The organism is Jannaschia sp. 2305UL9-9 (assembly GCF_041403465.1).
Classification (GTDB): Bacteria; Pseudomonadota; Alphaproteobacteria; order Rhodobacterales; family Rhodobacteraceae; genus Jannaschia.
Genome location: NZ_JBGEHM010000002.1, coordinates 873,489 through 983,188, shown reverse-complemented (window position 1 = coordinate 983,188; position 109,700 = coordinate 873,489). Strand labels below are relative to the sequence as shown.

121 protein-coding genes and 2 tRNA genes (1 of these 123 only partly in view) are annotated in these 109,700 nt (G+C 66.1%); 55 read left to right on the top strand and 68 right to left on the bottom strand.

Annotation, left to right across the window (positions count from 1 at the left end; translation table 11 throughout):
- Positions 1-224: 224 nt before the first annotated feature.
- Positions 225-734: a bifunctional 3-hydroxydecanoyl-ACP dehydratase/trans-2-decenoyl-ACP isomerase gene (fabA, locus tag V6N07_RS12885; protein WP_371156708.1), complete on the bottom strand. Its 510-nt coding sequence runs from the start codon at positions 732-734 to the stop codon at positions 225-227.
- Between the two features lie 162 nt (positions 735-896).
- Here fabA and irrA point away from each other — a divergent pair, with 162 nt between their 5' ends.
- The 3 genes from irrA to V6N07_RS12870 all read left to right on the top strand — a co-directional run bounded on the left by irrA (position 897) and on the right by V6N07_RS12870 (position 3,089).
- Complete coding sequence (gene irrA / locus V6N07_RS12880; protein ID WP_371156707.1) at positions 897-1,325, top strand: iron response transcriptional regulator IrrA; 429 nt, start codon at positions 897-899, stop codon at positions 1,323-1,325.
- A gap of 69 nt (positions 1,326-1,394) precedes the next feature.
- Positions 1,395-2,147, top strand: coding sequence for an SDR family NAD(P)-dependent oxidoreductase (locus V6N07_RS12875; RefSeq protein WP_371156706.1), 753 nt, complete (start codon positions 1,395-1,397; stop codon positions 2,145-2,147).
- Between the two features lie 54 nt (positions 2,148-2,201).
- Positions 2,202-3,089 (top strand): NAD(P)-dependent oxidoreductase, encoded by an 888-nt coding sequence (locus V6N07_RS12870; RefSeq protein ID WP_371156705.1) that lies wholly within the window; start codon positions 2,202-2,204, stop codon positions 3,087-3,089.
- A 45-nt stretch (positions 3,090-3,134) separates the two neighbouring features.
- Here the strand turns inward: V6N07_RS12870 and V6N07_RS12865 are convergent, their stop codons facing one another.
- The 4 genes from V6N07_RS12865 to V6N07_RS12850 form a co-directional block, all read right to left on the bottom strand.
- Positions 3,135-5,177, bottom strand: a complete 2,043-nt coding sequence (locus V6N07_RS12865; protein ID WP_371156704.1) for a molybdopterin-binding protein — start codon at positions 5,175-5,177, stop codon at positions 3,135-3,137.
- On the bottom strand, positions 5,165-5,641 hold the full coding sequence (mobB, locus tag V6N07_RS12860) for a molybdopterin-guanine dinucleotide biosynthesis protein B (RefSeq protein WP_371156703.1): 477 nt from the start codon (positions 5,639-5,641) through the stop codon (positions 5,165-5,167). The genes V6N07_RS12865 and mobB overlap by 13 nt, the downstream gene beginning before the upstream one ends.
- Positions 5,638-6,237, bottom strand: coding sequence for a molybdenum cofactor guanylyltransferase MobA (gene mobA, locus V6N07_RS12855; RefSeq protein WP_371156702.1), 600 nt, complete (start codon positions 6,235-6,237; stop codon positions 5,638-5,640). The genes mobB and mobA overlap by 4 nt, the downstream gene beginning before the upstream one ends.
- A gap of 109 nt (positions 6,238-6,346) precedes the next feature.
- Positions 6,347-7,165: a formate dehydrogenase accessory sulfurtransferase FdhD gene (locus V6N07_RS12850; RefSeq protein WP_371156701.1), complete on the bottom strand. Its 819-nt coding sequence runs from the start codon at positions 7,163-7,165 to the stop codon at positions 6,347-6,349.
- Between the two features lie 72 nt (positions 7,166-7,237).
- On the opposite strand from V6N07_RS12850, the gene V6N07_RS12845 reads away from it, so the two are divergent.
- Both V6N07_RS12845 and V6N07_RS12840 read left to right on the top strand, forming a co-directional pair.
- Positions 7,238-7,921, top strand: a complete 684-nt coding sequence (locus tag V6N07_RS12845) for an AzlC family ABC transporter permease (protein WP_371156700.1) — start codon at positions 7,238-7,240, stop codon at positions 7,919-7,921.
- The gene (locus V6N07_RS12840) at positions 7,918-8,238 is read left to right on the top strand and encodes an AzlD domain-containing protein (RefSeq protein WP_371156699.1); all 321 of its coding nucleotides are present in this window, start codon (positions 7,918-7,920) and stop codon (positions 8,236-8,238) included. The genes V6N07_RS12845 and V6N07_RS12840 overlap by 4 nt, the downstream gene beginning before the upstream one ends.
- Here V6N07_RS12840 and V6N07_RS12835 read toward each other — a convergent pair whose 3' ends face one another.
- On the bottom strand, positions 8,239-8,697 hold the full coding sequence (locus V6N07_RS12835; RefSeq protein WP_371156823.1) for an Lrp/AsnC family transcriptional regulator: 459 nt from the start codon (positions 8,695-8,697) through the stop codon (positions 8,239-8,241).
- Between the two features lie 140 nt (positions 8,698-8,837).
- Between V6N07_RS12835 and ald the strand changes: the two genes are divergently transcribed.
- Entirely contained in the window at positions 8,838-9,959 is a 1,122-nt protein-coding gene (gene ald, locus V6N07_RS12830) for an alanine dehydrogenase (RefSeq protein ID WP_371156698.1), read from the top strand.
- A 68-nt stretch (positions 9,960-10,027) separates the two neighbouring features.
- On the opposite strand, the gene mscL is transcribed toward ald, so the two are convergent.
- Positions 10,028-10,465 (bottom strand): large conductance mechanosensitive channel protein MscL, encoded by a 438-nt coding sequence (gene mscL, locus V6N07_RS12825; protein WP_371156697.1) that lies wholly within the window; start codon positions 10,463-10,465, stop codon positions 10,028-10,030.
- Positions 10,466-10,618: 153 nt separating this feature from the next.
- Between mscL and V6N07_RS12820 the strand changes: the two genes are divergently transcribed.
- The 3 genes from V6N07_RS12820 (at position 10,619) to V6N07_RS12810 (ending at position 13,508) form a co-directional block, all read left to right on the top strand.
- On the top strand, positions 10,619-11,320 hold the full coding sequence (locus V6N07_RS12820; RefSeq protein ID WP_371156696.1) for a glutathione S-transferase family protein: 702 nt from the start codon (positions 10,619-10,621) through the stop codon (positions 11,318-11,320).
- A 164-nt stretch (positions 11,321-11,484) separates the two neighbouring features.
- A complete protein-coding gene (locus V6N07_RS12815) occupies positions 11,485-11,784 on the top strand; it encodes a hypothetical protein (protein ID WP_371156695.1) in 300 nt (99 codons plus the stop codon).
- Complete coding sequence (locus tag V6N07_RS12810) at positions 11,781-13,508, top strand: methyl-accepting chemotaxis protein (protein WP_371156694.1); 1,728 nt, start codon at positions 11,781-11,783, stop codon at positions 13,506-13,508. The genes V6N07_RS12815 and V6N07_RS12810 overlap by 4 nt, the downstream gene beginning before the upstream one ends.
- Before the next feature lie 277 nt (positions 13,509-13,785).
- Here the strand turns inward: V6N07_RS12810 and pnp are convergent, their stop codons facing one another.
- A complete protein-coding gene (gene pnp / locus V6N07_RS12805; RefSeq protein WP_371156693.1) occupies positions 13,786-15,918 on the bottom strand; it encodes a polyribonucleotide nucleotidyltransferase in 2,133 nt (710 codons plus the stop codon).
- A gap of 265 nt (positions 15,919-16,183) precedes the next feature.
- Positions 16,184-16,453: a 30S ribosomal protein S15 gene (gene rpsO, locus V6N07_RS12800; protein ID WP_371156692.1), complete on the bottom strand. Its 270-nt coding sequence runs from the start codon at positions 16,451-16,453 to the stop codon at positions 16,184-16,186.
- 289 nt (positions 16,454-16,742) lie between these two features.
- Here rpsO and V6N07_RS12795 point away from each other — a divergent pair, with 289 nt between their 5' ends.
- Together V6N07_RS12795 and V6N07_RS12790 are read left to right on the top strand one after the other, a co-directional pair.
- Complete coding sequence (locus tag V6N07_RS12795) at positions 16,743-17,870, top strand: calcium-binding protein (protein ID WP_371156691.1); 1,128 nt, start codon at positions 16,743-16,745, stop codon at positions 17,868-17,870.
- A 253-nt stretch (positions 17,871-18,123) separates the two neighbouring features.
- The gene (locus tag V6N07_RS12790) at positions 18,124-19,287 is read left to right on the top strand and encodes a calcium-binding protein (RefSeq protein WP_371156690.1); all 1,164 of its coding nucleotides are present in this window, start codon (positions 18,124-18,126) and stop codon (positions 19,285-19,287) included.
- Here V6N07_RS12790 and V6N07_RS12785 read toward each other — a convergent pair.
- The 6 genes from V6N07_RS12785 to rbfA form a co-directional block, all read right to left on the bottom strand.
- Entirely contained in the window at positions 19,284-20,177 is an 894-nt protein-coding gene (locus V6N07_RS12785; protein WP_371156689.1) for an alpha/beta fold hydrolase, read from the bottom strand. The two genes, V6N07_RS12790 and V6N07_RS12785, sit on opposite strands and share 4 nt — an antisense overlap.
- A complete protein-coding gene (locus V6N07_RS12780; RefSeq protein ID WP_371156688.1) occupies positions 20,174-20,692 on the bottom strand; it encodes a DUF1643 domain-containing protein in 519 nt (172 codons plus the stop codon). Before V6N07_RS12780 ends, V6N07_RS12785 begins: the two co-directional genes overlap by 4 nt.
- A gap of 65 nt (positions 20,693-20,757) precedes the next feature.
- Positions 20,758-21,258: a hypothetical protein gene (locus V6N07_RS12775; protein ID WP_371156687.1), complete on the bottom strand. Its 501-nt coding sequence runs from the start codon at positions 21,256-21,258 to the stop codon at positions 20,758-20,760.
- A gap of 205 nt (positions 21,259-21,463) precedes the next feature.
- The gene (gene truB / locus V6N07_RS12770; protein WP_371156686.1) at positions 21,464-22,363 is read right to left on the bottom strand and encodes a tRNA pseudouridine(55) synthase TruB; all 900 of its coding nucleotides are present in this window, start codon (positions 22,361-22,363) and stop codon (positions 21,464-21,466) included.
- Positions 22,356-23,078: a phosphodiester glycosidase family protein gene (locus V6N07_RS12765; protein ID WP_371156685.1), complete on the bottom strand. Its 723-nt coding sequence runs from the start codon at positions 23,076-23,078 to the stop codon at positions 22,356-22,358. The genes truB and V6N07_RS12765 overlap by 8 nt, the downstream gene beginning before the upstream one ends.
- A complete protein-coding gene (gene rbfA, locus V6N07_RS12760; RefSeq protein ID WP_371156684.1) occupies positions 23,075-23,524 on the bottom strand; it encodes a 30S ribosome-binding factor RbfA in 450 nt (149 codons plus the stop codon). The genes V6N07_RS12765 and rbfA overlap by 4 nt, the downstream gene beginning before the upstream one ends.
- 145 nt (positions 23,525-23,669) lie before the next feature.
- Here rbfA and dapB point away from each other — a divergent pair, with 145 nt between their 5' ends.
- A complete protein-coding gene (gene dapB / locus V6N07_RS12755; protein ID WP_371156683.1) occupies positions 23,670-24,494 on the top strand; it encodes a 4-hydroxy-tetrahydrodipicolinate reductase in 825 nt (274 codons plus the stop codon).
- 31 nt (positions 24,495-24,525) lie between these two features.
- Entirely contained in the window at positions 24,526-24,870 is a 345-nt protein-coding gene (locus tag V6N07_RS12750; protein WP_371156682.1) for a dihydrodipicolinate reductase, read from the top strand.
- 33 nt (positions 24,871-24,903) lie between these two features.
- Here the strand turns inward: V6N07_RS12750 and V6N07_RS12745 are convergent, their stop codons facing one another.
- Positions 24,904-25,089, bottom strand: a complete 186-nt coding sequence (locus tag V6N07_RS12745) for a DUF1674 domain-containing protein (protein ID WP_371156822.1) — start codon at positions 25,087-25,089, stop codon at positions 24,904-24,906.
- 177 nt (positions 25,090-25,266) lie between these two features.
- On the opposite strand from V6N07_RS12745, the gene V6N07_RS12740 reads away from it, so the two are divergent.
- The 11 genes from V6N07_RS12740 to V6N07_RS12690 all read left to right on the top strand — a co-directional run bounded on the left by V6N07_RS12740 (position 25,267) and on the right by V6N07_RS12690 (position 40,252).
- Positions 25,267-26,517 carry an RsmB/NOP family class I SAM-dependent RNA methyltransferase gene (locus V6N07_RS12740; protein WP_371156681.1) on the top strand — a complete coding sequence of 417 codons (1,251 nt, stop codon included), beginning with the start codon at positions 25,267-25,269 and terminating at the stop codon, positions 26,515-26,517.
- A gap of 88 nt (positions 26,518-26,605) precedes the next feature.
- Positions 26,606-28,330, top strand: coding sequence for a heparinase II/III family protein (locus V6N07_RS12735; RefSeq protein WP_371156680.1), 1,725 nt, complete (start codon positions 26,606-26,608; stop codon positions 28,328-28,330).
- A 26-nt stretch (positions 28,331-28,356) separates the two neighbouring features.
- The gene (purH, locus tag V6N07_RS12730) at positions 28,357-29,931 is read left to right on the top strand and encodes a bifunctional phosphoribosylaminoimidazolecarboxamide formyltransferase/IMP cyclohydrolase (protein WP_371156679.1); all 1,575 of its coding nucleotides are present in this window, start codon (positions 28,357-28,359) and stop codon (positions 29,929-29,931) included.
- Positions 29,931-30,401 (top strand): signal peptidase II, encoded by a 471-nt coding sequence (gene lspA / locus V6N07_RS12725; RefSeq protein WP_371156678.1) that lies wholly within the window; start codon positions 29,931-29,933, stop codon positions 30,399-30,401. Before purH ends, lspA begins: the two co-directional genes overlap by 1 nt.
- A gap of 57 nt (positions 30,402-30,458) precedes the next feature.
- Complete coding sequence (locus V6N07_RS12720) at positions 30,459-30,962, top strand: DUF3035 domain-containing protein (protein ID WP_371156677.1); 504 nt, start codon at positions 30,459-30,461, stop codon at positions 30,960-30,962.
- A gap of 159 nt (positions 30,963-31,121) precedes the next feature.
- Positions 31,122-32,474: a M16 family metallopeptidase gene (locus V6N07_RS12715; protein ID WP_371156676.1), complete on the top strand. Its 1,353-nt coding sequence runs from the start codon at positions 31,122-31,124 to the stop codon at positions 32,472-32,474.
- Positions 32,471-33,790 carry a M16 family metallopeptidase gene (locus tag V6N07_RS12710; RefSeq protein WP_371156675.1) on the top strand — a complete coding sequence of 440 codons (1,320 nt, stop codon included), beginning with the start codon at positions 32,471-32,473 and terminating at the stop codon, positions 33,788-33,790. Before V6N07_RS12715 ends, V6N07_RS12710 begins: the two co-directional genes overlap by 4 nt.
- A 75-nt stretch (positions 33,791-33,865) precedes the next feature.
- Entirely contained in the window at positions 33,866-35,686 is a 1,821-nt protein-coding gene (gene mutL / locus V6N07_RS12705; protein WP_371156674.1) for a DNA mismatch repair endonuclease MutL, read from the top strand.
- Entirely contained in the window at positions 35,683-36,711 is a 1,029-nt protein-coding gene (locus tag V6N07_RS12700; protein WP_371156673.1) for a DNA recombination protein RmuC, read from the top strand. Before mutL ends, V6N07_RS12700 begins: the two co-directional genes overlap by 4 nt.
- An 83-nt stretch (positions 36,712-36,794) precedes the next feature.
- A complete protein-coding gene (gene rnr, locus V6N07_RS12695) occupies positions 36,795-39,026 on the top strand; it encodes a ribonuclease R (protein ID WP_371156672.1) in 2,232 nt (743 codons plus the stop codon).
- A gap of 11 nt (positions 39,027-39,037) precedes the next feature.
- Positions 39,038-40,252 (top strand): lytic murein transglycosylase, encoded by a 1,215-nt coding sequence (locus V6N07_RS12690; protein WP_371156671.1) that lies wholly within the window; start codon positions 39,038-39,040, stop codon positions 40,250-40,252.
- 36 nt (positions 40,253-40,288) lie between these two features.
- Here the strand turns inward: V6N07_RS12690 and pheS are convergent, their stop codons facing one another.
- Together pheS and V6N07_RS12680 are read right to left on the bottom strand one after the other, a co-directional pair.
- Entirely contained in the window at positions 40,289-41,353 is a 1,065-nt protein-coding gene (pheS, locus tag V6N07_RS12685; protein ID WP_371156670.1) for a phenylalanine--tRNA ligase subunit alpha, read from the bottom strand.
- Positions 41,354-41,415: 62 nt separating this feature from the next.
- Complete coding sequence (locus tag V6N07_RS12680) at positions 41,416-42,087, bottom strand: SGNH/GDSL hydrolase family protein (RefSeq protein WP_371156669.1); 672 nt, start codon at positions 42,085-42,087, stop codon at positions 41,416-41,418.
- Here V6N07_RS12680 and V6N07_RS12675 point away from each other — a divergent pair.
- A complete protein-coding gene (locus tag V6N07_RS12675) occupies positions 42,086-43,243 on the top strand; it encodes a nuclease-related domain-containing protein (RefSeq protein WP_371156668.1) in 1,158 nt (385 codons plus the stop codon). The two genes, V6N07_RS12680 and V6N07_RS12675, sit on opposite strands and share 2 nt — an antisense overlap.
- Before the next feature lie 75 nt (positions 43,244-43,318).
- Here the strand turns inward: V6N07_RS12675 and rplT are convergent, their stop codons facing one another.
- The 4 genes from rplT to pyk all read right to left on the bottom strand — a co-directional run bounded on the left by rplT (position 43,319) and on the right by pyk (position 45,821).
- Positions 43,319-43,678 (bottom strand): 50S ribosomal protein L20, encoded by a 360-nt coding sequence (gene rplT, locus V6N07_RS12670; RefSeq protein WP_371156667.1) that lies wholly within the window; start codon positions 43,676-43,678, stop codon positions 43,319-43,321.
- 12 nt (positions 43,679-43,690) lie between these two features.
- On the bottom strand, positions 43,691-43,891 hold the full coding sequence (gene rpmI, locus V6N07_RS12665; protein ID WP_371156666.1) for a 50S ribosomal protein L35: 201 nt from the start codon (positions 43,889-43,891) through the stop codon (positions 43,691-43,693).
- Between the two features lie 171 nt (positions 43,892-44,062).
- Positions 44,063-44,374 (bottom strand): hypothetical protein, encoded by a 312-nt coding sequence (locus tag V6N07_RS12660; protein ID WP_371156665.1) that lies wholly within the window; start codon positions 44,372-44,374, stop codon positions 44,063-44,065.
- Between the two features lies 1 nt (position 44,375).
- Complete coding sequence (gene pyk, locus V6N07_RS12655; protein WP_371156664.1) at positions 44,376-45,821, bottom strand: pyruvate kinase; 1,446 nt, start codon at positions 45,819-45,821, stop codon at positions 44,376-44,378.
- A 207-nt stretch (positions 45,822-46,028) separates the two neighbouring features.
- Here pyk and V6N07_RS12650 point away from each other — a divergent pair, with 207 nt between their 5' ends.
- The 4 genes from V6N07_RS12650 (at position 46,029) to V6N07_RS12635 (ending at position 47,761) form a co-directional block, all read left to right on the top strand.
- Positions 46,029-46,769 carry an N-formylglutamate amidohydrolase gene (locus V6N07_RS12650; protein ID WP_371156663.1) on the top strand — a complete coding sequence of 247 codons (741 nt, stop codon included), beginning with the start codon at positions 46,029-46,031 and terminating at the stop codon, positions 46,767-46,769.
- Positions 46,762-47,094: a DUF1244 domain-containing protein gene (locus V6N07_RS12645; RefSeq protein WP_371156662.1), complete on the top strand. Its 333-nt coding sequence runs from the start codon at positions 46,762-46,764 to the stop codon at positions 47,092-47,094. The genes V6N07_RS12650 and V6N07_RS12645 overlap by 8 nt, the downstream gene beginning before the upstream one ends.
- Positions 47,095-47,177: 83 nt before the next feature.
- The gene (locus V6N07_RS12640) at positions 47,178-47,498 is read left to right on the top strand and encodes a hypothetical protein (protein ID WP_371156661.1); all 321 of its coding nucleotides are present in this window, start codon (positions 47,178-47,180) and stop codon (positions 47,496-47,498) included.
- Entirely contained in the window at positions 47,495-47,761 is a 267-nt protein-coding gene (locus V6N07_RS12635; protein ID WP_371156660.1) for a hypothetical protein, read from the top strand. The genes V6N07_RS12640 and V6N07_RS12635 overlap by 4 nt, the downstream gene beginning before the upstream one ends.
- Positions 47,762-47,769: 8 nt before the next feature.
- Here the strand turns inward: V6N07_RS12635 and V6N07_RS12630 are convergent, their stop codons facing one another.
- Positions 47,770-48,624: a D-amino-acid transaminase gene (locus V6N07_RS12630; RefSeq protein WP_371156659.1), complete on the bottom strand. Its 855-nt coding sequence runs from the start codon at positions 48,622-48,624 to the stop codon at positions 47,770-47,772.
- Between the two features lie 67 nt (positions 48,625-48,691).
- Here V6N07_RS12630 and V6N07_RS12625 point away from each other — a divergent pair, with 67 nt between their 5' ends.
- Positions 48,692-49,531, top strand: a complete 840-nt coding sequence (locus V6N07_RS12625) for a M15 family metallopeptidase (RefSeq protein ID WP_371156658.1) — start codon at positions 48,692-48,694, stop codon at positions 49,529-49,531.
- 37 nt (positions 49,532-49,568) lie between these two features.
- On the opposite strand, the gene V6N07_RS12620 is transcribed toward V6N07_RS12625, so the two are convergent.
- From V6N07_RS12620 to V6N07_RS12570, 11 genes are all read right to left on the bottom strand, one after another.
- Complete coding sequence (locus V6N07_RS12620; protein ID WP_371156657.1) at positions 49,569-49,934, bottom strand: hypothetical protein; 366 nt, start codon at positions 49,932-49,934, stop codon at positions 49,569-49,571.
- 107 nt (positions 49,935-50,041) lie between these two features.
- Positions 50,042-50,809, bottom strand: a complete 768-nt coding sequence (cobM, locus tag V6N07_RS12615) for a precorrin-4 C(11)-methyltransferase (RefSeq protein ID WP_371156656.1) — start codon at positions 50,807-50,809, stop codon at positions 50,042-50,044.
- Positions 50,810-50,875: 66 nt separating this feature from the next.
- The gene (gene cobJ, locus V6N07_RS12610; protein ID WP_371156821.1) at positions 50,876-52,675 is read right to left on the bottom strand and encodes a precorrin-3B C(17)-methyltransferase; all 1,800 of its coding nucleotides are present in this window, start codon (positions 52,673-52,675) and stop codon (positions 50,876-50,878) included.
- Entirely contained in the window at positions 52,672-53,394 is a 723-nt protein-coding gene (gene cobI / locus V6N07_RS12605) for a precorrin-2 C(20)-methyltransferase (RefSeq protein ID WP_371156655.1), read from the bottom strand. The genes cobJ and cobI overlap by 4 nt, the downstream gene beginning before the upstream one ends.
- Positions 53,391-54,596 (bottom strand): precorrin-6y C5,15-methyltransferase (decarboxylating) subunit CbiE, encoded by a 1,206-nt coding sequence (gene cbiE / locus V6N07_RS12600; protein ID WP_371156654.1) that lies wholly within the window; start codon positions 54,594-54,596, stop codon positions 53,391-53,393. Before cbiE ends, cobI begins: the two co-directional genes overlap by 4 nt.
- A 39-nt stretch (positions 54,597-54,635) precedes the next feature.
- Positions 54,636-55,268, bottom strand: a complete 633-nt coding sequence (locus tag V6N07_RS12595) for a precorrin-8X methylmutase (RefSeq protein WP_371156653.1) — start codon at positions 55,266-55,268, stop codon at positions 54,636-54,638.
- Positions 55,268-56,473 carry a sirohydrochlorin chelatase gene (locus V6N07_RS12590; protein WP_371156652.1) on the bottom strand — a complete coding sequence of 402 codons (1,206 nt, stop codon included), beginning with the start codon at positions 56,471-56,473 and terminating at the stop codon, positions 55,268-55,270. The genes V6N07_RS12595 and V6N07_RS12590 overlap by 1 nt, the downstream gene beginning before the upstream one ends.
- The gene (locus V6N07_RS12585; RefSeq protein ID WP_371156651.1) at positions 56,470-56,703 is read right to left on the bottom strand and encodes a DUF6732 family protein; all 234 of its coding nucleotides are present in this window, start codon (positions 56,701-56,703) and stop codon (positions 56,470-56,472) included. The genes V6N07_RS12590 and V6N07_RS12585 overlap by 4 nt, the downstream gene beginning before the upstream one ends.
- A 219-nt stretch (positions 56,704-56,922) precedes the next feature.
- Positions 56,923-57,666 carry a DUF3750 domain-containing protein gene (locus V6N07_RS12580; RefSeq protein ID WP_371156650.1) on the bottom strand — a complete coding sequence of 248 codons (744 nt, stop codon included), beginning with the start codon at positions 57,664-57,666 and terminating at the stop codon, positions 56,923-56,925.
- Positions 57,667-57,725: 59 nt separating this feature from the next.
- A complete protein-coding gene (locus V6N07_RS12575; RefSeq protein ID WP_371156649.1) occupies positions 57,726-58,109 on the bottom strand; it encodes an HIT domain-containing protein in 384 nt (127 codons plus the stop codon).
- Between the two features lie 11 nt (positions 58,110-58,120).
- Entirely contained in the window at positions 58,121-59,698 is a 1,578-nt protein-coding gene (locus tag V6N07_RS12570) for a DUF5928 domain-containing protein (RefSeq protein ID WP_371156648.1), read from the bottom strand.
- A gap of 119 nt (positions 59,699-59,817) precedes the next feature.
- Between V6N07_RS12570 and V6N07_RS12565 the strand changes: the two genes are divergently transcribed.
- Both V6N07_RS12565 and V6N07_RS12560 read left to right on the top strand, forming a co-directional pair.
- The gene (locus tag V6N07_RS12565; RefSeq protein ID WP_371156647.1) at positions 59,818-60,636 is read left to right on the top strand and encodes a sulfotransferase family protein; all 819 of its coding nucleotides are present in this window, start codon (positions 59,818-59,820) and stop codon (positions 60,634-60,636) included.
- A 76-nt stretch (positions 60,637-60,712) separates the two neighbouring features.
- Complete coding sequence (locus V6N07_RS12560; RefSeq protein ID WP_371156646.1) at positions 60,713-61,201, top strand: pyridoxamine 5'-phosphate oxidase family protein; 489 nt, start codon at positions 60,713-60,715, stop codon at positions 61,199-61,201.
- 30 nt (positions 61,202-61,231) lie between these two features.
- On the opposite strand, the gene V6N07_RS12555 is transcribed toward V6N07_RS12560, so the two are convergent.
- The gene (locus V6N07_RS12555) at positions 61,232-61,648 is read right to left on the bottom strand and encodes a VOC family protein (RefSeq protein ID WP_371156645.1); all 417 of its coding nucleotides are present in this window, start codon (positions 61,646-61,648) and stop codon (positions 61,232-61,234) included.
- A 99-nt stretch (positions 61,649-61,747) separates the two neighbouring features.
- On the opposite strand from V6N07_RS12555, the gene V6N07_RS12550 reads away from it, so the two are divergent.
- Positions 61,748-63,766, top strand: coding sequence for a M3 family metallopeptidase (locus V6N07_RS12550; protein ID WP_371156644.1), 2,019 nt, complete (start codon positions 61,748-61,750; stop codon positions 63,764-63,766).
- 13 nt (positions 63,767-63,779) lie between these two features.
- Here V6N07_RS12550 and V6N07_RS12545 read toward each other — a convergent pair whose 3' ends face one another.
- Entirely contained in the window at positions 63,780-63,920 is a 141-nt protein-coding gene (locus tag V6N07_RS12545; protein WP_371156643.1) for a hypothetical protein, read from the bottom strand.
- 95 nt (positions 63,921-64,015) lie between these two features.
- Between V6N07_RS12545 and V6N07_RS12540 the strand changes: the two genes are divergently transcribed.
- Complete coding sequence (locus V6N07_RS12540; protein WP_371156642.1) at positions 64,016-64,849, top strand: inositol monophosphatase; 834 nt, start codon at positions 64,016-64,018, stop codon at positions 64,847-64,849.
- Positions 64,850-64,923: 74 nt separating this feature from the next.
- On the opposite strand, the gene V6N07_RS12535 is transcribed toward V6N07_RS12540, so the two are convergent.
- Positions 64,924-65,427 carry an SH3 domain-containing protein gene (locus V6N07_RS12535; RefSeq protein WP_371156641.1) on the bottom strand — a complete coding sequence of 168 codons (504 nt, stop codon included), beginning with the start codon at positions 65,425-65,427 and terminating at the stop codon, positions 64,924-64,926.
- Positions 65,428-65,536: 109 nt separating this feature from the next.
- On the opposite strand from V6N07_RS12535, the gene V6N07_RS12530 reads away from it, so the two are divergent.
- Entirely contained in the window at positions 65,537-66,523 is a 987-nt protein-coding gene (locus V6N07_RS12530; protein WP_371156640.1) for a 2-hydroxyacid dehydrogenase, read from the top strand.
- 303 nt (positions 66,524-66,826) lie between these two features.
- Here V6N07_RS12530 and V6N07_RS12525 read toward each other — a convergent pair.
- The 4 genes from V6N07_RS12525 to V6N07_RS12510 form a co-directional block, all read right to left on the bottom strand.
- Positions 66,827-66,902 (bottom strand) — tRNA-Thr (locus V6N07_RS12525).
- A 54-nt stretch (positions 66,903-66,956) separates the two neighbouring features.
- Entirely contained in the window at positions 66,957-68,573 is a 1,617-nt protein-coding gene (locus V6N07_RS12520) for a heme biosynthesis HemY N-terminal domain-containing protein (protein WP_371156639.1), read from the bottom strand.
- A 10-nt stretch (positions 68,574-68,583) separates the two neighbouring features.
- Entirely contained in the window at positions 68,584-70,098 is a 1,515-nt protein-coding gene (locus V6N07_RS12515) for a COG4223 family protein (protein WP_371156638.1), read from the bottom strand.
- Between the two features lie 56 nt (positions 70,099-70,154).
- The gene (locus V6N07_RS12510) at positions 70,155-70,841 is read right to left on the bottom strand and encodes a uroporphyrinogen-III synthase (protein WP_371156637.1); all 687 of its coding nucleotides are present in this window, start codon (positions 70,839-70,841) and stop codon (positions 70,155-70,157) included.
- Positions 70,842-70,923: 82 nt separating this feature from the next.
- Here V6N07_RS12510 and tsaD point away from each other — a divergent pair, with 82 nt between their 5' ends.
- The 6 genes from tsaD to pyrF all read left to right on the top strand — a co-directional run bounded on the left by tsaD (position 70,924) and on the right by pyrF (position 74,668).
- Positions 70,924-72,000, top strand: coding sequence for a tRNA (adenosine(37)-N6)-threonylcarbamoyltransferase complex transferase subunit TsaD (tsaD, locus tag V6N07_RS12505; RefSeq protein WP_371156636.1), 1,077 nt, complete (start codon positions 70,924-70,926; stop codon positions 71,998-72,000).
- On the top strand, positions 71,997-72,956 hold the full coding sequence (locus V6N07_RS12500) for an NAD(P)H-dependent glycerol-3-phosphate dehydrogenase (RefSeq protein WP_371156635.1): 960 nt from the start codon (positions 71,997-71,999) through the stop codon (positions 72,954-72,956). The genes tsaD and V6N07_RS12500 overlap by 4 nt, the downstream gene beginning before the upstream one ends.
- Entirely contained in the window at positions 72,953-73,228 is a 276-nt protein-coding gene (locus V6N07_RS12495) for a YciI family protein (protein WP_371156634.1), read from the top strand. The genes V6N07_RS12500 and V6N07_RS12495 overlap by 4 nt, the downstream gene beginning before the upstream one ends.
- Positions 73,225-73,644 (top strand): EVE domain-containing protein, encoded by a 420-nt coding sequence (locus V6N07_RS12490; RefSeq protein WP_371156633.1) that lies wholly within the window; start codon positions 73,225-73,227, stop codon positions 73,642-73,644. The genes V6N07_RS12495 and V6N07_RS12490 overlap by 4 nt, the downstream gene beginning before the upstream one ends.
- Positions 73,645-73,698: 54 nt before the next feature.
- On the top strand, positions 73,699-73,893 hold the full coding sequence (locus V6N07_RS12485) for a hypothetical protein (protein ID WP_371156632.1): 195 nt from the start codon (positions 73,699-73,701) through the stop codon (positions 73,891-73,893).
- Positions 73,894-73,984: 91 nt separating this feature from the next.
- On the top strand, positions 73,985-74,668 hold the full coding sequence (gene pyrF / locus V6N07_RS12480; RefSeq protein ID WP_371156631.1) for an orotidine-5'-phosphate decarboxylase: 684 nt from the start codon (positions 73,985-73,987) through the stop codon (positions 74,666-74,668).
- Between the two features lie 34 nt (positions 74,669-74,702).
- Here the strand turns inward: pyrF and V6N07_RS12475 are convergent, their stop codons facing one another.
- Genes V6N07_RS12475 through V6N07_RS12465 form a run of 3 tightly spaced genes read right to left on the bottom strand, consistent with a single transcriptional unit; the run spans position 74,703 to position 76,165 of the window.
- The gene (locus tag V6N07_RS12475) at positions 74,703-74,918 is read right to left on the bottom strand and encodes a hypothetical protein (protein WP_371156630.1); all 216 of its coding nucleotides are present in this window, start codon (positions 74,916-74,918) and stop codon (positions 74,703-74,705) included.
- Between the two features lie 60 nt (positions 74,919-74,978).
- Positions 74,979-75,263, bottom strand: a complete 285-nt coding sequence (locus V6N07_RS12470; protein WP_371156820.1) for an NfeD family protein — start codon at positions 75,261-75,263, stop codon at positions 74,979-74,981.
- A gap of 5 nt (positions 75,264-75,268) precedes the next feature.
- Positions 75,269-76,165, bottom strand: a complete 897-nt coding sequence (locus V6N07_RS12465) for an SPFH domain-containing protein (protein WP_371156629.1) — start codon at positions 76,163-76,165, stop codon at positions 75,269-75,271.
- 128 nt (positions 76,166-76,293) lie between these two features.
- Between V6N07_RS12465 and V6N07_RS12460 the strand changes: the two genes are divergently transcribed.
- The gene (locus tag V6N07_RS12460; protein WP_371156628.1) at positions 76,294-77,547 is read left to right on the top strand and encodes a DNA polymerase IV; all 1,254 of its coding nucleotides are present in this window, start codon (positions 76,294-76,296) and stop codon (positions 77,545-77,547) included.
- Between the two features lie 51 nt (positions 77,548-77,598).
- Here V6N07_RS12460 and V6N07_RS12455 read toward each other — a convergent pair whose 3' ends face one another.
- Together V6N07_RS12455 and V6N07_RS12450 are read right to left on the bottom strand one after the other, a co-directional pair.
- The gene (locus V6N07_RS12455; RefSeq protein ID WP_371156627.1) at positions 77,599-78,411 is read right to left on the bottom strand and encodes a class II aldolase/adducin family protein; all 813 of its coding nucleotides are present in this window, start codon (positions 78,409-78,411) and stop codon (positions 77,599-77,601) included.
- 61 nt (positions 78,412-78,472) lie between these two features.
- Positions 78,473-79,330, bottom strand: coding sequence for an N-formylglutamate amidohydrolase (locus V6N07_RS12450; RefSeq protein ID WP_371156626.1), 858 nt, complete (start codon positions 79,328-79,330; stop codon positions 78,473-78,475).
- 141 nt (positions 79,331-79,471) lie between these two features.
- On the opposite strand from V6N07_RS12450, the gene V6N07_RS12445 reads away from it, so the two are divergent.
- The 3 genes from V6N07_RS12445 to V6N07_RS12435 all read left to right on the top strand — a co-directional run bounded on the left by V6N07_RS12445 (position 79,472) and on the right by V6N07_RS12435 (position 81,096).
- A tRNA-Val gene (locus tag V6N07_RS12445) sits at positions 79,472-79,546 on the top strand.
- A gap of 95 nt (positions 79,547-79,641) precedes the next feature.
- Complete coding sequence (ykgO, locus tag V6N07_RS12440; protein ID WP_005850168.1) at positions 79,642-79,767, top strand: type B 50S ribosomal protein L36; 126 nt, start codon at positions 79,642-79,644, stop codon at positions 79,765-79,767.
- A gap of 564 nt (positions 79,768-80,331) precedes the next feature.
- Positions 80,332-81,096 carry a hypothetical protein gene (locus tag V6N07_RS12435; protein ID WP_371156625.1) on the top strand — a complete coding sequence of 255 codons (765 nt, stop codon included), beginning with the start codon at positions 80,332-80,334 and terminating at the stop codon, positions 81,094-81,096.
- A gap of 303 nt (positions 81,097-81,399) precedes the next feature.
- Here the strand turns inward: V6N07_RS12435 and lepA are convergent, their stop codons facing one another.
- Positions 81,400-83,214, bottom strand: a complete 1,815-nt coding sequence (gene lepA / locus V6N07_RS12430; RefSeq protein ID WP_371156624.1) for a translation elongation factor 4 — start codon at positions 83,212-83,214, stop codon at positions 81,400-81,402.
- Positions 83,215-83,801: 587 nt separating this feature from the next.
- Between lepA and V6N07_RS12425 the strand changes: the two genes are divergently transcribed.
- From V6N07_RS12425 to V6N07_RS12415, 3 genes are all read left to right on the top strand, one after another.
- Entirely contained in the window at positions 83,802-85,103 is a 1,302-nt protein-coding gene (locus V6N07_RS12425; RefSeq protein WP_371156623.1) for a DEAD/DEAH box helicase, read from the top strand.
- A gap of 227 nt (positions 85,104-85,330) precedes the next feature.
- Positions 85,331-85,678 carry a hypothetical protein gene (locus tag V6N07_RS12420; protein ID WP_371156622.1) on the top strand — a complete coding sequence of 116 codons (348 nt, stop codon included), beginning with the start codon at positions 85,331-85,333 and terminating at the stop codon, positions 85,676-85,678.
- A 162-nt stretch (positions 85,679-85,840) separates the two neighbouring features.
- The gene (locus V6N07_RS12415) at positions 85,841-86,017 is read left to right on the top strand and encodes a hypothetical protein (RefSeq protein ID WP_371156621.1); all 177 of its coding nucleotides are present in this window, start codon (positions 85,841-85,843) and stop codon (positions 86,015-86,017) included.
- A gap of 100 nt (positions 86,018-86,117) precedes the next feature.
- Here the strand turns inward: V6N07_RS12415 and rpmB are convergent, their stop codons facing one another.
- Together rpmB and meaB are read right to left on the bottom strand one after the other, a co-directional pair.
- Positions 86,118-86,420, bottom strand: a complete 303-nt coding sequence (gene rpmB / locus V6N07_RS12410; protein WP_371156620.1) for a 50S ribosomal protein L28 — start codon at positions 86,418-86,420, stop codon at positions 86,118-86,120.
- A 94-nt stretch (positions 86,421-86,514) separates the two neighbouring features.
- Positions 86,515-87,516 (bottom strand): methylmalonyl Co-A mutase-associated GTPase MeaB, encoded by a 1,002-nt coding sequence (gene meaB, locus V6N07_RS12405; protein WP_371156619.1) that lies wholly within the window; start codon positions 87,514-87,516, stop codon positions 86,515-86,517.
- A 158-nt stretch (positions 87,517-87,674) separates the two neighbouring features.
- Between meaB and V6N07_RS12400 the strand changes: the two genes are divergently transcribed.
- Both V6N07_RS12400 and hrpB read left to right on the top strand, forming a co-directional pair.
- The gene (locus V6N07_RS12400) at positions 87,675-88,394 is read left to right on the top strand and encodes a DUF3108 domain-containing protein (protein WP_371156618.1); all 720 of its coding nucleotides are present in this window, start codon (positions 87,675-87,677) and stop codon (positions 88,392-88,394) included.
- A complete protein-coding gene (gene hrpB, locus V6N07_RS12395) occupies positions 88,391-90,742 on the top strand; it encodes an ATP-dependent helicase HrpB (RefSeq protein ID WP_371156617.1) in 2,352 nt (783 codons plus the stop codon). Before V6N07_RS12400 ends, hrpB begins: the two co-directional genes overlap by 4 nt.
- A 15-nt stretch (positions 90,743-90,757) precedes the next feature.
- On the opposite strand, the gene V6N07_RS12390 is transcribed toward hrpB, so the two are convergent.
- From V6N07_RS12390 to V6N07_RS12365, 6 genes are all read right to left on the bottom strand, one after another.
- Positions 90,758-91,561, bottom strand: coding sequence for an alpha/beta hydrolase (locus V6N07_RS12390; RefSeq protein WP_371156616.1), 804 nt, complete (start codon positions 91,559-91,561; stop codon positions 90,758-90,760).
- 137 nt (positions 91,562-91,698) lie between these two features.
- Positions 91,699-92,256 carry a F0F1 ATP synthase subunit B gene (locus tag V6N07_RS12385; protein ID WP_371156615.1) on the bottom strand — a complete coding sequence of 186 codons (558 nt, stop codon included), beginning with the start codon at positions 92,254-92,256 and terminating at the stop codon, positions 91,699-91,701.
- 3 nt (positions 92,257-92,259) lie between these two features.
- Complete coding sequence (locus V6N07_RS12380) at positions 92,260-92,814, bottom strand: F0F1 ATP synthase subunit B' (RefSeq protein WP_371156614.1); 555 nt, start codon at positions 92,812-92,814, stop codon at positions 92,260-92,262.
- A gap of 82 nt (positions 92,815-92,896) precedes the next feature.
- The gene (locus V6N07_RS12375; protein WP_371156613.1) at positions 92,897-93,133 is read right to left on the bottom strand and encodes a F0F1 ATP synthase subunit C; all 237 of its coding nucleotides are present in this window, start codon (positions 93,131-93,133) and stop codon (positions 92,897-92,899) included.
- 61 nt (positions 93,134-93,194) lie between these two features.
- Positions 93,195-93,953 (bottom strand): F0F1 ATP synthase subunit A, encoded by a 759-nt coding sequence (locus V6N07_RS12370; RefSeq protein ID WP_371156612.1) that lies wholly within the window; start codon positions 93,951-93,953, stop codon positions 93,195-93,197.
- Positions 93,946-94,302, bottom strand: coding sequence for an AtpZ/AtpI family protein (locus tag V6N07_RS12365; RefSeq protein ID WP_371156611.1), 357 nt, complete (start codon positions 94,300-94,302; stop codon positions 93,946-93,948). Before V6N07_RS12365 ends, V6N07_RS12370 begins: the two co-directional genes overlap by 8 nt.
- Before the next feature lie 203 nt (positions 94,303-94,505).
- Here V6N07_RS12365 and V6N07_RS12360 point away from each other — a divergent pair, with 203 nt between their 5' ends.
- Positions 94,506-94,844, top strand: a complete 339-nt coding sequence (locus V6N07_RS12360; protein ID WP_371156610.1) for an ArsR/SmtB family transcription factor — start codon at positions 94,506-94,508, stop codon at positions 94,842-94,844.
- A 180-nt stretch (positions 94,845-95,024) separates the two neighbouring features.
- On the opposite strand, the gene V6N07_RS12355 is transcribed toward V6N07_RS12360, so the two are convergent.
- Complete coding sequence (locus tag V6N07_RS12355; protein WP_371156609.1) at positions 95,025-95,780, bottom strand: EcsC family protein; 756 nt, start codon at positions 95,778-95,780, stop codon at positions 95,025-95,027.
- Positions 95,777-96,283, bottom strand: a complete 507-nt coding sequence (locus tag V6N07_RS12350) for a GNAT family N-acetyltransferase (RefSeq protein WP_371156608.1) — start codon at positions 96,281-96,283, stop codon at positions 95,777-95,779. The genes V6N07_RS12355 and V6N07_RS12350 overlap by 4 nt, the downstream gene beginning before the upstream one ends.
- Positions 96,284-96,436: 153 nt before the next feature.
- Between V6N07_RS12350 and V6N07_RS12345 the strand changes: the two genes are divergently transcribed.
- The gene (locus tag V6N07_RS12345; RefSeq protein ID WP_371156607.1) at positions 96,437-97,039 is read left to right on the top strand and encodes a flavin reductase family protein; all 603 of its coding nucleotides are present in this window, start codon (positions 96,437-96,439) and stop codon (positions 97,037-97,039) included.
- Positions 97,040-97,079: 40 nt separating this feature from the next.
- Here the strand turns inward: V6N07_RS12345 and V6N07_RS12340 are convergent, their stop codons facing one another.
- Complete coding sequence (locus V6N07_RS12340; protein ID WP_371156606.1) at positions 97,080-97,358, bottom strand: peptidase; 279 nt, start codon at positions 97,356-97,358, stop codon at positions 97,080-97,082.
- 176 nt (positions 97,359-97,534) lie between these two features.
- On the bottom strand, positions 97,535-99,133 hold the full coding sequence (locus V6N07_RS12335) for a SulP family inorganic anion transporter (protein WP_371156605.1): 1,599 nt from the start codon (positions 99,131-99,133) through the stop codon (positions 97,535-97,537).
- Between the two features lie 259 nt (positions 99,134-99,392).
- On the opposite strand from V6N07_RS12335, the gene V6N07_RS12330 reads away from it, so the two are divergent.
- Genes V6N07_RS12330 through V6N07_RS12320 form a run of 3 tightly spaced genes read left to right on the top strand, consistent with a single transcriptional unit; the run spans position 99,393 to position 101,459 of the window.
- Positions 99,393-100,250 (top strand): S-methyl-5'-thioadenosine phosphorylase, encoded by an 858-nt coding sequence (locus V6N07_RS12330; protein ID WP_371156604.1) that lies wholly within the window; start codon positions 99,393-99,395, stop codon positions 100,248-100,250.
- Positions 100,247-100,921, top strand: a complete 675-nt coding sequence (locus V6N07_RS12325) for a DUF2927 domain-containing protein (protein WP_371156603.1) — start codon at positions 100,247-100,249, stop codon at positions 100,919-100,921. Before V6N07_RS12330 ends, V6N07_RS12325 begins: the two co-directional genes overlap by 4 nt.
- 1 nt (position 100,922) lies before the next feature.
- On the top strand, positions 100,923-101,459 hold the full coding sequence (locus tag V6N07_RS12320; RefSeq protein ID WP_371156602.1) for an adenine phosphoribosyltransferase: 537 nt from the start codon (positions 100,923-100,925) through the stop codon (positions 101,457-101,459).
- A 153-nt stretch (positions 101,460-101,612) separates the two neighbouring features.
- Here V6N07_RS12320 and V6N07_RS12315 read toward each other — a convergent pair whose 3' ends face one another.
- The 9 genes from V6N07_RS12315 to V6N07_RS12275 form a co-directional block, all read right to left on the bottom strand.
- Entirely contained in the window at positions 101,613-103,028 is a 1,416-nt protein-coding gene (locus tag V6N07_RS12315; protein WP_371156601.1) for an FAD-binding oxidoreductase, read from the bottom strand.
- 93 nt (positions 103,029-103,121) lie between these two features.
- Positions 103,122-103,991 carry an MBL fold metallo-hydrolase gene (locus V6N07_RS12310; protein ID WP_371156600.1) on the bottom strand — a complete coding sequence of 290 codons (870 nt, stop codon included), beginning with the start codon at positions 103,989-103,991 and terminating at the stop codon, positions 103,122-103,124.
- 84 nt (positions 103,992-104,075) lie between these two features.
- Positions 104,076-104,456: an STAS/SEC14 domain-containing protein gene (locus V6N07_RS12305; RefSeq protein ID WP_371156599.1), complete on the bottom strand. Its 381-nt coding sequence runs from the start codon at positions 104,454-104,456 to the stop codon at positions 104,076-104,078.
- A gap of 44 nt (positions 104,457-104,500) precedes the next feature.
- Complete coding sequence (locus V6N07_RS12300; RefSeq protein ID WP_371156598.1) at positions 104,501-105,085, bottom strand: GNAT family N-acetyltransferase; 585 nt, start codon at positions 105,083-105,085, stop codon at positions 104,501-104,503.
- Entirely contained in the window at positions 105,085-106,344 is a 1,260-nt protein-coding gene (locus V6N07_RS12295) for a M16 family metallopeptidase (RefSeq protein ID WP_371156597.1), read from the bottom strand. The genes V6N07_RS12300 and V6N07_RS12295 overlap by 1 nt, the downstream gene beginning before the upstream one ends.
- Positions 106,341-107,726, bottom strand: coding sequence for a threonine synthase (thrC, locus tag V6N07_RS12290; RefSeq protein WP_371156596.1), 1,386 nt, complete (start codon positions 107,724-107,726; stop codon positions 106,341-106,343). The genes V6N07_RS12295 and thrC overlap by 4 nt, the downstream gene beginning before the upstream one ends.
- 15 nt (positions 107,727-107,741) lie before the next feature.
- Positions 107,742-108,413: an SURF1 family protein gene (locus V6N07_RS12285; RefSeq protein WP_371156595.1), complete on the bottom strand. Its 672-nt coding sequence runs from the start codon at positions 108,411-108,413 to the stop codon at positions 107,742-107,744.
- 123 nt (positions 108,414-108,536) lie between these two features.
- Positions 108,537-109,337, bottom strand: coding sequence for a cytochrome c oxidase subunit 3 (locus tag V6N07_RS12280; protein WP_371156594.1), 801 nt, complete (start codon positions 109,335-109,337; stop codon positions 108,537-108,539).
- Positions 109,338-109,349: 12 nt separating this feature from the next.
- Positions 109,350-109,700, bottom strand: partial view of a cytochrome c oxidase assembly protein gene (locus V6N07_RS12275; RefSeq protein WP_371156593.1) — the 3' portion only. 240 nt of this gene lie beyond the right edge of the window; 351 of the gene's 591 nt are visible here — the last part of the coding sequence; its start codon lies beyond the right edge, outside the window — the gene reads right to left on this strand; it ends in the stop codon at positions 109,350-109,352.

Sequence of the window (109,700 nt, the reverse complement as noted above, 5' to 3'; positions counted from 1 at the left end):
AGGGGTTGGGGCGCGGCGGGGCAAGACGCAGGCGCCCGAAAGGCCGCGTCGGAACCGGCGAAGTCGGCATCGTGTTCGCCCGACCGCATGTGCGGCGCGCGGACGTTGCCGCCGGTTGGATGCCACCACCATGCCGCGAGGATGGAGGACCACCTGAATGCCGCCCCCACGAGGTTAGAAAGATCCCGCCGCTTCCCGACAAGAATTGACGGGTTGCGCCGCGATCAGCTTTCGCTGAGCGCGACCTTCATATCCTTGACCTGATAGATCACTTCGCCGTCCGCCTCGACGATGCCGTCCGCGACGCCCATCGTCAGGCGACGGGTCTGCAGCGCCTTGGTGAAATCGATCTTGTAGGTCAGCATCTTGCGGTCGGGGCGCACCATGCCCGTCAGCTTCACCTCGCCCACGCCCAGGGCATAGCCGCGCCCCTGCCAGCCGCGCCAACCGAGGTTGAAGCCCGTCAGCTGCCACAGCCCGTCGAGACCGAGGCACCCCGGCATGATCGGGTTGCCCGGAAAATGGCAGTCGAAAAACCACAGGTCCGGCGTGATGTCGAACTCGGCAAGAACATGTCCCTTGCCATGTGCGCCACCATCCGCCGAAATCTCGGTGATGCGGTCCATCATCAGCATGGGCGGTTCGGGCAGTTGCGCGTTGCCGGGGCCGAACAATTCCCCCCGCGCGCATTTCAGCAGGTCGTCTCGGTCGAAGCTGGTCGGAAATTGGCCCATGGATCCCTCGGTCGATTGGTTTCGCCCGGTCTACTGTTCGCGCAGGGCGGCATGCAACCCTGCACTGGCGCCGGCCGCTTGCGGCGCAGGACGGGGGGGCCGGTCATCGGCCATGGCGAAATCGATTGAAAACCCGTGCTTGACCGCCCTATATCTCTGTCCATGGATAAGATTCCCGATACGGCCCGTACGCGCGGGGAAGCCTGGCTTGCACGGGCATCCGTGCGCCCGACCCGCCAGCGCGTCGCCCTTGCCGCCCTTCTGGTCGGGGACGGAAACGATCGACACGTCACGGCCGAATGGTTGCACGATGCCGTGCGGCAGACCGGGGACAAGGTCTCGCTCGCCACGGTGTACAACACCTTGCGTGCCTTCACCGAAGCCGGCCTCGTGCAGGAAATCACGGTCGATGGCACCGGTTCCTATTTCGACACCCGGCTGGACGATCACCCCCATTTCTATTGGGAAAACGAAGCGCGGCTGACCGACGCCGGCTCTCACGCGCTTGAAATCATCGACCTGCCCGACGCCCCCGAGGGGATGGAGATTGCCAAGGTCGACGTCGTGATCCGGTTGCGTCACAAGTCCTGATCCTTGCCTTGCCTTGCATTGCGGGCGGGTCATGTCCCGTCCTGCGCGCACTGCCCTGTCGGAGACATCATGCCCCAGTTTGCCAGCTACCCGAGCCTGAAGGACAAGACCGTCTTCATGACGGGCGGCGCGTCCGGGATCGGCGCCGAGATCGTCGCCGCCTTCGCGGATCAGGGGGCACGCGTCGGTTTCCTAGATATCGACGCGGCGGGGGGTGCGGCCATGCAGGACCGCTTCGCAGGCGTCGCCCATGTCGCCTGCGACCTGCGCGATATCGACGCGCTCAGGGACGGGATCGCAACGCTGAGGGACCGTGTCGGCCCTGCCGATATCCTCGTGAACAACGCGGCGCGCGATGACCGCCACGATTGGCGCAAGGTCTCGGCCGGATATTGGGACGAACGGCAGGCGGTGAACCTGCGGCACATGTTCTTTGCGATTCAGACCGTGGCCCCCGACATGATCGCGAAGGGCGGTGGATCGATCATCAACATGGGATCGAACAGCTGGTGGGAAGCGGGCGGCGGCTTCCCCGCCTATGCGACGGCCAAGGCCGCCGTGCACGGGTTGACCCGCACCATGGCCCGCGATCTTGGTCGCGACCGGATCCGGGTCAACACGGTGGTGCCGGGCTGGATCATGACCGACCGGCAGAAGGATCTCTGGGCCACACCCGAAGACCTCGAAAAGCACCGGGCCCGGCAATGCCTGCCCGATCTGATCGATCCGGTGCACGTGGCCCGCATGGTCCTGTTCCTCGCGTCCGATGACGCGATGATGTGCACCGCGAACAACTACATGGTCGAAGCCGGCTCCATCTGAGCGACGTCGCACCTGACCGCGGCTCGGTGCCGCGGACATCCTGGGGAGGAACGCATGGAAAAGATCGGTTTTGTCGGGGTCGGCCTGATGGGTCACGGGATGGCTGCCAACCTGCTGGCGGCGGGTCATCCCCTCACCGTCGTCGCCCACCGGAATCGCGGGCCTGTCGACGACCTCGTCTCCAGAGGTGCGGTCGAGGCCGCAGACCTCGCCGCCCTGGCACGCGCCTCGGACATCGTGCATATCTGCGCCCCCGGCTCGCCGCAGGTCGAAGCCATCGTCGAGGTTCTGGCCGCTGAAATGCTCAAGGGCGGCATCGTGGTCGACTGCTCCACCTCCAACCCCGTGTCGACCGAGGCACTGGCCGCCAGACTGGCCGAGCGGGGCATCGATTGGGTCGACGCGCCCCTTGGCGGCACCCCCGTGCAGGCCGAGGCAGGCGAACTGGCCGCGATGGTCGGCGCCACGCCCGAGGTCTTTGCCCGCATCGAACCCGTGCTGCGCACATGGGCCGGCACGATTGCCCATGTCGGCGGCCCCGCGGCGGGCCACAAGATGAAGCTTTTGAACAACTTCCTCGCGATGGGGTATGGCGCCCTCTATTCCGAGGCGCTGGCCTTGGCCGAAAAGGCCGGGCTGGGCACCGACACCTTCGACAGCGTCATCCGGGGCAGCCGCATGGATTGCGGTTTCTACCAGACGTTCATGGGCTATGCGGTCGAGGGCAACCGGGAGGCGCACAAGTTCACGTTGACGAATGCCCTCAAGGACATGACCTATCTGTCCGCGATGGCGGGCGGCACCGGCGTCGCCAATCCGATCGGCGCCGCTATCCGCAACTCCTACGCGCTTGCCGTGAACACCGGCGGTGACGGCGCCGAGGATTACGTCCCGCACCTTGTAGACTACATCGCCCGCGCCAACGGGGTCGACCGGGGCTGACCACGCGCGGTTCGCTGAACTCGACGGTTGGTCTGTGCGCGTCGGTCAGGCCAACCCGAGATCTGCGAAAGCGATGTAGGGCACCGGATCGCCGGGCGCGATGTCCATGGCCTCCGGCGCGAGCATCACAAACCCTTCGGCCCACGACAGGCCCGAAACCCGACCGGACCCTTCGGAGGCGAAAACCTCGGCCTGTCCGCCGCGCAACCGGGCGCGCAGCACTTCGGTGCGGCCCGCCTTCTTGCGCTTGGCAAAGGCCGCCGGAACCATGCGGGGTTCCGGATCACTCCAATCCGCCCCGGCCATTTGCAGCAAGGCGGGCCGCGCGAACAACGCCCCGCAGGTAAAGGCTGCCACCGGATTTCCGGGCAGGCCGAACAACGCCCTGCCGTGCCAATCACCCAGCGCGAGGGGCCGCCCCGGCTTGATCGCGATGCGCCAATGGTGGACCTGTCCCTCGCGGCTCAGCAGGCGGGACAGATGATCCTCGTCGCCCGCGCTTGCCCCGCCCGACGTCAGGATCGCATCGACAGGCGCATTGGACAGCGCATCGCGCAGCAGGTCCTCGTCATCCGGCACATGCCCCAGATCGACGGGCGACATTCCCCAGGCCGCCAGCATCGACAGCAACATCGGCCGATTGACGTCGTAGATGCCCGGTCCGACCGCGCCCGGGGCCACGATCTCGTCCCCCGTGGACAGAACGCCGACGCGCAACCTGTCGTGAACCCGCACGGTGCCGTGGCCCGCCGCAATTGCCAGCGCCAGATCGGACGGGCGCAGGCGCCTACCGGCCGGCAGGATGACATCGCCGGCGCGGACATCTTCCCCGGCGGGGCGCGTGTTGGCCCCCGCGTTCGGCACGGCCCGCAGGGTCACGCCCTGCTGCGTCCGGGTCGCGTCCTCCTGCAGGGCGACGGTATCGACGCCGGAGGGCAGGGCCGCACCGGTCAGGATGCGGATAGCATGACCGGGCGGCACGGGCGCCGCCGCATGGGTGCCCGCGGCGGCACGCTCCGCCACGACCGGGACGCACCCATGGGGGATCGTGGCATGCGCGAACCCCCAGCCATCCACGGCCGAATTCGCCGTTGGCGGGTTTGCCCGTATGGCGCTGAGCGGGCCGCAAAGGATACGGCCCGCGGCCTCCCCGACCGGGACGGTCGACGCCCCGACGCGCGGGCCACTTACCCGACGCAGGGTGGCCAAGGCCGCGTCCACGGGCGTCCACGACACCCCGCGCGGCAGGGCATAGCAATCGCCGGCAGGCCGAACGCCGAGGATCCATCCCTCCTCGGCGGCGATGCGTGCGGCATCGGGCTGTTCGCGGGGGGCGGTGAACCAATCGGGCGTCACCTTGCGCAGGGCCTTGGCCGTGGCAATGACCTGCGCCCGGTCCTTGATCGCGTCGCCCTCGGACGACAGGGGCCACATGCTGGGATAGATCTCGGCCAGTGTGATGCGGGCCGTCGGTTCCCGCCATCCCGTCTGCTGGGGCCAGACCTGCATTTCCGCGCCAAAGCGCCGCCGCATGCCCGCAAGGGCCGCCAGACCAACAAGGGATTGCGATCCGACCGCACCGGCATAGGCCAGTTGCCACGGCGACTTGGCGCCGGGCACCGCCTGTTCGACGGTCCGGTGGTCCGACAGGCCATGATCCCGGCGCACGCGGGCGGTCGGCGGAAGGTCGGGCAGGTCAAGCTGTGCCGGGCGCCCCCAGAAGGGGCCGATCCCCGGGAACATGCGGTTGATGACCTGTGCCACGTCGAACCGGTTGTTGGCGTTGTCCGGTCCGTCCGTGATGTGGCGTGCCAACCATTCCCACACGGCCAGCCCGTCCGTCTGCCCCGTCAGGGCCTGTGCGAACCCCTGCGGATACCCAAAGGCGATATCGACCCCCAGAAGGGTGCGATACCCGCGCGCCAGCCACCCATTGATCCAGTCCAGTGCCGCCATCCGTGTCGGAAAATAGGCAACCGTCTGATCCCCCCCGAGGTCCGCGCAGACCCAGATTGCATCCTTGCGCGGGGCCTGCCCCGTCGGCGAACCGGCGGCGGACCAATCGGCCACGAGGATCAGGTCGAACATGCGAACTCCGCAATGTCGGCAATTGCATCGAGGTCGAAACGCGGCTGGCCCACCGCCTGCGGCACGTCGCTTGCCAAGGCCGCGATGGTCGGGTCGGACAGGCACAGCGGCGGTGCGCCGCAGGCCTGTCGCCACGCCTCGATCCGCAGGTGACTGCCGCTTTTCCAACCCTCGGCGATGACGATATCGCATGGCGCCAGCCGGGCCAGCACCCCCTCCAGGGGTTCCGGCGCCTGCAATTCCTGCATCAGGGTCAGGCGTGCGTCCGATGCAAGCATCACCTGATGCGCGCCCGCCTGACGGTGGCGATGGGTATCGGTGCCCGGAACCTCCAGATCGACATCATGATGCGTGCGCTTGAGAGTCGACACGATCAGGCCCTGCCCCGTCAGGTGGCGCACCAGTCGTTCGGCCAAGGTGGTCTTGCCTGCATTCTTGTGGCCGATGATCCCGATCACCTTCATGCCATGGCCTCGGCCGTGGCCATGTCCTCGGGTGTGTTGACGTTGAAGAACGCGTTCCAGCGATCCGTCGCGAATACCGCCTGCCCCGCATCGTGGCGATCGGTCCAGTCGAGGATCTTGCGTGTTCCGCCCTGCAACGCCGCGCGCAGGTCGTCGCGCAGGGCCACCGGCCAAAGGCCGAAGGTCGGTTGCGGCCAGATGCGCCCCCCCTCGCGCGTGGCGGCGAGCGACAGGCCCGAAGGACCGGCGGCCAGCAAGAGGCGCGGCACGAGGTCGGGCGGCAGGAACGGCGTATCGGCGGCGGCGGTCACGATATGCGGACAGCCCTGTTCAGCGGCCCAATCGAGGCCCGCCAGCACACCCGCCAGCGGCCCCGGATGCCCCGGCAGCGTATCGGGCAGCACCGGCAGGCCCAGATCCGCCCAACGCGCCGCATCCCCGTTCGCATTCAGGGCCAGCAGGTCGACCTGCGGATGCAAGGCGTCGATCACCCGCGCGATCAGCGGTCGCCCTTTCAGGATCAGGCGCCCCTTGTCCCCCCCGCCCATGCGGCGGGCCTGCCCCCCTGCAAGGATGACCCCATGCGGCTGAATCATCGTGCCCCTCCGGATGTGACGGGCAGTGCCGCGCAAGCACCGCGCGCGCTGGTGCGTCCAGCACCGGCAGAGGGCGGGCGCGCCATGATCGCGCGTGATCGCAACCGGATCATTCCGCGTCCCATATCACCCGCTCCTCCCCGCTCAGGCAGACGAAGCGCGTGCCCTTCATGCGGCCGATGACGGTCAACCCGACCTGCCGCGCGATGTCGACGCCCCATGCCGTGAAGCCGGAGCGGGAGACGAGGGACGGAATGCCCATCGTCGCACATTTTATCACCATCTCGGAGGTCAGCCGCCCGGTGGTGTACAGGGTCTTGTCCGCCCCGCCGACCCCCTTGGCACGCATCCACCCGGCCAGCTTGTCGACGGCGTTGTGGCGGCCCACGTCCTCGAAATAGGCGATGGGGTCGGGCCCCGCGCACAGGCAGGTGCCATGGATTGCCCCGACCGCAAGATACAGGCTGGGCGTGCGGTTGATCGCCGCCGACAAGGCACGCAGGTCTGACACGCGCAGGGGCGTGGCAGGCAGGCGCAGGCCGTCCAACCCCTCCATCATGTCGCCGAACACCGTCCCTACCGCGCAGCCCGACGTCCGGGTGGCGCGGGCCAGCTTGGCCTCATGATCGGTGATTTCGGCGGTGCGCACGACGACTGCCGCGACCTCCTCGTCATAGTCGATGCCGGTCACGGTATCATCTGCCCGCACCATGCCCTGATTGACGAGGAACCCGAGGGCCAGCCATTCCGGGTAATCGCCGATCGTCATGGCGGTCACGATCTCCCGCGCATTCAGGTAGATCGTCAGGGGCCGCTCCTCCACTACGCGCAGATCGACGGGCTGACCCGTCTGATCCCGCCCGGTGACCGCCCGGGTCAGGCGTGCCGCGGCGGGGTCGGGTGCCACGCGCAGGGATGGTGGGATCATGGTGGACACTTGCGGACCTGTCAGCAGCAGCGGTAGGGGCAGCTTGTCTGGTGCGGCAGCGGAGTGCAAGCGATGGCCAAATCCCCGTTCGGCAAGGGCGTTGCACACGGCCTTCCGTTCATCGTGATCATGGTGCCTTTCGGCGTCCTGTTCGGCGTGCTGGCCACCGAGGCGGGCCTGTCCCTTGCGCAGGTCATGGCCTTCTCGTCCCTCGTGATCGCGGGCGCATCGCAGTTCACGGCCGTGCAACTGTTGACGGATGGCGTGCCGACCGCGATCGTGATCCTGTCGGCGCTGGCGGTGAACCTGCGGATGGCGATGTATTCCGCCGCCCTGACACCGCATCTTGGGCCCGCACCCCTGTGGCAGCGGTGCCTGATTGCCTACATCCTCGTGGATCAGGTCTATGCCCTGGCCCAATCCGCCTATGATGAACGCCCCACGTGGACGGTGGCCGACAAGGCGGCCTATCTCGGCGGCGTGGCGGTACCGGTCTTTCCCGCATGGGTCGGGGCCACCCTGGCGGGTGCGGTGCTTGGCGCCCGGATCCCCGAAAGCTGGTCGCTGGACTTCGTGCTGCCACTGGCGTTTCTTGCGCTCGTCGGGCCCATGCTGAAGTCGCGTGCCCATGTCACGGCCGCCCTCGTTTCGGTGACGGGGGCGCTTGTGCTGTCATGGATGCCTTGGAACCTTGGCCTGATCGTGGCCGCCATCCTTGCCATGGCCGCCGGTGCAGAAGTGGAGCGTCGCGCATGACCGATACGACCGTCTGGATCGTGATCGCAGCCCTCGGGATCGGCACCTATCTTTCCCGGTTCGCGTTTCTCGGGCTGATCGGCGACCGCGAGATGCCTGCATGGGTTCTGCGCCACCTGCGCTATACCGGGGTTGCCGTCCTGCCGGGGCTTGTCGCCCCCCTCGTGGTCTGGCCCGACGCGACGGGCGGCGAGGTCGACCCCTTGCGCCTTGCATCGGCCGCCGTGACCTTGGCCGTCGGGGCTTGGCGTCGCGACACGATACAGGCCGTGATCGCCGGTGGCCTGTTCTTCGGCATCGGAAACTGGCTTTTGTAGTTATACAGGCAGGGCCGTGGTCTTGCACACGGTCTTGAGCGCGAAACTGGACTGAAGCTTGGCCACCCCGGGCAGGCGCGCAAGGTGGCGCCGGTGGATGGTGGCGAAATCCTCGCTGTCGCGCGCCACGACCTTCAGCAGGTAATCATACGCCCCCGTCATCAGGTGACATTCGAGGACATCCGGGATGCGCGCCACCGCTGCCTCGAAGGCATCCAGAACCTCGTCCGCCTGTGTCGACAAGCTGATTTCGACGAACACCGTCGTCGGGCGCCCGACCCGGCGTGGGTCGAGCAGGGCCACCTGTCCCGTGATGATCCCCTGCGCCATCAGACGCTGCAACCGCCGGTGACACGCCGAGGGGGAGAGATTCACCTGCTCCGACAGATCGGCGGCGGACTGCGTCGCGTCGCGCTGCACGAGTCGCAGCAGGCGGGCATCGATTTCATCATACTGCATCATGGCGCTGATTTCTTGCAAGTAGGCCATCTGTTTCGCACAAATTTTGCATGGCGCCAAATGCAGACGGGAAAGATTGCGAAACCTCGGCACCGTGATGGCCTTATAAGGCGGGCAAATACCAAGACAGGGAAAACAACATGATCATCGGCTGCCCCAAGGAAATCAAACCGCAGGAATTTCGCGTCGGCGTCACGCCGTCTGCTGCGATGGAAGCGATCGCGCATGGTCATGACGTTCTGATCGAACGGGGCGCGGGCATCGGTTCCGGCTTCGAGGATGCGGAATACGAAACCGTCGGCGCCCGCCTTGCGGACACCGCCGCAGAGGTCTTCGCTCAAGCCGACATGATCGTGAAGGTGAAGGAACCGCAGGCCGTCGAGCGCGCCATGCTGCGCGAAGGTCAGATCCTGTTCACCTATCTGCACCTTGCCCCGGACCCCGATCAGACGCGCGACCTGATTGCGTCGGGCGCGACCTGCATCGCCTACGAGACAGTGACGGATCGCATGGGCGGCCTGCCCCTGCTCGCCCCCATGTCCGAGGTTGCGGGCCGCCTTGCGCCACAGGTCGGCGCATGGACCCTGCAAAAGGCGAACGGCGGGCGCGGTGTGCTGCTGGGCGGCGTTCCGGGCGTCGGCCCGGCCGAGGTCGTGGTGATCGGTGGCGGTGTCGTCGGCACCCACGCCGCGCGGATCGCCGCCGGGATGGGCGCAAGCGTGACGGTGCTGGACCGGTCCCTGACGCGGCTGCGCTATCTCGATGATGTCTTCGGATCCGTCTTCCAGACCCGCTATGCCAGCGCCGGCAACACCGCCGAGATGGTGGAGCGGGCCGACATGGTGATCGGTGCCGTCCTGATCCCCGGGGCCGCCGCACCCAAGCTGGTCAGCCGGGCACAGCTGTCGCAGATGAAGACCGGTGCCGCGATCGTGGACGTGGCGATCGATCAGGGAGGCTGCTTCGAGACTTCGAGGGCGACCACCCATCAGGACCCGATCTACGAGGTCGATGGCATCATGCACTACTGCGTGGCCAACATGCCGGGGGCCGTTGCGCGCACCTCGACCATCGCGCTGGGCAATGCCACCCTGCCGTTCATGCTGTCGATTGCCGACAAGGGATGGAAAGCCGCCTGCCTTGCTGACCCGCACCTGCGTGCCGGCCTGAACGTTCATGGCGGACAGCTGACCTATGCCGCCGTGGGCGAGGCGCTTGGCCTCGAGGCGATCGACCCGATGACGGTTCTGACCGCCGCCTGATCGGCCGAATGGACGAAAAGGGGCCCGCACGGCAATGTGCGGGCTCTTTCCCTGTTGTCGTATTGCGTTCAGCGCCCGGCTTTGAGGCTGTCGCGAATTTCAAGCAGGACATCCAGTTCGGACGGGCCGGTCGGCACCTCGGGCGCGATATCGTCGGGCTTTTCCGCGGCCGCCTTGATGCGGTTCACCATCTTGACCAGCATGAAGACGACCCATGCCACGATCAGGAAATTGATGACGGCCATGGCGAACCGGCCAATGGCGAACACCGGAACACCCGCCTCGGTTGCGGCATCGAGAGACGCATAATTCGTCTCGGAATCGAAATCGAGTTCGTAGAACCAGCCGGAGAAATCGATGCCGCCGGTGAACAAGGCGATGATCGGATTGATCAGATCGCCGACCAGCGACGTGACGATCGCGGTGAAGGCGGCGCCGACAATGATGCCGACAGCCATGTCCATGACATTGCCCTTGGCGATGAAATCCTTGAATTCGTTAAGCATTGGCCCCTCGTCGTGTTCCATTTGTGTTTCGCGCCACGGTTGTGCGGGCGCGCGCACAGCTTTCCCTCAGAAAACGCACTGTGACTACCCGTTTTCGGGACAATCCCCGCGACATACATGGAACTGTCAATCTCAGGGATACGGAGTTCATCAATGGCCGATTTAAGCAGCTTTCCGATTACGCGGCGCTGGGTTCCGCAGGACCCGACCATCCTGCAGCTGTTTAGCTTTCCAACGCCGAACGGCGTCAAGATCTCCGTCGCGTTGGAGGAGATGGGCCTGCCCTACGAGGCTCACCGCGTCACCCTGTCGGATGCGGACGTGAAGTCCGATGCTTTCCTGTCGCTGAACCCGAACAACAAGATCCCGGCCATCATCGATCCGAACGGCCCCGACGGCACGCCAGTCGGCCTGTTCGAAAGTGGCGCGATCCTTCTGTATCTGGCCGAAAAGACAGGCAAGCTCGGGGGGCAAACCGCCTCCGACAAGGCGCGTGTCACCCAGTGGCTGATGTGGCAGATGGGCGGGCTGGGGCCGATGCTCGGGCAGTTGGGGTTCTTCGTGAAATTCGCAGGCTCCGAGTGGGAGGATACGCGCCCCAGGGATCGCTACGCGGCGGAGGGTCGCAGACTGCTGGCCGTGCTGTCTTCAGAATTGAAAGACCGGGACTGGATCGCGGGGGACTATTCGATTGCCGACATCGCGATTGCCCCATGGCTGAACGCCCTTGCCTACTACGGCGCGCAGGATGCCGTCGGCTGGCACGACAACCCCACCCTCATCGCCTATCTGGACCGTTTCATGGCGCGGGGCGCGGTATCCCGCGGCATGAATATTCCACCCAGAGAAGGTTGAGGCCACGCCGATGCTCACGGTCAGCAGCAGGAAGCCGAGGCTGATCAGGAGGGCGTGGATATGCAAACGCTCTGTCATGCCGCCAACGTAGATGGCCGCAACTTGCGTTTTCGTTAACGCGGCGGCTTAACGAAATTGCAAGTCTTGTGTCGGAATGATGCGGCATGAAAACCGTTGTTCTGATCCCGGTCGTTGCAGGCATGTTCGTCCTGCATTCCGCGGTAGCGATCCTTGCCGCCCCCCCCGAAGAAGGCGCGCCGCTGTTCGTGGTAGCGCGTCCCGGTGCCGACATAGACTGGATCCTCGCCACCGCGGATGGCTATCGCATAGGGCCGGCTGACCCGGTCATCGGGGCGGTCGTTCACAGCGACCGGCCTGCCTTCGCTGCACGTCTGCGGGATGCCGGGGCCATTCTGGTGGTTGCCCATTCCAGCATCGCGGGTATCGGATGTCAGGCCACATGACCCTGATCGTGTCGCCCATCCTCGAACGCCGGCGAACGCAGGCCGCGCGCGTTCTGCTTGTCGCCTCCGCGATCTGTGCGGTTCCACTGGCCATGATCGCCCTTGCCGTCGGAAACGACGCGATTGCCGTGTTTGTCGGGTCCGTTGCGATCACGGCATGCGGGGCGGCACTGTCGCTTGCCGGGCCCGCATTCGGGCGTATCGGGGTGGCCCTCGCCGTCACCGGACAAAGCCTTGTTCTGACGAATGCCTTCAGCGGCCATCCCTCGCAGATGGACAGCCATCTTCTGATCGTCGCGTCGCTGATCCTGTGTTCGATGCTGGTCGACCGACAGGCGATCATCGCCGCGGTTGTCGTCGTTGTGCTGAACCACGCATCCGCATTGCTTTTTGCACCGGCGCTCGTCTTCGACAGCATGGATATCCGGACGAACCTGGAAAGAATGGGCTTTCACGTCGCGGCGGTCGGTCTTTCAGCGATCGCTATCGTCGCCCTGGTCACGGAGCGGGCGAAGCTGAGCATTGCCGCAGTAGAAGACCGGGAGAGCGTGGAACAAGCCGCAAGAGAGGCACTGGAAGCGGAGACAAAGGCGAATCAGGCGCGCGAGCAGGCCGAAAAGGAACGAGAGGCAGCGAACGAGGCCCGCCGGGAGGCGGAGGCCGCCGTCACCGAAGGCCAGGCGCAAGCCGCCGCGCGACAGGCGCTCGAAGCCGAAACCGCATCAAGGCAGGCCGCCGCATACGACGAGGCGCTGGCCGAACAGGCGCGACAGCAGTCGGCGATATCGGCCCTGAGGACCGTGATGGCCGCGCTTTCGAAAGGTGATCTGAATACGCGCCTGAGCCAGAATCTGGACACGGCTTACGAAGATCTGCGACATGATTTCAATCAGGCGATCGACGCCTTGCAGGGCGCTGTCATCGAAATCCACACGCATACGGCCGTCATTCGCGGCGAGTCCGATGATATCGCGACATCATCGGCGGACCTGTCCCTCAGAACGGAAGCTCAGGCACAAACCCTCGAAGCGCTCGCAAAATCGATGGATCGTCTTTCGCGACTCATCAATTCGGCAGCGACGGATGCCAAGGAAGCAGAGGCTGTCGTGCTGGCAACGCGGGGCAAGGCAGAGACGGGCGCCGATGTCATGCACAAGGCGATCACGGCCATGGGTGAGATCGAAAGTTCCTCCGCCGAGGTGCGCAAGATCACGACGGTGATCGATGACATCGCCTTTCAGACGAACCTTCTTGCCCTGAATGCGGGCGTGGAGGCCGCGCGCGCGGGATCGGCGGGGCGTGGGTTTGCCGTCGTCGCCTCCGAGGTGCGCGCCCTTGCCCGGCGATCCTCCGAAGCGGCGAGCCGGATCAATACGCTGATCGGACAATCGGGCAATCAGATCAGGGATGGCGTGACACTCGTCAGGGATACCGGTCTGGCGCTGGAGGAGATTATCGGCTCCGTCTCGCAAGCCTCCGAAAGAATGGTCCAGATCGCCACGACCTCGGCCAATCAGGCGGATGGCGTTGCCGAAATCAGCCTTGCACTACGCGATCTGGACGTGGTCGCACAAAAGAACACGGCGATGTTCGAAGAAACGGCCGCGGCTTGCCAGTCGCTCAGAGGCAGTTCCGAAGGGCTTTCGCAGGCGTTGAACCAGTTCCTTTATGATCGTTCCGCGTCACGGAACGACGTGACCGAACATCAGGGCCGCGCTGCATAAGTATCATGGGCTCGACAGGGTCTGGCCGAACGGCCGGGTGCGAAAACCCGAGGTTTCGGTGACAGCAGGATCGTTCCCGGCGCACCGGAGTCCGCTGTGCCGGATGCCTCCGCACGCGAACATATGATGTCCCATCGCGGTGATACCTGACCCTGACCTGCGCACGGGGAGGTTTTGCAAGCATTGCGATGCCCGCACACCTGCTTGGCAGACCAATGCAACGCACGAAAAAGGCCCCGGAGGATTACTCCGGGGCCTTGTATCCAGATGCGGACGCTTATTCGCCGGCTGCTTCTGCGGCTTTCTCTTCGCCCGTTTCCTGATCGACCATCTTCATGGCCAGGCGGACTTTGCCGCGGTCGTCGAAGCCGAGCAGCTTGACCCAAACCTCCTGACCTTCCTTCAGAACGTCCGAAGGATGGTTCAGGCGCTTGTTCTCGATCTGGCTGACATGGACAAGGCCGTCGCGCTTGCCGAAGAAGTTCACGAAGGCACCGAAGTCGACGATTTTGACGACCTTGCCCTTGTAGATCTTGCCCTCTTCCGGCTCCGCCACGATCGAATGGATCATGTCATAGGCCTTCTGGATCGCTTCCTGCACGTTAGACGCGATCTTGATGATGCCTTCGTCGTTGATGTCGACCTTGGCACCGGACACTTCCACGATCTCGCGGATGACCTTGCCGCCCGATCCGATGACTTCCCGGATCTTGTCGGTCGGGATCTGCATCGTCTCGATCTTGGGCGCGTGGACCGAGAATTCGTTGGCCGAGGTCAGGGCCTTGGCCATCTCGCCCAGGATGTGGACGCGGCCGGCCTTGGCCTGCTCCAGCGCTTTTTCCATAATGGCCGGCGTGATGCCTGCGATCTTGATGTCCATCTGCAGGGACGTGATGCCCGCCTCGGTGCCCGCGACCTTGAAGTCCATGTCGCCGAGGTGATCCTCGTCGCCAAGAATGTCGGTCAGGACGGCGAATTCACCGTCGTCTTCCAGCACGAGGCCCATGGCGACACCGGCGACGGGCGCCTTCAGGGGCACGCCCGCATCCATCATCGACAGCGACCCGCCACAGACGGACGCCATGGAGGAGGAGCCGTTGGATTCCGTGATCTCGGACACCAGACGGATGGTGTAGGGGAAATCCGTCGCCGACGGCAGAACCGCCTGCAACGCCCGCCACGCCAGCTTGCCGTGGCCGATTTCACGACGTCCCGGAGGGCCGAAACGACCGACTTCGCCGACCGAATAGGGCGGGAAGTTGTAGTGCAGCAGGAAGTTCGATTTGAAGTTGCCGTGCAGCGCGTCGATGAACTGCTCATCGTCGCCGGTGCCCAGCGTGGTCACGACAAGGCCTTGGGTCTCACCACGGGTGAACAGCGCCGAACCATGGGTCCGGGGCAGCAGGCCCACTTCGGAGACGATCGGCCGCACGGTGTCGAGGGCACGGCCGTCGATCCGCCTGCCGTTCTTGACGACATCGCCGCGCAGAACGGCGGATTCGAGCTTCTTGAGCGCGGTGCCGAGGTTCGAATCCTCAAGCTGCTCTTCGGTCAGGCTGGCCTTGATGGCCTCCTTCGCGGCGGCAACGGCAGAGGTCCGCTCCTGCTTGTCGGTGATCGCGTAGGCGGCGCGCATCTGGTCTTCGCCAGCTGCCTTGACCGCTGCGAACAGGTCCGAATAATCGGGCGCCTGGAAATCGAACGGCTCCTTCGCGGCGTCTTCGGCCAAGGACACGATCAGGTCGATGACCGGCTGCATCTGGTCATGGCCGAACTTGACCGCGCCCAGCATCTCGGCTTCCGACAGCTCATAGGCCTCGGATTCCACCATCATGACGGCGTCCTTGGTGCCCGCGACGACGAGATCGAGGCGCTGCTCGGGGTCGTTGCGCAGGTTCTGCATGTCGTCGACGCTGGGGTTCAGGATGTAGTCGCCATCGACGAAACCGACGCGCGCACCGGCGATCGGGCCCATGAACGGCGCGCCCGAGATGGTCAGCGCGGCCGAAGCGGCGATCATCGCGACGACATCAGGGTCGTTTTCCAGGTCATGCGACAGCACGGTGCAGATCACGAGGACTTCGTTCTTGAAGCCGTCGACGAACAGCGGGCGCAGCGGACGGTCGATGAGGCGCGAGGTCAGCGTCTCTTTTTCCGTCGGGCGCGCTTCGCGCTTGAAGAAACCACCGGGGATCTTGCCGGCGGCGTAATACTTTTCGTTGTAATGAACCGTCAGTGGGAAGAAATCCTGGCCCGGCTTCTGGGCCTTGGCATAGGTGACGGCGGCCATGACGCTGGTCTCGCCGTAGGTGGCGATGACGCAGCCGTCGGCCTGGCGCGCAACCTTGCCGGTTTCCAGAGTGAGGGTGTCGTGGCCCCACTCCATCTCTTTTTTCACGATGTTGAACATATCGAATCCTACTGGGGAGCGGTCCCGGCCCTCCGGGTCTCCCATGCATATGGCGGCCCCATTGCCGCCGACCCCTGTTCCTTAGCGGGCGCCGGGGTCCCTGCGCCACGTCTCAGATGGCGCCGTGTAACCGAAACCCGTTCCAATGGGAAGGACTGCGACACTGGCGCGCGTCGATCGGCGCGGGCGCGGAATCGTCCCGGTCGCCAGACGAAAAAGGCCGCCCCCGAAGGTGCGGCCCTGTCATCCGGCAATCGGGTCCGTCTTAGCGACGGATGCCCAGACGCTTGATCAGATCCTGATAGCGGGCTTCGTCCTTGCCACGGGTATAGTCCAGCAGCTTGCGGCGCTGCGCGACCATCATCAGAAGGCCACGGCGGGAGTGGTTGTCCTTCTTGTGGGTCTTGAAGTGCTCGGTCAGCGTGGCGATGCGCGACGTCAGGATGGCGATCTGCACCTCGGGCGAACCGGTGTCGCCTTCCTTGGTCGCGAATTCCTTGATCAGGCGGTTCTTTTCTTCGATCGTGATCGACATCGTGGGCTCCTATTCTGGTGAAGGGATGGCACGAGCCGGGATGTCGTCCAGCAAGGCCTTGCGAAGTGGCGCCGCATACACCGCGACCGGACGTTTGAAAAGGCCAAAGCGCCGCAAATGCAGGTCGCATGCACGCCATCCATGCCGCGTTAACCATTTTGATCGGATGTTCTGTCTCCGTTCGGCCGAATCTGGTAAGCAGCATGTCACTGGCGGTGTTGCGACTTGTTTTGATCGCGATCCAGCCGTCGGTCCGGAAACTCCGGTTTTGTCGTAAAGGATCGAAGCGATGCTTTTGATTGCAGGGTTGTTCGGCATCGTGGCCTCTGGCCTGCTGTTGATCGAGACACCGCAAACGGATGCCGATCCGGAAGATGCACCCGACACGCCCGAGGATCCATTGGCCGAGAACGAGGAGGGCACGACCTCCTCGCCCTTGTCCGAAGCGGTCGCAGAGGTGGCCGATCGCGTGCCGGAACAGGAAAGCCTTGACCAGACGCAGGCATCCCCCTCACCTGCGGCGCTGTCCGATGGGCCGACCGCACAGGACGCCGATGACCGCGACTTCTGGACGGAAGAGACGGCCCTGGTCCTCAAGGATCAGGTCGCGGGGGCACATTTGTCCGACAGTTTCGGCGGATCCGTCGGTCCGGCCATTCTGCATACCGAAGACGCCACCTTTGGTCATGGCGGCGACGACAGCCTGCGGGGTGGCGCGGGCGACGACCTGTTGATCGGCAACGACGGAAACGATCAGCTGCGCGGTGGCACCGGACGTGACGGCCTCTATGGAGGAACCGGGGATGACGCCCTTTGGGGGGGTGACGGCGACGACATTCTGCACGGTGAAGACGGGGACGACCTGCTGGGTGGCGACGGGGGTGACGACCTGCTGCTTGGCGGTGATGGGGACGATACCCTGTCCGGCGGACAGGGGAATGACCGGCTGTTCGGCGGTTTCGGCAAGGATGTGATCCATGGCGGGTCGGGCGACGATCTGCTCGACGGGACCGAGATGGAGGAGGGTGATACCCTCGATGCCGACGCCGGTGATGAATTGCTTGGCGGCGAGGGGAATGACACGCTTGCCGGGGGGCAGCAGGATACCCTGACCGGTGGCGAGGGACGGGACATGTTCCTGTTCCGCGCCCCCAGCGCCGGGGCCTTCGGGTCGGATCTTGCCCCGCTGTCTTCTGCATTTGTCCCCCTCTGGATCGCCGATTTCGACGCCGAGGAGGATGCCCTGGAAATCCTCTACGATCCTGCGGAGCAACCCGATCCGGACAATCCGCCCCGTATCAGCGTCATCGAAGCTGCTGGCGCGATTGACCTCGTTCTGAACGGTGCCGTGGTGGCGAAACTAAGCGCCGGGACCATCATCGACGCCGACAGTATCCGTTTGGTGGCGGACAGCTGACACAACCTGACGCACGGCAGGCATGAGTCCAAAATTCAGATATCATGCCCGCAATCGGACAGGCGACCGCCGCGCCAAATGGAAACGATCTGCCTTCTCGCCAGGTATTGTTTCACGATTGGTCGGCCGCTGCCATGATCCAGCCCTAAACCTGCCGACATCCGCCTCATTTGGCTGGAAACGCGCGTAGAACGACGCAAGACTGACCTCGGGGCCGGGGGGCCTTTGAGCATTTATTGTTGGAGTGTCTGCCATGTCTGTTCTGTTAGCATTAGCCGGAGTTGTCCTGATCGGGGGGCTGTTGTTCGGATTGGATGATGACGAGTCCACCGAAGATCAGGCGGGACCGGACGAAGCCACGAATGGCGACGACGTGATCGAAGGCACCGTATCCGCCGATGCGATCCGCGCCCTGCTTGGGGACGATACGGTGTCGGGCAATGACGGCGATGACACGATCGGCGGCGGGCAAGGCAATGACGTGCTGAACGGAGATGGTGGCAACGACCTGATCGAATCGGGCCGGGGTGACGATGTTGCCAATGGCGGCACGGGCGATGACACCGTGTTCGGCCGCACCGGCATCGATCTGATCAATGGTGGCGACGGCGCAGATACGGTCGACGGCGGGTTCGGCGATGATCAGCTGTACGGCGATCAGGGCGATGACCTTCTGGTCGGCGGACCGGGTATCGATTTCCTCTACGGCGGCGATGACAGCGATACCCTCGAGGGCGGGGATGCGGCCGATACGCTGGAAGGCATGGCCGGTACCGACCGGGCCGGCGGCGGCGATGGCAACGACTTCGTCGGCGGGGGCGACGGAAATGATACCCTGTTCGGCGATGCTGGCGAAGACACCCTGTTCGGGGACAATGGTGCCGATGCGATCGACGGTGGCTTCGACGACGATTCGATCAACGGCGGCAATGGCGGCGACATCCTGATCGGGGGAACCGGGTCCGATACCCTGACCGGCGAGTTCGGGGCGGATATCCTCGTGGGTGGCAACCTTGGCGAAAGTGGTTCGCAGGACGATCCGCTGTTCATCGACGATGCAGAGGCCGATGATCTGCGCGGCGGCGCCGGGGACGACCTGCTTGTCCTTGGCAGCGGCGACACCGGACAGGGCAGTGTCGGCGCCGACACGTTCCGGGCGAGCACCGCATCCGTTACCGACGATGTGGCCGTCATCCTTGACTACAACCCGGATGAAGACGCGCTGGAAATTTCCTACGACCTGGGCGCCACGCCCCCCGTCGTTACCGTAGCCCCGATCACCGGGGCGACGCCCGGCACGTCGATCCTTGCGGACGGGGTAGAGGTGATGCGCGTCAATGGATCCACGCCCATCGCGGCGTCCGACATCGCTCTGATTGCCGGATTGCCCGACGTACCGGTGACGCCGACGCTCTAGGCTACGGGCGCATTTCCGAAAAACGACGCAAGCGCCGCAGACACCTCCTGCGGCGCTTCCTCCATGGCGAAATGACCGCTGGTCACCGCAGCATCCGTCACGTTCACCGCCCAATCGCGCCAGATCGCCGCCGGATCACCGGTCGACGCCGGAAACCCGTGGCGCGCCCATAGAAACAGCATCGGTGCCTGTATCATGCGGCCCTCGGCACGGTCCTTGGCATCGACGGCCCGGTCCGTATGGTATCCGGCGCGGTAGTCCGCGCACATCGCGGCCAGATGGGCTGGGTCCGCGGCTTGGGTGCGATAACTGTCGAGGGCCTCCGGCACGAAACAGGACAGCGACTTCGACAGGGTCCAGCTTGCCAATGTCCAATCGATGTAGCCGCCCGCATCCGCCGCGATCATACGCTCCGGCAACGGGGCGGGCTGCGCAAGGAAGTTCCAGTGATAGGCTTTGTGCGCAAGGTCGGCATCCCAAGCCTGCCAGAAGGCGAGCGTCGGCACGACCTCCAGTATGACAAGGCGCGACAGACGGTCAGGATGGTCCAGTGCAAACCGGTAGGCGACCCGCGCGCCCCGGTCGTGTCCGATCACGTCGGCCTGCGCATACCCCAGGTCGTCGAGGGTGGCGACAAGATCGGCGGCCATGCGCCGCTTGGAATAGACAGTATGCTCAGCGTCGTCCTGCGGCGCGTCACTGTCGCCATAGCCGCGCAGGTCCGGCAGGATGCAGGTAAACCGCGCCGCGAGGTCCGGCAGCACCGGCAGCCAGCAGCGATGGTTCTGCGGAAACCCATGCAGCAGCACGAGGGGCGGCCCGTCGCCCGTGACCCGCACGGCAAGGCGCGTGCCATCGTCGGCGGTGATATCGTGACGGTTCATTTTCATGTCGCAGCCACCCATGGTTGGGGCTGCACGGCATAGCCGATATAAAGGGGGTGTTTCGGGTGGCCCGCCTTCGACAACCCGAGGTGAAACAGGGGTTGCCCGGTTTCACGCAGCAACCGCTCCACTGCGGGGCCACGATTAAGATGCGCGCCATGTGTGCCCCATGCACAGACGGTCGCATCCGCCCAGAGCGCGGCATCGCGGATCGCCGCGTCATTGGCGGCCCCGCCCACCGGATCGGCCTGCGCCCGCATGTCCTTTGGATCGGTCGCGCGCCAGGCGAAGATGTTCGTCACCCGAAACGCCCCGAACCCCAGCGCCCGGGCCCGCCGTTCGCAGCGTTCGACCGTCGGGTCGTTCGACAGCTCCGTCGCGGTGGACGGGTTGAGCATGACGAAGGCGACACGCCTGCCCTGCTCGTCCCAGACACGTGTCAGGTCGTAGCGATAGGCTTCGTCATCGCTGTAGGTCGCGGTGGAGGGGGCGTCGCCCTTGAGATGGCTGCGTACAAGCATGGGCCAGACATGCCCAAGCCCGGCCGCCAGTGCAACGGGGCCGGGCCTTTCGTATGTGCTTTGGTTCACGCGGGATGGGGCGCGGGCGCCTGACGCGGAAGCCGACGCTCGATCACCGCTGCGGCAACGACAGCGAACAGGATGTGGCCCCACAGCGCGACCCATGTGATGCCGGTGAAGCCAAGAAACGGGGCGTTGCCCGCCACCAGATGCGCCACGAAATACAGCGCGAAAACCCACAGGCCGATGCCATAGGCGATCGATACCAGCGACCAATGCAGCCATGGCGCCACCTTGGCGGCGATCGGACGTGCGATCAGGAAATAGCCCAGCGGATAGGCCAGCAGGCCGGTCAGGATGTGCATCGTATCGGCGGCCCCGCGCGGCGCGGCACCGAACACCTTGGACAGGGTCGCCTGTGCCAGGCCGACGGGCGCAAGCTTGGCAAATCCGGCCAGCGGGGACAGCCCCTGACCGAACAGGTCGAAGGCGATGGTGGCCAGCGCCCCCGCAATCAGCAGGGTCCAGGCGGTTTCGGCGGGGGAATGTGCGGTGGTGTTGGTCATGTCTCGGGTCCAGTCGGTAAGGGTTGCGGCAGCAGGCTTGCCCCTTCGATACCCGACCCGCCCCGTATCGTGGCAGCCCCCCTCACGCAGGGGTCAGCGACCGCGCCGTTCCGCCCCGTGATCCGTGAGGTGTTGAAACAATTCGACCCGGATGTGGCAGGAGGTCGCGGACGATTGTTTCAAACCGCCCGGACCGGACCGCAGATCAGGTCTGGAACACCTTGGACGGCTGCAACTGACCGGCGCGATAGGTGCCTACGGCGACGGCCCGCCCTTCCCGACTGGCCCAGCAGGTTTCGCCGAACTCGGCCCCCGACAGGACCTCGGCCGGGTTGCCGTGCCGCATCCGCGTTGCCGCCGCCTCCGTCACCGGAAGGGCGGGCAGGTCGGCCAGACCCATCTCCAGCGGATGCAGGTGGGACATCAGGTCGTCGGTGCGCGCCAGACGCTCCAACTCCTCCAGCGAAATGCCATCGGCGGCGTCGAACGGCCCCGACCATTCGCGGCGCAGCCATGCGACATGGCCCAGACAGCCAAGCGCACGCCCAAGGTCGCGGGCAATCGCGCGGACGTAACCACCCTTGCCACAGACCATGCGCAATTCGGCACCGTCGGCGTCATTGGCCAGAACCGTCAACTCCTCCACCCACAGGGGGCGGGCGACGAGGTCCATCTCGACCCCTTCGCGGGCCAGGTCATAGGCGCGCTCCCCCTCGACCTTGACGGCGCTGACCTGCGGCGGAACCTGTTCGATCTGACCGCGAAACGCGGGCAAGGCGGTTTCGAGCGCGACCGCATCGGGCCGCACCTCGGACGTCTGCGTCACCGTGCCGGAGGCATCGTCCGTCGACGTCTCCGCGCCCCAGTTGATGCGAAAGCGATAGCATTTCAGCGCGTCGGTCACGAAAGGCACCGTCTTGGTCGCCTCGCCCAGCGCCACGGCCAGCACACCCGTCGCATCCGGGTCGAGCGTGCCCGCATGGCCCGCCTTCTGCGCATCGAACGCCCAGCGGACCTTGCCGACCACCTGCGTCGATCCGATGCCGGCAGGCTTGTCCACGATTACCCAGCCATGGACCGCGCGGCCCTTCTTGCGTCTAGCCATCCGTCCGCTCCGTCACGACCAAAATCGGGCCCATCTGCCGCCCCGGATCGGCCCGTCCAAGCGACGGGGCGAACAGGCGCGAGACACGGCCATCGAGATACAGCGCATTGTCCACGTCCAGCACGTCGCGAAACAGGGTCGCCATCTCATGAAAGGTGACCGGCTGGTCCGAGATCACGAAGTGCACCCGCTGCCCGTCCGCCGTGGCACCGACACCGTTGCGCAGGTTCAGATAGGTGCTGTCCGGGATGAAACGCGGATGCAGGGCCCCGTCGATCACCAGCATCGGGCCCGATTGCGTGGCGAAAGCGCATTGCGGGGGGGCGGCATCGAACGCCCGGCTTTCGATCACGTCCGCCCGGTCGCCCTGCACGCAGAAAACCCCGTTCGGAAGCATCCCGAAATTGCCCGGCCCCTCGCGGGTCACGATCGACCGTGCCTGAACGCCGTCCTCGATATACAGGCCCACGGGCGCGCGGTCGGCATGATACATGCCGCCGTTCATCGCAAAAGCTATCGGCGCATCGGTTGCCCGGTCGAGCGCGACGAAGCTGCCCAGCGGCGCGCCATCCTCGCCCTGCAGGCGCAGGGTGACATCCTGCTTGGCCAGATCGGCGGTGCAGACGGTAAATGCGCGTTCCCTGTGCATGACCGCGTCGCAGGCCGCAGCGCCCGCCGCCGTCACCAGCCACAAGAGGACGGCAAGCCGGATCACGCGTCGCCCCCGCCGTCCCCGTCCGGTCCGTCGCCCTCACCGTCCTCGTCCCGCGCTTCGATGTCGCGGCGCACGGTCTCGTCCTCGAACAGGGCGCGCGTCGCGTCCATCCGGTCAAAGGTTTCGTCGATGCGGAATCGCAGGTCGGGCGCCATCTTCAACGCCATGTCCTTGACGACCGCATGGCGCAGCGCGCCCTTGTTGCGCTTGAGCGCCTCCATCATCGCGGTCTTGTCCTTGCCGCCCAGCGGCAGGACCCAGGCCGTCGCGATCTTGAGGTCGCGGGTCACGGTCACCTCGCCCACGGTGATGGACATGGATTGCAGGTCGGGGTCGTGGATCTCGCCCCGGATCAGGACGTCGGACAGGGTGCGGCGGATCAATTCACCGACCCGCAGCTGACGCTGCGAGGGGCCGCGGCCGTCGCGGGGTTGGGATCGTGCCATCTGCGCCTCCGGAAAATGTCAGGGGCCGCAGATAGGCGCCGAGGGCGCGGGACGCAAGCCGCAGCCACCCGCGCCGGGGTCATTGCATGGCGCGCGCGGATTGCCCAAGAGGGGGATACGGCATCGATTGGCAACGGGGATCACCATGAACGCGACAGGACAGGACAGCACGGGCATCGTGGTGATGGGCGGATCGGGCCGGATGGGCCGGATGCTCTGCGGGCTGATCGACGCGGCGCCGAACGCGCATCTTGTCGGCGTGACCGAGGCGCCCGGGCACCCCTGGGCCGGTCATGATCTGGGCGAGGCCATGGGCGGCGCGCCGAGCGGCGTGCCCGTGACCGACGACCCGATCGAGGTGGTCGCCCGTGCGCAGGCGGTCATCGATTTCACGACCCCCGCCGCGACCGTCGCGATGTCGGAACTGACGGCACAGGCCCGCGCCGTCCACGTCATCGGCACGACGGGCCTGACCCCCGAGGATCTGACCGTTCTGGACCGCGCTGCCCATCACGCAACCATCGTGCGCGCGGGCAACATGTCGCTGGGCGTCAACCTTCTGACACAGATCGTGCAACAGGTCGCCGCCGCGCTGGACGACGACTACGACATCGAAATCGTCGAGGCGCATCATCGCCACAAGGTCGACGCCCCGTCGGGCACCGCCCTGATGCTGGGCGAAGCGGCGGCGGCGGGTCGCGGTGTGACGCTGGACGCCGTGGCCGACCGTGGGCGCGACGGCATCACCGGCGCGCGCGACCGGGGCGCCATCGGGTTCCACGCGATCCGGGGCGGGGATGTCATCGGCGACCACGATGTGATCTTCGCCGCCGACGGCGAGCGTATCACCCTGCGCCATCAGGCGACGGATCGCTCCGTCTTTGCGCGCGGGGCGCTGAAGGCCGCGATCTGGGGTCAGGGCCGCGGCCCGGGGGCCTTCGACATGCTCGACGTGCTGGGCCTGCGCTGATCCGATCCGTGCGCCCCTGCGTATCCCGTTCATGAAATACGCAATCATCGCCTTGGCGGTCTTCGCCGCCCACCCCGCCACCGCCTTCGAAGCGGTCACGACGCGCGACGCGTTCGTCGCCCTCGTCGAAGGGCGCACGTTGCGGGGGGATGGTGTTTCCTTGCGCGTGGGGCCGGACGGCAGCATCGCGGGCCGCGGGTTCGGCCTGCGTGTCACCGGCGCGTGGGACTGGCAGGACGGCCTGTTCTGCCGGACGCTGGATACCGCGATCCGCGACTTTCCGCGCAACTGTCAGACGGTCGCCGTGCAGAACGGAACCCTCCGCTTCACGGCGGACCGGGGCACGGGGGACGTGGCGGACCTGTCCCTGCGCTGAACCCGCCGTGGGGCGAGGGCATGCAACGCGGGATCAGAAATCGATCGCGATGCCCTTCAGCTCCCAATCACCGTAGCGGACGGGCTCCGGCCCATCGCGCCCACCCAGTTCGACCGGCATGTTCATCTCGGCCTTCTTGCGGGCCTCGGCCTCCTCCAACGCGCGGCGGGCCACGTCGGGCAGGGCTGCGCGGCGGGCGGCCTCCTCCTCGGGGGACAGGGCCGCCGGGACGGGGCCGATCGCGCGGTTGGACGTCGGACAGGCGGGTGCGTCCGGATTCGCCACTGGCAGGGCCTCGGGATCGACGGTCATGCGGTTTGCCATTGTCAGCGCCTCCTTGCCGGGTGTTCTCTTTGCATATACCCCCCGGCTTTCGTCCGACAAGGAGGCCGCGACATGAAGGACCTGCCCGAAAGCCTGGCCACGCGCAGGGGCGCGCTGCGCCTGCTGGCCCATGTGCTGCGCGATGGCCGGATGCTGGGGGACGGGGCCTCCGGCCTGTCGGGGGCCCCCGCCGCGCGGGCCCTGCGCCTTGCCGGCCTTGTCCTTCGTCACATGGGTCGCGCCGATGCCATTCTGAAATCGCAGATGCAACGGCAGCCGGCGACCCGCACACGCGACATCCTGCGACTGGCCGTTGTCGAGATGTTCGTGGATGGCGCGGCGGCGCATGGTGTCGTCAACGACGCGGTCGCCATGGCGCGGTCGACACCGCGCACGGTCAAACAGGCGGGCCTCGTGAACGCCGTGCTGCGCGGGCTTGCCGATGAACAGGCCACTTGGGATGCACTGCCGCCCCCTGCCCTGCCCGCGTGGTTGCGCAAACCCCTCGCCAAATCCTGGGGCCGCGACCGTCTTGAGGCGATCGAGGCCGCGCATCTTGTTCCCGCACCGCTGGACCTGACCCCCAAGCCGGGCGTCACGATGTCCGATGCGGAGGTTCTGCCAACCGGATCACTGCGCCTGTCCGGTGGTCAGGTCAGCGCATTGCCGGGATACGACGCAGGCGACTGGTGGGTGCAGGACGCCGCCGCCGCGATGCCCGTGCGCCTTCTGGGCGATGTGACCGGCCTGCGCGTGCTGGACCTTTGCGCCGCGCCGGGCGGCAAGACGATGCAGCTGGCGGCAAGCGGGGCCGATGTCACCGCGCTCGACATCTCCGAAGCGCGCCTGCGGCGGGTGACCGAGAACCTTGCGCGCACCGGCCTGACCGCCGATGTCGTCGCGGCAGATGCCCTGACGTGGACAGCCGAGGCGCTTTTCGATGCGATCCTGCTCGATGCGCCCTGCACGGCAACCGGAACCATCCGGCGTCATCCCGACCTTCCCCACCTGCGCGAGGCGCGCGACATCGAGGCGTTGACGCAGCTTCAGTACCGCCTGATCGACCGCGCGCTGACCCTGTTGAAGCCGGGCGGCCGCCTCGTCTTCTGCACCTGCTCGCTTCTGGCGGTCGAGGGCGAGCATCAGGTGACGGCGGCGCTGAAGCGGCATCCGGGGCTGTCGGCCGATGCGATCGACCCGACAGACCACGGCCTGCCGCCCGAGGCCGCGTCGCCCCATGGCCTGCGCCTTTTGCCGGACCTCTGGGCCGAACGCGGACATCTGGATGGCTTCTACATGAGTGTTCTGCGCACCCGCGCATGACCGAGGGGCAACGGGGGCCGTGACAGGGCGCGCGGGACGGCCTATCGTGCCGCGTCAAAGGGCCGGGACAGGCCCGGAGGGCAGGCGCATGGCAAGCGATCGCGGGTTCCGCGACACATGGACGACACGCTGGCGCGTGATGCGGGCCGCCCCGCCGCGCGGCGCCCGTGCCCTCGTCTGGCACCCTCAACCACGGGGCAGCGGATCGGCACGGCGCGGCGCGCAGATTGCCGATGGCCTGTGGCATTTCGCCGGACAACTGGTCGAGGCACCCGATGCCTCGCCCTGGTCGCTGGCCCCGCCGTCCGTCCCCTTCGAGATGCAGTTGCACGGCTTCGGGTGGCTCGACGATCTGATGGCCACCGGCAGCCGGGCTGAAGCGGACAAGGCACGCGCATGGACGCTGGAATGGGCACGCCGCTACGGGCGGGGCACCGGGCCCGGCTGGGCGCCTGCCCTGACCGGGCGGCGATTGCTGCGCTGGATCAGCCATGCGCCGGAGATCCTGCGCGGCACGTCCGCGCGGGAACAGGCCGTGTTCTTCGACGTGACCTATCGGCAGGCGGGTTTTCTGCGAAACCACTGGCAGGAGGCCGCGACCGGCCTGCCCCGGATGGAGGCGCTGACCGGCCTCGTCTACGCCGGTCTGACGCTGGAAGGGATGACCACGCTGGCCAGCGACGCCAGCGCCGCCCTGACCCGTGCCATGAAACGCGACATCGCCGAGGATGGCGGCATCGCTTCCCGCAACCCCGAGGCCCTGCTGGAGGTCGCGACCCTGCTGGGCTGGTCGATCGAGGCCCTGTCGGGCAGCGACCGGGAGGTGCCGGCCGGTCTCATCGAGGCACGTGCCCGAATCGTGCCGACCCTGCGCGCCTTGCGTCATTCGGATGGGGGGCTTGCGCGTTTCCATGGCGGCGGGCGCGGCAAGGCAGGGCGGCTGGACCAGGTTCTTGTCGCCTCCGGCATCCGCGCGCGCAACGACAGTGGCCTCGCCATGGGGTTCGTCCCGGTCCAGCATGGCCGCACCACCGTCATCATAGATGCCGAGGCCCCGCCGACGGGGCGCATCTCGGGCTCGGCCCATGCGTCGACCTGCGCATTCGAGATGACGTCCGGCCATTGTCCGGTGATCGTCAACTGCGGCCCCGGCGGCGCCTTCGGACCGGATTGGCACCGGGCGGGCCGGGCCTCCGCATCGCATTCCACCCTGTCGATCGAGGGCGCGTCGTCGTCGCGCATCGGCCCCCTGCTGGCGGATGGCGGACGGCGGATCGCCCCGATGATCCAGGTCCCGAAAAAGGTGCAATGGCAGCGCAGCGCATCGCGCCGGTCGACAACCGTGATCCTTGCGCACGATGGCTATGGTCCGGGTTTCGGCCTGACGCACCTGCGCCGCCTGAACCTGTCGACCGATGGCCGCGTGCTGGAGGGGGAGGATGCCCTGCGTGCCGTGACCACCCGCGACAAGGAGGTGTTCGAGGACGCGATGACCGATGCCCAGTTGCAGGGCATCCCGTTCCAGATCCGGTTTCACCTGCATCCCGATGCGCGGGCGGAAATCGACATGGGCGGTCGCGCCGTCTCGATCACCCTGCCCTCGGGCGAGGTCTGGGTGTTCCAACCCGGCCAGGAACGGGCGGTGACCATCGACAAGTCCGTCTACCTCGAACCGGGTCGATTGAATCCCCGTCCGGCGCAACAGGTGGTTTTATCCGACCGCGTTGTGAAATATGCCGCGACCATCGACTGGACCCTGACACGCGCGCAGGAGGCGACGGATCTGCCGCCCGCTTCTGCCGACGGGGTCTGACCTGATCGCCTGAAGGAAGCCCGCCCATGACCCTCGTTCCGCTGAAACGCGCCCTGATCTCCGTCTCCGACAAGGGGGGTCTGGTCGAATTGGGTCAGGCACTTGCCGCCCGCGGGGTGGAGCTTCTGTCCACCGGCGGCTCCGCCGCGACGCTGCGCGACGCGGGCCTGACGGTGATCGACGTGGCCGAGGTGACTGGATCGCCCGAGATGATGGACGGGCGCGTCAAGACCCTGCACCCCAAGATCCACGGCGGCCTGCTCGCGCTGCGCGACAATCCCGACCACGCGGCGGCGATGGTCGAACACGGCATCGGCGGCATCGACCTTCTGGTGGTCAACCTCTACCCGTTCGAGGCGACCGTCGCCTCCGGCGCGGACGCGGCCACCTGCATCGAGAACATCGACATCGGCGGCCCTGCCATGATCCGCGCCGGCGCCAAGAACCAGGGCTTCACCTGCGTCGTCACCGATCCGCAGGATTACGACGCCCTGCTGGCCGAACTGGAGGCGAACGACGGCGCCACCACCCTGCCCTTCCGGCAGATGCAGTCCGCCCGCGCCTATGGCCGCACCGCCGCCTACGATGCCGCCGTTGCCACGTGGATGGCCCGGTTCGAGGACACGCCCCGCCGCGTCGCTGCCGCCGCCACGCTGGCCCAACCGCTGCGCTACGGCGAGAACCCGCACCAGTCGGCGGCCTTCTATACCGACGGCTCGGGCCGCCCCGGCGTGGCCACCGCGACGCAACATCAGGGCAAGGCCCTGTCCTATAACAACATCAATGACACCGACGCCGCCGTCGAACTGGTGGCTGAATTCACCGATGCGCCCACCGTCGCCATCATCAAGCACGCCAATCCCTGCGGCGTGGCCAGCGGCGCGACATTGGCCGAGGCCTATCAGCGCGCCTTCGACTGCGACCGCACCTCGGCCTTCGGGGGGATCGTCGCCCTGAACGGCACGCTGGACGAGGAAACCGCGAACCTGATGGCGGGCATCTTCACCGAAGTCGTCATCGCCCCCGACGCGACCGACGCGGCCAAGGCCGTCTTTGCCGCCAAGAAGAACCTGCGCCTGCTGACCACCGGTATCCTGCCCGACCCCCGTGCACCCCGCCGCATGATGATGCAGGTCGCGGGCGGCTGGTTGGCGCAGGACCATGACACCGGCCATGTCGCCGACGCCGACCTGCGCGTGGTCACCAAGCTGGCCCCGACGGATGCCCAGATGGCCGACCTGCGCCTTGCCTGGACGGTCGCCAAGCACGTCAAGTCCAACGCCATCATCTATGTCCGTGACGGCGCCACCGTCGGCATAGGCGCGGGCCAGATGAGTCGTGTGGACAGCAGCCGGATCGCCGCCCGCAAGGCACAGGACATGGCCGAGGCGCTGGGCCTGCCCGAAAGCACCGCCAAGGGCTCCGTCGTGGCCTCCGATGCCTTCTTCCCCTTCGCCGACGGCCTTCTGGCGGCGGCCGAGGCGGGCGCGACCGCGATCATTCAGCCCGGCGGATCCATGCGCGACGATGAGGTCATCGCCGCCGCCGACGAGGCGGGCCTCGCGATGGTGTTCACCGGCATGCGCCACTTCCGCCACTGATGCGCGCGCTCGCCCTCTCCGCCGTGCTGGCCTTCGTGGTGGACCAGCTGTCCAAGGTGATCGTGGTTCACCTGATGGACTTGAAGACCGTGCTGTTCGTCCCGGTTGCCCCGCCGTTCCTGACCTTTCGCATGGGATGGAACGAGGGGATCAATTTCGGCCTGATGTCCGGCGCAGGGGCGCGTTGGGCGTTGATCGCGCTGGCCGTCATCATTTCGGCGGTGATGCTGCGCTGGGCGCGGAGCTTTACCCGCCCGGTTCAGCACGTCGCCGCCGGCCTGTTGATCGGCGGCGCGTTGGCGAATGCCTTCGACCGGGTGATCTATGGCGCGGTGGCCGATTTCCTGAACATGTCCTGTTGTGGCATCGACAACCCGTTCGCGTTCAACCTGGCGGATGTGTTCATCTTCGCCGGGGCGGCCGGCCTCGTCATCTGGGGCGAGGACAAGGCCGCGAAGAACACCCCGTGACCCCGGCGCGCGCCTGCGCTAGACGAGGGACCACGAGGACGAGAGGGGACGGGTGACATGATCGGACGCATTGGCCTTGCGGCCCTGACCGCGCTGACACTGGCAGGGTGCGAGCGGGACAATCCGCAATTGTTCAACCTGCGCTCGGCCGACCGGACGCCGGACGAATTCGCCATCCTGCCGACCAAACCCCTCGAAACACCCGCCGATCTGTCCACCCTTCCGCCCCCCAACCCCGGCGGTGTCAGCCGCACCGACCCGGCGCCGCAGGCCGATGCCATCCTGGCCCTTGGCGGCAATCCGACGGGGGGCACGCGGGCGGACGGCGCGCTCGTCTCGGCGGTGTCGCGATATGGCGTGCAGGCGGGAATCCGCGATCAGCTGGCGACCGAGGATCTGGAGTTCCGGCGCAAGAACGATGGCCTGTTCCTCGAACGGGTGTTCAACGTGAACGTCTATTTCAAGGCCTATCGCACGCAATCGCTGGATCAGCATGCGGAGTTGGAACGCCTGCGCGCCCTTGGCGTTCGCACCGTTGCCGCCCCGCCCGAGGCCGACTGACCGCAGGCCTGTCCGCCTGCGGACGGTCTTGGAAGGCGCGGAAAGCCGCCGACGACCCATGACAAGCCCGTGATCTGCGGTAACGCGGCGGTTTGATTTCCGCCGCGAAGGCATATCTGTTGGCCAAGTCCATCAGATCCACAATCCCGGAGCGACCCTTTGCGCCTTGCCCCCCTTGCCGCCGTCCTGTCCCTCCTGACGGCACCCGTGCTGGCACAGACCGGCGATGACACGGTCACCACCTTCACCCTGCCGAACGGCATGGATGCCGTCGTCATAGAAGACCATCGCGCCCCCGTCGTCGTGCACATGGTCTGGTACAACGTGGGATCGGCGGATGAACCCGCGGGCAAGTCCGGCATCGCGCATTTCCTCGAACACCTGATGTTCAAGGGCACCGACGAATTGGAGCCGGGCGAGTTCAGCGAGATCGTGGCCGCCCAGGGTGGCACCGACAACGCCTTCACCTCGCGCGATTATACCGGCTATTTTCAGCGCGTCGCCGCCGACCGCCTTGGCCTGATGATGAAGCTGGAGGCCGACCGGATGCGCGACCTCGTCCTCGACAGCGAGGACATGCTGACCGAACGCGATGTCGTTCTGGAAGAACGCGCCCAGCGCACCGACAGCAACCCCGGCGCGATCTTCGGAGAGCAGCGCAACGCCCTGCAATACCTCAACCATCCCTACGGCGTGCCGATCATCGGCTGGAAGCACGAGGTGGAGAAGCTGACCCTTCAGGACGCGCTCGACTTCTATGGTCGCTTCTATGCGCCCAACAATGCCACCCTTGTCGTTGCGGGCGACGTCGACCCCGCCGAGGTCGAGGCAATGGCGCTGGAACACTACGGCGCGCTTGAACCGACGCCCGGCCTCGAGGCGCGCGAGCGCCCGTCGGAGCCGCCGCAGGTCGTGCCCCGACGCGCGACCTACACCGATGAGCGGGTGTCGAACCCCTACGTCATCCGCACCTACCTGGCCCCCGAGCGGGATGCCGGCGATCAGGAGACGGCCGCCGCCCTAACGATGCTGGCACAGCTGCTGGGCGGGTCGTCGCAGACATCCCTCATGGGGCGCACGCTGGAGCAGGAGGAAGGCACCGCGCTCTATACCTCCGCGTTCTATTCCGGCACCGCCTATGACGACACGACCTTTGGCGTCATCGTGATGCCGACGCCCGATCGCACCCTTGAACAGGCCGAAGCCGACATGGACCGCATGATCGAGACGCTGCTGACCGAAGGGATCGATACGGCGCAATTGGAGCGGATCAAGGGACAGGTCCGGGCCGCCGAGATCTATGGCCGTGACAGCCTTCAGGGGCGCGCCCGGACGTATGGCGTTGCCGTCACGTCCGGCCTGACGGTCGAGGACGTTCAGGAATGGCCTGCCATCCTCGAGGCCGTGACCGAAGAAGACATCCTGACCGCCGCACGCGAGGTCTTTGACATGAACCGATCCGTGACCGGCTATCTTGCCCGTCCCGCCGCATCCGAGGAGGTGACCCAATGAGCCTGATGCGCAATCTGTTCGTCGCCGCCCTGACGATCCTGCCCCTGCCCGCCGTGGCCGCCGTCGAAATCCAGGAGGTCACCTCGCCCGGCGGCATTACCGCCTGGCTGGTCGAGGAGCCGTCGATTCCCTTCGTGGCCTTCGATATCCGCTTCAAGGGGGGCGCGAACCTCGACGACCCCGGCAAGCGCGGCGCCACGAACCTGATGATGGGCCTGCTCGAGGAAGGCGCCGCCGACCGCGACGCGCGCGCTTTTGCCGAAGCAACCGAAGATCTGGCTGCGCGCTTCGGGTTCGACACCTACAACGACAGCGTCGGCGTTCAGGTAGAGGTTCTGACCGAAAACCGGGACGAAGCGCTGAGGCTGCTGCGCGATGCCCTGATCGAGCCGCGTTTCGACCAGTCGGCCATCGACCGGGTGCGCGATCAGGTCCTTGCCGGGATCGAGGCCGATGCCCGCGATCCGCAGGAAATCGCCTCGACCACGATGTCGGCACTGGCTTTCCCCGATCACCCATACGGCACGGCGCTGGAGGGAACGCGCGAGACCGTATCGTCCCTCACACGGGATGATCTGATGGCGGCCCATGCCGCGGCGCTGACGAAGGATCGGATGTATATCGGTGTCACCGGCGACATTTCGGCCGCGGATCTCGGCCCGTTGCTCGATACCCTTCTGGGCGATCTGCCCGAAGTCGGCGCGCCCGAGGTACCAACCGCGACCTATGCCCTCGACGGCGGGGTGACCGTGACGGATTTCCCCTCGCCGCAATCGGTCGTCCTGTTCGGACATGAGGGGATCATGCGCGACGATCCCGATTTCTTTCCGGCATTCGTGATGAACCATATTCTCGGCGGCTCCGGCTTCGCCTCCAAGTTGATGAGCGAAGTGCGCGAGGACCGGGGCCTGACCTATGGAATCGGCAGCTACCTCGTCCCCCGGGAATACGGCGCGCAATACCTGGGGCAATTCTCGTCCTCGAACGACAAGACCGCCGAAGCGGTCCAGATCGTCCGCGACATCTGGGCGGACGTCGCCACCAACGGTGTCGACAGCGAGAAGCTGGATGATGCCAAGACCTATCTGACCGGCGCGTATCCGCTGCGATTCGATGGCAACGGCCAGATCGCCGGGATCCTTGCCGGAATGCAGGTTCAGGGTCTTGGAATCGACTACATCGCGACGCGCAACGACAAGGTCATGGCCGTCACGGCCGAGGATATCCAACGCGTGGCCGCCCGCGTCCTGCAGCCCGAGAACCTGCATTTCGTCGTCGTGGGACAACCCGAGGGCCTTGCAACCGGCGGGTTGTGACGCCCTGACGATCGGGACCGGCGCGCGGTGCGCCGGATCTTTCCCAAGCCCTGCGCCCATGCTAGCCCTAGCGGCATGGGTGCCCCCGACCGCAACATATCCCCCCCGCGCATTCGTCAGCTGGACGAAGGTGCCGTCAACCGCATCGCCGCCGGCGAGGTGGTCGAACGGCCCGCTTCTGCCGTCAAGGAACTGGTCGAGAATGCGCTGGATGCCCGGGCCAGCCGCATCACCATCGACATCGCGGATGGGGGGCGCACCCTGATCCGGGTCACCGACGACGGCCACGGGATCGCGGGCGATGACCTGCCCATGGCATTGTCGCGGCATGCCACCTCCAAGATCGACGGCAGCGACCTTCTGAACATCCATTCCTTCGGGTTCCGGGGTGAAGCGCTTCCATCGCTGGGGGCGGTCGGGCGGTTGACCATAACGTCCCGCGCGGCGGGATCGGATGGTGCGATGGCGATCCACGTCAACGGCGGGCGCATCGACGCGCCCCGCCCCGCCGCCCTGCGCAGCGGCACCTGTGTCGAACTGCGCGACCTGTTCCATGCCACCCCCGCGCGCCTGAAGTTCCTCAAGACGGAACGGGCCGAGACGATGGCCGTCACCGATGCGATCCGCCGTCTGGCCATGGCCGAACCCGGCGTGGCGTTTCACCTGCGCGACACCTCGGACGGTGGCGACAGGACGCTGTTCCGCGCCGATGCGGCGAACGATCTTGCCGAACGTCTGGCCACGATCCTCGGCACCGAATTCACGACCAACGCGATGAACCTCGATGCGACGCGGGATGGCATTCGTCTGACCGGCCTTGCGGCTCTGCCGACCTATTCCCGCGGCAACGCCGTCCATCAGTACCTGTTCGTCAATGGCCGCCCCGTGCGGGACCGGATGCTGACCGGCGCGCTGCGCGGGGCCTACATGGACGTGCTGGCCAAGGATCGCCACGCCGTCGCGGCCCTGTTCCTGACCTGCGATCCGGTGCTGGTCGACTGCAACGTCCACCCCGCCAAGACCGAGGTGCGGTTCCGGGATGCGGGCGGGGTTCGTGGATTGATCGTGTCCGGCCTGCGCCATGCGCTGGCCTCGGCCGGGCACCGTGCGGCGACGACCGTCGCCACCGGCACATTGGGTGCGATGACCGCCGAACGCCCCAAGGCCCCCGTCTATCAGATGGATCGGCCCAGCGTTGGCGCACGCAGCACCGCCTACACCGCACAGGCACCGGCCCCCGCCGCGCCGATCCCCGGCCTGTCCGAGGCATCGGCGCGAATGGACCGGGTGGAGGAACCGGCACAGGACGCCCCCGAGGCCGGATACCTCGGGACGGCCCGCGCGCAGTTGCACGAGAACTACATCGTCGCACAGACGCCGACAGGCATGATCCTCGTGGATCAGCACGCCGCCCATGAACGCCTCGTGTATGAACGTCTGAAAACGCAGATGCGCGCCCATGGCATCACGGCGCAGGCCCTTCTGATCCCCGAGGTGATCGAGGTGGGTCAGATGGCGGACCGCCTGCTGTCGCTCGACCTCGGTCGCCTCGGCCTTGTCATCGAAGGGTTCGGGCCGGGCACGATCGCCGTGCGCGAAACGCCCGCCATCCTCGGACAGGTCAGCGCCAGGGCCCTGATCCAGGATATCGTCGAGGAGTTGGAGGAGGACGAGGACGCCGATCCCCTGTCGCTGCAATCGAAGGTGGATGCGATCCTCAGCCGGATGTCCTGTCACGGGTCCATCCGATCGGGCCGCCGCATGTCCGCGCCGGAAATGAACGCCCTCCTGCGCGAGATGGAGGCAACGCCGATGTCGGGGCAATGCAACCACGGGCGCCCGACCTATGTCGAACTGCCGCTTGCGGACATCGAACGGCTGTTCGGGCGGACATGACCATCGACCTGTCGGATCCGATGGTGATTCTGGGGGGGATCGGCGCGGCCGTCATCCTGATCCTGCTGATCCTGCTCATCACCATGTCGGCACGGATGCGGGATCTGACCCATGCGCAGACACATCTGTCGGGTGGTCTTGCCGCCCTGAATGATGCGCAACGGCGCGGCGAGGCGCAGATGGGGGCCGCGTTGAACGACACGGCAACCCGCACCGCGCAGACCCTTGGCGCGCTGCATCAGCGGCTGGCCGTGATAGATGCAGCACAAGCCAAGATCGAAACCCTGTCGGGCAACGTCCTTGGCCTGCAGGACATCCTGTCCAACAAGCAGACGCGCGGTGCCTTTGGCGAAATCCAGTTGCGCGATCTGGTGTCCAAGGCCCTGCCACCGGACGGGTTCACATGGCAGGCGACCCTGTCGAACGGACGCCGGGCCGATTGCCTGATCCACATGCCCGACCCCCCGGGCCCGTTGGTCATCGACGCGAAATTCCCGCTCGAAGCCTATGAGGCGATGCTGGCGGATCCGTCGCAGGCCACCCGCACGGCGTTTCGGGCAACGATCCGCACGCATGTCCGCGCCATTGCCGACAAGTACATCCTGCCCGGTGAGACGGCGGACGGGGCCTGCCTTTTCCTGCCGTCCGAGGCGATCTATGCAGAACTGCACGCCCACCACGCCGAACTGGTGCGCGAGGGGTTCGCCGCCCGTGTCTGGATCGTCTCGCCGACGACGATGATGGCCACGCTGAACACCCTGCGCGCGATCCTCAAGGATCACCGGATGCGCGAACAGGCCGGAGAGATCCGCAGCGCCCTCGCCGCCCTGCACCGGGATGTGGAACTGATCGTCCAGCGGGCCGCCAAGCTGGAAACGCATTTCGATCAGGCCCGGCGTGACGTCGAGGGGATCGCAACCGCCGCCGAACGCGCGGGAAAACGTGCCGACCGCCTCGATGCCTTCGATTTCGCCGAGGCCCCGCCAGACAAGCCGCGCATTGCCCCCGTCATCCGGCGCGGCTGACCTTTTGCGGCAAACCGTGAAAAGCGCGTGTCGGAACGACGTTGAATTGTGAAAACCCGGTCTGCCGTGCTACCTCACATCCCATGAGCAGTCTCCCCTCCAAGTCCGACATCCTGCAATGGATCTCTGACAATCCCGCCCTCACCTCCAAGCGCGACATTGCAAAGGCGTTTGGCATCAAGGGTGCTGCGCGCATCGATCTCAAGCGGACGCTGAGGGAGCTGGAGGACGAAGGCCATCTGGCCAAGCGCAAACGCTCCTACGAGGATCCGGATCGCCTGCCGCCCGTGTCCGTCCTCAAGGTGGCCGGGACCGATCGTGACGGCGACATGTTCCTTGCCCCCCACGACTGGAAAGGCACCGCGCCCGAACCGAAGATCCTGTATGTTCCCAAGGATGGCGATCCGGCGCTCGGCCCCTCGGACCGCCTGCTGGTGCGCCTGACCGAGGTCGAGGGGCAGGACCACAGCCACGAAGGGCGCCTGATCCGCCGCATCGGCACCGGCCCGCGCCGCACCGTCGGCGTCTTTCGCGCAGGTTCCGAAGGGGGGCGCCTGTTGCCCGTCGACAAGGGCGCGGACCGCGAATGGTTGATCGGTCCCTTCGACACGGGCGATGCTCGCGACGGCGAACTGGTCGAGGCCGAGGCGCTTGGCGGACGCAACCGCGTGGGTCTGCCGAAGGCAAGGATCGTCAATCGTCTGGGCGACCCCGGCGCGGCCAAGGCCGTCTCCCTGATCGCGATCCATCAGCACGATCTGCGCGACGATTTTCCCGCCGAAGCCATCGCCGAGGCAGAGAGTGCAGAGCCCCCCACCCTCGACGGGCGCACCGACCTGCGGGACATGCCGCTGATCACCATCGATCCGTCCGACGCGCGCGACCATGACGACGCCTGCTACGCGCACCCCGACGATGCGCCCGAAAACGAGGGGGGCTTTGTCATCTGGGTCGCGATCGCGGATGTCGCCGCCTATGTGACGCCGAATTCCGCCCTCGACCGCGAAGCACGCGAACGGGGGAATTCCACCTATTTCCCCGACCGCGTGGTGCCGATGTTGCCCGATGCGCTGTCCGGCGATCTGTGCTCGCTGCACGAAGGGGTGGAGCGTGCCTGCATCGCCGTGCGGATGACCATCAACGCCCAGGGCGAGAAGATCGCGCAACGTTTCGTGCGCGGTTTGATGCGATCGCCCGCGTCCCTGCATTACGAGGAGGTGCAGGCCGCCATCGACGGCGCCCCGACAGACCGGACGGAGCCGTTCCTCGCCACGGTGCTGCGCCCGCTCTACGATGCTTACGACGCCTTGAAGATCGCGCGGGGGCGGCGCCAGCCGCTCGATCTCGATCTGCCGGAACGCAAGATCATCCTGTCCGACGAGGGCGAGGTGACCAGCGTCGCCTTCCGCGACCGTCTGGATGCGCATCGCCTGATCGAGGAGTTCATGATCCTCGCGAATGTCGCCGCCGCCGAGGAGTTGGAGCGTCTGCGCACGCCCCTTTTGTACCGCGTCCACGAGGAACCGCCCGAGGACAAGCTCGACGCCCTGCGCGAGACGGCCAAGGCCAGCGGGTTCAGCCTGCCCAAGGGACAGGTAATGCGGCCCGCCCTGCTCAACAAGTTGCTGCACGATGCCGCCGACACGGACCTGTCCGAGCTGATCTCCATGTCGACCCTGCGATCGATGATGCAGGCCTATTACGGTCCGGTGAACATGGGGCACTTCGGGCTGGCCTTGCGCAGCTATGCGCATTTCACCTCGCCCATCCGCCGCTATTCCGACCTGATCGTCCACCGGGCCCTGATCACCGCACACGGCTGGGGCGACGACGGTCTGTCCGACTGGGACATCGAACATCTGGAGGCGACGGCCAAGCTGATCTCGGAGGCGGAGCGACGGTCCATGATCGCCGAGAGGGACACGAATGACCGCTACCTCGCGGCCTTCCTCGCAGACAAGATCGGGGCGGAATTCACCGGCCGCATCTCTGGCGTGCAATCCTTTGGCGCCTTCGTGCGCCTGGATGAGACGGGGGCAGACGGCATGATCCCCGTGCGGTCCATGGGGGCCGAATACTTCCGCTATGACCGGGATGCGCAGACCCTGACCGGAACGGACACCGGGCTGGAAATCGCCCTGGGGCAACGTGTGACCGTCCGACTGGCCGAAGCGGCGCCCGTGACGGGTGGTCTGATCGTCGAGTTGATCGGGATCGAGGGGGATGCCGTCCGCCGCGCCCCCCGCGGCAGTGGCAAGGGCAAGGGCGCCCCGCGCAAACGCAAGCTGCGCAAGGCTCCGCGCAAGCGGCGGTAGGGATGGCCGGGATGCGCGCGCTTCTGATTGTCCTGACGATCGCCCTCGCCGTCCCTGCCTTGGCGCAGGACAGGTCGATCCGCCCCGTTCAGCGCAGCGATCAGGGCGCCGCTCTTGCAGAGTGGGTCACGGCATTCCGGCCACGCGCCCTCGCGGCCGGCGTGGATGCGGCGACCTATGATGCCGCGCTGGCCGGCGTGCGCTACCAGCCTGACATCGTGCGCCGCGACCGCACCCAGTCGGAGTTCACGAAGACCCTGTGGGACTACCTCGACACGGCCGTCAGCCCGCTGCGCATTGCCAACGGTCAGCGCGCCATGGCCCGCCACGCGACGGCCCTGACCGCGATCGAGGCGCGCCACGGCGTCCCGAAGGAGATCGTGGTCGCTGTCTGGGGGCTGGAAAGCAGCTACGGTGCCTTTCGCGGCAATACCCCCACGCTGGAGGCGATCACCACCCTTGCCTTCGACGGGCGCCGTGCGGACCTGTGGGAGGGGGAGCTGATCGCCGCTTTGCGCATCATCGCGGATGGCGAGATCACGGTGGACCGCATGCGCGGCAGCTGGGCCGGCGCGATGGGGCATACGCAGTTCCTGCCGTCATCCTATCTGGACCACGCACAGGATTGGGACGGCGACGGGCGGCGCAACATCTGGGGCGATGATCCGACCGATGCCCTCGCCTCGGCGGCGGCCTATCTTGCGGCCTATGGTTGGACCACCGGTCAGCCATGGGGGGTGGAGGTGCATCTGCCTGCCGATTTCAATTATCGCGACACAGGGGAGTTGGTGACCAGGACTGCCGATGCATGGACGGCCCTCGGGGTCCGGCCCGTGTCGGGGGGCAACCTGCCGCCCGGCGACGACATCTCGATCCGGGTGCCCGCCGGCCACCGGGGGGCGGCCTTTGCCACCTATCCCAATTTCCGCGTCATCGAACGCTACAACACTGCCGACGCCTACGTGATCGGCGTGGGCCATCTGGCCGACCGCCTTGCCGGTGGCCCGGCGCTCGTCGGTGACTGGCCCCGCGGGGATCGTGCGCTGCGCTTCGACGAACGCGTCGAGATGCAGCGACTGCTGGCCCAGAAGGGCCATGACCCGCAGAAATTCGACGGTCTCGTTGGCCCGCTGACGTTGGAGGCGATCCAACAATATCAGCAGGCAGAGGGTCTGATCCCGGATGGCTATGCCAATCCGCAACTGCTCGCACGGTTGCGCCGCTGACGTCAGCGGCGCGCCGTCGCGATCATCGGGGCAGTCTCAGCCCGCGTGACGTGTCGGTGCGGCGAGGGACGAAAAGCCGTAGTGACGCAGCCAGCGCAGGTCGCTGTCGAAGAACGCGCGCAGGTCCGGGATGCCGTATTTCAGCATGGCGATCCGGTCGATGCCGACACCGAAGGCGAAACCCTGCCACTGGTCGGGGTCGATGCCACCAGCCGCCAGAACCTTGGGGTGGATCATGCCCGAGCCGAGAATCTCCAGCCAGTCGTCACCCTCGCCCAGCTTGAGCGTGCCGCCTTCCCACGAGCATCGGATATCGACCTCGGCCGAGGGCTCCGTGAAGGGGAAGTGCGAGGCGCGGAAGCGCAGCTCGATCTCATCGACCTCGAAGAACGCGCGGCAGAATTCCTCCAGACACCATTTGAGGTTGGCCATGGAGATGTCGCGGTCGATGGCGATGCCCTCGACCTGATTGAACATCGGCGTATGCGTCTGGTCGTAATCGGCGCGGTAGACGCGGCCGGGACAGATCGCCCGCAACGGCGCGCCCTGCGCTTCCATCGCCTTGATCTGAACCGGGGATGTATGCGTCCGCAGGACGTGGGGCGGACGGTTGTCGCCTTCGGCCCGCGCCATGTAGAACGTGTCCATCTCGGCGCGTGCGGGGTGGTGACCGGGAATGTTCAGCGCGTCGAAGTTATACCAGTCGGTTTCGACCTGAGGTCCCTCGGCGACCGAAAATCCCATGTCGGCAAAGATCGCGGTGACCTCTTCCGAGACCTGCGAAATGGGGTGGATGCTGCCCTGACGGCGCGCGCGTGTGGGCAGGGTCACGTCCAGCCATTCGGTGCGCAGACGCTCGTCCAGTGCCGCATCCTCCAACCCGGCCTTGCGGGCGGCGATGGCGGAATTGATCTCATCCTTGAGGGCATTCAACGCGGGGCCCGCGACCTGCCGCTCCTCCGGCGTCATCTTGCCGAGCTCGCGCATCTTCAGCGCGACCTCGCCCTTCTTGCCAACAGCGGCGAGGCGCACGGCCTCTAGTGTCGCCTCATCGGCGGCGGACTTGATCTGGTCCAGATATTTGTCGCGAAGATCGGTCATCGGTGCCCCCGGTGCGTAGCCCGCGCTGACTAGCCTGACGCGGCGGTCCGTGCAACCGGCCCCTAGCGCCCCGCCTCGAAAGCCAGCATCCGCCGCGCCAGTTCCACACCGATCACCGCCGAACCGCGCGGTGACGGATGCACGAGGTCGCCCGCATAGAGCCCGGTATCGCCGGGGTCTATGACCTCACCCGCATCGAAGAACAGCACGCCCGCATCGCGGGCCGCCAGCGCCCCGAGGCGGCGGTTCATGATGTCGAATTCCGGCTGACAGGGCGTGAAACCGGTCGGCGCGGCCTCTGCGCCGTCATAATAACCCACGAAGGCGACCTTGGCGCCCGTGGCCCGGATACCTGCGATCAGCGACGGAATATCCCCGGTCAGGTCCGGCCCGATCAAGCCGTCCCGAGTGGCCCCGGCCTGCGGCGTGGCACAGTCCGATCGGATGTCGTTGCCGCCGCCCGTCAGGATGACCCAGTCCCAACCACTCCCCGCGAACTGTCGCGTGATATCGAAGCCGAGCGCGCCTGCGGCCCCGTTCGGGTTGGTCACCTGCGCCAGGGATTGCGACGCGTCGGTCACCGGCCGGTCCAGCGTCTGGCCCACCGCCTCGGGAATACCCTGCCCCCCGTTCCACGCCATGATGCTGTCCCCGATGGCAAGGATCGCGCGATCCGAAGACGGGCTGGACACGCATGCCGACAGGACAAGGGTCAGGATGAGAGGCAGGCGCATGATGGCTCCAATGTGGCTGCGGGGTATGTATGGAAACGGAACAGGCGGGCCAAAGGTTTCAACACGATGCAACGCAAGTCTATTTTTCAGACTTTGCAAAGCGTTACGGATCACCGCGCCATCCCGTGTCCACAATCGCGCCCAATTTCTCGCCCACAATGAACGCATAATCATTTTTCGGGTCGAGACCATGCTATTGAAACCATCGGACAGCCGTGACCACGATATCGCGGCACTCGAAACACTTGCCGTGCGTCCGGAAGTGACGCCCGCCATTCGCAAGAAGATCGACGCGGAGCGGCGCAAGGTTCTGTCCGGTATCAAGGGCGAGAAAGACGCGGCCTATCACCTCGACTTCCACTTCGGATCCAGGAAGAATTCCATCCTGATCCACGACTTGCGGCTGGAACACGATGGCCGGGTGGCGCAGATCGACCATCTGTTGATCAACCGGTTCCTCGATATCTGGGTGTTCGAAAGCAAGCGGTTCAGTGATGGGATCGGGATCAATGAGCATGGCGAATGCTCGGCCTTCTATCGTGGGCGCCCCTACGGCATTCCGTCACCCTTCGAGCAGAACCAGCGTCACATCGATGTGCTCAAGAGTGTCTTCGACGACGACGTGGTCCGCCTGCCGAAACGGCTCGGCTTGACCATACGTCCGAAATATTTACCGCGCGTACTGATCTCCGTGGATGCGCGCATTTCGCGTCCAGCGAAGAAGCGGCCCGAGGTGGATACCATCGTGAAGGCGGATCAGGTCGGTAGCCGGGTGGACCGGGATATCGAGATGAACTCCAGCATTCTGCAAGCCCATACAATCGCCAAGGTCATATCGGCCCAGACGCTTCAGGATCTGGGCGCCAGTCTCATCGCAGCCCACCGACCGGCGACGTTCGATTGGGCCGCACGGTTTGGCCTGACCACGGTCGAACCACCTGCGTCGGCCCCGATCATCGAGGCGACAGGATCCACACCCGCAGAGGAGCCGTCTGCAGCAGGTCAAACCTGCGCTGCCTGTGCGGTATCGGTCAGCACCAAAGTGGCAGACTACTGCGCCGCATACCCGAAGCGGTTTCAGGGAAATGTGTTTTGCTATGGCTGCCAGCGCAACAAGGCAAAGCGTCAGGCCGCAATGGCCATCGCAGCAGAGTGACGCATCACTGGCCAACGTGACAACGAAAAAGGGCCGCCCCGAAGGACGGCCCTTTGAAGTCTGTGCTGGCAACGCTTACGCGGCGGCCTTGGCCTGATCCACGATGGCGGCAAAGGCTTCGGGCTCGTGCACGGCGAGATCGGCGAGGACCTTGCGGTCGACTTCGATGCCCGACTTCGACAGGGCGTTGATGAACGTGGAATACGTCATCGTGTCGTCGTGGGCGCGCACGGCGGCGTTGATCCGCTGGATCCACAGGGCGCGGAAGTTGCGCTTGCGGTTCTTGCGGTCGCGCGTGGCGTACTGGTTCGCCTTGTCGACGGCCTGACGGGCGACCTTGAAGGTGGTGGAGCGGCGGCCATAATAGCCTTTCGCTGCCTTGAGGACCTTCTTGTGACGGGCGTGGGTGGTGACCCCGGAGGTTACGCGGCTCATGGTGTGTCCTCCTTAGCGGTCGTAGGGCATGTAGCTCTTGACGATCTTCGCGTCAGGAGCGGACAGGGTGGTGGTTCCGCGGGCGGTGCGGATGAACTTGGTGGTGCGCTTGATCATGCCGTGGCGCTTGCCGGCCTGACCGGCGAGGACCTTGCCCGTCGCCGTCACCTTGAAGCGCTTCTTCGCGCTCGACTTGGTCTTCATCTTGGGCATTTCATGTCTCCTTCTTCAACGCGCGACTCGGCATCCCAATCGCCGGACGTGCGGGTATTAGAGCGCTGCGCGTATCAACACCCGCAGGGATCCGCAAGCGTGTTCGGACGTCCGGTGGCCAAGGATCGACGATCCGGCGCGTCCCCCCACATCGATGGCGCCCCATCCCGATCAGCGCAGGACGCGCGCCAGCATTTCGATGAAGGCCTCGGGGATGGAGATCCAGCCGAAATCATCCCTCTGTCCTTCCCAGGCCCAGAACATCAGGGCGGCAGCCAGCAGGAGGGCGAAGACCCCGGACCAGCTGACCCGTTTGTCCACCATGGCCGAAACGATGCCCATGGTCCCCACCGCGAACAACACGGTGGAGATCACGATCAACACATCCGGATCGCCGGGCGCAGGAATGCCGACATCCGGGAAAGCGGGCAGACCGGCCCACCAGTCCCGGACCGCTTGCACGGCTGCGGCCAGCGTCTCCACGTCAGTCGCCTTCGGTGCCGAAGATCAGACGCTCGTCGCAGGGGGCGACACGCAGGATGTTCGTCGATCCTGCGACGTTGAACGGAATGCCCGCCGTCACGACGACCTGATCCGTGGTTTCCGCGAACCCTGCGGCTTTGGCGGCACGCACGGCCGACACGACGGCGAACTTGAACCGCTCCACCGATTGCGTCTGGACCGAATGGATCCCCCAGGACAGGACCATGCGACGCGCCGTCTCTGCCACGGGGGTCAGCACGATGATCGGAACGCGCGGGCGTTCGCGCGAGACCTTCAGACCGGTGGAACCGGAATGGGAGAAGCAGCAGATCGCCTTGACGTTGGTCGTTTCAGCGATTTCCCGTGCCGCGGCAACGATCCCGTCGGCGGTGGTCGTCAGGTGCGACGCCCGGCTTGCCTCGATGATTTCGCGATAGGTCTGGTCGCTTTCGACGGAGATCGCGACGTCATTCATGGTGCCCACCGCCTCGAGCGGGAAGGACCCGGCGGCCGATTCCGCCGACAGCATGATCGCATCGACGCCTTCGTAGATGGCGGTGGCCACGTCCGACACCTCGGCGCGGGTCGGCATCGGGCTGTCGATCATCGATTCGAGCATCTGCGTCGCGACGATCACCGGTTTGGCCGCGGCACGGCACTTGCGGGTCAGACGCTTCTGGATGGGCGGCACGGATTGAACCGGGCATTCGACACCAAGGTCACCGCGCGCCACCATGATGCCGTCCGATGCGGCAAGGATCTCGTCGAAGGCCTCGACGGCGGCGGGCTTTTCGATCTTGGACAGGACGGCCGCCCGGCCGCGCGCCAGTTCGCGCGCCTCGTCGACGTCGGCACGACGCTGCACGAACGACAGGGCAAGCCAGTCGACGCCCAGCTCGCAGACGAATTCCAGGTCCTTGCGGTCCTTTTCGGACAGCGCGGCCAGCGGCAGCACCACGTCCGGCACGTTCACGCCCTTGCGGTTCGAGATCGTGCCCCCGGTGATCACGGTGCAATCCGCGAAATCGGCGCCGCATTTCTCGACCTTCAGCCGCAGCTTGCCATCGTTGACCAGCAGGTGGCCGCCGGGCTTGAGCGCGTCGAAGATTTCCTTGTGCGGCAGTTGCACCCGCGTCGCATCGCCCGGCGTGTCATCGAGGTCGAATCGGAACGGCGCACCGACTTCGATCTCGGCCTCGTCGTTCTCGAACACGCCACAGCGCAGCTTGGGGCCCTGCAGGTCGGCAAGGATGCAGATCGGACGACCGGTATCCCGCTCGATGTCGCGAATGATGTTGTGGCGCGCGCGGATATCGTCGTGGTCGCCATGCGACATGTTCAGGCGAAAGACATCGGCACCGGCCTCGAACAGGGCGCGAATGGTGTCGTAGTCATCCGAAGCGGGGCCCAGCGTGGCGACGATCTTGACGTTGCGGTGGCGTCTCATAAGGGGTCGTCCTTCTGCGGAGATGCGAAATGTTAGCGCTCGCGCTTCTGCCCTGTCCGGGCGGTTTCGGCAACCGCCCCTTGGATCCAATTGCCAGAACCGCGACCCGCGGGCCATACGTAACGTCACCCATGCCCCTGCACCGGGCGGAAAACGCGTGATCGCGTCATCTGGGCATCGCCTTTCGGTCACGCTAGACCGTCGGCCATGACAGATCATGCTTTCGAGACAGTCAACGCCGGTGGCGCATCCCGCTGGGTGATCCTTTGCGATCATGCCAGCAACCGCATTCCTGCCGAGGTCGGTGGCTGCCTTGGCCTGCCCGAGGCGGACATGGGCCGGCATATCGCCTTCGATCCCGGTGCCGCCGGCGTCTGTGCGGCGCTTGCCGACCTCATGGATGCCCCTGCGGTCCTGTCCACGTTCTCGCGGTTGGTGATCGACCCCAACCGGGGCGAGGACGACCCGACCCTTCTGATGAAGCTGTACGACGGCACGATCATCCCCGGAAACCGCCGCGCCGATGCGGCCGAACGGGTGCGCAGGCTAGATCTGTTCCACCGCCCCTACCATGGTGCGGTGGCACGGGCCGTCGCCGCGCGGGATGCGCCGGTTCTCTGTTCGGTCCACAGCTTCACGCCACAATTGCGCGGTCGTGCCCCCCGGCCCTGGCAGGTTGGCGTGCTGTTCAACGACGACCGCAGGTTGACCGATCCGGTGATCGCACGGCTGAAGCGTCACGAAGACCTGTGCGTCGGTGTCAACGAACCTTATGTCGGCTACTACCCGGGCGATACGATGGATCGCCACGCGCGCGGCGCGGGACACCTGCATGTCTTGATCGAACTGCGCAACGACCTCATTTCCGACGCAGAGGGACAGCGGCACTGGGCCGAACGTCTGGCGCCCGTCCTGCACGCAGCCCTGAAGGATGCCGAAGATGCCTGATATTCCCCCCGTCGACGACGCCACCCGGATCCGGATCGAGGCCGCCGCCTTCCGCCGGCTGCGCCAGCACCTGCTGGTCGATCGCCCCGATGCGCAGAACATCGACCTGATGAACCTTGCCGGGTTCTGCCGGAACTGCCTGTCGCGCTGGTATGGCGAAGCAGCAGCCGAGCAGGGCGTCGACCTGTCCAAGGAAGATGCGCGCGAGGTGTTCTACGGCATGCCTTTTGCCGAGTGGAAAGCCCTGCATCAGACGGAGGCCACGCCCGAGCAGGAAGCCGACTTCACCCGCAGTTTCGCCGAGAACGTCGGCAAGCCGGACTGATCCGCTCACGATACTGTGCGGGGGACGCCTGTCGCTATCGCCGGGGTATCGCCCTATCTCGAAGGTCGAAGGAGCCATTTGCCATGATACGACAGACCCTGACCGCCGCCGCATGGTCCGCCCTCGCCGCTATCGGGATTGCCGCCCCCGCCCAATCGCAGAACGTCCTCGTTCAGCCGCAGATTACCGGCGATGCGCGCGCCCCGCTCAGCGGGCAGCGCGTCAACCTTGCCCGTGATCTTGCGTTCTACGGTTACCGCGATGTCGATGTGCGCAGCCTCAGCAACGCGCAGGTCGCCCAGATCGACCACCTCGTGCATTCCGGCAGGTCCAACAACCAGGTCCGCAGCCTGATCGGCAGCACCCTGCGGCGCGGGATCATTTCCCGGCGTTTCGACAGATGAGGCGCCATCTTGCGGTCGCGATGGCGGTGACATTGGCGACGGCCCCCGCCATCGCGGCACCCAACGCCCAACTGGTCGCGTCGGTGCAGAACCGGTTGGACCGCCTCGGCTTCGATGCGGTCGATGCCGACAGCCTGACCACCCGGCAGATCGCGGCGCTTCACATGCAGTTGCAGGGGCGCGCGCTGTCCTTCGGGCCGGGCTGGATCAAGACGCGACAGCGCGTGCAGGTCATCCTCGGCTGGGATGACCCGGACGCCTGACGCGATCGTCAGATGGCCACCTTGCGGCTTTCATCGAGATAGATTTCGCGCAGTCGCGCGGCAACCGGACCGGGGGCGCCCGTACCGATGGCGGCCCCGTCGATTTCCACCACCGGCATCACGAAGGTGCTGGCGGATGTGACGAAGGCTTCGTCCGCCGCCATCGCCTCTTCTATGGTGAACGACCGCTCCTCCACCTGCATCTGGGCCTCGGACGCCATGCGCAGAACGGCGGCACGGGTGATTCCGTGCAGGATCTCCTCGCCCAGGTGCCGGGTGATGATGGTGTTGCCTTTGACGATATAGGCGTTGTTCGACGTGCCCTCGGTCACCGCGCCATCCTCGACCATCCAGGCGTCCTGCGCTCCTGCGGCCTTGGCCATCATCTTGCCCATCGACGGATACAGCAGCTGCACCGTCTTGATGTCGCGCCGCCCCCAGCGGCGATCGGGGATGGAGATCACCTTGATGCCCGTCTTGGCGGCGGGGGCATCGGCAAGGCCCGGCTTGGCCTGCGTGAACAGCACGAGGCTGGGCGGCGTATCGGCATCGGGAAACATGAAATCCCGGTCGGCGGCCCCGCGCGTGACCTGAAGATAGACAAGCCCCTCGGTGATGTCGTTGCGCGCCACCAGTTCGCGGTGGATTTCGAGCAATTCCTCCTCCGTGACCGGCGCAGGCATCTCCAGCTCCCGCAGGGACCGGGCAAGGCGCGCGGCATGGCCGGGAAAGTCGATCAGCTTGCCGTCCAGAACGCTCGTCACTTCATAGACGCCATCCGCGAACAGGAACCCGCGATCGAAGATCGAGATCTTGGCGTCTTCTTCGGCCACGTAGTCACCGTTGACGTAAACTGTGCGCATGGCGAGTCCTTCCGCTGCTTGGTTGCCCCCTCTTGCGGGGCGCGCGCAGGACGGTCAAGCCTGTGCCATGACCGATCTTGTCCTGCCCCTGACCCAAGGACCGCTGGCGCCGCTACGCGACCGTCCGCTGGCCGCGCCTGTCGCCTCCGCCGCCGCCCTGCGCGCCGGATACCGCGACCATCCCGTCGACCTGACCGATCCGCGGGGGGCGGACCGGATGGTCGACCTGCGCCACCACGGCATTGCCGGGCGCAACGCCTATTTCTCGGGCCAGACGGCACCTTATCACGGCAAGGTTGCGGGTGCCGTTCCCGACCTGCTGCTGCGCGCGCCCCTCGTGGACCGCCTGAAGGCGGTCGACCGGCGACTTGCACTTTACGGTCTGGAACTCTGGGTTTTCGACGCGTGGCGGCCCATCGCGGTCCAGAACCACTTCCATGACCACTGGATGCCGAACCACCTGAGGGGACTGCACCCTGAATGGGACGCCGCCCGCATCGCGTCCGAGACGGAACGTTACTGGGCACGGGGCAGTGACGGGGCGATCGACCCGATGTCCCCGCCGCCCCATGCGACCGGCGCCGCGGTCGACCTGACGATCCGCTACCGGCAGGGGGCGGAGCTGTTCATGGGGACGATCTTCGATGACGTCTCGGACGCCTCCAACACGGATGCTTTCGAGGCGGAGCCGCAGGGCCTTGCGTTCTCGGCCCGTGAGGCGCGCGCCAACCGCCGCCTTCTGTATTGGGTGATGGCCGCCGAAGGGTTCGTCAACAACCCGACGGAATGGTGGCACTTCTCGCTTGGCGATCAGATGTGGGCACGCCTGACGGGGGCCCCGGCGGCCTATTATTCCACGGCACCGAATCCCCCAGCCGCCCCCGAAGATTCGCCGCCTGAACGGTGACAGGGCACCTCGCCGCCCTGCCCCATGTTGGCGCAGATCACGCCTGTGGCAGATACCCGGCGGGTTCCGTGCTGTCGCGGACATAGTCCAGCGCAGGCGTCTGCCGTGCGGCGGTCGCGCGCTTGAATTCGTAGTGCATCATGTCGCCCGTCGGTTCGGCCGCGACGATCAGGACGGTGCGCAACAGGCGCGCGCCTTCGTGAATCTCGACCAGCCCGCGCAACTTGGGCGCCACATCCAGCGCAACGCGAAAGCCCGTCTCGTCGCAGGACCGGATCGGATACCAGACATCCCCGACCTGCACCCGAAGTTTGCCACCCGAAACGCGACGGTCGCGGGCACGGGCCGCTTCCAGCCCTTCGCGCACGTCCTTGGACAGGAATTGACGCTCTGTCTCAGCCATTCCACCTACTCCTCCGCTCCCTCGGCATCCCTTCGGACACCGCCTGCGCAAAGGGTGGCGCTTGCTGATTGAGAGTCAATGAAGTCGCGCGTCGAAACGCCCCCAGATCACACCGTGGCGCGCGGGCGCAACACGTGCGGGATCGCAGGATCGTAGAGAGCGGAGTCGCGGAAATCCTCCACTTCGCCCAAGGCAGGCCCGGCAAGGATAAGGGCGGTGCGCGTGATCTTTGCCTCCCGCACCTTTTCGCGGATGTCGCGCAGCGTGCCGCGCAGGAACATCTCATCCGGCCAGCCGACACGGTAGGCCACGACGACCGGACAATCTTCGCCGTAATGCGGGGCGAGCACGCGCTCGATCTCGCGCAGGTTGCGCACACCCAGATGGATCGCCAGCGTGGCGCCCGTCCGCGCAAAGTTTTCCAGCGTCTCGCGCGGCGGCATGGAGGTCGACTTCATGCTGACCCTTGTCAAGACGATGCTCTGCGCGACCTCGGGGATCGTCAGCTCCTGACCGAGGGCGGCGGCAGCGGCGGCATAGGCCGGCACCCCCGGCGTCACCTGATACGGAATGCCATCCCGCTTTAGCAGGCGAATCTGTTCGGCAATGGCCCCATAAAGCGACGGATCACCCGAATGCACCCGCGCGACATCCTGACCGTTGCGGTGCGCGGCGACGATTTCAGCGTGGGTTTCATCCAGGGTCATCGGCGCGGTATCGAGGACGCGCGCGCCCTCGGGCGCTTCGGCGACAACCGCCTCGGGGACCAGCGATCCGGCATAGAGACAGACCGGACAGGCCCGGATCAGCCGCTGCGCCTTCAGGGTCAGAAGTTCGGGGTCGCCCGGCCCTGCTCCGATAAAATGCACCGTCATGTCAGTCCCTCCGGCCCCAAGGGACCCTGTCTTGTCAAAACCATCGTCGTCCGCCCCAACCCTCCGTCAGGACAGGTCGCCACCCGCCATCTTGCGCGCGTACCCGCGCGGCGTGAACATCCGCAGGCCATCGCCCGTCCGCGTCAGCCTGCTGTTCGACGACCCGATCAGAACGACGGTCAACATGTCGACCTCGTCCACCTCCAGCGCATCCAGACGTCGGAAGCGGACCTCTTCCTCGGGTCGCCCAAGGGACGAGGCAAGCAGGACCGGCGTTTCCGCCGGACGATGCGCCAGAAGGATATCGCGCGCTTCGGCCAGAAGGGTGCGGCGGCGGCGGGATACGGGGTTGTAGAAGGCGATCACGAAATCCCCCTCGGCCGCGGCATGCAGGCGGCGCACGATGTCCTCGCGGGGCGTCAGAAGGTCGGACAGGGAAATCGCGCAGAAATCATGGCCCAGCGGTGCCCCGGCCCGCGCGGCGGCGGCCTGCAGGGCGCTGATACCGGGCGTGGCGATCACCTCGACCCGGCGCGCCGCATCCGACAGGGCACTCGGGTCCGACGGATCGCGGTCCAGCAATTCATAGACCAGGGCGCCCATGGCGTAGATCCCCGCATCGCCCGAACAGATCAGCGCGACATTCCGCCCCTCGCCAGCGCGTTCGAGCGCGTGGCGGCACCGGGCCTCCTCTCCGCCCAGCGGGAAGTCGGCACGCGGTTTGCCCGCCGCCAGCGGGCCCAGCAGGTCGATATAGAGCGAATAGCCGACCAGTTCCTCGGCCTCCTGCACCATGCGGCTGGCCTCGGGGGATCGCCAAGCCGATTGGCCGGGCCCCAGCGACACGATCGACACCCGCCCCCGCGCCCGTCCGGGCAGAGCGGTGATGGGCGACGCCGCACGCGCCAGGGCGACCGTCGTCGCCGCGGTCTTGCGTTTGGGGTGCACGATGTCCCCGGTGCTGGCCGCAAGGGCCGCGGCCTCTGCCACGGAGGGGGTTCCGACCTCGGCACGAACCACGTCCGATGGTGTCGGCACTTCGATCCCCGCCAATTGTTGCGCCGTGAAGGCGCGCAGGGGCCGATCGAGCCGGGCGGCAAGGGCATTCATCGCAGGCTCGTCCAGCTTGAGGTCCAGCGTATTCACACCTGCGATGGCGCCGGGGGCGACGTCGGCCGCAGCCAGCACGGCCTCGACGTTCTGCCACAACTCCTCCGGGTCGGCGTCGCGGGCACACCCGACACCCAGCGCATAGCGCATCGGGTGATAGACCAGCCGCGACGACCCGCCGGTGTCGGGGCGTTCCGTGACGGTGATGTCGACCGCGTCGCCGGACGGCAGGTCGAACAATGCCTCACCCGTGGACCGAACCCCGCCGCCGGACAAAAGCGCCGCCATGACGGGTTTCGCGTCTTCGGGATTGGCAAGCGCATAGCCGACCGGGGGTTCGTCCAGCGCAACGCCGAGGGCAACATCGCCCGCCGTGGTGACGGCGGCGACCGACCCCAGCGCATCGGCCACCTGCCGCGCCAGCCGGTTGGCCCCGCGATGCCCGCCAAGCAGGGGCACCACGACGGCCCCGTCGTCCGACACCGACAGAACGGGCGGCTCCGCCGTCTTGTCCGCCAACAGGGGGGCGACCGCGCGGATCAGGATGCCGCTGGCGCAGACACCGATCACCGCATGCCCGGCCGCAAACAGGTCGCGGGCATGGACCAGCGCATCGGGAAAGGTCACATCGGCCCCGGTGCGGCCGGCGCGGCCATGCAGCGGACAGGACAAGGCCTCGGCGATGCGGCGGGCGGTCGCCTCACCGGCGGCGTTCAACGCAAGAACGACGGGCGACAGCGCCCCGGTTTGGGTCAGAGCCACGGGTCGGCCCCTTTCGCGATCAGGATCATGGAAAAATACGGGGCCGCATCGGGCGCCTCGGCCAGCGGCAGGATGACCTCCGCCCCCAGCGTGGCGCGTTCGACATAGGTCGCGGTGTGCAACAGGCCCTCGGCCGCCAACAGGCGACGCAGGCGTGGCAGATGCCTGCCGACCTTCATCAGCACAAGGGTATCCGCCCTGGCCACATGGTCGCGCAGCACGTCATCGGGCAAGGGGCCGGGCAGTACGGTCATCACCTCGTTGCGCGCAGTCAGCGGCAGGGCGGCCCGCGCCGCACAGGCCGTCAGGGACGTCACACCGGGCACGATCTCGACCCGGTGCCGCGCCTTGAGACGGGCGAACAGGTACATGAAGCTGCCGTAGAAGAACGGATCCCCCTCGCACAGGCAGACGACGTCTTCACCGCGGGCCAGAACCTCGGCGATCTGACCGGCACCGGCATCATAGGCCGCCTGCGCAGGGGCGCGGTCCGTCGTCATGGGGATATCGATGCGCACCTCCCGCGCACCGGGCGGGATCAGATCGGCGGCAATCGCGCGTGCAAAGCTCTCTCCCCCGGCGAGCGAGGGGTAGCAGAGGGTCGTCGCCCCTTCGATCAGACGCGCGGCGCGCAGCGTGATCAGGTCGGGATCCCCCGGCCCGAGCCCCACACCAAAGAGCGTGCCGCCCCCTGTCCCGGCCAGACCCGTCATCGCTTGACCAGCGACCACTGCACGACCGCCATCGCGGGGCGCCATCCGCGATACTTGCCGATCGGCTCGGCCCGTTCGACCGACAACCGGACAAGGTCACCGCCGTGCTTGGCATGCAGGTCGGACAAAATCATCTCGGATTCCAGCGTCACGGCATTGGCCACCAACCGCCCCAGCGGACGCAAGGCCGCCCAGACGGCATCGAACGTCGCCTCCGACAGGCCACCGCCGATGAATGCCGCATCCGGCGCAGGCAGGTTTTCAAGGGCCTGCGGCACGATCCCCTCCCTCAGGTCCAGACGGGGCGTACCGAGGGCCAGCGCGTTCTCTGCCGCCATGGCGCGGCGATCTGCCCGCGGCTCGATCCCGATCGCGCGTGCCGACCGGGCCGCGCGCATCCATTCGATGCCGACGGACCCCGATCCGGACCCGATGTCCCACAGCAATGCGCCACGCATCGGCATCAGCTTGGCCAGCGTCGCCGCGCGCACCTCGCGCTTGGTCATCGTGCCGTCTGACCGGAACAGGTCGTCCGCCAGACCCGGCACCCGTGGCACGAGGGCCGCGTCCGGGGCGGCGATGCAGTCGACGGCAAGGGTGTTGAACGCCGGAACGACATGATCCCATTCCTGCGCCGTCCCGTCGTATCGCGCCTCCTGCGCGCCGCCCATGTTGGCCAGCACGGTCATACGCGACTGACCGAAGCCGCGCGACGTCAGGAATTGCGCGATCTGGCCGGGCGTCTGTGCCCCGGTCGTCAGGATCAGAAGGCGGGCGTCCGGCTGAATGAACGCGATCATCTGTTCGACCGGACGTCCGTGAACCGTCAGCGTCTCGAGGTCCGCCATGGACCATCCCATCCGCGCGGCGGCCAATTGGAACGCCGACAATTGCGGGTGGTATGCGATCTGACCCGGCGGGATGGCCCGGCCGATGCGGGCGCCCACGCTGAACCACAGCGGATCGCCCGTCGCCAGAACGACCACACGTTTTCCGCGCAGGGCCGTCAGCGTATCGATCAGGGCATCGAAGGGGCTGGGCCATGCCAACCGCTCGGCCGTGACCCGGTCGGACAGGCCGTGATGGCGGTCCCCCCCGACGATGACTTCGGCGGTTTCGACGACGGTGCGCGCAGCAGGTGTGAGCCCATCGAGACCGTCTTCGCCGATCCCGACAATATGGAGCCATGGGACATCAGGCATGAACGGCTCCGGGATGGGGGCGGCGGACCACGCGGCGCATCACTGCTCGCCACCCGCGGCAAGGATGGCCAGTGCATTGACCGCCGCGCTGGCCATCGCGCTGCCACCGCGACGGCCGCGCAATGTGATGAACGGGGCGCCTCGGGGCCGGATGGCCAGTTCGGCCTTGGATTCGGCGGCCCCGACGAACCCGACCGGAAAGGCAAGGATCGCCGCCGGGCATGGCGCGCCACCTTCCAGACGCTCCAACAGGCGAAACAGGGCGGTCGGCGCATTGCCGATGGCGATGACCGCGCCCTCCGTCTGCCACAGGTCGACCGCGGCGGCGGACCGGGTCGTGCCCAGATCGCGCGCCATGTCGGGCGTGCGCGGATCGTTCAGGGTGCAGCGCACGTCGATCCCGTCCGGCAGCAACCTGCGGGTGATGCCCGACGCCACCATTTCGCAGTCGGCATAGATCGGCGCGCCTGACCGCAAGGCCGCGATCCCGCTGGCCGCGACGTCGTCCGAATAATCCAGCCGGTCCGCCACTTCGACCATGCCGCAGGCGTGGATGATGCGCACGGCCACTTCGGCCACATCCGCCGGAAAGCGCGTCAGCGATGCCTCGCGCCGTACGGTCGCGAAAGAGGCGGCGTAGATCGCCGCCGGATCGGTTTCGTAGGGGCGCATCAGACGCGGGCCTTGCGCGCCGACTCCGGGCCGTGGGGGTGTTTGGCGTGGGGGTATTCGGCGTGATGATGGTGGTCGTGGCCATGATCGTGGGGATGGTCATGGCCGTGATGATGATGGTGATGATGGTCCTGCATCTCCAACCGGCACATGCCGGTGCAGAAACTGTCGCAAAGGGTGCAATCGGCCACGTTGGAGCCGGGGGCGGAGGCGCCCTGCCCCTCGACGTGGTGGTGATGGGATTCCTGCACGGCGCCGACCTCGCCCTCGAACCCGACGACGGCGGTGCGGTACTTGCACAACACGCAGGTGGGCGGCGGCGTGTCGGAGAACGCGGGGTGGCCCGCACGATCCTCGGGCGGGATGTGGATGTGGCCGCCGTCTTCGGTCGCCAACACCTGCGTGCGATAGGCGCAGGTGCCGCAGTTCGGGGGCGGGTTCTTGCCCGTCTGTTCGATGATCCGTTCGGCGAAGGTGGCCAGAACCTGCGGGTGATCCCCAAGGTAGCCCGCCTTGACGAAGGTGATGCCCGGATGCTCGGCGGCGACCTGGTCGGTGAAGCCATAGATGCGGTCGATCAGGATGCCGGAGAACAGGAAATAGGGGAACACGACGATCCGTTTGTAGCCCAGCCGCGCGGCGTGGGTCAGGCAGGGTTCCACCAGCGGGAAGGTGACGCCGGAAAAGCCCACCTCGCACCAGCCGAAGCCGAGGCCCTCGTGCAGCATCCGCGCGATCTTGGCGACGTTGCCGTTGGCGTCGGGGTCCGACGCACCCCGTCCGATCACCACAAGGCACGTGTCATGCAGCGCGACCTCACCGTGGTCGGCGTTGGCCCGGGCCACGGCCTCGGTGATGCGGCCGGCGGCGGCGGCGATCATCTTGGGGTCGACGCCCAGTTCGCGCCCATAGCTGACCTGAAGGCCGTGTTTGGCGGCATAGGTGTTCAGGACCGTGGGAATGTCGTTCTTGGCGTGCATCGCGGCGAACAGCATCCCCGGCACGGCAAGGATGCGGTCGCAGCCCGCGTCGCGCAGCCGGTCGAGGCCGTCGCGGATCACGGGGTTGGCGAATTCGAGGTAGCCGTAGTCGACCATCCAGTCGGAGGGCAGAAGGTCGGGCAGCTTTTCGGCCAGCACGGCGAATTCATCGACGGCCGATTGCGACCGGCTGCCGTGACCGCAGATCATGACGCCGGTCTTCATGCGGTCTGCTCCTGCTCGTCGGCGGTATCTTCGTCCGAGGACGCCTCCTCCTCGGACCTGGCCTTGCGTCCCTTCAGCCAAGCGGCGGCGGCGGCGGCCCCGATTGCGGCCAGCCCCGCGCCCATGACCCAATGATCATGCCCGGCCAATTCCCCGAAATGGCCGGTGTGCGACCGGGCCGGGGTCGTTGCGAACGCGGCGGGCACGGCAAGGGTCAGCAGGCGGATCATCGGGCGGTCCTTTCCAAAAGGGGCACCCCCCGGTCGGGCCGGATCCAGAGACGATGCCGGTCCCCGCCCCCGTGTTGGGTCGGCGGGCCCACGGCCACCTGTCCGGCCCCGTTCGGGGGCGTCGTCCGCAACAGGGGTATCTGCGAGGGCCGCGTGGCGCAATGCGATTCCCGACGTCACGGGGGCCGCACGCGTCACCATGGCGCGGGAGTGTGGCCCCTAGCTGCTGCCCAGACGCCCGATACCCGGCAGCTTCAGCGCCGGTCGCAGGATGTCCACGCCCAGCGCCTGACCCAGCAGGTGCACTTCGAACCCGGTCCGCGGCCCCGCCGACAGCCCCGCAAGGCCCGAGACGGAAACATGCAGGTCGCCACCGGAATCCACGCTGGCCGTCAGGCCCGACCCGGCCCAATCACGGCCCACCGCATGCGGCGGCAGGGTCACGCCAAGGTCGGGCACCTGCCGCAGGACATGTCCGACGAAGGTGTTGGAGTTCGGGCCCGGCCAGATGACATAGTCGCCCCGCCCGCCCCACGGATAATCGGCGATGCTGGCCCGCACTTCGGGGATCAGCCGGGTCGCCGCGTCGCCGGAAACGGAACCGACGATCCAGGGCTCGTTCGAATACCAGCGTGCATCAGGGGCATAGGCATCGATCCGCACCGGCGTGCCCCAGCCGACCACTTCGGCCCGGGTCCAGCGGTCGGCGCCCGCCTCCTTGATTGCCAACCACGAATGCACCGACACCGCGCCCTTCGGCCCGCCCGTGCGGGCGGCCATCACGTGAATCGTCGCCTCCGGCACGGTTGCGGCGGCGGGCAGGACGCCGGATGGCCCCCAGTCTGCGGACCGCCAGCTGTCCGGACGGTCCTGCGCCGACCACCACAGCCCCGCAATCGCAACAGGCAGAAGAAAGGTCGCAGCGAACAGGCCAAGCGGCCAGAGGATCAGGGCTTTCAGCATGTCGGAAAAATGGCACCCATGGTCCGGTTTACGAGACCCGTCGCGCGATCGTGATGCCTTCAGTCATCCGCACGGGCCAGCATCCGCCCGAGGGGTCGCCCACCCAGAAGGTGCATGTGATAATGCGGCACCTCCTGAATGGGGTGTTCGCCCGCGTTGGAGATGGCGCGGTAGCCGGGAGTGGTATCGGCGGCGATCCCTTCCTGCTTGCAGATGGCGGCGCAAGTGCGGGCGAAATCGACGATCTCCGCATCGCTCGCCTGATCGCAGAAGTGATCATAGGTCACATAGGGCCCTTTCGGAATCACCAGCACATGCACCGGGGCCTGCGGGGTGATGTCGCGAAAGGCCAGCGTATGTTCCGTTTCCATCACCGTATCATTGGGGATTTCGCCGCGCAGGATGCGGGCAAAGATGTTCTGGTCGTCATAGGCATAGGGCATGGGGTGATCCTTCAATCGTCGAACAGATGCGGGGTGTCCGCCACGGCCAGCGCCGTTTCGGGACCGGTGGCAAAGACCTGTGCCAGGACGTTGGCCTTGGCCTCGGCCGTATCCTGCTGCCGCAGGCGGTAGATATAGGGCAGATCGGCCTCGCGGATGGCCAGGGTCTCATAGGCGAAATCCTGGGCCACCGTCGGCATGAGCAGGTCGATGGTCGCGCGCGGCGTCTGATCCCCGATCAGGCCGATGCGCTTGGCATGACCTTCAAGATAGGCCTCGTCGAAATCGCATTCGATCAGCAGGGTCCGGATGGTCGTGCGGTCGCCGTAGAGGTCATGCAGCAGGTCGAGGTTGACCGGATCGAGGCAGATCGCCATCCGGTCGCCACCCGTTTGGCGAAACAGCATCCTGAGCAATGCGCGCCGGTGCCGCTGTCGCTTGGCGAGGGTGGTCTCGATCCCACCGAGGTTCGGCAGATCCGTATCGTCTTCGTCGAAAAGGTAATCCACCGCAGGCAGAACGTCATGGTCGCGCAGCGACTGGGCCAGACGCTTGGCCACGTGATATTTCTTGCACACCAGCACGATCAGTTCGCGTTCGCGGCCAAGGGTGCCCTCCCGTTCCCAGAAACGGGGGGCAAAACGGCGCCCGGTCCGGCCCCGTTGGGTCAGGAACGAGAACAGCTTGCGTCCGTCCCCGGCCGACGGAAAATCGCGCGCGCCCGAGGTCCAGAGCGCCTCCAGCCGGTCCTTGAGGCTGGCCGCCTCGGGCGAGATCTTGCGGGCGAACAGGAACTCCTGCGAAATCAGCAGGTCATAGTGGTCGTTGTAGAAGGTCGCCGGCATTCCGTAGTCGGTGAACATCAGGAATGTCAGGGTGCGCGGGTCGATCTGATCGCGGGGCACGAGGTGCCGCACGAGGGTCTGGAAGAATGTCTCGTCCGGGATCCACGTGGTCGAGAAGAAGCGCAGCACATCCGGACGCGCGCGGCAGAATGTCAGGATGCGGTCGATGGTTTCGCGTCGCAGGCACCACCACTGCGACCCGATCATCACGTCGATATCGGCGGGAACCTCACGTTGCAGGCCCAGTTTGCGCTGCACCTCCAGCGACCAGTAGAACAGCCGCTTGTGGTCGCGTTCGTTGAACACATGCCGGAAGATCAGGCGATCCTCCTTCATGCCGGTCTTGATCCAGTCCGACGTGAAGAAATCGAAACTCTCGATGTAGTCGACATCGCGCCGATCGAGGAAGGCATGGGCCTGATCCGCGGATTTGATCGGGCGGCAATCGCCCGAGATCATGTAGAAATGGGTTGCACGGGGAAAGGCGTCGACCGCCGCACGAACGGCAGCAAGGGTCGCGCGCACCAATGACCACTGCCCCCAGCCGCATTTCACCCGTTTCCCGGCCAGGACGACGTTCGGGTTGCCGGCCACCCCGCGGCGGACCGCTTGCCACGCCTCGTTCGGGGCGCGGGCGTCAAAATGGATCGCGACATAATCCCCCGCGGCCGTCAGGCCGTTGGCCTGACGAACGATGGCCTCCGGGTCCTTGTGACACAGAAGAATGAAGGCGATCTTGGCCATGGAAACCCCGGAATCCCCGTTTTTCGGTCACATGAGACCCGCAATACCGCGCTAGCCCCGTTGAAGAAACCGGGCAATCACGGTTTGATGCGCCCCGGGGCAGAGTTGGAAGGAAGAACATGGGGTTTCCCGGCACCTGGATGACCGAAAGCGAAAGCGTCGTCTATCGCGTCGTTCCGAAATGTGCCTGCTCGTCCATCGGGCAGATCATGTATTATTCGGACCATGGCCGGTTCTTCGACGGGGACATCCACGACAGCACCACGGGCCTGCACAAATGGGCGCAGGAGGAAAGCCAGCCCCTGATCACCGCCAATGCCGAGGCACATCGGTCCTATGCGTTCACCTGTGTCCGCAACCCCTATACCCGCATCCTGTCATCGTTCTTCGACAAGATCGCGGGAATTCAGCGGAACGGGAAACGGTATCGCGGCAACATGGTCCCGATGCTGATGCAGAAATACGGTGTCGACGTCGGATCCCCCGAGGACGGGTTCCAGTTCGACCAGATTGCGTCGTTCCGCCGGTTCCTTCTGTTCGCGCGCGACACCATCCGGTTCCGCCGCCCGATGGACCCGGACATCCACTGGTCCGCCGTCACCAGCCACGTGGCCACCTTCGTCGCCAATGGCGGGCGCTATGATCACGTCGTGTTCACCGAGGATTTCAACGCCGGAATGCAGGTCGTTCTCGACCACATCGAAACGCCGGTGCCGGTCGACCTGTCCGCCGTGCCGCGGTTCAACGAGTCCGAGGGCCACGGCCCGAAGCGCGCGCACCCGGTCGCCGATTACTTCGACGACCTGTCGATGCACCTCGTGTGGGAAATCTATCACCGCGATTTCAAGCTGTTCAATTACGACTTCGACAACCCGGCCAACAAGATGCCGACCGGTGAAGTCGACCTCGACGCGCTGCACGCTCATCTGGCGGCCTGACCCCTCCGATACATTCGGTTGAACAAAGTCGCGCCTCGCACGTTGCCCTTCTGACTAGACTGACAGGAGACGCAAGATGACCGCCGACGCGAAGATCGAAGCAAAATTCTGGAAAGCCCTGCGCAGCGACATGACCGTGTTTCTGGGCTGTGACGGGGCGGCCCCCCGCCCGATGACCGCACAGCTGGCCGGGGACGAGGATCACGGCCCCCTGTGGTTCTTCACCTCGACCGACACCGACCTCGGACGGGTCCTGTCGACCGCGACCAAGCAGGGAACGATGACGTTCTCCAGCAAGGGCAACGATGTCTGGGCCTCCGCCAACGGGCGGCTGTCGCTGTCGACCGATCCGGACATGATCGAAAAGCTGTGGAACCCCTTCGTCGCCGCCTGGTACGAAGATGGCAAGACCGACCCCAAGCTGCGGCTGGTGCGGTTCGACGCCGGTGAGGCGGAGCTTTGGGAAGACGGCTCCTCCCTCGTGGCGGGGTTCAAGGCCCTGATCGGAAGCGACCCGAAGCAGGATTTCCAGGACAAGACGGCGCATGTGCGCCTCGACACCTGAGCCTGACGACGTTCCCCCGACGGGCGGCAATCAGAGCCGCCCGTTGATCTCGATCAGATTGCCCTCCGGGTCCTCGACGTAGACGTGGCGCAATCCGGGGATCGCGAATTCGCCCGTGACCGAATGCGGAATGCCCGCCTTTCGCAGACGCGCGATCACCCCGTCCAGATCATCGACCTGAAACGCGACATGCCCGCCCTTGGACGGGTTGTGGATCAGGTTATTGCGCTCCGCGAAATCCTCGTCGGGCGCGATGAGGTGCAGGCCCGAGTGGCTGTCCCGACCATCCCCCATCAGGGCCAGCTTGTCCGGGTCCCCCGGCAGATAGCCGCGCGATTGCGGAAAAGCCCAGGGCGCCTCGGCCATCCCCAGAACCATCTTGTAGAACGACGCCGTCCGCCGGACGTCCTTCGCCTGCAGATTGACGTGATGTATCGACCAGCTCATGACGCCCCCTCCCCCGGGTATGGGATATCCTAGCCCGCTGTCTCCCCCCTCTGGCAAGCCCCGTGCGCAGCGCCTAGGTTGGCGTCAAAGGAGACATCCATGACAAACCCCCTGCTGACCGACTGGTCCGGCCCCTTCGGCCTGCCGCCCTTCGACAAGATCGACGACGCCGATTTCGGTCCCGCGATGGACGCCGCCATGTCCGAGGGTCGCGCCGCGATCGAAGCGATTGCCGACAACGACGCCGAGCCGACCTTTGCCAATACCATCGAGGCGCTGGAGCAGGCGGATCACCTTCTCGACCGGGTTGCGGGGGTCTTCTACAATCTTGCCGGCGCAGACAGCACCCCGGCCCGCGAAGCGTTGCAGCGCGATCTTGCGCCGAAGCTTTCGGCCTATGGCTCGGCGATCACCAACAACGCAAAACTGTTCGCCCGGATCGACGATCTCTGGCAGCGGCGGGAGGATCTGGACCTGACGGACGAACAGGCGCGCGTCCTGATGCTGACGCGGCGCGGATTCGTGCGGTCCGGTGCGGCGCTGAAGGGCGCGGAGGCGGACCGCCTGACCGAGGTCAAGGCGCGGCTGGCCACATTGGGCACCGGGTTCGGTCAGAACCTGCTGGCGGACGAACGCGACTGGTTCATGGACCTGTCCGAAGACGACTTGGAGGGGTTGCCGGATTTCGTCGTGTCGACCGCGCGGGCCGCCGGCAAGGATCGCGGCCGTCCCGGCCCCGTGGTTACGCTGAACCGGTCCCTGATCGTGCCGTTCCTGCAATTCTCGCCGCGCCGGTCCCTGCGCGAAAAGGCGTACGAAGCTTGGACCGCGCGCGGCGCCAACGGGGGCGACACGGACAATCGCGCCATCGCCGCCGAGATCCTGAAGCTGCGCGAGGAGCGGGCGCATCTTCTGGGTTATGAGAATTTCGCGACCTACAAGCTGGAAACGGAAATGGCGGGCACGCCCGACGCCGTGCGCGACCTGCTGATGCAGGTCTGGCACCCCGCCCGCACCGCCGCCCTGTCGGACGCCGAACACCTTGCCCGCATGGCGCGCGAGGACGGGATCGTCGGGCCGTTGGAGCCCTGGGACTGGCGCTATTATGCGGAAAAGCGTCGCCTTGCCCTGCATGACCTCGACGAGGCGGAACTGAAGCCATACTTCCAGCTCGATCGCATGATCGAGGCACAGTTTGCCTGCGCGACGCGCCTGTTCGGGTTGAATTTCACGCCGCTCGACGGCCCTTTCTACCACCCCGACGTGCGCGGTTGGGAAGTGACGCGCAATGGCGAACATGTCGCTGTCTTTCTCGGTGACTACTTCGCACGCGCGTCCAAACGTTCCGGCGCATGGTGCAGCGCGATGCGGTCGCAGTCGAAGCTGGGCGGGGATGTCCGGCCGATCGTGGTCAACGTCTGCAACTTCGCGGCAGGCGATCCGGCCCTGCTGTCCTATGACGACGCGCGGACGCTGTTTCACGAATTCGGCCACGCTTTGCACCAGATGCTGTCGAACGTGACCTATCAGTCGATCAGCGGGACCTCCGTGGCGCGCGATTTCGTCGAATTGCCGTCGCAGCTCTACGAACACTGGCTGGAGGTGCCCGAGGTTCTGGCCGAATTCGCCACCCATGCCGTCACTGGCGACGCCATGCCCGATGCGCTGCGTGACCGGCTGTTGGCGGCGGCCACCTATGACATGGGGTTCTCGACCGTCGAATACGTGGCCAGCGCCTTGGTCGACCTCGCATTCCACGATGGCCCCGCCCCCGCCGACCCCATGCAGAAACAGGCCGAAGTCCTGGAGACGATCGGTATGCCCCGTGCGATCCGGATGCGGCACGCGACCCCGCATTTCGCGCACGTCTTCTCGGGCGACGGATATTCCTCGGGGTACTACAGCTACATGTGGTCCGAGGTGATGGACGCCGATGCCTTCGCTGCGTTCGAGGAAGCGGGCGACGCCTTCGATGCCGCCCTTGCCGCCAAGCTTGAGGCGAACATCCTGTCGACCGGCGGCTCTCGCGATGCGGCCGACCTCTATACGGCGTTCCGCGGGCGTCTGCCGGGGGTCGAGGCCCTGCTCAAGGGCCGCGGCCTCGACACCGCGGCGTGATCCGCAGCCCGGCTCAGGCGGGTTTCCCTGTCTGAGCCGTCTGGGGCGGGCGGCGACGCTCGGCCGCCTCGGCCTTGTCGCCCTCCAGTTGCAGGGCAAGGATGTCGACCAACTGGCGCACGTCGATGTACTGGACCTTGGGAATATGGGTCATGATAATTCTCCGGTATCGAATGACCCAAGGGTAGCCTCTGGCCTGCCTGCGCCGTAAGTCAGGTTTACCCCACCTTTCGCTTCGCCGGAGACACCATGCCCCTGTCCGAGACCCAAGCCCGCGCCATCACCGATGCCGTCCGTGATGTTGCCGCGGACGAGATCACGCCCCGGTTCCGCAACCTCGGCGACGGGGACATCGACACGAAATCGACATGGGACGATCTGGTGACGGTGGCCGACAAGGCCGCCGAGGACGCCCTGACCGCGCGCATTCACGACATCCTGCCCGGCGATACCGTCGTCGGAGAGGAAGCCGTCAGCGCGGATCGCAGCCTTCTCGACCGTGTCGGAACCGGCCGCGTGACCATCATCGACCCGATCGACGGCACGTGGAACTTTGCCCATGGTGTCGCCAACTATGGCGTCATCGTCGCCGTGGTCGAGGACGGCGTGACCGAATGGGGTCTGCTCTATGATCCCAGCTTCGATGACTGGATCGAGGCCCATCGCGGTCAGGGTGCCTTCTATCACCGCAATGGGGCCGCCCGACGGTTGCACGTCAGCCAGCAGGACGCCCCCCTGTCCGACCTGCGCGGCAACGTCGGGCACTACATGTTCCCGCCCGAATGTCATCAGGGTCTTGCCGGGACGGATCATCTGTTCCGCCGCGCCAATTCCATGGGGGCGTCCCTGCATGAATACCGGATGCAGGCGACCGGGGGCACGGATTTCTGCCTCAACGGCAAGCTCAACGTCTGGGATCACGCCGCCGGCGTTCTGATCCTGCAGGAGGCCGGCGGCGTCGCACGTCTGCTGGACGGGCAGGAGTATCGGCCGACGATGACCGAAGGCTACCTGTTGTCAGCGCGCAGCGAAGCCATGTGGCAGACGCTGGCCCAGACGTTCAACGGCGCGTTGCAGGGCTGACGCGGCAGGCGTGAACCACAAAATCCTTAGGCCTGTCGCGTGCGGCGCGGCGGGCCGAGACCCTGACGGGTGCGTCAATCGCGCGTCTCGTCCGGGGCAACCCCCCAGAGGGCCGGGATCGGCGCCCAGCCGTCCGCGCCCTCGACCTCCAACCGGCACCACCCCTCGGCGCATTCGTTCAGCCATGCGACGACGCCCGCCTGCAATCGGGCGCTCATCGCGGCATCGGGGGACGGCCGCCGATACAGCACGACCTCGGGCTGCGTCACGACGACGGTCCGGTTGCCGGACAACAAGGAATAATGCATCCAGCCGCCCGCCCCTTCGCGGTCCTGCACGCGCCGCCAATGGCCGTATTCCGCAACGATCTGCAACGGCATGTGGCGGCGCTTGAACACCCAGTCGATTCGATGCGTACTTGACGGACCCCGGCGGGCATACCCTTCGGAGGCTTTCATCGACACGAAGCGCGGCAATGGCAGGTTCGTCACGGGCCCGCGTTCGGCCGCGAAAACCGGGCCCGGCGCCAGAAGCATCAGACACGCGGTCAGAACCGCAACGATGACATATGATCTCATGGACTGTCCTGCCTTCGACTGTCTGCCCGGCGCGGGGTCTGTCGCCCCTTGCGCCTGCCCCGCACCATGCCATCATGGCCCCGAGGGACAAAGGGGGAGGGTGCGGCCCGTGCCAACAAGCCGACTGAGTGTTGTCGTCACGCGACGTTTGCCTGAACCGGTCGAGACGCGGATGCGCGAGCTGTTCGACGTTCAGCTGTCCGACAGCGAAACGCCGATGCCCCGCGCCGACCTTGCCGCCGCGATGGCCGAAGCCGACATCATCGTGCCGACCATCACCGACGTGATCGACGCCCCCCTGCTGGCAGGCGCGGGCGACCGGCTGAAACTGATCGCGAACTACGGCGCCGGGGTCGATCACATCGACGTCGCCACGGCGCGACAGCGCGGCATCCTCGTGTCGAACACGCCCGGCGTGCTGACCGAGGATACCGCCGACATGGCGATGGCGCTGATCCTCGCCTCGGCCCGCCGTATGGGCGAGGGCATGGCACAGGTGCAGCGTGGCGCGTGGGAAGGCTGGGCGCCCGAGGCCCTGCTGGGCATGCGGTTGCGCGGCAAGCGACTGGGCATTCTGGGCATGGGGCGGATCGGACAGGCCCTGGCGCGGCGCGCGCATGCCTTCGGCATGTCGGTGCATTACCACAACCGGCGACGCCTGCACGAAGGATTGGAACAGCCGCTGGAGGCAACCTACTGGGAGAGCCTCGACCAGATGCTGGCGCGTGTCGACATCCTTTCGGTGAACGCACCGCATACGCCTGCGACCTTTCACCTGCTGAATGCGCGGCGGTTGAAACTTCTGAAACCTTCGGCGGTCGTGGTGAATACGTCGCGGGGCGAGGTGATCGACGAAAACGCCATGACGCGGATGCTGCGCGCCGGGGATCTCGCGGGTGCGGGCCTCGACGTCTATGAACGCGGGCATGGGGTGAACCCCCGCCTGCGCGAACTGCCCAATGTCATCCTGTTGCCTCACATGGGATCCGCCACGCGCGAAGCACGGTTGGAGATGGGCGAACGCGTCCTGATGAACATGCAGACCTTCGCCGATGGCCACCGCCCCCCGGATCAGGTCGTGCCATCCATGCTGTGACGCCCCGCCAGTCGGGTTTCGCATGCGCCCGGGCCAGCATGCCGTCGTCACGCCCCTGACCGGAGTCGCTTCCCCGCGGCGCCAAACGATCGGGATCTGCAGGTCGAATCGGCCAGCGGGTGAAGGAATGCGAGGCCCTCATCAGGGACATATATGCCCGACCTCAGGGGGCGTTGCCGCCCGAACCTGCGCGCCCCGGCTGCTGCAAAAGGAATGTCATCACAAGGCGGAAGGCGGCGTCGCGCGTGGTGTAAGACTTCTGGAACTGGATCCTGTCGGAAAGGCCTTTGGCCTTTCTCGAACTGGTGCCGCTGAAGGGACTCGAACCCCCGACCCCATCATTACGAATGACGTGCTCTACCAGCTGAGCTACAGCGGCACCGTGGCGCGTCCCTAGCAGGGGTCCGGGGCCGTTTCCAGCCCCGAAATGCACCTATTTGCGCGAAGCTGTGTCAGAGTCTTCGGCGCCGTCAGGCGCAGCCGGGGTTGCATCCGCGGCCGCGGGCTGAACCGGAACGACGACCGGCTCCGACACGTCACGGGTCGTGCCGACGACATCCGGATCGACGACCGTTTCGCCAATTGGCTCGGGCTCGACGACGGGTTCGACCCCGGGTGCGGGTGTGGAGGGTGCGGGCAGATCCGTCGTTGCCTCCGGCGCCGGCGCAGGACCACCGACCAGCAGGGGCAGCATGTCCGACGGCAAGGTGCTGGTCTGGGACGTGGCACCTGTTGCAGGCGCGACCCAGGCCATGCTGTCGAAAGCCTCGCAGGACACGCAGACCGGAACCCAGGCCGCATGAACGGTGCCGCAATTGTCGCAAACCCACTGCGGCCCGCGCGACGCGCCCAAGGCCTTTGCCAGCCATCCGCGCACCACGGCCTCGGACGCGCCTTCGCCGCGCTCGATGGCAGCCATCAGGGACAGGGCGCGCGCCGACGGGTCGGTTTCATAAAGGGTTCCCAGGGCACGACGTGCGGCGGGGAAATCCTCGGCAGCGAGATGCAGCTCCGTTTCGAGCATCCGTGTCTCGGAGGCGTTCGGAACGATCTTGAGCAGCGCCTGAAACCGGCGAACGCGCGCGTCCGGTGTCTCGTTCGGTTCGATGTCGGCAAAGACGGCCGCCAGATCCGGATGCTGCGTCTTCTGCCACGCCGCCTTGATGGTCTTTGCCGCGCGACGCTTTTCGTTGCTGTCGATCAGCATCCGGGCAGCCAGAACGGCAGCCGGGACCAGTTCGGGGGACAACCGGTTGGCCTCCAGCGCTTCGGCGCGGGCCTTGTCCGTGCTGCCCGCCGCCAACTGCGCGCGCGCTTCGGCAAGCGACAGAACTGCCTCGCGCCGCTTGTAGACATCCTTGGGCAGGGCACCGGACTTTAGCTTGGCGGACAGAACGCGGCGCGCGCCGTCCCAATTTTCATCGCGTGCCTGCAGGCGCAGCAGGGTGTCCTGCGTCGCGACATGCCGCGGCTTCAGGGCGAACGCCTTTTCGGCCAGCTTCATCGCCGTCTCGGTATCGCCCTCGTCCAGCTTTTGCTGCATCAGGCCGCGCACGCCGACGAACCGGGTCTTGTCGTGCTGAACCAATGTCTTCCACGCTTCGAGGGCACGGGCCTTGTCGCCCGCCGCCTCGGCCGCCTGTGCCACCAGCAAGGTCGTCACCTCGGGGCGTTGCAGATACTTCTCGGCCTTCTGCGCCTTGACGCTCGCCTCGCGGGCTTCGCCGGACGCGAGGGCGATCAGCGAGTCGCTCAACGCATCATACCCGCGTCGTTCGCGGTTGCGGTCGAAGTAGCGTCCGATAGCCGTGTCATCGCCGTTGATGAATTTCAAAGTGGCGATCAGCAGGCCGGCCAGCTTGAACGCCACGTAGAGCGCCAGCATGAGGACGAGCAATCCGATCAGCACCAGAAGTGGCGACAGGACGTATTCCTCGCCGGCGAACCGGATCACGACCTCACCGGACATGCCAAGCAGGGCCTGGATCCCGAAGGCCAGTGCCACGACGATGGCAACGAACAGGAGGATCTTGAAAAGCGACCAAAGCATTAAGGGATCCTCACTCAGTCTCTAGGTAGTCTTGCAGCGCGGATTGCGCGGCGACGCGGGCCTGTGCCCGTTCTGTCCAGGGGGCCAGCACCTCGGCCGCTTCGGGGGGCAACGCGTCCAGTTCGGCCAGCGCCGTCTCGACATCGCCATTGCGCAGGGCCGCCTCGGCGCGGCTTAGCACCGCATCCGCGTCGCTGCCTTCGCGCGGTTCCAGCGACCGGGCGCCCGTCTGACGCCGCAGGAACGCGGTGACGGGGTTGCCTTCGGCCGGTTCGACCCGCCGCGCCTCGGCCAGCGCGCCCCGGGCCAGATCGGGAAAGTCCGAAGCGAGCGTCTGTGTCGTTGCGACGCCCGTGTCAGCGGCATCTGCCAAGGCAGGCGGGACATCCCCGCCCAGCACCGACAGAGGATCGGCAAAAGGCTGTCCGGTATCCACCGCAAGGCGCAGTTGCGTCGCAGCGGCCTCGCGCGCGAGGTCCTCGGCGGTGGCCTCGACACTCTCGGTTTCGGCGGCGAGGGCATCCAGCGCCTCTTCGACCGCGCTCACACGCTCGGCAAGGCCCTCGACAGGTGTCGGCAGCGCATCGATCCGGTCCCCAAGGGCCGCGATATCGGCACGCATATCGCCCAGCGCGTCGATTTCCGCCCGCACGTCCGCCAGCGCGGTATCGACGTTTTCCGAGATCCGTGCAGACAGATCGGGGCCGGCGTCAGCAGCAGGCGCACCGCCCGCGCCCTCGCCCGGAGCATCCGTTTCAAGGGCCGCTATGCGGGTTTCGAGGGCGTCGATCCGATCGGACGCCGTGGTCTGCGCGGCTTCGATTCCGGACAGGTCCGGCCCCTCACCGACGGGCGCCGAAGACATGTCGGCGATCCGTGCCTCCAACGCGTCGATTCGGGACATATCGGCCTCGGGCGGGGCGGCGGGCGGCATGACGAAGGTGGGGATCGCATAGCCGATTGCCCCTGCTACCAGCCCGCCAAGAACCAGCGGCACGAAACCCGAACCGCGCTTTTCGGTCGTGGCAGGGGCGGTTGCGATCAGCGGGGTCGCCTCACGTTCGGGCGGGGGCGCGGCGGCATCCTCCGCGCCGGTGGTGCCGTTCTTCGTCGTGTCGGGGCCGGCGGCATCATCCGCACCGATCACCTCACCATCCAGTGGCGCAGGCTGATCCGTCGTGGCCGCCGCATCTGGTTCGATGGTGTCCGAGCCGCCTGCACCGGTCGCGACCGTGTCGTCTTCGACGGATGGGTCGACGTCCTTCTTGTCCGCCGCATCCCCATCCTTGTCCGCCGTGTCCCCATCGACAATGACCGCGTCGTGGATCTTCGAGGGGCTCAGGGCATCCGCTTCGGTCTTCGTACCCTTTTTCGGGGGCGCGCCGTCCGAAGCGACAGGATCGGGGGTCTGACCTTCGCCAATATCGCTGTCCGTGGCGGCGACACTGCTGTCAGGCGTGGCGTCTGGTTTCGGTCCCTTGGGGTCCGGTTTCGTCGTCTCGGTTTTGTTTGTCTTGCGCGCCAACGCGTTCCCTCCGACTCAGCAGTGCCGGGCATCGATCCCGGGCGGGCCATTTACACCTAGTGCGATCCCGCCTGCCCCTCAACCGCCGATACGCCCAGCGCGTTCCCGATTTCCCGCAACATGGCCTGCCCATCGGGCTGTTCTGCGACGCATGCCCGTATCGGCAGCATATCAGCGACCGCCCGGCTGAGGGCAATGGGTCTGACGCGGCTCCAGTCGTCTGGCGGACATTGCGCGGCAAACAGGGCCGCCGTCCGGGGCGAATAGAGCGGCACCAGAACCGGTCCCCGCCGCAGGAGGGACAGCGCCGCCTGCGAGAGCGGCAGCGCGTCCTGATGGTAGATCACCGCATCCGTCGCCCGCAGCCCCCGTGTGCGCAGGCCGGCGGCAAGGTCTATCCGCTGAACCGCACCGCGCAGGTGCACAAGGGCCGGCGCATCGGAGGGGATCGCCTGCACCAGGGCGGCGGCATCGGGTGCAGTCCCCCGAAGGCGCAGGCCCGCCGCCGTCGCCGCAGCAGAGGTGCGGGGGCCAACGCACCAAACCGGCAAACCGGCCGGACCGGCCAATCCACGATAGGCCGCAACCCCGTTGGGCGAGGTGAAGATCAGGCCATCGGCCAGATCCGGAAGGCTGTCCGCGTGCCGTATCCGCAGCAAAGGCGAGGTGACGACCTCGATGCCCTGCCTCGTCAGGCAATCCGCCAGTTCGGCAGAGGCGGCGGCGGGCCTCGTCAGGAGCACGGAGCAGGGCGGCGCGGATGGCGGCATTGTCAGCCCCTTTCCCGGCAACTAGATGGGGCGTAACTCTGGACCCCGGCACGCCATGGCACAAGACCTGACCCTTCTCGGGCTCGAAAGCTCCTGCGATGATACCGCCGCTGCCGTCGTCCGGCGCGACGCGACGGGGCGCGGCACAATCCTGTCATCGGTCGTCCTGGGGCAAGACGACCTGCATGCCGCCTTCGGCGGTGTGGTCCCCGAAATCGCGGCCCGCGCCCATGCCGAAAAGATCGACATCGCCGTCGAACGCGCCCTCGCCCAGGCGGACCTGTCCCTTGCGGCCTGCGATGCGATCGCGGTGACGGCGGGGCCCGGCCTGATCGGCGGGGTGCTGGCGGCGGTGATGTGCGCCAAGGGGCTGTCGGCCGCGACCGGCCTTCCCCTGATCGGGGTCAACCACCTTGCCGGCCATGCCCTGACGCCCCGTCTGACGGACGGCGTTGCCTATCCCTACCTGATGCTTCTGGTGTCGGGCGGCCATTGTCAGTTCCTGCATGTGGCGGGGCCCGACAGCTATACACGTCTTGGCGGCACGATCGACGACGCCCCCGGCGAAGCCTTCGACAAGGTGGCCCGGTTGCTGGGTCTGCCCCAACCGGGTGGTCCGGCGGTCGAGGCCTGCGCCGCGGAAGCGACCGGAACCATCCGTCTTCCGCGCCCGTTGCTGGACCGGCCGGGGTGCGACATGTCCTTTTCCGGACTGAAGACGGCCGTTCTGCGCAAACGGGATGCCATCGTTGCCGAACATGGCGGATTGCCCCGCGCCCTGCGTGCGGACCTGTGCCATGGCTTTCAGACCGCCGTCGCGGATGTTCTGGCGGAAAAGACCCGGCGCGCCATAGCCGCCACGCCGGGGATCACCGCGTTGGCCGTGGCCGGGGGCGTGGCGGCGAACCGCACGTTGCGCACGGCGTTGGAGGGGGTCGCGGCCCCCCTGCCCTTCATCGCGCCGCCCCTGCGCCTGTGCACGGACAATGCCGCGATGATCGCATGGGCGGGGGCCGAACGGTTTGCGTCGGGACACCGTGATGATCTGACCCTTGCCGCCCGCCCGCGGTGGCCGTTGGACCGGGTTAGTGCGCCGATGCTGGGGTCGGGCAAGCGGGGGGCCAAGGCATGATCGGGGTTCTGGGCGCGGGGGCCTTCGGCACGGCCCTTGCCTTGGCGCTGGCCCACCGCGAACCGGTGCACCTGTGGGGACGCGACGCCGATACCATGGCGCGCATCGCGGTCGAACGCACGACGCCTCGCCTGCCGGGCGTGACCCTGCCAGGGATGGTCACCGTCACGGGCGACATCGCGGCGCTGTCGGCGTGCCGGATCCTGTTGCTGGCGGTGCCGATGCAGGCATTGGGGGATCTGATGCCCGCCCTGACCGGCCTGCGCCCGGAGGTGGCGGTTGCGGCCTGCAAGGGGATCGACCTGACGACATTGCGCGGCCCGACTGCCCTGATTGCCGACGGGCTGCCGCAGGCGATCCCGGCCATCCTGTCCGGGCCCAGCTTTGCCGCCGACATCGCGCGCGGCCTGCCGACGGCCCTTTCGCTGGGCTGTGCGGATGACGGGATGGGACGAGAGGTGCAGCACGCCCTGTCGACACCGGTCCTGCGTCTCTATCGCACGACGGATGTCGCCGGGGTCGAGGCGGGCGGTGCCCTGAAGAACGTCATCGCGATCGCCTGCGGTGCCGCCATCGGGGCGGGCCTTGGCGATTCGGCGCGTGCTGCCCTGATGACCCGCGGCATGGCAGAGATGCAGCGTCTTGCAGGCGCCTTGGGCGCGCGTCCCGAAACACTCATGGGCCTGTCCGGCCTCGGCGATCTGGCCCTGACCTGTGCCAGCCCGGCATCGCGCAACTTCGCCCTCGGGCTCGCACTGGGCCGCGGCGACCCGCGACCGGCGGCCACGACCGAAGGGGTTGCCACCGCGGATGCGGCCCTGCGGCTGGCGGCGGAGCGGGGCCTTGACCTACCCGTGACCGAGGCGACAGCAGGTCTTGTGGCTGGCCGCCTTACGGTCAAGGATGCGATGACCGCGCTGTTGACGCGCGACCTGAAAACGGAAGTTACGACATGATGCACGCCCTGATCTGCACCGACAAACCCGGCCACCTCGAGGTGCGCAAAGCCAACCGGGAGGCGCATCTTGCGCATCTGCGCGGCGACAGCCGCGTCGTGCAGGCCGGTCCGTTCGTGAACCTGGCCGGAGAGATGGCCGGATCGCTGATCATCTTCGACACGGATGACCGCAGCCACGTCGAGGCTTTTGCCGCCGCCGATCCCTATGCGCAGGCCGGCCTGTTCGAGGACGTGCGGATCGAAGCCTGGAACCGCGTCATCAACGCGTGACCCGCTGGCTGTTCAAATCAGAGCCCGGCGTCTGGTCCTGGTCCGATCAGGTCGCCAGGGGTGCAGAGGGCGAGGAATGGGATGGTGTGCGCAACTATCAGGCGCGCAACATCATGCGGCAGATGGCACAGGGCGATCTCGGCTTCTTCTACCACAGCCAGGATGAGAAGGCCGTTGTCGGCATCGTAGAGGTATGCGCCACGATCCACCCCGACAGCACCAGCGATGATCCGAAATGGGAATGCGTCGACATCCGCGCCCTGCGTCCGTTCGTCCGCCCCGTGACCCTTGCGGCGATCAAGGCCGATCCCGACCTGTCGGAGATGGTTCTCGTGCGGAACAGCCGGCTGTCCGTGCAGCCCGTGACCGACGCGGAATGGCGGCTGATCTGCGCGATGGGCGACACCGCCCCCTGACGCTACGGAACCGATCGGGGCAAGCCGCGTTGACTTTCCGCAGGAGGGTTAGCAATGACCGTTAGACGCATCATACTGGTAGAACGTATCCGACACGACCCGTTGGCAGGGTCCCTGACGGGTGTCGCCATTCGACGAGAAGCGGGCGGACTTGTCAGCCGACACCGGATCACGACCTCGGTGGATGCACCGGCGCTGACCCATGCGCAGGCAACGGAACGCCTGCTCCAACGGGCAGAACACCTCTGACGACGGCGACCGGGACTTCGGCCCCGGACTGGACAAGACGCCCGGCGCCCCCTACCCCGCGCCAGACCCTGTTCCAGCCGGAGTATGCCAGATGTCCGACGACCGCCTGATTGCTGCCCTCGATGTGCCCGACGCCCTTGCCGGCCTGCAATTGGCCGAAAAGCTGGGCGACAGCGTCTCCTTCTACAAGATCGGTTTGGGCATGTTGACCGGCGGGGGCCTCGCCCTTGCGAACGAACTGAAGGAAGAGCATGGCAAGCGCATCTTCCTCGACATGAAACTCTTCGACATCGGAAATACGGTCGAGGCGGCCGTGCGGGGCCTTGCGCAGTTCAAGCTGGATTTCCTGACGGTGCACGGTGATCCGCACGTCGTTCAGGCTGCGGCCCAGACCAAGGGCGACATGAAAATCCTGGCCGTGACCATCCTGACATCGCTGGACCGCGCCGATCTCGATGCCGGGCTGATGGTTGCCGGCGACATCCCGGACCTTGTCGAGACCCGTGCGGCCCGTGCCTTCGAGGCGGGCGCCGATGGGGTCATCGCCTCTCCGCAGGAAGCGGCGATGATCCGCGCCCTGCCGGAAGCGGCGGGCAAGCTGATTGTGACGCCCGGTGTCCGCCCCGCAGGTGCCGATCTTGGCGACCAGAAGCGCGTCTCGACCCCCGAGAGCGCGATCCGCGCGGGCGCCGACCATATCGTGGTCGGCCGCCCGATCCATCGCGCGACCGACCCGGCACAGGTCGCCCGCGATATCGTCGCGTCCCTGCCTTGACGCCAAGGCGGGGCCGTTCCGGACACTGTCAGGGTTACTGAACCGGATCCACGCGTTCCAACCCGTCACCGCTGGGCAGCGTGATCTTGAAATCGTCCGTTACCGCCGGGCTGTCATCGACCATCGCCAGAAGGTTCGGAAAGATGAAGACGATCAACAGGATGCCGACGGCAATCGCAATGGCGAGGCCGACGTAGTAGCGGGGCTTGGACTTTTCGGGAACGGGGGCGGATTCGGGTTCGGTGACCATTGCACTCTCCTGTCATTGGGTTACCGGCCCAACGTTCAGGAAAGATGCGGGGTTCCTGCGTCAATCGTTCACGTCCTCATCGAAGGTCGTGGGCCGCGCCCCCGGCGGACCGAACGCCGCCCGCAAGCCAAGCCAGGCCGCCAGTGACAGCAGCGCGAACAGCAAAAGCAGGCTGGCAAAGCCATAATCGCCGGCCATGGCCGTCAAACCCCCAAGCGTGCCGGTCAACAGACCCAGACCGACAAGGCCCGCCCCCATCGCGAACCCCAGCAGGATGAACCCCGGCAGGATCATTTCCGCCACGGCCAGCGCAATTCCCGCCAGCATCCAGGCCCACCATTCCATCCAGATCACGAGCCGCGCCCCTTGAGCATCTTGAACGCCTCGCCAAAGGCATCGAGCGCCGATGCGGGAACGACGACCGTCTGCGATCCCTGCGAGGTGCCCAACTTCGTCAACGCCTCGACCTGCTTGAGGGCGACCTGATACTGCGCCGCCTCCAGACCATTGTCGGCAATGGCGCGGGCGACGACCTCGGTGGCATAGGCCTCGGCATCGGCGGCGATGCGGCGGGCCTTGGCGGTCTGTTCGGCTGCATACAGCTCCGCATCCGCATTCAACTCGACGGCGCGTTTTTCGCCCTCGGCCTCGGTCACTGCGGCCCGGCGGGCCCGTTCCGCGTTCAGCTGCTGCATCATGGCCGCGCGGGTCTGCGCGTCGAGGTTCACGTCCAGAATCTCGGCGCGCGTCACCTCGATCCCCCAATCATCGACCGCGTCGGCCACCTGCGTCTTGATCTTGGCGATGACGGTGGCGCGATTCGATTGAACCTCATCCAGTTCCATCATGCCGATCTCGGCCCGCACGATGCCAGCGACCGTCGTCGCGATGGCCGCATCGACATCGCGAATGCGGTAGACTGTCCGTTCCGGCGACAGGATGCGGTAGAAGACGCTGGTCTCGACCTGCACGAGGACGTTGTCCCGGGTGATCGCGTCCTGACTGGCGTTCGGCAACTGCCGCTCGAGGATCGAGACCTTGTGCGCCACCTTGTCTAGGAAGGGCACGATCAGGTTGATCCCCGGTCCCAGAACCGACCGCAAGCGGCCGAACCGCTCCACCACGAACTTCTGTGACTGGGGCACGATCCGGACCCCCAGCATGATGCAGACGATGACGAAGATCGCCACAGCGATCAGCACCGCGTTGTTGCCGAGGAATCGCAGCAATTCCTGTTCGATGTTCATCAGGCCCCCCCAAGATTGACCTTCTCAGTGCTAGGCCCCGCGTGACGCCAAGGCAATGATGCGTGGGGCCATGGTGGTGCGCATCATGCCCCGGTTCCGGTCGTCCACCGGGCGGGGTATGATGCGCCATGCCCGCACTGTGCCGACAATGCCTGACCCAATTCGACGACGCGCGCCGCTGTCCGGCCTGCGGCAGCCCCCGTGTGACCGTGCACCCCGAACTCTTCGACCTGAGCATCGCGCATATGGACTGCGACGCCTTTTATGCCTCGGTCGAAAAGCGCGACCGCCCCGAACTCGCCGACAAGCCGGTCATCATCGGGGGCGGCCGTCGCGGCGTGGTATCGACCTGCTGCTATGTCGCGCGCATTCGCGGCGTGCGGTCGGCGATGCCGATGTTCAAGGCGCTGGAGCTATGCCCCGAGGCCGTCGTCCTGAAGGGACGCATGTCCCTGTATGTCGAGGTATCGGCGCAGGTGCGCGCCCTGATGGAGGAACTGACCCCGGCCATCGAACCACTGTCGCTGGACGAAGCGTTTCTGGACCTGACCGGCACCGCCCGCCTGCACGGCGCCCCGCCCGCCGTGATGCTGGCGCGACTGACCAGGCGAATGCAGCAGGAGATCGGGATCACGGGCTCCATCGGGTTGTCGCACAACAAGTTTCTGGCCAAGATCGCCAGCGACCTCGACAAGCCGCGGGGCTTTTCCGTGATCGGTCGCGCGGAAACCGCCGATTTTCTGGCCGACAAGCCTGTCGGGATCATCTTTGGCATCGGGGCTGTCGGACAGGCATCCCTGAAGAAGGCAGGCATCGAGACGATCGCGGACCTGCGCCGGTGGGAACGCGCGGACCTCGGGCGTCGGTTCGGGTCCATGGGCGACCGGCTCTGGCATCTGGCCCGCGGAGAGGATCGCCGCCGCGTCAGCCGCAACAGGCCGGTCAAATCGATATCAAAGGAGACGACGTTCAACGAGAATACGGATGATGCCGATATCCTCGATGGTCACCTTTGGCGCCTGTCGGAACAGGTCAGCGCCCGCGCCAAGGCAAAGGGCATGGCCGGGCGGGTCGTGACCCTGAAGTTGAAGCGCGCCGATTTCTCGACGATCACCCGGCGCCATGCCGTCTCGGACCCCACGCAGATCGCGGATCGCATCTATCGCGAGGCACGCGGCCTGTTCGATGCGGTCGGACGCATTGGCCCCGTGCGATTGATCGGGGTCGGGATCTCGGACCTCGTACCCGCAGACCTCGCGGACCGCGCAGGCGACCTGTTGGACCCGAACGCCGCACGCCGCATCGCCGCCGAAAAGGCGACGGATGCGATCCGCGCGCGGTTTGGCGACGCCTCCATCGTCAAGGGGCGCGCCCTGAGATAAGGGCGCACCCTGTGCTAGGCCCGCGCCGGGCCACCCTTCCTTCGGGCGTGATCAGTCGAACATGTCCGGCTGTGTGCGGACCAGGTCGTCCCAGATCGGCTGAAAGTGCAGCCATCCGATATAATCGCTGCCGACGTGTTCGCGGGAATACCGGGCGCGGTCAGGGGACACCAATGTCGGCGCATGACCGCTGGCGTCGATGGCAAGCTGCTGCTGACAGCAGCGCTCCAGCGCGATGAACCAGAAGGCCGCCGATTCGATGGAATGGCGGCTCGCGGTCAACAGGCCATGGTTCTGATGGATTGCGGCCTTCACCCCCTTGAATGCGGCTGAAACGCTGCCCCCGGCGCGCGTTTCGACAGCCACCTGCCCCGCCTCATCCTCGATCACGACGTGATCCTCGAAAAAGGCGCAGGCATCCTGCGTGATCGGCGGCAACGGTCGCTTGAGAGAGGCATAGGCCGTGCCATAGGTCGTATGCGCGTGGCACATCGCGACGATGTCGGGATGATCCTCATGCACCGCACCGTGCAGAACGAAGCCCGCCTGGTTCACGGCATGGGTTCCCTCGACGACATGGCCCCTGTGGTCGACGAGGATCAGGTTCGACATCTTCACCTGTCGGAAGTGAACGGCCATCGGGTTCGTCCAGTACAATTCCGGATGCTCCGGGTCGCGGATCGTCAGGTGACCGGCAAACCCGTAGTCGAACCCCTGTAGCGCGAAGGCCCGGCAGGCGCCGACGAGGCGCTCCTTGAGATATTGCCGTTCCTCGGCCGGTGTCTCGAACGTCGGGCGAACGGGAAACGTCAGCCCCTCCTGCGTCGGCTGATAGATCGATTCGCGACTTCCCAGATCAAGCATGTCATCCTCCTCCAAACAGCTCGTCAGGACAGGATATCACATCGCGGGCAGTGGCCGGGTGCTATTCCGCGGCCAGTCCGCGCCGACCGCTCGTCAGATCGCAGATCTGTGAAATCGCTTCGGTCATCAGGCTGCGGATGGAGTCGAAGCGCCCGTTGGGACGGATCCGCGCCTCATCCATGTAGAGCGCGCGGTCGATCTCGATCTGAATCGCATGACGTCCGCGAATCGGCTTGCCGTACTGCTGCGTCATGTAGGCACCGGCAAACGGCGCATTGCGCGCGACCCTGAAGCCGAGCCCGCGGAACACGGCCTCGACCTCGTCCACGATATGCCCATGCGCGGAGGACCCGAAGCGGTCGCCCAGAACGATTTCAGGCGTGCCCGCCGCGCCACCGGTCCCCTCGATCGCCTCATGCGGCATCGAATGACAATCAAGCAGGATGCCGTGCCCGAACTGGGCCTGCGCATTCGCCAGAAGTGTCTCCAACTGATCGTGGTAGGGGTGCCAGAACGCCGCGATCCGGGCCTCGGCTTCGCTGCGCGGGATCTTGCCGTGATAGATGGCCCGCCCCTGCGCCACGACGCGCGGGATGACACCAAGGCCGGAGTTGACGCGCGGGTTGGCGGCGCCCCGCGGGACGCCTTCGATCACCGCGGGGTCGAGTTCGGTCGGCGCGCGGTTCAGATCAAGAAAGGCGCGCGGCATCTCAGCCGTCAGAACCGGGACACCCAATGCCGGCACCCGGTCGAGCAGCAGGTCCACATAGGCATCCTCGGACGACCGGATGCGCTCCGAATCAAGCACGGTGCGGGACATGAATGCCCAATCGTATGTCCGGCCCGAATGGGGGGATGCGACCACGACAGGCGCGGTGACCACCTTGGGCTGGTGCAGACGGAAGGGATGGCGTGCCATTGGCTTCATGCCTTTTCTCATGACAGATATTCTGTGTCGAAAACAGTCGAAAGCCCCCTTGCACGGGGTCGTGAAAGGCACTATCCACCGCCCACCAACGCCTCGGGGGCCTCAGGGTTTCCTGAATACGCCGGGGAATAGGGGTGATTAGCTCAGCGGTAGAGCACTTCGTTGACATCGAAGGGGTCACTGGTTCGATCCCAGTATCGCCCACCATTCCCGCCTTTCCCAGAAAGGCGGTTCGCCGTCCTCAGGTTTGAAGGACACGTTTTTTCTTGGGGCGTCACCCCGCAGGCAATAGGAGAGCAGCCATGAAGGTTCGCAATTCCCTCCGGTCGCTGAAGAACCGGCACCGCGACTGCCGCGTCGTGCGCCGCAAGGGCCGGGTCTATGTCATCAACAAGACTCAGCGTCGGTTCAAGGCCCGTCAGGGCTGATCCGTTTATCGGACGAAGTTCGGGCCGCTCCTTCGGGGGCGGCCTTTTTCGTTTGAGGGCCAGTTCGCGATGCACGCCAGGTTCGACGGGTGGTGGCGCGACCGGACACCTTGACCCTGTCACCGCGTCTGTCGGGGTCGGCTTGGCCCATCCTCCCGAGGTCCGGCGCCGAAGCGACGGGAATCGCCCGGCCAACGTTTCGCTTCCCGGCCCCCCGACAGGATGCTGCGACTGCGTGCAGTGAAGCACCGCTTTGCATACCCTTGCATACGGAAACCTAAAACGAAAGCTAACGAAACCCGACGATCTGGACCGTCATTCGCTTTTTGGTTGAGGTCCTGATTTGGCGGGCGCTCAAAGGACACTTGCACCAGAGCCCACGAAATAAGGGGTTTCATCACACTACGTTCATGCAAAACCGCCTTCCCGCAGCTGACGACAATCGTTAACGGAACATTAACCTTCTGAGTTCAGTTGTTCGGATGTGGGGGCGTTGTTGCGGAAGATACAATGCCGAAAGTTATGAAAACCGTCGCGTTGTTCACGAGTATCTGTTTGTTCACCATGCCTGCTCTTGCCGACAATTTCGGCGATGATGACTGGAACATGACACTTTATGATAACTGCGAGTTGCCGGGTGGTAAGAACCACTACGACCTCGCAAAAGCAGACAGCGTATACTGGTCTGACAAGACGAAGGCCGGTGACTCCAAACTGAACTTCAAATTGCGCCGTGGCGATATCGGCGGTTGCAGCTCCGACAAGAAGCGTCGGCACGGGGCCCCTTTCTGGGAACGCGCCGAGCTGAAGGCACGGACGGGTCTGGCCGATGAGATGGTCCACAAGATCTCGTTCGAAGCGACCTTCGTGAAGGGTTTCAACGGCAAACGTGAGACGTTCTTCCAGATCCACGGATGGTCGAATTCCTGCCCGTCTGCACCTTGGCTGATGATGAAGTTCTCGCATCGCAAGATGGAGATCGAGGTTCTGCGCGGCGCCCACGAAGGCAACGAAGACCTCGACACCGGCCATCGTGGCGAGATGGTCTCCATCCTCGACAACGGCCCCAAGATTGCGGACCTGAAAGGTGTGGCGCAGAATTTCGAGATCAGGCTCGACCGCACGGTCTATCCTGCGGAAGTAAGCGTCTCGATGAACGGCAAGGCGGTCATTCCGACCACCCAGATCGAACATGAGACCTGCGGCGATCCGACGGTCAAGCTGGGCATCTATCGTCCCGGCGAAATCAACCCCGGCACATCGCACATCGCGTTCGACGACGTGAAGGTTACCTCCGTAGGAAGCATTCAGGTCAGCCAGCTGCAGTAATTATCAAAGAGCATCCATTTATTTTCAGGATTTTGAGCGCCTAACCAGACGCACATATGGACATTACATCAATCGGGCCGATGACTTGGTCGGCCTTGAAAACAAACGTGGTGATTTCCACGCCGCGAAAGGACATTGAGACCACAAGATCAGACGATTTCGGCAACCGGAACATTGGTTCGCGCGGCCTTCGGCCCGCCGATCCTTCGAAGCCGCCCATCACCCGGACGCAGGGCAGCGACCAACCCCGTCCGGGCAAATCGGACGCCGGTCGCCACCTGCTTCAAGTTGCGAAGAAAAGTGTCAGCTGTCCATCTTCAGCGCGTTGATGAAGGCGCTTTGCGGGATCTCCACCTTGCCGAACTGACGCATCTTCTTCTTGCCCGCCTTCTGCTTTTCCAGAAGCTTCTTCTTGCGGGTCGCGTCGCCGCCGTAGCATTTGGCCGTCACATCCTTGCGCATCGCGCTCAGCGTCTCGCGCGCCACGACCTTGCCGCCGATGGCCGCCTGGATCGGAATCTTGAACATGTGCCGCGGGATCAGCTCCTTCAGCTTTTCCACCATCGCCCGGCCCCGCGTCTCGGCGCGGTCGCGGTGCACCATCATCGACAGGGCATCCACGGGTTCCTCGTTCACCAGCAACTGCATCTTGACCAATGCGTCTTCCCGGTAGCCGATCATCTGATAGTCGAAGGAGGCATAGCCCTTGGTGACCGACTTCAACCGGTCGTAGAAATCGAAGACCACTTCGTTGAGGGGCAGATCATAGACGACCATCGCGCGCGGCCCGGCATAGGTCAGGTCCATCTGGATGCCGCGACGGTCCTGGCACAGCTTGAGAACGTCGCCGAGATAATCATCGGGCACGAGTATGGTCGCCTTGATCCGCGGCTCCTCGACGTGGTCGACATAGGTCAGGTCGGGCATGTCTGCGGGATTGTGAAGATCCTGAATCTCCGGCTCCTCGCCTTCCTTCGTCTTCATGTGGATGTGATAGACAACGCTGGGCGCGGTCGTGATCAGGTCGATGTCATATTCCCGCTCGATACGGTCCCGGATGACCTCGAGGTGCAGAAGCCCGAGAAACCCGCAACGAAAGCCGAAGCCGAGGGCGGCAGAGGATTCGACCTCGTAGCTGAAGGATGCGTCGTTCAGCGCAAGCTTTTCGATGGCATCGCGCAGATCCTCGAACAGGGCACTGTCGACGGGAAAGAGACCGCAGAACACGACGGGTTGCGACGGTGCAAAACCCGGCAGCGCCAGCTTCGTTCCACCCTTCTCATGCGTGATCGTATCACCGACACGCGTATCGCGCACCTGTTTGATCGAAGCGGTCAGGAAGCCTATCTCACCCGGTCCCAGTTCGTCGATCTGGGTCATGGCAGGGCGGAAGACACCGATGCGGTCGACGTGATGCACCGTATCGTTGGACATGAACCGGACGCGGTCGTTCTTTTTCAACTTGCCGTCGATGACCCGCACGAGGACGATCACGCCAAGGTAGGCGTCATACCAGCTGTCCACCAGCATCGCCTTGAGCGGTGCATCGGGGTCGCCCTTGGGCGCGGGCAGCTTGTCGATGATGGCCTGCAACGTCTCGCGGATGCCCTGGCCGGTCTTGGCGCTGACCAGCAAGGCGTCCGAGGCGTCGATGCCGATGACATCCTCGATCTGTTCGGCCACCCGTTCCGGCTCGGACGCGGGCAGGTCGATCTTGTTGAGGACGGGCACGATCTCGTGATCCGCCTCGATGGCGTGATAGACGTTGGCCAGCGTCTGCGCCTCGACCCCTTGGGTGCTGTCCACGACCAGAAGCGAGCCTTCGACGGCACGCATGGAACGGCTGACCTCGTAGGCGAAATCGACGTGGCCCGGCGTGTCGATCAGGTTGAGGATGTAGGTCTCGCCATCGGCGGCGAGGAACTCGATCCGCACGGTCTGCGCCTTGATGGTGATGCCGCGTTCGCGCTCGATATCCATCGAGTCGAGCATCTGCTCCTTCATGTCGCGCATGGCGACGGTGTTCGTCTCCTGGATCAGACGGTCGGCAAGGGTGGATTTGCCGTGATCGATATGGGCGACGATGGAGAAATTGCGAATACGGGAGAGGTCGGTCATGTGGCGCGGCCCTAGCTAGTTTGGACAGCAGATATACCGGGTGCGGGGTGGCGGAAAGGGGGTGGGGTGTCGCGGGGGCGGCTGCATGGGGGCGATACGACATCGGCGCGCGTGCAGCATGTCCAGTTCGGGTGGACGATCCGAAAAGAAGACCACGATGCAATGGCTGCTTCCGAAATCTGAGGACACGGGCAAGCTGGGCGATGTTCTCGATTTTCTCGGCCTGCGCATGTCGAAAACGAACCGCTCGGATACGGCGGGGTTCCTTGCGGCGGACCTGATGAGCTTGGTGCAAATGGTCGATGCAATTCATCAAGCGCAAGCCGCGACCGGACAGGTAGGCGCATGCCGATCCGGCGCTTTGCCGCCCGCACCGCAGTTGACAGATGCCTTGCATTCCCCCATCTGCACCTCAACCCCGCCCCTCGGGCAGCGTGAGCCGGTTGTCCATGAGGGATGGCCCATCGACGGGCGGGTTGCTTTCCCAAGGATCACGCCGGGGAGGCGCGAAGCGATCGCTTCGTGACCCCTTACCCCCGCGCCATGGGCGCGGCGTTTGCGTCCGCGTGGCGCCAGAAAGATACATCATGGATTTCGACATGCTGGGGCTGAAGCCCCGCCTCATCACTGCCTTGACTGAAATGGGCATCAAGGACCCCACCCCGATCCAGCAGCAGGCGATCCCGCATGCCCTGAACGGGCGCGACGTCATGGGCCTGGCCCAGACGGGCACGGGCAAGACCGCCGCCTTCGGCCTGCCGCTGGTGCAGCACCTGCTGTCGGCCGACGAACGCCCCGTGGCACGCGGCGCGCGCGCCCTGATCCTGGCCCCCACCCGCGAGCTGGTGAACCAGATCGTCGAGAACCTCACGGGCTACATCAAGGGATCGCACCTCAAGGTCGCGCGCGTCATGGGCGGCGTCGGCATCAACCCGCAGATCAAGCGGATGGAGCGGGGCGTCGACCTGCTCGTGGCCACACCGGGCCGGTTGCTGGACCTGATGGACCGGGGCGCCGTCAACCTGAAGGACACGCATTTCCTCGTGCTGGACGAGGCCGACCAGATGCTGGACATGGGGTTCATCCATGACCTCAAGAAGATCGCCGCGAAACTGCCGGCCGAGCGTCAGACGATGCTGTTCTCGGCCACGATGCCCAAGGACATGGAACAGCTTGCCGCGACCTACCTGACCAATCCGGTGCGGGTGCAGGTGGCCACGTCCGGCCAGACGGCGGACAAGATCGAGCAGTCGATCCATTTCATCGCCAAGGGCGAGAAGCCGGGTTTCCTTCTGGACCTGCTGCGCCAGCACGAGGGCGAGGCCGCGCTGGTCTTTGCGCGCACCAAGCACGGCTCCGACCGTCTGGCCAAGCAGCTGACGGGCGCGGGCATCAACACGGTGGCGATCCACGGCAACCGCAGTCAGGGGCAGCGGACGCGCGCGTTGGAGGCATTCACCAACGGCGATGCGCTGGTCATGGTGGCGACGGATGTGGCTGCCCGGGGCCTCGACATTCCGGTGGTCAAGCACGTGTACAACTTCGAGTTGCCCAACGTGCCCGAAACCTACGTGCACCGTATCGGGCGGACGGCCCGCGCAGGGCGCGAGGGCGCCGCGATCACGCTGTGCGCGCCTGACGAGATGGGGGAGCTGAAGGATATCGAGAAGATCCTGAAGGGCGAGATCCCCGTCGCCTCCGGGCGGCGCTGGTCGCCCAGCCAGGAGGAGGCGAAGCCCAAGCGCGGCGGCGGCGGTGGTGGCGGTCGCCGTGGCGGCGGCGGCGGTCAGCGCTCCGGTGGCGGTGGCCGTCCGCAGGGCGGTGCGAAACCGGGTGGTGCAAAGCCCGCCGGCGGAAACCGCCGTCGTCGCCCCCGCAAGACCGCCTGACGCCTGCCCCTAACGACAACCCGCGCCCTCACGCATCTGTGATGGCGCGGGTATGCGGCCCCGAACGCACCGCACATCGCCCGCGGCAAGGCGGAAAATGGCCAATCCGATTGCCGATTGGCGTCACCGCGCGGACGCAGGGCATCCTGTCGCGGTGGGCGGCGATTGATCCTTCTGCGCGCCTCTGTCATCGTTGCAAAAAACAAGATGACCGGAGGCAGAGCAGCATGACCCCGATCAAGATAGGTGCATTTCTCGTGACGACGCTGGCCCTGTCGGCCTGTGGCGGCGGGCGTGGTGGCGATGTCACCTCGGCACGGACCTATTATGCGACCGGACCGATCCAGACGGCCTGCATTCGTGCGGACCGCCGTGCCGCCGATCGGCAGTTGTGTGGCTGCGTTCAAGCGGTCGCAAACGACAGCCTGTCGAGCCGGGACAGATCGCGTGCCGTCAAGTTCTTCAAGAACCCGCACAGCGCACAGGTCACGCGACAGTCGGACCGCCCCTCTGACGAGGCTTTCTGGAAAAGGTACAAGGCCTTCGTCTCTCGGGCCGAGCAGATCTGTCGCTGACTCGGCTGGAATAGGCCCGCACGCGGGCTGTTGTCGGAGGACGGCCGGTTCCGCCCCGCGCCCGAACAGCCAGATGATCGGGAACCGGAAGTCCGCTCAGGGCGTTTGGCAGAATGTCCGCAAATCGGACTCAGCCAAACCCCACGAGACAGGAGTCGCCCCATGGCCTATCTGCCCCTCATCCTGCTTATCGCGCTGCTTGCGATGACGCTGTATTTCCTGCGCGCCACGAACGAAGCTGTCGCCAGGGGGCGCCCGACCGGCGGCATGGGGGAGACCGTCGTGCGCGACAAGGCGATCGAGGACAGGAAGACCGTCGAGGACAAGGCGTCCTCCTGACCGCTTCTCCAGCTTTCCCGTATCTTAAAAACGAAAAACCCCGCCAATCATGGCGGGGTCTTGCGTTCGGACGTCACGGACGACCGCGTCGCCGGGGCTATCAGCTCTCCAGAGCGGCGGCGGTGTCGGACGACTTGGCGATGTCCTTCTTGATCTTCAGGGCGCGCGGCGACAGGTTCGCGTCCTTTTCCTTGGCAAGGAAGGCATCCAGACCGCCACGGTGGTCGACGGTGCGCAGGGCCGAGGCCGAGATACGCAGCTTGAACACGCGGCCGAGGGCCTCGGATTGCAGGGAAACATCGTTCAGGTTGGGCAGAAAGCGGCGACGGGTCTTGTTGTTCGCGTGGCTGACGTTGTTGCCCGACATCGGGCCTTTTCCGGAGAGTTCGCAAACGCGCGACATGGCAGGACCTCGGGGTTACGGAGTTGAAATAAGGCACGGGACCGAATGAACGGCCCCGCAGGTCGCGGCCTGATATGCCCGGGAACCGGTGGCGTCAAGACCCTGCGGACACAGGATCGACGACACCGAGGGATTCCAGCATCTCGCGCGCTGCGGCTTCGGGGGCGCGGGCGCCTGCGGCGACATCTTCGGCCAGTTCGACCATGCGGGTTCGGATCACGCCATCGGCGGTCAGCCGGGCCAGCAGGCCCTCGCGCACTTCGGACCGGAACCAGTGGGCCGCCTGCGAGGCCCGATTCGCCTTCCAGTGCCCGGCCTCCCGGCGCCAGTCGGCCAGGGCCTGCATGTCGTCCCATGCCTGTGCCAGGCCATCCTCGCGCAGGGCAGACACCGGCAGCGCGCGGGGAAACCCCTCCGGGTCCTGTGGTCTCTTGCGCAACAGGCGCAGGGCCCCGGCGTAATCGGCAACGGTGCGGGTGGCGGCGGGCTTCAGATCGCCATCCGCCTTGTTGACCAGAATCATGTCCGCGATTTCCATGATGCCCCGCTTGACCCCCTGCAGTTCATCGCCACCGGCAGGCGCCAGCAGCAGGACGAACAGGTCACACATCTGGGCCACCATCGTCTCGGACTGGCCGACGCCGACCGTCTCGACCAGAACGACATCGTATCCGGCCGCCTCGCACAGGGCGACGCCCTCGCGGGACCGGCGGGCCACCCCACCGAGGTGCGTGGCGGACGGAGAGGGCCGGATGAACGCATTTGGCGACCGGCTGAGCCGGTCCATTCGCGTCTTGTCGCCCAATATGGACCCGCCGGTGCGCGTGCTGCTGGGATCGACGGCAAGGACCGCGACGCGCAGGCCCCGTTCCGTCAGCATCATGCCGAAGGCTTCGATAAAGGTCGACTTGCCGACGCCCGGCGTGCCGGACAGGCCGATGCGCAACGCCTCCCTGCCCTCGCGGCGGAGGGCGTCCAGCAGGGTCGTGGCGCGCGCGCGGTGATCGGCACGGGTGCTTTCGACAAGCGTGATCGCCCGCGCAAGGGCACGGCGGTCACCGGCCACGAGTGGCGCGCGGAGGGGATCGTCGGTCATCGCGCACAGGGATGCCCGCGCCATCCGGGTGATGCAAGGGTGTCACGCCCGGATGTTTCAGGAACAGGATCGCCGGTTCTGCGCAATCCTCGGCCATCGGGGTGTGCGCCCGGTCAGGATGGGCTAGGACAGGACCGACCCCATTCAGGAGACGCGGCATGTCCCTCCGCCCATTGATCTGCGCCACAACCCTGATGCTCTCGTCCCTGACGGCGACAGCACAGGGCGTCGATGCGCAATACACCCTGTCGTTGCGCGGGATTACCGGCGGCACGATAGCCCTGCGCGGGCGAGATCAGGGCGGCAGCTATGCCGTATCCTCCGCTGCACAGGCCTCGGGTATGGTGGGTGCCCTCGTCAAATACGGCTTCGAAGGCAGCGTGCAGGGGACCGTCAACGGAGGTCGATACGCCCCGACCATCTATACCGAGGTCGAGGACGACGACGGAGAGCGCACATCCTCCGTCACGCGGTTCCGTAACGGCACGCCGACGGACGTCACCTTCGACCCGCCCCGCGCGCCCGAACCCCACGATGTCGACCCGACGGCACAGCGGGGTGTGATCGACCCGCTGACCGCGCTTTACGACGTCTTGCAGCCGGTGGATGCGGCGGGGGCCTGTGACAGGCGCTATGACCTGTTCGACGGGCGCGGTGTGTCGCGCCTGACCCTTGCCGCACCGCGCGCACGGGGGGATGGCACGGTGACCTGTGCGTCACGCTACCTGCGGGTGCGGGGCTACTCGCCCGAGGATCTGGCAAAGCGGCCGTCGGTGGACATGACCTTCATCTATGCCCCCCTGCCCGACGGGCGCGTGCAGGTCAGCGAAATCAGGTCGAGCACGCGTCTGGGCGACATGGTGCTGCGCCGCCAATGACGACGACGCCCCTGCCCATCGACGCGGCATTGCCCGATGTCCTGGCGGCGATATCCGATGGCGGCGTGGCCGTGTTGCAGGCCCCGCCCGGCGCCGGCAAGACGACGCGCGTTCCCCTTGCCCTGCTGCCGGTCGTATCGGGCCGCATCATCATGTTGGAGCCGCGTCGCCTTGCCGCGCGAGCGGCGGCCGTACGCATGGCGCAGACACTGGGCGAAGCGGTCGGGGGAACCGTCGGCTTTCGCATGCGCGGGGCCTCGAAGGTGTCGCAGGCCACGCGGATCGAGGTCGTCACCGAAGGCATCCTGACCCGCATGCTGCAAGCCGACCCGGAGTTGCCGGGCGTCGGTTGCGTCATCTTCGACGAATTCCACGAACGGTCCCTGAACGCCGACCTCGGGCTGGCCCTGGCGTGGGAAGCGCGACAGGTCCTGCGCCCGGACCTCAAGCTGGTGGTGATGTCGGCAACCCTGGATGCGGGGCCCGTGGCGGAAATGCTGAACGCCCCCGTCGTCACCAGCGCAGGCCGCGCCTTCGAGGTAGAGCGCAGTTGGAGAGATCGCCCCCCGCCTGACGGCCAACGGTTCGAGGCGCAGGTTGCCGCCCTCGTGCAACAGGCACTGACGGAAGGGACCGGCGACGTGTTGGCCTTCCTGCCCGGAGAAGGCGAGATTCGCCGCTGCGCCGCCATGCTGCACGGCTGCGGCGCAGAGGTGCGGCCCCTGTTCGGCGCGCTTCCCTTCGAACAGCAGCAAGCGGCGATCCAACCCGGCACCGGTCGGCGCGTGGTGCTGGCGACGTCAATTGCCGAAACCTCCCTGACGATCGAGGGCATTCGCGCGGTGGTGGACGGCGGCCGTGCGCGGCGCGCGCGGTTCGATCCCGCGTCGGGCATGTCCCGGCTGGTTACCGAACGGGTCACACGGGCCGAGGCACAGCAACGCGCCGGCCGGGCGGGCCGCGTCGCGGCGGGCGTGGCCTATGCCAACTGGACCCGCGGCGAGGAAGGCGGGCTGCATGCCTTTCCCGACCCCGAGATCGCGAACGCCGACCTGTCCGGTCTGGCCCTTGAACTGGCCGTCTGGGGATCATCGGACCTATCGTTCCTGACACCCCCACCGGACGCGGCCCTCGATGGGGCGCGGGCCCTGTTGCGCGACCTTGGCGCCTTGACCGCAGATGGCGCGATAACCGATCACGGACGGGCCTTGGCGCGCCTGCCCCTGCATCCGCGCCTCGGGCACATGGTCCTGCGTGGCGGACCGGGTTCGGCCCGATTGGCGGGTCTTCTGTCCGTGCGCCCCTCACCGGGGTCCGTCGACCTGAGCGAAGCCCTGCGCCGCCCTACCGCCGAAGCGCGGGCCGAAGCCAAACGGTTGCAGCGATACGAGGCCGGCCCGGAGGTTTCGGACGCCCAGAGGCTGGCGCTGGCCTATCCGGATCGTATCGGTCTTCGGCGGGCGGGCGATGCCCCGAGGTGGCTGTTGTCCGGCGGCAAGGGCGCGCGGATGGAGGCAGGGGATGCCCTGTCCGCGGCCCGCCTGATCGTGGCTTGCGACCTTGATGGCGACCGCACGCAGGCCCGCGTACGCCGTGCCCTGCCCATCCCCGAGGCGGACCTGCGTGCGGTTCTGGGTGACCGTATCGCCTGGGTCGATGTCTGCGCATGGTCCGATCGGCACCGCCGCGTGGAAACCCGTCGGCAGGAGCGTCTGGGCGCCATCGTTCTGGACGATCGGCAATGGTCCGACGCCCCCCGCGAGCAGGTGGCACGGGCGGCGCTGGACGGCGTGCGCGCGCTTGGCCTTGGATGCCTCGACTGGACACGCCGCGCGCGGTTCTGGCGCGCCCGCGTGGCCGCCGCCGGTCTGCGCGATGTCTCCGATGACGCCTTGCTTTCGGCGGCCGAAGACTGGCTGCTGCCGTACCTCGATGGAATACGCGACGCACCCGGTCTTGGCCGTCTTGATCCGTTCGACGCCCTCGAAGCTTGGCTGGGCTGGGAGGAGGGGCAACGCCTGAACCGCATTGCCCCCGCCCATTTCGTCACCCCGCTCGGGCGCAAGGTTCCCATCGACTACGGGCATGAGGTTCCGACCATCTCCCTCCGCCTGCAGGAGGTGTTGGGCGTCACGCGGCATCCCACCGTCGGGGATACGGCCTTGCGGATGGAACTGCTGTCTCCGGCCAGCCGACCCGTTGCAATCACGCAGGACCTGCCGGGATTCTGGACAGGATCCTATGCCGATGTGCGCCGCGACATGCGTGCGCAATACCCTCGCCATCCCTGGCCCGAGGATCCGACGACCGCCCCGCCGACCACGCGTGCCAAGCCACGCGGAACGTGATGGCGCCGCGCCGGGTCAGGCGAGGATATCGGCCATCAGGTCCGACGCCGGATCCAGCAGATCATCGATGACATCGAAGTGGTGTTTGCGGCGATCCACCCGCAAGGGTGCGCGCCATGCGTCGGAAAGGGCGCGGGCCTGCCACAGGAAACTGGGCCGCTCATCGCCGCCGACGTGGATGGCGACCCGGGCCTGCGATCGCTTGTGTCCCAGAACCGGGCTTTCGGACAAAGCCTCCGCCTCATCGAGGCGCCAATCCGCGTTCAGGCTTTGGGGCACAAGCGGGCGCAGATCGGCAACCGGGCTGATCGGCACACAGGTCGCGATGCGCCCCGCGCAGACCGGCGATGCATCCGGCATCAACATGCGGGCGACCAGATGCCCGCCCGCGCTGTGCCCCGTCAGCCGGATGGGCCCGTCCACATGGGCCGCCGCGCAATCCACCGCCTGCGCGACATGTCGCGTGATGTCCGCGATCCGCACAAGCGGGGCAAGTGGGTAGCCGACTATCGCCACCGCGTGATCGGCGGCAAGCGCGCCCTTGGCGAAATGCGACCAGTCCGATTTGCCGAACCGACGCCAATATCCGCCATGTACGAAAACGACGAGGCCTCGCGCAGGATTGACCGGATGAAACAGGTCGAGGCGTGCCCTCTCCGCCGCGTCATAGGGGATGTCGAACATCGCGTTGGCCGTCGCGCGGAAAATGGCGGCCTCGGCGGCCCAGCGGACCGGAAAAGACCCCGCATCCGGGATGTAATCGGCATTGGCATAGGCGGCGTCCAGCTCTGCCTGCGACATTTGTTGCCAATGCTGCATCGAATGCTCCTCTTGCGTGCCGTCAGACCATCAGACGCCAACCGTGACGCTGAAACCTAGTCGTGCCGAAACGCTCTGCAAATGAAAAGGGCGCCCAGATGGACGCCCCTGTCGGTCTATGATCCGATCGACGGAACTCAGTGGAGTTTGGCCGATACCGTCTCGATCGATTGATCGATCAGGGCGTCTGCATCGCTTGCCGACATCTGCTTTGCCACGATCTCACCGGCGACGGCCGTAGCGACCGAGATGGCACGATCACGAACTTCGCGGACGGCGGCGTTCCGGGCGCTGTCGATCTGATCGACGGCGGCGTTCAGACGACGCTCGACGCTGGCCTCCAGATCGGCGCGGGCCTGAACGTTGGCGGCTTCGGCTTCGGCCTTGGCCGTCGCGACGATTTCGGCTGCGAGGTCGTTGGCTTCACGGGTCTTGCGCTCATAGGATGCCAGCAGGCTCTGCGCTTCTTCACGCAGCGCACGGGCCTCGTCGAGGTCGTTGCGAATGCCTTCAGCGCGGGAATCCAGCATCCCCGTCAGCATTCCCGGAACCTTGAAGTAGACCAGAATGCCGATGAAGATCAGAAAACCGATGGTCACGATGAAATCGGTGTTCGCAAGGCTGAAAAACGGGCCAGACGCGGCAACGGCGGGCGTCGCGGTGGCAGCCAGCATGAGGGGCAGTGCAAAACGCATGGTTCAGTTCCCTTTCACGCGGGCGTCGACGGCGGCATCGATCGCGGACTGGTCAGCCTTGGCCCCAAGGGCGGCGACGATGGCAGAGGCGACATCACGGGCCACTTCGGCCACGGTTTCCGCCTGGCCATCGCGGATTTCGGCGATCTGCGCATCGCTTTCGGCCATCTTGTCGGCGATCTTGGCGTCGGCTTCGGCGATCGCCGCATCAAGGTCGGCCTTGATCGCGGCGCGTGCCTCGTTGCCGATGCGCTGTGCTTCGGCGCGGGCATCGGCCAGCGCCTTGTTGTACGTCCCTTCGGCCTCGACCGCCTGACGCTTGAGGTCTTCGGCAGCCGCGAGGTCGTTGGAGATGGTTCCGGACCGTTCCGCTAGGACGGCGCTGACGCGCGGCAGAGCGATACGGGTCAGGATGAAGAAGATCGCGGCAAGCGCGATAACCAGCCAGAATATCTGGTTGGCGAACCAGTCGGCGCACAATTGCGGCATGCCAATGGCAAAGCCACCTGCGTCGACGCAGAGGCCCGCGAGTTCGAGATCAATCGGTTCTGTGGCCATGGATCGCGTCCCGTCCGTCTGATGGTCCATCGGCGGGCAACCCTCGGGTCACCCGCCGCACGTAAGGATAGTCTGGTTCGCCTTAGACGGCGAACATCAGCAGCAGAGCCACCAGGAACGAGAAGATGCCCAGGGCTTCGGCAAATGCGATGCCGATGAACAGCGTCGCCGTCTGACCGCCAGCGGCGGAGGGGTTGCGCAGGGCGCCGGAGAGGAAGTTGCCAGCCACGTTGCCGACGCCGAGTGCGGCCAGGCCGGAGCCCATAGCTGCAAGGCCTGCGCCGAGGTATTGACCGAGGTTTGCGATATCACCTTCCATGGGGTGTACTCCTTACGATTGGAAGTTGTCGTGGTAGTCGACTGGGCGCAGCAGGGCCGCGTCAGTGATGGGGGTGCAGTGCGTCCTTGAGATACACGCAGGTGAGGATCGTGAACACGTAGGCCTGGATCACGGCGACAAGCACCTCCAGCCCGTAGATCGCGACGACACCGAGAACGGCAAAGGGTGCGACGGCGGTGACCTGACCGAAGCCCGCGAACACCTTGAGAACGGCGTGACCGGCGGTCAGGTTGCCCGCAAGACGAATGGAGTGGCTGACCGGCCGCACGAAGTAGGAGATGACCTCGATGATGGCCAGCACGGGGCGGATGGCCAGCGGCGCGGAGGACACCCAGAAGAGGCTCAGGAACGAGGGGCCGTTCTTGACGAAGCCAAGGATCGTGACCGCGAAGAACACACCGAAGCCCAGAACCGCGGTCGTCGCGATGTGCGACGTCGTCGAGAAGGACATCGGGATGAGCGCGAGGAAGTTCGCGAACAGGATGAAGAGGAAGACGGTGAAGATGTAGGGGAAGTACTTCACCCCATCCTTGCCGGTCACGTCCTCGACCATCTTGTAGACGAACCCGTAGGCAAGTTCGGCGACCGACTGCGTCCGCGACGGAACGATGGCGCGACCACGGGTGCCGATGACGAACAGACCAGCGACACACAGCACAGCCAGGGCCAGCCACAGCGTCGCGTTGGTGATGGTCAGCATTCCGACCGGATCGCCAGCATCGCCGAACAGCGGCTTGACGATGAACTGGTCCATCGGGTGAAAGGACAGTCCGCCTTCGGAATAAGCGTCTTCAGCCATCGGTATCCCCGTCTTTCGGCGCACCAGCACCGGGTTCCTTCAAAGCGGACATCGCGTCGATGCCGCCCTGCACCTCCTTGGCGGAGGAAATCATCACCTTGACCCCTGCGGCGAACCCCAGAAGCACGAACACCACCATCAGGTACGGCTGGGTCCCGAGAACGGCGTCGAGGCCGTAGCCGATGCCGAACCCGATACCCAGGCCCGCCACCATCTCGATCACCATCCGCCAGGCCAGCTGAGCCTGAGAGTAGTGTTCCTCCATGTGGTCCTTGGCTTCCGGTCCTTTCGCCGCTGCGATCCGCGCTTCGAGGGCACGCAACCGGTCGGTGTCTGGATCGTCGGACATGTGAACCCCACGGATGTTGGAGCAGGGTCTATGCGCAGGGGTCGGACCTGTCAATGCAGGCGCAGAAACCCGATTTCTTTATTATCTTCAATATATTGCCAGAAACCAAAAGCCGAATATGTTATCTGGTCGCAGGTTTACGTGATTCAACGTTGGGGTTGAACATCCTTGACCGCCCTGCCCCAGGCGGGCATCGGCGGGGGATGTCCCCGTCCCTCGACACCGTCTTTTCCGCCCTGTCGGACCCCACGCGCCGCGCGATCCTGTCGATGCTGCTGGAGGACGACATGGCCGTCACCGATGTCGCCGCCGGGTTCGACATCTCTCTGGCGGCCGTGTCGAAGCATCTGCTGACCCTCGCCCGCGCGGGCCTGATCACCCAGGAACGCCGTGGTCGCGTCGTTTGGTGCAAGCTGGAACCCGACGCCCTGCGCGACGCGAGCGTCTGGATGCAGGGTTTCGGACAGTTCGAGGGGTTCGACGTGGATGCTCTCGAAGGCTTGCTGGACGACATGGACCCGAAGCGCGCGCCCCTCGACTGATCGGTTGGTCGCGCGTGCCCGCGGGGTTACGCGCAGACGGTTTGGCAACCGGATGGGCCGGCGCCCTTTCGAAGGGCACATAAAGCGACGGTTCGGCCTGCGGCAACGGGTTTGCGCGCCGATGCCGTACGGCACCGGTCGGCGCAATCTGCGACCGTTGCCACAAGACGCTTCCGCGTATCAGAGCATCCGTTTCCTGAGGTCATGGATCAGGTGCTCCAGTTCCTCATCCCCTTGTTCTGCCAACCGCATCAGGCCGAACTGCACGCGGGCCATGTCCTGATAGTAACTGGTGTAGATGTAATTGGTGGCAGCCCCCGCCGCCGCCCCGATCACGGGCACGGCCTGCGCGGCAAGTTTCTGGCCCAGCGGCACCGCCAGCCTTGGCGCGACCTTGGCGATCAGGCCCTGAATCGTGCCCCCCGTCAGCGTCAGGCGCATGGTGATGAAACTGAGGTCGGTGCCGTCGTCATCATCGAGGGGCCCGGCGGCGGCAAAGACGCGCAGGCAGGCGGCACGGACCTCGGGCTTGGCCGGGTCGAACCCGTGCTCGTCCGCGATACCCTGAATCGCGCGAAGGATCACCGTGGTCGTCACTGGCAGCTCCGCAAGCGCCGACGGCAGCCCGCCGAACCCGCCGGCGGCGCCGGTGCCCATCGTCATGGCCCGCGTCAACCAGTCGGAGGTATCGCGCAATCGCCCGCGCGAGGCGGCGGCGGCATTGAACGATTGTTCCAGCGCCGCGGCAGTGGCCTTTTCCAGCCCCCCCTTGACCGGACCGGGCAACATGTCGAGCAGGCCCTCGGCCTGTGTGCCGATGAGATTGAGAAGCTGCATGCCGGTGCCGTTGGCGCCGCGCAGTTGCAGGGCGATGCGGTCGAGTTCCGCCTCTCTCTCGAGGGGGGGGAAGACCTGTTCGGTGCGCTTGTCTGTCATGGTGCGAAGATGGGGGCGCGGTGTCCGTCCGGCAAGGCTCGTATCACGTCCCCCGTAACGCCGGCCCAGTCCCAGACCCCGAGCACGCGCTCGGGGTTCGTGGGCGGCGGCATCACCACGTCTCTGAGGACGGCGAACCCGAACCGCGTGTAATAGGCGGAATCGCCCACCAGAAGGATACGCCTGACACCGGCGTCATGCGCGCGGTCCAGACCGGATTGGATCAGGAAGGCGCCCAGACCTTCGCCCTGACGGGTCGGGTGTACGGCCACGGGCCCCAGCAGCATCGCGTCCCACCGATCACCGATACGCACCGGCCAGAACCGTATGGCGCCCGCGACCTCGCCCGCGGACCCGCGCGCCACGAGGCACAGGTCCCGCGCGGGTGGCACGTCATCACGCAACCGATAGGATGACAGGGCCGTACGCCCCGGCGCAAAGCAGAGGTCCATCAGGGCCTCCACCTCCCAGTGATCGTCGGGTATTTCCTGCCGCAGCTCCATCCTCCGCCTTTTGCAGGGACGTGCCGTCGGTGGCCAGCAGATTTCGGGACAGGCACGCGGCCGTGTCGCCTGGGGGGCCTGTGCCGCAACCCTTTCCCGCCCGCGCCCGGCAAGCTAGACAGCCTGCGACCCAGTTCCCCCAAGAGGATGCCGATGTTCTATCGCCCCGAGGACGGCCATGGCCTTCCGCACAACCCGTTCAACGCCATCGTCTCCCCCCGGCCCATCGGCTGGATCAGCACGCGGGGCGCATTGGGGGACAATCTTGCGCCCTATTCCTTCTTCAACGCCGTGGCCTACGTGCCGCCGCAGGTCATGTTCGCCTCGACCAGCCAGAAGGATGACCGGGACGGCACCAAGGACAGCATGGCCCAGCTGCGTGAAAGCGGTGTCTTCTGCGTGAACATCGTCGAATATGCCGCGCGGGACGTGATGAACCTGTCGTCGGGCGCGCATCCTGCCGGGGTCGACGAATTCCGGTTGGCGGGTGTCGAAAAGGCGGCCTGCACGACGATCGACTGCCCCCGCGTGGCGAATGCGCCCGCATCGCTGGAATGCAAGGTGACACAGATCGTCCCCCTGCCCGGCGAGGCCAACATCGCCGTCTTCGGTGAGGTGACCGGCATCCACATGCGCGACGACTGCATCATCGACGGCCGGTTCGATGTCACCAGCTTTCAGATGCTGGCCCGCGGCGGCTATCGGGATTATTCCGTCGTGCGCGAGGTTTTCGAACTGCAACGTCCCGACGACTGAGGCCCCGGCGGGTTCGGGCAGCGTGCCCGCATCTGCCCGGTCACCCCTCCAGCAGGACCCAGCGGATCAGGCCATAGACATAGAGCGCCGTGAACAGCAGGTTCACGTACTTCAGCTGCCGCTCCGTGTGAAGCCACGCGTAGAATATCCAGATCACGCAAAACGGCAGGCCGAAGACCATCGGCCACGGGTGCCAGTTCTGCACGATGGCGACCGTGCTTGCGATCCCGAGGATCAGGGCGAACCATTTGAACGCTTGCTCTCGCGCAGCCAGCCAGATCACCAGCCGGTCCGCAAAAGGATCTGAGCGACGCAACACGCGCGGCCTCCTTCTGGTATGTCGGAATGTGGGGGGACGGGTCATCTCTGCCACCCGTCGGGGCCATCCATACAGGCAAGTCACGGTTTGGACCAGCCCGCGCGCGACCGATGATGTCGGTTTGCGCATCCTTCCGGACGGCACTGACCTTGCCTATGCCGTCCGGTTCGGGGGGGCTAGTGCCCGCCTTCGAGAATACCCGTCCGCACACCGTAGTTCGCGGCGATCGCGTAATCGGGGTCATCGTCGCTGTCGACCATCAGGTGCCCGGCCTTGGTCAGCAGGGTGTGACAATCGCGGCTGAGGTGGCGCAACTGAATCGTCTTGCCGGCCGCCTCGTATTTTCCGGCCAATGCCTCGATCGCCTGAAGCGCCGATTGGTCGGCAACCCGGCTTTCCGCGAAATCCACGATGACGACGGAGGGGTCGTTCTGCGGATCGAACAGCTCGATGAACCCCGAGGCGGAGCCGAAGAACAGCGGGCCGTTGACCTGGTAGACGCGCGCACCTTCCGGCGTCTCGTAGGTCTTGGCGCTGATCCGGGTCGCGTTCTGCCACGCATAGGCAAGGGCCGAGACGATCACGCCGACGATCACGGCGATGGCGAGGTCGGTCATGACCGTCACCACGGTCACGAGGATGATGACCACCGCGTCGATGCGCGGAACCTTGAACAGGATCTTGAGCGAGTTCCACGCAAAGGTCCCGATCACCACCATGAACATCACACCGACCAGCGCGGCCAGCGGGATCCGTTCGATCAGCGGGGCCGCCACCACGATGAAGGCCAGCAGGAACAGGGCGGCGGCAACGCCGGAAACACGTGTGCGCCCGCCCGATTTGACGTTGATCATCGACTGCCCGATCATCGCACAGCCCCCCATGCCACCAAAGAAGCCGGTCACGGTGTTCGCGGCCCCCTGGGCGATGCATTCCTGCGAAGCACCGCCACGCTGACCGGTGATTTCGCCGACGAGGTTCAGGGTCAGAAGGCTCTCGATCAGGCCGATGGCCGCAAGGATCAGCGCATAGGGCAGGATGATCGTCAGCGTCTCGTAGGTCAGCGGCACCATCGGCAGGTGGAACGTCGGCAAGCCCCCCGCGATGGAGGCCATGTCACCCACCGTCGGTGTCGGAAGGCCGAAGACGATCACGATGGCCGCGGTCACGCCGATGCCTGCCAATGGAGCGGGCACGATGTTCGTCAGCTTCGGCAGACCCCAGATGACGGCCATGGTCACCGCGATCAGCCCCAGCATCAGGGCGATCCCCTCGGGGGGCAGCCAGTTGCCCTCGGGCGTCCGGAACTGCGTCAGCTGAGCAAGGAAGATCACGATGGCGAGGCCGTTGACGAAGCCCAGCATCACCGGGTGCGGCACGAGGCGGATGAACTTGCCCCACCGCATGACGCCCGCGAACATCTGCAACAGCCCCATCAGGACGACCGTCGCAAAGAGGTATTCGACCCCATGCTGCGACACGAGGCTGACCATCACCACGGCCAGCGCGCCGGTCGCGCCCGAGATCATCCCCGGACGCCCCCCGATCAGCGCGGTGATCAGGCCCACCATGAACGCGGCATAGAGGCCGACAAGCGGGTTCACACCGGCAACGAAGGCAAAGGCCACTGCTTCGGGAACCAGCGCCAGCGCGACGGTCAGACCGGCGAGAATCTCGATCCGGAATCGTCCGGGTGTCAGCGGATCGGTGGGCGCGACGCGCAGGTCGGGTTTGTCGAAAAGGTTGGCGAAGCTCGCCAGTGGGGAACTGCTCAAGGGAATGTCTCGCACATCTGGAAGGGAGGCTTGCCGCCCCCTTTAGCAGGGAAGCGGCGGCGGTGACACCCCGTCGATGGCCGCCATGGGGGCGGGGCACGTCCTGCCCCGACATCGGGGGCGGACCGCGGCGCGGGTGACGACGCGTGGCCCCGCAGACCCATTCCTGCGACGGACCCGGACGGGCGACGCATAGGGGCTGGTCACCACCCCCGCGCCTGCTACGATCCGGCCCGCGACAATCGGCGGAGAGGGCACCATGCAGCCAGTCATCGGCATCATCGGCGGATCCGGCCTCTACCAGGTCGAGGCTTTGCAGGACGCGGTCTGGACGGAGATGGACACCCCGTGGGGTGCGCCGTCGGACAACCTGCTGATCGGCACCCTTGGCGGCCTGCGCGCCGTGTTCCTGCCGCGACACGGGCGGGGGCATGTCCATACGCCGTCGACGGTGCCCTACCGTGCAAACGTCGCCGCGATGAAGGCCGCCGGGGTGACGCATCTGGTGTCCGTCTCCGCCGTGGGGTCGTTCCGGGAGGAGATGGCACCGGGGCACTTCGTGATCCCGGATCAGTTCATCGACCGGACCTTTGCCCGCGACAAGACGTTCTTCGGGCCCGGCCTCGTGGCACATGTCTCGGTTGCCGACCCGGTGTGCGCTACGCTGGCCACGGCCTGCGCCGAGGCCGCGCGCAAGGGCGGTGCGACCGTGCACGGGGGGGGCACATACCTTGCGATGGAAGGGCCGCAGTTTTCCACCAAGGCGGAATCGCACCTGTACCGCCAATGGGGCTGCGACATCATCGGGATGACCAACATGCCCGAGGCGAAGCTGGCCCGGGAGGCGGAGCTGCATTACGCCACCGTCGCCATGGTCACCGATTTCGACAGCTGGCACCCCGGCCATGGCAACGTCCAGATCACCGATATCATCGAGACATTGCACGGCAACGTCGCCAAGGCCGCCGCGATGGTTGCCGCGTTGCCCGACCTGTTGCCAACCGATTGCCGCACCGGCTGTGCCACCGCATTGGACCATGCCGTCATGACGGCGCCCGCGGCGCGCGATAGCCGGATGTCCGCCCGCCTTTCCGGAATTGCGGGCCGCGTCCTGTGAAGTTCGCCGCAGTGCTGATGGTGCTGGCCGGCTCTGCCTCAGCGCAGGAGTTCGTGTCCGCCCCCGGACCACTGTCCGACGATGCGTTCTACCGCGCCGTATCCTGCGGGGCCGCGCCCGACGGCGAATGCCGCAAGCCGATCCTGCGCTGGCCCGAGGAAAAGCGTGACGGGGTGACCGTCGCCCTCGCCTCGGTCGCACCGGGATTGCTGCCCTATCAACGCGCGCTCTACGAAGAAGGACTCGAAGCCGCGCTCGATGAGATCAATGGCCTCGGCGCCGGTGTGCGCCTGCGCCGGGTCAATATCGATGACCCCGACATCGAGATCCACGTCGTCGCCACGGCACCGGGGCAGGTGATGGAAAACACCGGGGTCGAGGCGCTGGACGGGAATGTCCTGCCGCTGGGGCGTGTCGCCCTGCGCGCCCGCGACAGCGAGATCCGCGAAGCCCTGATCGCCATTTCCGCCAAGGCGCGCCGGCGCGAGATCGCGTCGATCCTGCTCGAGGAAACAACACAGGCCCTCGGGTTGATGACCGATATCCGGGGGCCGACATATCGCCGGTCCGTCTTTTCGGAAGACAGCAACTCGGTGGTGCGGCTGGAAGGACAGGATGCCATGGCCCTGCGCCGCCACTACGCCCCCAATACCCCGCAAGAGGAAAGCTGATATGCAGCAGAAGACCGTCCGCGACTACATCCGCACCATTCCCGATTTCCCGCACGAGGGGATCATGTTTCGCGATGTGACGACCCTGTTCGCGGATGCCCGCGGGATGCGCCTGTGCATCGATCAGTTGCTGTCCCCCTTTGCCGGGGAACGCATCGATGCCGTGGCAGGGCTGGAGGCTCGGGGTTTCATCCTGGGCGGGGCCGTCGCGCACCAGCTGGGCTGCGGCTTCGTTCCGATCCGAAAGCAGGGAAAACTGCCGGGGCCGACGTATGAACAGGAATATACCCTCGAATACGGGCATGCCGTCGTCGAGGTGCATCAGGATGCCCTGCCCGCCGGTGCGCGCGTCCTGCTGGTCGATGACCTCTTGGCCACGGGTGGCACCGCCCGTGCCGGGATCTCCTTGCTCGAACGTCTCGGCTGTGAAGTCGTCGGCTGTGCCTTCGTGGTGGACCTGCCGGAACTTGGCGGACGCGCGGCCCTGAAGGACATGGGCATGCCGATCCATACGCTGTGCGATTTCGACGGCATGTAGGAAAGCCCGCGTCCCGGGAACGACGTCAACACTTTGGTAACACTTGTGGCGCAAAGCTGGGGCGTGGCCACAGCAGACAGCCACCCATTCCCCCCAGCGCCCTGCCCCCCGGCAGGGCGCACCCCGTTCAGGGACGCCGCTGGTCCTGTCGGATCACTTCTGCCGCAGGACCGCGCCGGGGTTCATGATGCCCTTGGGATCGAGCGCGTCCTTGATCGCCCGCATCGCGGCAAGTTTCGTGGGGTCCACATAGCGTTCCAGATCGCCGACCTTGAGACGGCCGACACCATGTTCCGCGCTGACCGATCCGCCGTGTTCGGCCACGAGGTCATGCACCGCCGCCTTGATGGCATCCCGGTCGTCCTCATGATCCGAACGGCTGCGGCCCGGCACGGGAAAGACGTTGTAGTGCAGGTTGCCGTCACCGACGTGGCCAAAGCAGTTGATGCGGAAATTGCCGATCTTGGCGATCACGCCGGGGCCCTTGGCGATGAAACCCGGAATCGCGGCCAGCGGCACCGAGATGTCATGACTGCTGACCGCACCGATCTTGCGATTGCCGAGGGGGATCGATTCGCGGACGGCCCAGAATTCGGCCCGCTGCGCCTCGGACTGGGCGATGACACCATCCGAGACAAGACCCCGGTCCAGCGCAGCTTCGAACAGCCCTTCCAATGCGGCCTGCGGATCGCCGGACACCCCGAGGCCGAGATCGATCAGGACCGACCATTGCGGCTGCCCGAGCGGCAGACGCACCTCGGGCATCGTCTCGGCCAGAAAGTCGAGGCCCATCCGCCCGATCAGTTCGAAGGCGGAGACCCCTTCCCCGATACGGTCGCGGGCAAGGTTCAGAAGGTCCAGCGCCGCCGCCGGATCGGACACGACCATCATCGCGGCCCCCGTGCCCACCGGACGGGGCATGAGTTTCAGCGTCGCCGCGGTGATGACGCCCAATGTTCCCTCGGCCCCGACCAACAGGTGCCGCAGGTCATAGCCGGTGTTGTTCTTTCGCAGGGGCGACAGCCCATTCAGGATGGATCCGTCGGGCAGCACCGCCTCGATGCCAAGGCACAGATCGCGCGCATTTCCGTAGCGCAGGACATTCACGCCACCGGCATTGGTCGACAGGATGCCGCCGATCCGGGCCGATCCCTGCGCCGCGATCGACAGGGGAAACAACCGGTCCGCATCCGCCGCCGCGTCCTGCACCGTCTGCAGGATCACCCCCGCCTCGGCGACGAGGGCGTTTTCGGTCGCGTCGACGGACCGGATCCTCGTCATCCTCTCCATGGACAGGATGATCGGTGTGGCCAGATCGCCCGAGACCTGCCCCCCCACCAGACCCGTTCCCCCCCCATAGGGGATGACCGGCACACCAGCCTCGGACGCGGCGCGAATGATTGTCGCGACCTCCCCCGTCGTGGCGGGGGCCAGCAGAAGGCCGTCGGTTCCAGCCCAGCGACCCCGCGGTTCCTCGATATGGCGCGGCTCGATCGTGCGGAAGGTCGCGGGCGGCAGCGTGGCGCGGAGCGTCTCGGCAAAGGCACCGTTGGCGGGGGCAAAAGGCATCGGATCTCCATCGCGGACATGGGCACGGCGTCGGGGCGGCGCTTGGCGGCCTTTGTCCGACGCCACGGGGGTGGACGCAACCATTCGACCGCGTCAGGGACGCGTCAGGTAGGACGGGCGCAGAACGACCACCGTGGGGCGGTTGGGCAGGTTGCGCAGCGATACCTCGATGGCGTTCGTGTCCCGCCTTTCGATCGCGAAATTGTCCTGCATGCCGATCAGAAACCGCTGCAATGCTGCTTCTCCGAACCAATGCATCGGCAGGACGACGCTGGACCGCAGGCGGGTCAGGACGCGCGTCATGGTCGCCGTGTCCAACGTCAGCCCCCCATCCACGGGGGCCATGACCACATCCAGACGGCCCAGTGCGGCATATTGCCGGGCCGTCGGTTCGTGATGCAGATGGCCGAGGTGGCCGATGCACAGGCCGCCGACCTCGAACACGAAGATCGAATTGCCGTTCCGCTCCACCGCGCTGATGCCTGTGTCGAAACCCGACCGGATGTCGGTCGATACCGATCGCACCAGCATCTCGCCCAGATCGAGATGGTGGTCCGCGGCCTTGCCCACGCGGTCCGACCAACCCGGCAGGACATGGGCGATTCCCGGGTCCGGCGTGGGGTCCCAATGGCTGATGTGGGCGCGGTTCATGGTCACGACATCCGGCGGGGGCACGGGACCGATGAAACCGACGTAATCCGTCACCGCGCGCAGGCCGCCCGGCGTTTCCAGCATGAACATGGCATGGTCGATGTAGGACAGGCGCACGGTCCAGTCGTCCGGCAGGGGCGCGCCGTAGCTGGCCTTTTGCACATAGGACAGGCCGAGCACCTCTGCGATGGCGATGCAATGGCTGGGCCTGCGGGTCTGGTCGTTGCCCTGCGCGGCCACCGGCCCCGCAATCGGGCCGATCAGGCAGGCCAGCAGCGACAGGATTCGGATCAGGGCGGGTGCAGTGGGCATGGCTGTCCTCCTGAGAGCAGCATTGCCCATCCCGCCGCGCCGATCCAGCGGTCCGTTGCCGCAGGGTCCGTCGGCAATCGAGGATCAGGCCGGGCGCGCGCCCACGTAGGCCCATGCGGCATCGAGATCCGCTTTCTCGAAGGTCTTCGCCTCGACCGGAATGACGGACCCCATCGCCTCGATCATCGCCGAGGCGTCTTCGGGCGCACCGACGGCCACGTATTTGTCGACCGACGTCAAGGACCGGAACCGGGATTTGATCGATTCCCAATCCAGACCTGCGCCGACCTCGCTGCCGTCGTAGTGTTCGAAGATCAGCAGCATGTTGACCTTGTCATACAGATCGAAGGCCGCGTTCATTTCCTCGCCCATGGCCTCCATTTCGTCGGCCGTTACCTTGCCGTCGATGGAAAAGGCATAGGTGGCGGGATCCGTGGTCGGGATTCGGTGGATGACCTTGGGCATGACTGTCTCCTGCAGTTGGTGTCACGACCCAACGCAGACGGGTGTCACCCGGTTTCCGCACGCCCCCGCCGATCCGACCGCAGCATCGCGTAGAGAACGTGGTTCCGCCAGCGGCCCGCGATCTGAAGATAGCTCTGCGCCACGCCCTCGTACTTGAACCCCGCCTTTTCCAGCAGACCCCGCGAGGCGGTGTTTTCCTCCAGACAGGCCGCCTCCAGCCGCGACAGGTCCATGCGGCGAAAGGCGTGATAGGACAGGGCGACGATCGCTTCCTTCATGTAGCCCTGCCGCGCGTGCGGCTGTCCGATCCAGTACCCGATGGTTGCCGATTGCGCGGGGCCACGGCGCACATTGTCCAGCGTGATCGCCCCCAGCAGGGCGTCATCGGACTTGCGCGTCAGGAACAGGGCCAGCGCAGACCCCTGACCATGGCTGCGCTGCGCCCAGTAGACACGATTGGTAAAGGATTTGCGCGACAGGTGATCCGTCGCCCACTGCGGCTCCCACGGGTGGAGGAACGGAGCGGACCCTTCGCGCAGGGACACCCACGCACGGTAGTCCGTATGTTGCGGCAGGCGGAGCAGCATGCGCTCCGTCTCGATCTTCGGCTTGCGGAAACCCGCCAGCATCACGCGGCAAGCCGGGAACGCAGCGTCTGTGCGTCAGGCGCCCCGTCGACCGGCCCGTAAAGCGCCAGCGCAGGCGCAGCGCTCAGCAACTGTCCGGCATGGGCGCGCACGGCGGCGGCATCGACGGCGTCGATCCGCGCCACCACCTCGGACAGGGGCGGAACCCGGTCCCAGATCGCCACGACACGCGCAAGGCGTTCTGCCCGGCTGGACGGCGACTCAAGACCCATCAGCATGCCCGACTTCATCTGCGCGCGCGCGCGGGCGACCTCGGCTTCGGTCATGTCGTCGGCGGAGCGTTTCAACTCGTCCATCGTCAGGTTCGACAGCGCGGTCACGTCCTCTTCGGCGGTGCCCGCATAGACGGTCAGCATGCCCGTATCGGAATAGGCCCCGACACTGGAAAAGATCGTATAGCAGAGACCGCGCTTTTCACGGGCCTCCTGGAACAGGCGCGAGGACATGCCCCCGCCCATCACGCTGGCATAGATCTGCGCGGTATAGATGTCGTCGTCGCGGTAGCCGGGCTGGGCAAAGCCGATGGCGACATGGGCCTGTTCCAACGCCTTGATGTGCCGCGCCTCGCCGCCCTGAAAGCGGCTGATCTCCGGCAGGGCCTGCGGCTGCGTGGGCAGATGGGCAAACAGGTCCTCCGCCAGGCGCACGATCGCGTCATGATCGACCGCCCCCGCCGCCGACAGGATCATCTGGCCAGGGCCGTAGTTCTGGGACACGAACCGCGTCAGGTCCGCGCGATCGAAGGCGCTGACCCGTTCGGTCGGCCCGAGGATGGTGCGGCCCATCGGCTGTTCGGGATAGGCCGCTTCCTGCAGCCAGTCGAAGATGATGTCGTCGGGCGTATCGAGGGCCTGCCCGATCTCCTGCAGGATGACCCCGCGTTCGACCTCGATTTCCCGTGCGTCGAACACCGGGTTCAGCACGATGTCGGAAATCAGATCGACGGCCAGCGGCACATCGTCCTTCAGGACGCGCGCGTAATAGGCCGTCACCTCGCGGCTGGTATAGGCGTTGATATAACCGCCGACGTCCTCGATCTCCTCGGCGATCTGCAAGGCGTTGCGGCGGGCCGTGCCCTTGAAGGCCATGTGTTCGAGGAAATGGGCGATGCCGTTCTGGTCCGCTGTCTCGTGGCGCCCGCCGGCGCCCACCCAGATCCCGACACTGGCCGATTGCAGGCCGGGCATATGTTCTGTGACGATACGGAAGCCGTTGGACAGCCGGGTGATCTCTACGCTCATGCAACGCGTCTTTCGTCAATCAGGGCCTCGATGGCCGACAGGTCGTTGTCGACGCGGGCAATGCGTTCGTCGCGGTCGAACAGGTCGGCCATGCGCGGCGGCAGGGCGGGCCTGATGCCGGTTGCGGCCTCGACGGCGTCGGGGAATTTGGCGGGATGCGCCGTGGCCAGCGTGACCATCGGAACGGATCCGAGGTGCGCCTCGGCCACCTTCACGCCCACCGCGGAATGCGGGCACAGCAATTCGCCGGTCCGGGACAGGGTATCGGCGATCGTCTTCGATGTTTCCTCTTCGGACACGCGGCCCGAGGCATAGATTTCCCGAAGGGATTGAAGCGCGCCTTGCGATACGCTGAAGCCGCCCGACTTCAACTCCTCCATCAGCTGCGCGATGGCGCTGCCGTCCCCGTCGTAGGCAAGATGCAGGGCGCGCTCGAAGTTGGAGGAGACCTGAATGTCCATCGAGGGCGAGATCGAGGGTTCCACCGTGCCCGTGCGATAATCGCCCGTGGTCAGGCAACGGTGCAGGATGTCGTTCTGATTGGTCGCCACCACCAGCTGCCGGATCGGCAGGCCCATGCGCTTGGCGATATGCCCCGCGAAGATGTCACCGAAGTTGCCGGTGGGGACGGTGAACGAGACCTCGCGGTGCGGTGCCCCGAGGGCGGTCGCCGCGGTGAAGTAATAGACCACCTGCGCCAGCACGCGGGCAAAATTGATGGAGTTCACGCCCGCAAGACCGACCCGGTCGCGGAACGCGAAATCGTTGAACATGTCCTTCACACGCGCCTGGCAATCGTCGAAATGCCCGGTCAGGGCCATCGCGTGGACGTTGGCCTCGGACGGGGTGGTCATCTGGCGGCGCTGCACATCCGATACCCGGCCATGGGGATACAGGATGAAGACGTCGACCGCGTCCAGACCCCGGAACGCCTCGATCGCCGCCGACCCGGTGTCACCACTCGTGGCGCCGACGATGGTCACACGCTCCCCGCGCCGCGACAGCGTGTGTTCGAACATCTGTCCGATCAGCTGCATCGCGAAGTCCTTGAAGGCCAGCGTCGGCCCGTGGAACAGCTCCAGCAGGTGATGGTTCGGACCAAGCTGAACCAGAGGCGCGCGTGCATCATGGCCGAACCCGGCATAGGCCCGTTTGACCATCGCCGCGAAATCGGCCTCGGAAAAGGCTTCGGAGACGAAGGGCCACATCACGCGGACCGCGACCTCCTCATAGGGCAGGCCTGCGAGCGCGGCGATATCGGCGGATGACAGGACCGGCACCGTTTCAGGCACATACAGACCGCCGTCCCGTGCGAGACCGGTCAACATCGTGTCCTCGAACCCCAGAACGGGGGCTTTGCCGCGGGTGGAGACGTAACGCATTGCCGGGGTTCCCTCTTAGACGGTGCGGCGTCTGATACGCCACAGCAGGAAGACTGTCATCCCCAGCCAGACAAAGGCCAGCCCGAACCACTGAATCGCATACCCCAGATGCGAATTCGGGATGCTGTCCGTCGTGACCGGCACGGGCGTCACCTCGACCACGGTCGGGTCACTGGCACGGGCGATGATCAAGACCGGGTCGACCCCCAGAGCCGCCGCCATCGCGGGGACGTCGCGGGCGAACCAGATATCGGCGCCGAGGTCGGGTTCGGGGGTGAAGCCATCGACCTCGTCCGGCCAATGCAGGTTGCCGGTGACATCCATTGCACGGCCCGTCATGCGCGGCAGCGGTGCCTCGACGGGGATCAGGCCGAAATCGATCATCAAGGCGCGCCCGCTGTCCGTCCGAACGGGATAGATCAGGCGGTAGCCGGGACCGAACCCCTTGGCACTGGCCAGAACGCGGATCGGGTCCCCTGTGACTTCGGCCCCCACGGTGACGGGCAGAAGGCGGTCGTCTTCAGGTTCGGGGGTGGCGGGCACCGCGACAGGGGCGGCGGCGATCCGCGTTTCGATATCCGCAAGGATCGCCTCCTTCCACGACAGGCGTTGCACCTGCCACAGACCGAGCGAGACCAGCACGGCAAAACCACCGAGACCGAAGATGAGGGGGATCAGGAAACGCATCAGGCGCGCGGGCTCCGGGTTTGACGCAGGTCCGGATGCGATCCTGTCGGACGGGTCCGGACGGCAAACGGCGCGGGCGAACCCGCGCCGTTCAGGAATGTCGGATGGGTGACGCCTTCGGCGTCAGCCGCCCCAGACGTAGACCGCGGCGAACAGGAACAACCACACCACGTCGACGAAGTGCCAGTACCAGGCAGCCGCCTCGAAGCCGATGTGCTTTTCGGGAGTGAAGTGTCCGGCCTGCAGGCGGAACAGGCACACGGCGAGGAAGATCGTGCCGATCAGGACGTGAACGCCGTGAAAGCCCGTCGCCATGAAGAAGTTGGCGCCATAGATGTTGCCTGCGAAACCGAAGGCGGCGTGGCTGTATTCGTAGATCTGGAAAACGGTGAAGATGGCGCCGAGGGCGATCGCCAGGATCAGGCCCCACTTCATGTCTTCGCGGTTGTTTTCATGCACGAGGGCATGGTGCGCCCATGTCGCGGCTGCGCCCGAACACAGCAGGATCAGCGTGTTGATGAGCGGCAGGTGCCACGGATCGAATGTCTCGATCCCGACGGGCGGCCAGACCCCATCGACAGAGGGCGAATCCGGCCCCATCGGATAGATCGCATGCTTGAAGAACGACCAGAACCACGCCGCGAAGAACATGACTTCGGACATGATGAAGAAGATGAAGCCATAGCGCAGGCCGATCCGCACGACGGGCGTGTGGTCACCGACATTCGATTCGCGCACGACGTCCGACCACCAGGCGAACATCACGCCAAGGACGCCGACGAAACCAGCCGCGAAAAGCCAGGGGCCGGACCCGTGCATCCACAGGACGGCGCCGAGCAGCATGAAGAAACCGGAGACCGACCCGACAAACGGCCAGATCGACGGCGGAAGAATATGGTAGTCGTGGTTCTTGGCGTGCGCCATCTGTCAGGCCCCTCAGTTGGTCGTCGTATTGGCGTCCGTGTGCAACGCCGCATAGTCCTGTGGCAAGTCCGTTACGTGAAATGTGTAGGACAGGGTGATTTCGGGGATACCCTTTGCCTCCGGATCGTCGACCAACTCGGGATCGACGAAGAAGGTGACGGGCATCGAAACGGTTTCGCCGGGGGCGAGGATCTGCTCCTCGAAGCAGAAGCACTCGATCTTCACGAAATGCAGACCGGCGGCATAGGGCGCGACGTTGAAGCTGGCCGTGCCGGCAACGGGTTCGTCGGTCGGGTTGTGAGCTTCGTAGAAGGCCAGGTTCGTCTCGCCGATGCGGACGCGCATCTGGTTCTGGACGGGCTT

Coding starts and splice junctions, on each gene's coding strand:
- fabA (WP_371156708.1), bottom strand. CDS start 734: ATGGGCCAATTTCCGACCAGCTTCGACCGAGACGACCTGCTGAAATGC.
- irrA (WP_371156707.1), top strand. CDS start 897: ATGGATAAGATTCCCGATACGGCCCGTACGCGCGGGGAAGCCTGGCTT.
- V6N07_RS12875 (WP_371156706.1), top strand. CDS start 1,395: ATGCCCCAGTTTGCCAGCTACCCGAGCCTGAAGGACAAGACCGTCTTC.
- V6N07_RS12870 (WP_371156705.1), top strand. CDS start 2,202: ATGGAAAAGATCGGTTTTGTCGGGGTCGGCCTGATGGGTCACGGGATG.
- V6N07_RS12865 (WP_371156704.1), bottom strand. CDS start 5,177: ATGTTCGACCTGATCCTCGTGGCCGATTGGTCCGCCGCCGGTTCGCCG.
- mobB (WP_371156703.1), bottom strand. CDS start 5,641: ATGAAGGTGATCGGGATCATCGGCCACAAGAATGCAGGCAAGACCACC.
- mobA (WP_371156702.1), bottom strand. CDS start 6,237: ATGATTCAGCCGCATGGGGTCATCCTTGCAGGGGGGCAGGCCCGCCGC.
- V6N07_RS12850 (WP_371156701.1), bottom strand. CDS start 7,165: ATGATCCCACCATCCCTGCGCGTGGCACCCGACCCCGCCGCGGCACGC.
- V6N07_RS12845 (WP_371156700.1), top strand. CDS start 7,238: ATGGCCAAATCCCCGTTCGGCAAGGGCGTTGCACACGGCCTTCCGTTC.
- V6N07_RS12840 (WP_371156699.1), top strand. CDS start 7,918: ATGACCGATACGACCGTCTGGATCGTGATCGCAGCCCTCGGGATCGGC.
- V6N07_RS12835 (WP_371156823.1), bottom strand. CDS start 8,697: ATGCAGTATGATGAAATCGATGCCCGCCTGCTGCGACTCGTGCAGCGC.
- ald (WP_371156698.1), top strand. CDS start 8,838: ATGATCATCGGCTGCCCCAAGGAAATCAAACCGCAGGAATTTCGCGTC.
- mscL (WP_371156697.1), bottom strand. CDS start 10,465: ATGCTTAACGAATTCAAGGATTTCATCGCCAAGGGCAATGTCATGGAC.
- V6N07_RS12820 (WP_371156696.1), top strand. CDS start 10,619: ATGGCCGATTTAAGCAGCTTTCCGATTACGCGGCGCTGGGTTCCGCAG.
- V6N07_RS12815 (WP_371156695.1), top strand. CDS start 11,485: ATGAAAACCGTTGTTCTGATCCCGGTCGTTGCAGGCATGTTCGTCCTG.
- V6N07_RS12810 (WP_371156694.1), top strand. CDS start 11,781: ATGACCCTGATCGTGTCGCCCATCCTCGAACGCCGGCGAACGCAGGCC.
- pnp (WP_371156693.1), bottom strand. CDS start 15,918: ATGTTCAACATCGTGAAAAAAGAGATGGAGTGGGGCCACGACACCCTC.
- rpsO (WP_371156692.1), bottom strand. CDS start 16,453: ATGTCGATCACGATCGAAGAAAAGAACCGCCTGATCAAGGAATTCGCG.
- V6N07_RS12795 (WP_371156691.1), top strand. CDS start 16,743: ATGCTTTTGATTGCAGGGTTGTTCGGCATCGTGGCCTCTGGCCTGCTG.
- V6N07_RS12790 (WP_371156690.1), top strand. CDS start 18,124: ATGTCTGTTCTGTTAGCATTAGCCGGAGTTGTCCTGATCGGGGGGCTG.
- V6N07_RS12785 (WP_371156689.1), bottom strand. CDS start 20,177: ATGAAAATGAACCGTCACGATATCACCGCCGACGATGGCACGCGCCTT.
- V6N07_RS12780 (WP_371156688.1), bottom strand. CDS start 20,692: ATGCTTGTACGCAGCCATCTCAAGGGCGACGCCCCCTCCACCGCGACC.
- V6N07_RS12775 (WP_371156687.1), bottom strand. CDS start 21,258: ATGACCAACACCACCGCACATTCCCCCGCCGAAACCGCCTGGACCCTG.
- truB (WP_371156686.1), bottom strand. CDS start 22,363: ATGGCTAGACGCAAGAAGGGCCGCGCGGTCCATGGCTGGGTAATCGTG.
- rbfA (WP_371156684.1), bottom strand. CDS start 23,524: ATGGCACGATCCCAACCCCGCGACGGCCGCGGCCCCTCGCAGCGTCAG.
- dapB (WP_371156683.1), top strand. CDS start 23,670: ATGAACGCGACAGGACAGGACAGCACGGGCATCGTGGTGATGGGCGGA.
- V6N07_RS12750 (WP_371156682.1), top strand. CDS start 24,526: ATGAAATACGCAATCATCGCCTTGGCGGTCTTCGCCGCCCACCCCGCC.
- V6N07_RS12740 (WP_371156681.1), top strand. CDS start 25,267: ATGAAGGACCTGCCCGAAAGCCTGGCCACGCGCAGGGGCGCGCTGCGC.
- V6N07_RS12735 (WP_371156680.1), top strand. CDS start 26,606: ATGGCAAGCGATCGCGGGTTCCGCGACACATGGACGACACGCTGGCGC.
- purH (WP_371156679.1), top strand. CDS start 28,357: ATGACCCTCGTTCCGCTGAAACGCGCCCTGATCTCCGTCTCCGACAAG.
- lspA (WP_371156678.1), top strand. CDS start 29,931: ATGCGCGCGCTCGCCCTCTCCGCCGTGCTGGCCTTCGTGGTGGACCAG.
- V6N07_RS12720 (WP_371156677.1), top strand. CDS start 30,459: ATGATCGGACGCATTGGCCTTGCGGCCCTGACCGCGCTGACACTGGCA.
- V6N07_RS12710 (WP_371156675.1), top strand. CDS start 32,471: ATGAGCCTGATGCGCAATCTGTTCGTCGCCGCCCTGACGATCCTGCCC.
- mutL (WP_371156674.1), top strand. CDS start 33,866: ATGGGTGCCCCCGACCGCAACATATCCCCCCCGCGCATTCGTCAGCTG.
- V6N07_RS12700 (WP_371156673.1), top strand. CDS start 35,683: ATGACCATCGACCTGTCGGATCCGATGGTGATTCTGGGGGGGATCGGC.
- rnr (WP_371156672.1), top strand. CDS start 36,795: ATGAGCAGTCTCCCCTCCAAGTCCGACATCCTGCAATGGATCTCTGAC.
- V6N07_RS12690 (WP_371156671.1), top strand. CDS start 39,038: ATGCGCGCGCTTCTGATTGTCCTGACGATCGCCCTCGCCGTCCCTGCC.
- pheS (WP_371156670.1), bottom strand. CDS start 41,353: ATGACCGATCTTCGCGACAAATATCTGGACCAGATCAAGTCCGCCGCC.
- V6N07_RS12675 (WP_371156668.1), top strand. CDS start 42,086: ATGATGGCTCCAATGTGGCTGCGGGGTATGTATGGAAACGGAACAGGC.
- V6N07_RS12680 (WP_371156669.1), bottom strand. CDS start 42,087: ATGCGCCTGCCTCTCATCCTGACCCTTGTCCTGTCGGCATGCGTGTCC.
- rplT (WP_371156667.1), bottom strand. CDS start 43,678: ATGAGCCGCGTAACCTCCGGGGTCACCACCCACGCCCGTCACAAGAAG.
- rpmI (WP_371156666.1), bottom strand. CDS start 43,891: ATGCCCAAGATGAAGACCAAGTCGAGCGCGAAGAAGCGCTTCAAGGTG.
- pyk (WP_371156664.1), bottom strand. CDS start 45,821: ATGAGACGCCACCGCAACGTCAAGATCGTCGCCACGCTGGGCCCCGCT.
- V6N07_RS12650 (WP_371156663.1), top strand. CDS start 46,029: ATGACAGATCATGCTTTCGAGACAGTCAACGCCGGTGGCGCATCCCGC.
- V6N07_RS12645 (WP_371156662.1), top strand. CDS start 46,762: ATGCCTGATATTCCCCCCGTCGACGACGCCACCCGGATCCGGATCGAG.
- V6N07_RS12640 (WP_371156661.1), top strand. CDS start 47,178: ATGATACGACAGACCCTGACCGCCGCCGCATGGTCCGCCCTCGCCGCT.
- V6N07_RS12635 (WP_371156660.1), top strand. CDS start 47,495: ATGAGGCGCCATCTTGCGGTCGCGATGGCGGTGACATTGGCGACGGCC.
- V6N07_RS12630 (WP_371156659.1), bottom strand. CDS start 48,624: ATGCGCACAGTTTACGTCAACGGTGACTACGTGGCCGAAGAAGACGCC.
- V6N07_RS12625 (WP_371156658.1), top strand. CDS start 48,692: ATGACCGATCTTGTCCTGCCCCTGACCCAAGGACCGCTGGCGCCGCTA.
- V6N07_RS12620 (WP_371156657.1), bottom strand. CDS start 49,934: ATGGCTGAGACAGAGCGTCAATTCCTGTCCAAGGACGTGCGCGAAGGG.
- cobM (WP_371156656.1), bottom strand. CDS start 50,809: ATGACGGTGCATTTTATCGGAGCAGGGCCGGGCGACCCCGAACTTCTG.
- cobI (WP_371156655.1), bottom strand. CDS start 53,394: ATGACGGGTCTGGCCGGGACAGGGGGCGGCACGCTCTTTGGTGTGGGG.
- cbiE (WP_371156654.1), bottom strand. CDS start 54,596: ATGCCTGATGTCCCATGGCTCCATATTGTCGGGATCGGCGAAGACGGT.
- V6N07_RS12595 (WP_371156653.1), bottom strand. CDS start 55,268: ATGCGCCCCTACGAAACCGATCCGGCGGCGATCTACGCCGCCTCTTTC.
- V6N07_RS12590 (WP_371156652.1), bottom strand. CDS start 56,473: ATGAAGACCGGCGTCATGATCTGCGGTCACGGCAGCCGGTCGCAATCG.
- V6N07_RS12585 (WP_371156651.1), bottom strand. CDS start 56,703: ATGATCCGCCTGCTGACCCTTGCCGTGCCCGCCGCGTTCGCAACGACC.
- V6N07_RS12580 (WP_371156650.1), bottom strand. CDS start 57,666: ATGCTGAAAGCCCTGATCCTCTGGCCGCTTGGCCTGTTCGCTGCGACC.
- V6N07_RS12575 (WP_371156649.1), bottom strand. CDS start 58,109: ATGCCCTATGCCTATGACGACCAGAACATCTTTGCCCGCATCCTGCGC.
- V6N07_RS12570 (WP_371156648.1), bottom strand. CDS start 59,698: ATGGCCAAGATCGCCTTCATTCTTCTGTGTCACAAGGACCCGGAGGCC.
- V6N07_RS12565 (WP_371156647.1), top strand. CDS start 59,818: ATGGGGTTTCCCGGCACCTGGATGACCGAAAGCGAAAGCGTCGTCTAT.
- V6N07_RS12560 (WP_371156646.1), top strand. CDS start 60,713: ATGACCGCCGACGCGAAGATCGAAGCAAAATTCTGGAAAGCCCTGCGC.
- V6N07_RS12555 (WP_371156645.1), bottom strand. CDS start 61,648: ATGAGCTGGTCGATACATCACGTCAATCTGCAGGCGAAGGACGTCCGG.
- V6N07_RS12550 (WP_371156644.1), top strand. CDS start 61,748: ATGACAAACCCCCTGCTGACCGACTGGTCCGGCCCCTTCGGCCTGCCG.
- V6N07_RS12545 (WP_371156643.1), bottom strand. CDS start 63,920: ATGACCCATATTCCCAAGGTCCAGTACATCGACGTGCGCCAGTTGGTC.
- V6N07_RS12540 (WP_371156642.1), top strand. CDS start 64,016: ATGCCCCTGTCCGAGACCCAAGCCCGCGCCATCACCGATGCCGTCCGT.
- V6N07_RS12535 (WP_371156641.1), bottom strand. CDS start 65,427: ATGAGATCATATGTCATCGTTGCGGTTCTGACCGCGTGTCTGATGCTT.
- V6N07_RS12520 (WP_371156639.1), bottom strand. CDS start 68,573: ATGCTTTGGTCGCTTTTCAAGATCCTCCTGTTCGTTGCCATCGTCGTG.
- tsaD (WP_371156636.1), top strand. CDS start 70,924: ATGGCACAAGACCTGACCCTTCTCGGGCTCGAAAGCTCCTGCGATGAT.
- V6N07_RS12500 (WP_371156635.1), top strand. CDS start 71,997: ATGATCGGGGTTCTGGGCGCGGGGGCCTTCGGCACGGCCCTTGCCTTG.
- V6N07_RS12495 (WP_371156634.1), top strand. CDS start 72,953: ATGATGCACGCCCTGATCTGCACCGACAAACCCGGCCACCTCGAGGTG.
- V6N07_RS12485 (WP_371156632.1), top strand. CDS start 73,699: ATGACCGTTAGACGCATCATACTGGTAGAACGTATCCGACACGACCCG.
- pyrF (WP_371156631.1), top strand. CDS start 73,985: ATGTCCGACGACCGCCTGATTGCTGCCCTCGATGTGCCCGACGCCCTT.
- V6N07_RS12475 (WP_371156630.1), bottom strand. CDS start 74,918: ATGGTCACCGAACCCGAATCCGCCCCCGTTCCCGAAAAGTCCAAGCCC.
- V6N07_RS12470 (WP_371156820.1), bottom strand. CDS start 75,263: ATGGAATGGTGGGCCTGGATGCTGGCGGGAATTGCGCTGGCCGTGGCG.
- V6N07_RS12465 (WP_371156629.1), bottom strand. CDS start 76,165: ATGAACATCGAACAGGAATTGCTGCGATTCCTCGGCAACAACGCGGTG.
- V6N07_RS12460 (WP_371156628.1), top strand. CDS start 76,294: ATGCCCGCACTGTGCCGACAATGCCTGACCCAATTCGACGACGCGCGC.
- V6N07_RS12455 (WP_371156627.1), bottom strand. CDS start 78,411: ATGCTTGATCTGGGAAGTCGCGAATCGATCTATCAGCCGACGCAGGAG.
- V6N07_RS12450 (WP_371156626.1), bottom strand. CDS start 79,330: ATGGCACGCCATCCCTTCCGTCTGCACCAGCCCAAGGTGGTCACCGCG.
- ykgO (WP_005850168.1), top strand. CDS start 79,642: ATGAAGGTTCGCAATTCCCTCCGGTCGCTGAAGAACCGGCACCGCGAC.
- V6N07_RS12435 (WP_371156625.1), top strand. CDS start 80,332: ATGCCTGCTCTTGCCGACAATTTCGGCGATGATGACTGGAACATGACA.
- lepA (WP_371156624.1), bottom strand. CDS start 83,214: ATGACCGACCTCTCCCGTATTCGCAATTTCTCCATCGTCGCCCATATC.
- V6N07_RS12425 (WP_371156623.1), top strand. CDS start 83,802: ATGGATTTCGACATGCTGGGGCTGAAGCCCCGCCTCATCACTGCCTTG.
- V6N07_RS12420 (WP_371156622.1), top strand. CDS start 85,331: ATGACCCCGATCAAGATAGGTGCATTTCTCGTGACGACGCTGGCCCTG.
- V6N07_RS12415 (WP_371156621.1), top strand. CDS start 85,841: ATGGCCTATCTGCCCCTCATCCTGCTTATCGCGCTGCTTGCGATGACG.
- rpmB (WP_371156620.1), bottom strand. CDS start 86,420: ATGTCGCGCGTTTGCGAACTCTCCGGAAAAGGCCCGATGTCGGGCAAC.
- meaB (WP_371156619.1), bottom strand. CDS start 87,516: ATGACCGACGATCCCCTCCGCGCGCCACTCGTGGCCGGTGACCGCCGT.
- V6N07_RS12400 (WP_371156618.1), top strand. CDS start 87,675: ATGTCCCTCCGCCCATTGATCTGCGCCACAACCCTGATGCTCTCGTCC.
- hrpB (WP_371156617.1), top strand. CDS start 88,391: ATGACGACGACGCCCCTGCCCATCGACGCGGCATTGCCCGATGTCCTG.
- V6N07_RS12390 (WP_371156616.1), bottom strand. CDS start 91,561: ATGCAGCATTGGCAACAAATGTCGCAGGCAGAGCTGGACGCCGCCTAT.
- V6N07_RS12385 (WP_371156615.1), bottom strand. CDS start 92,256: ATGCGTTTTGCACTGCCCCTCATGCTGGCTGCCACCGCGACGCCCGCC.
- V6N07_RS12380 (WP_371156614.1), bottom strand. CDS start 92,814: ATGGCCACAGAACCGATTGATCTCGAACTCGCGGGCCTCTGCGTCGAC.
- V6N07_RS12375 (WP_371156613.1), bottom strand. CDS start 93,133: ATGGAAGGTGATATCGCAAACCTCGGTCAATACCTCGGCGCAGGCCTT.
- V6N07_RS12370 (WP_371156612.1), bottom strand. CDS start 93,953: ATGGCTGAAGACGCTTATTCCGAAGGCGGACTGTCCTTTCACCCGATG.
- V6N07_RS12365 (WP_371156611.1), bottom strand. CDS start 94,302: ATGTCCGACGATCCAGACACCGACCGGTTGCGTGCCCTCGAAGCGCGG.
- V6N07_RS12360 (WP_371156610.1), top strand. CDS start 94,506: ATGTCCCCGTCCCTCGACACCGTCTTTTCCGCCCTGTCGGACCCCACG.
- V6N07_RS12355 (WP_371156609.1), bottom strand. CDS start 95,780: ATGACAGACAAGCGCACCGAACAGGTCTTCCCCCCCCTCGAGAGAGAG.
- V6N07_RS12350 (WP_371156608.1), bottom strand. CDS start 96,283: ATGGAGCTGCGGCAGGAAATACCCGACGATCACTGGGAGGTGGAGGCC.
- V6N07_RS12345 (WP_371156607.1), top strand. CDS start 96,437: ATGTTCTATCGCCCCGAGGACGGCCATGGCCTTCCGCACAACCCGTTC.
- V6N07_RS12330 (WP_371156604.1), top strand. CDS start 99,393: ATGCAGCCAGTCATCGGCATCATCGGCGGATCCGGCCTCTACCAGGTC.
- V6N07_RS12320 (WP_371156602.1), top strand. CDS start 100,923: ATGCAGCAGAAGACCGTCCGCGACTACATCCGCACCATTCCCGATTTC.
- V6N07_RS12315 (WP_371156601.1), bottom strand. CDS start 103,028: ATGCCTTTTGCCCCCGCCAACGGTGCCTTTGCCGAGACGCTCCGCGCC.
- V6N07_RS12310 (WP_371156600.1), bottom strand. CDS start 103,991: ATGCCCACTGCACCCGCCCTGATCCGAATCCTGTCGCTGCTGGCCTGC.
- V6N07_RS12305 (WP_371156599.1), bottom strand. CDS start 104,456: ATGCCCAAGGTCATCCACCGAATCCCGACCACGGATCCCGCCACCTAT.
- V6N07_RS12300 (WP_371156598.1), bottom strand. CDS start 105,085: ATGCTGGCGGGTTTCCGCAAGCCGAAGATCGAGACGGAGCGCATGCTG.
- V6N07_RS12295 (WP_371156597.1), bottom strand. CDS start 106,344: ATGAGCGTAGAGATCACCCGGCTGTCCAACGGCTTCCGTATCGTCACA.
- thrC (WP_371156596.1), bottom strand. CDS start 107,726: ATGCGTTACGTCTCCACCCGCGGCAAAGCCCCCGTTCTGGGGTTCGAG.
- V6N07_RS12285 (WP_371156595.1), bottom strand. CDS start 108,413: ATGCGTTTCCTGATCCCCCTCATCTTCGGTCTCGGTGGTTTTGCCGTG.
- V6N07_RS12280 (WP_371156594.1), bottom strand. CDS start 109,337: ATGGCGCACGCCAAGAACCACGACTACCATATTCTTCCGCCGTCGATC.